This is a genomic window from Crenobacter caeni (genome assembly GCF_010435965.1).
Lineage (GTDB): Bacteria > Pseudomonadota > Gammaproteobacteria > Burkholderiales > Chromobacteriaceae > Craterilacuibacter > Craterilacuibacter caeni.
This window is the reverse complement of the sequence record NZ_JAAGAA010000009.1, coordinates 1-114571: the sequence shown is the minus strand read 5'-3', so window position 1 is coordinate 114571 and position 114571 is coordinate 1. Positions and strand designations below refer to the sequence as shown.

The 114571-nt window shown below is 67.1% G+C and carries 92 protein-coding genes, 2 tRNA genes and 1 pseudogene; 35 read left to right on the top strand and 60 right to left on the bottom strand.

Annotation, left to right across the window (positions count from 1 at the left end):
- Positions 1 to 37: 37 nt before the first annotated feature.
- Both GZH52_RS10870 and GZH52_RS16845 read left to right on the top strand, forming a co-directional pair.
- Complete coding sequence (locus tag GZH52_RS10870; RefSeq protein WP_163316489.1) at positions 38 to 937, top strand: IS5 family transposase; 900 nt, start codon at positions 38 to 40, stop codon at positions 935 to 937.
- A gap of 79 nt (positions 938 to 1016) precedes the next feature.
- Positions 1017 to 1247 (top strand): annotated as a pseudogene (locus tag GZH52_RS16845) (sugar phosphate nucleotidyltransferase); the annotation flags it as partial.
- A gap of 159 nt (positions 1248 to 1406) precedes the next feature.
- Here GZH52_RS16845 and GZH52_RS10860 read toward each other — a convergent pair.
- The 4 genes from GZH52_RS10860 to GZH52_RS10845 form a co-directional block, all read right to left on the bottom strand.
- Entirely contained in the window at positions 1407 to 2558 is a 1152-nt protein-coding gene (locus GZH52_RS10860; RefSeq protein WP_163316487.1) for an MraY family glycosyltransferase, read from the bottom strand.
- Between the two features lie 150 nt (positions 2559 to 2708).
- Positions 2709 to 3044, bottom strand: a complete 336-nt coding sequence (locus GZH52_RS10855) for a ComEA family DNA-binding protein (protein ID WP_163316486.1) — start codon at positions 3042 to 3044, stop codon at positions 2709 to 2711.
- A gap of 71 nt (positions 3045 to 3115) precedes the next feature.
- Complete coding sequence (locus GZH52_RS10850) at positions 3116 to 3892, bottom strand: ferredoxin--NADP reductase (protein WP_163316485.1); 777 nt, start codon at positions 3890 to 3892, stop codon at positions 3116 to 3118.
- A gap of 82 nt (positions 3893 to 3974) precedes the next feature.
- Entirely contained in the window at positions 3975 to 5117 is a 1143-nt protein-coding gene (locus GZH52_RS10845; protein WP_163316484.1) for a trans-sulfuration enzyme family protein, read from the bottom strand.
- Between the two features lie 213 nt (positions 5118 to 5330).
- On the opposite strand from GZH52_RS10845, the gene GZH52_RS10840 reads away from it, so the two are divergent.
- A complete protein-coding gene (locus tag GZH52_RS10840; protein ID WP_163316483.1) occupies positions 5331 to 7091 on the top strand; it encodes an AMP-dependent synthetase/ligase in 1761 nt (586 codons plus the stop codon).
- Between the two features lie 275 nt (positions 7092 to 7366).
- Here GZH52_RS10840 and GZH52_RS10835 read toward each other — a convergent pair whose 3' ends face one another.
- Together GZH52_RS10835 and GZH52_RS10830 are read right to left on the bottom strand one after the other, a co-directional pair.
- Entirely contained in the window at positions 7367 to 9622 is a 2256-nt protein-coding gene (locus GZH52_RS10835; RefSeq protein ID WP_163316482.1) for an arginine/lysine/ornithine decarboxylase, read from the bottom strand.
- Between the two features lie 376 nt (positions 9623 to 9998).
- Entirely contained in the window at positions 9999 to 11582 is a 1584-nt protein-coding gene (locus GZH52_RS10830) for a phospholipase D-like domain-containing protein (protein ID WP_163316481.1), read from the bottom strand.
- A gap of 249 nt (positions 11583 to 11831) precedes the next feature.
- On the opposite strand from GZH52_RS10830, the gene gltB reads away from it, so the two are divergent.
- The 3 genes from gltB (at position 11832) to GZH52_RS10815 (ending at position 18541) form a co-directional block, all read left to right on the top strand.
- Complete coding sequence (gene gltB, locus GZH52_RS10825; protein WP_163316480.1) at positions 11832 to 16280, top strand: glutamate synthase large subunit; 4449 nt, start codon at positions 11832 to 11834, stop codon at positions 16278 to 16280.
- Between the two features lie 46 nt (positions 16281 to 16326).
- Complete coding sequence (locus tag GZH52_RS10820; protein ID WP_163316479.1) at positions 16327 to 17742, top strand: FAD-dependent oxidoreductase; 1416 nt, start codon at positions 16327 to 16329, stop codon at positions 17740 to 17742.
- A gap of 103 nt (positions 17743 to 17845) precedes the next feature.
- Complete coding sequence (locus GZH52_RS10815; protein WP_163316478.1) at positions 17846 to 18541, top strand: peptidoglycan DD-metalloendopeptidase family protein; 696 nt, start codon at positions 17846 to 17848, stop codon at positions 18539 to 18541.
- Here GZH52_RS10815 and GZH52_RS10810 read toward each other — a convergent pair.
- From GZH52_RS10810 to GZH52_RS10730, 17 genes are all read right to left on the bottom strand, one after another.
- Positions 18538 to 19779 carry a TIGR03862 family flavoprotein gene (locus GZH52_RS10810; RefSeq protein WP_163316477.1) on the bottom strand — a complete coding sequence of 414 codons (1242 nt, stop codon included), beginning with the start codon at positions 19777 to 19779 and terminating at the stop codon, positions 18538 to 18540. The genes GZH52_RS10815 and GZH52_RS10810 overlap by 4 nt on opposite strands.
- 423 nt (positions 19780 to 20202) lie before the next feature.
- Entirely contained in the window at positions 20203 to 20598 is a 396-nt protein-coding gene (locus GZH52_RS10805) for a YidB family protein (RefSeq protein WP_163316476.1), read from the bottom strand.
- Positions 20599 to 20607: 9 nt separating this feature from the next.
- Positions 20608 to 21006, bottom strand: a complete 399-nt coding sequence (locus GZH52_RS10800; protein WP_163316475.1) for a YidB family protein — start codon at positions 21004 to 21006, stop codon at positions 20608 to 20610.
- Between the two features lie 96 nt (positions 21007 to 21102).
- Complete coding sequence (locus tag GZH52_RS10795; protein ID WP_163316474.1) at positions 21103 to 22197, bottom strand: M14 family metallopeptidase; 1095 nt, start codon at positions 22195 to 22197, stop codon at positions 21103 to 21105.
- Positions 22198 to 22357: 160 nt separating this feature from the next.
- Positions 22358 to 25141 carry an EAL domain-containing protein gene (locus GZH52_RS10790; protein WP_163316473.1) on the bottom strand — a complete coding sequence of 928 codons (2784 nt, stop codon included), beginning with the start codon at positions 25139 to 25141 and terminating at the stop codon, positions 22358 to 22360.
- A complete protein-coding gene (locus tag GZH52_RS10785; protein ID WP_163316472.1) occupies positions 25138 to 26091 on the bottom strand; it encodes an ABC transporter substrate-binding protein in 954 nt (317 codons plus the stop codon). Before GZH52_RS10785 ends, GZH52_RS10790 begins: the two co-directional genes overlap by 4 nt.
- 83 nt (positions 26092 to 26174) lie before the next feature.
- Entirely contained in the window at positions 26175 to 26837 is a 663-nt protein-coding gene (locus GZH52_RS10780; RefSeq protein WP_163316471.1) for an amino acid ABC transporter permease, read from the bottom strand.
- A 37-nt stretch (positions 26838 to 26874) separates the two neighbouring features.
- A complete protein-coding gene (locus GZH52_RS10775; protein WP_163316470.1) occupies positions 26875 to 27657 on the bottom strand; it encodes a transporter substrate-binding domain-containing protein in 783 nt (260 codons plus the stop codon).
- Positions 27658 to 27828: 171 nt separating this feature from the next.
- Positions 27829 to 28920, bottom strand: a complete 1092-nt coding sequence (ychF, locus tag GZH52_RS10770; RefSeq protein ID WP_163316469.1) for a redox-regulated ATPase YchF — start codon at positions 28918 to 28920, stop codon at positions 27829 to 27831.
- Positions 28921 to 28992: 72 nt separating this feature from the next.
- Entirely contained in the window at positions 28993 to 29499 is a 507-nt protein-coding gene (locus tag GZH52_RS10765) for a GNAT family N-acetyltransferase (protein ID WP_203525720.1), read from the bottom strand.
- Positions 29496 to 30080, bottom strand: coding sequence for an aminoacyl-tRNA hydrolase (pth, locus tag GZH52_RS10760; RefSeq protein ID WP_163316468.1), 585 nt, complete (start codon positions 30078 to 30080; stop codon positions 29496 to 29498). Before pth ends, GZH52_RS10765 begins: the two co-directional genes overlap by 4 nt.
- 97 nt (positions 30081 to 30177) lie before the next feature.
- Positions 30178 to 30753, bottom strand: coding sequence for a 50S ribosomal protein L25/general stress protein Ctc (locus GZH52_RS10755; RefSeq protein WP_163316467.1), 576 nt, complete (start codon positions 30751 to 30753; stop codon positions 30178 to 30180).
- Positions 30754 to 30817: 64 nt separating this feature from the next.
- Positions 30818 to 31801 (bottom strand): ribose-phosphate pyrophosphokinase, encoded by a 984-nt coding sequence (locus tag GZH52_RS10750; RefSeq protein ID WP_136555017.1) that lies wholly within the window; start codon positions 31799 to 31801, stop codon positions 30818 to 30820.
- Between the two features lie 71 nt (positions 31802 to 31872).
- Positions 31873 to 31947: transfer RNA gene (locus GZH52_RS10745), tRNA-Gln, on the bottom strand.
- Between the two features lie 10 nt (positions 31948 to 31957).
- Positions 31958 to 32806 carry a 4-(cytidine 5'-diphospho)-2-C-methyl-D-erythritol kinase gene (ispE, locus tag GZH52_RS10740; RefSeq protein WP_163316466.1) on the bottom strand — a complete coding sequence of 283 codons (849 nt, stop codon included), beginning with the start codon at positions 32804 to 32806 and terminating at the stop codon, positions 31958 to 31960.
- Between the two features lie 39 nt (positions 32807 to 32845).
- Positions 32846 to 33412 (bottom strand): lipoprotein insertase outer membrane protein LolB, encoded by a 567-nt coding sequence (gene lolB / locus GZH52_RS10735; RefSeq protein ID WP_163316465.1) that lies wholly within the window; start codon positions 33410 to 33412, stop codon positions 32846 to 32848.
- Positions 33409 to 35130 carry a tetratricopeptide repeat protein gene (locus GZH52_RS10730; RefSeq protein ID WP_163316464.1) on the bottom strand — a complete coding sequence of 574 codons (1722 nt, stop codon included), beginning with the start codon at positions 35128 to 35130 and terminating at the stop codon, positions 33409 to 33411. The genes lolB and GZH52_RS10730 overlap by 4 nt, the downstream gene beginning before the upstream one ends.
- A gap of 52 nt (positions 35131 to 35182) precedes the next feature.
- On the opposite strand from GZH52_RS10730, the gene mutM reads away from it, so the two are divergent.
- Both mutM and GZH52_RS10720 read left to right on the top strand, forming a co-directional pair.
- Positions 35183 to 36001, top strand: a complete 819-nt coding sequence (gene mutM, locus GZH52_RS10725; protein WP_163316463.1) for a bifunctional DNA-formamidopyrimidine glycosylase/DNA-(apurinic or apyrimidinic site) lyase — start codon at positions 35183 to 35185, stop codon at positions 35999 to 36001.
- Between the two features lie 32 nt (positions 36002 to 36033).
- On the top strand, positions 36034 to 36858 hold the full coding sequence (locus tag GZH52_RS10720; RefSeq protein ID WP_203525719.1) for a 1-acyl-sn-glycerol-3-phosphate acyltransferase: 825 nt from the start codon (positions 36034 to 36036) through the stop codon (positions 36856 to 36858).
- A gap of 1 nt (position 36859) precedes the next feature.
- On the opposite strand, the gene GZH52_RS10715 is transcribed toward GZH52_RS10720, so the two are convergent.
- Positions 36860 to 37678 carry a symmetrical bis(5'-nucleosyl)-tetraphosphatase gene (locus GZH52_RS10715; protein ID WP_163316462.1) on the bottom strand — a complete coding sequence of 273 codons (819 nt, stop codon included), beginning with the start codon at positions 37676 to 37678 and terminating at the stop codon, positions 36860 to 36862.
- Between the two features lie 95 nt (positions 37679 to 37773).
- Here GZH52_RS10715 and rep point away from each other — a divergent pair, with 95 nt between their 5' ends.
- A complete protein-coding gene (gene rep, locus GZH52_RS10710) occupies positions 37774 to 39777 on the top strand; it encodes a DNA helicase Rep (protein WP_163316461.1) in 2004 nt (667 codons plus the stop codon).
- A 66-nt stretch (positions 39778 to 39843) separates the two neighbouring features.
- Here rep and GZH52_RS10705 read toward each other — a convergent pair whose 3' ends face one another.
- Positions 39844 to 40602 carry a c-type cytochrome gene (locus GZH52_RS10705; protein WP_163316460.1) on the bottom strand — a complete coding sequence of 253 codons (759 nt, stop codon included), beginning with the start codon at positions 40600 to 40602 and terminating at the stop codon, positions 39844 to 39846.
- A 131-nt stretch (positions 40603 to 40733) separates the two neighbouring features.
- Here GZH52_RS10705 and GZH52_RS10700 point away from each other — a divergent pair.
- Positions 40734 to 40810: transfer RNA gene (locus tag GZH52_RS10700), tRNA-Arg, on the top strand.
- 497 nt (positions 40811 to 41307) lie between these two features.
- On the opposite strand, the gene GZH52_RS10695 is transcribed toward GZH52_RS10700, so the two are convergent.
- The gene (locus tag GZH52_RS10695) at positions 41308 to 41631 is read right to left on the bottom strand and encodes a DMT family transporter (protein WP_432417435.1); all 324 of its coding nucleotides are present in this window, start codon (positions 41629 to 41631) and stop codon (positions 41308 to 41310) included.
- Between the two features lie 117 nt (positions 41632 to 41748).
- Here GZH52_RS10695 and GZH52_RS16840 point away from each other — a divergent pair, with 117 nt between their 5' ends.
- On the top strand, positions 41749 to 42231 hold the full coding sequence (locus GZH52_RS16840) for a hypothetical protein (RefSeq protein ID WP_203525718.1): 483 nt from the start codon (positions 41749 to 41751) through the stop codon (positions 42229 to 42231).
- Positions 42232 to 42428: 197 nt separating this feature from the next.
- Here GZH52_RS16840 and GZH52_RS10685 read toward each other — a convergent pair whose 3' ends face one another.
- The 14 genes from GZH52_RS10685 to GZH52_RS10620 form a co-directional block, all read right to left on the bottom strand.
- Positions 42429 to 44294: a potassium transporter Kup gene (locus GZH52_RS10685; protein ID WP_163316458.1), complete on the bottom strand. Its 1866-nt coding sequence runs from the start codon at positions 44292 to 44294 to the stop codon at positions 42429 to 42431.
- Between the two features lie 158 nt (positions 44295 to 44452).
- Positions 44453 to 45148, bottom strand: coding sequence for a two-component system response regulator KdpE (gene kdpE / locus GZH52_RS10680; protein WP_203525717.1), 696 nt, complete (start codon positions 45146 to 45148; stop codon positions 44453 to 44455).
- 1 nt (position 45149) lies between these two features.
- Positions 45150 to 47774, bottom strand: coding sequence for a DUF4118 domain-containing protein (locus tag GZH52_RS10675; RefSeq protein WP_163316457.1), 2625 nt, complete (start codon positions 47772 to 47774; stop codon positions 45150 to 45152).
- Between the two features lie 95 nt (positions 47775 to 47869).
- A complete protein-coding gene (kdpC, locus tag GZH52_RS10670) occupies positions 47870 to 48466 on the bottom strand; it encodes a potassium-transporting ATPase subunit KdpC (protein WP_163316456.1) in 597 nt (198 codons plus the stop codon).
- A gap of 46 nt (positions 48467 to 48512) precedes the next feature.
- Complete coding sequence (gene kdpB / locus GZH52_RS10665; RefSeq protein WP_163316455.1) at positions 48513 to 50651, bottom strand: potassium-transporting ATPase subunit KdpB; 2139 nt, start codon at positions 50649 to 50651, stop codon at positions 48513 to 48515.
- A 10-nt stretch (positions 50652 to 50661) separates the two neighbouring features.
- A complete protein-coding gene (gene kdpA, locus GZH52_RS10660; RefSeq protein WP_163316454.1) occupies positions 50662 to 52350 on the bottom strand; it encodes a potassium-transporting ATPase subunit KdpA in 1689 nt (562 codons plus the stop codon).
- Position 52351: 1 nt separating this feature from the next.
- Positions 52352 to 52441, bottom strand: coding sequence for a K(+)-transporting ATPase subunit F (gene kdpF, locus GZH52_RS10655; RefSeq protein ID WP_163316453.1), 90 nt, complete (start codon positions 52439 to 52441; stop codon positions 52352 to 52354).
- A 463-nt stretch (positions 52442 to 52904) separates the two neighbouring features.
- On the bottom strand, positions 52905 to 53906 hold the full coding sequence (locus GZH52_RS10650) for a sulfate ABC transporter substrate-binding protein (RefSeq protein WP_163316452.1): 1002 nt from the start codon (positions 53904 to 53906) through the stop codon (positions 52905 to 52907).
- Between the two features lie 181 nt (positions 53907 to 54087).
- A complete protein-coding gene (gene arsB / locus GZH52_RS10645) occupies positions 54088 to 55146 on the bottom strand; it encodes an ACR3 family arsenite efflux transporter (RefSeq protein ID WP_163316451.1) in 1059 nt (352 codons plus the stop codon).
- Positions 55147 to 55181: 35 nt separating this feature from the next.
- Positions 55182 to 56189, bottom strand: coding sequence for a permease (locus GZH52_RS10640; protein ID WP_163316450.1), 1008 nt, complete (start codon positions 56187 to 56189; stop codon positions 55182 to 55184).
- An 87-nt stretch (positions 56190 to 56276) separates the two neighbouring features.
- Entirely contained in the window at positions 56277 to 58037 is a 1761-nt protein-coding gene (gene arsA, locus GZH52_RS10635) for an arsenical pump-driving ATPase (RefSeq protein ID WP_163316449.1), read from the bottom strand.
- Positions 58038 to 58047: 10 nt separating this feature from the next.
- Positions 58048 to 58416, bottom strand: coding sequence for an arsenite efflux transporter metallochaperone ArsD (gene arsD / locus GZH52_RS10630; protein ID WP_163316448.1), 369 nt, complete (start codon positions 58414 to 58416; stop codon positions 58048 to 58050).
- Between the two features lie 37 nt (positions 58417 to 58453).
- Positions 58454 to 58927, bottom strand: a complete 474-nt coding sequence (locus tag GZH52_RS10625; protein WP_163316447.1) for an arsenate reductase ArsC — start codon at positions 58925 to 58927, stop codon at positions 58454 to 58456.
- Positions 58924 to 59298 carry an ArsR/SmtB family transcription factor gene (locus GZH52_RS10620; RefSeq protein WP_163316446.1) on the bottom strand — a complete coding sequence of 125 codons (375 nt, stop codon included), beginning with the start codon at positions 59296 to 59298 and terminating at the stop codon, positions 58924 to 58926. The genes GZH52_RS10625 and GZH52_RS10620 overlap by 4 nt, the downstream gene beginning before the upstream one ends.
- Positions 59299 to 59417: 119 nt before the next feature.
- Between GZH52_RS10620 and GZH52_RS10615 the strand changes: the two genes are divergently transcribed.
- Positions 59418 to 60281: an ATP-grasp domain-containing protein gene (locus GZH52_RS10615; protein WP_163316445.1), complete on the top strand. Its 864-nt coding sequence runs from the start codon at positions 59418 to 59420 to the stop codon at positions 60279 to 60281.
- Positions 60282 to 60341: 60 nt separating this feature from the next.
- Here the strand turns inward: GZH52_RS10615 and GZH52_RS10610 are convergent, their stop codons facing one another.
- On the bottom strand, positions 60342 to 61985 hold the full coding sequence (locus GZH52_RS10610; protein WP_239058095.1) for a methyl-accepting chemotaxis protein: 1644 nt from the start codon (positions 61983 to 61985) through the stop codon (positions 60342 to 60344).
- 163 nt (positions 61986 to 62148) lie between these two features.
- Here GZH52_RS10610 and GZH52_RS10605 point away from each other — a divergent pair, with 163 nt between their 5' ends.
- Entirely contained in the window at positions 62149 to 62565 is a 417-nt protein-coding gene (locus tag GZH52_RS10605) for a hypothetical protein (RefSeq protein WP_163316444.1), read from the top strand.
- A gap of 2 nt (positions 62566 to 62567) precedes the next feature.
- On the opposite strand, the gene pepT is transcribed toward GZH52_RS10605, so the two are convergent.
- The 9 genes from pepT to recC all read right to left on the bottom strand — a co-directional run bounded on the left by pepT (position 62568) and on the right by recC (position 78072).
- Positions 62568 to 63782, bottom strand: coding sequence for a peptidase T (gene pepT / locus GZH52_RS10600; protein WP_163316443.1), 1215 nt, complete (start codon positions 63780 to 63782; stop codon positions 62568 to 62570).
- Between the two features lie 78 nt (positions 63783 to 63860).
- A complete protein-coding gene (locus GZH52_RS10595; protein WP_163316442.1) occupies positions 63861 to 65426 on the bottom strand; it encodes an AbgT family transporter in 1566 nt (521 codons plus the stop codon).
- A gap of 142 nt (positions 65427 to 65568) precedes the next feature.
- Positions 65569 to 66456, bottom strand: coding sequence for an NUDIX hydrolase (locus GZH52_RS10590; RefSeq protein WP_163316441.1), 888 nt, complete (start codon positions 66454 to 66456; stop codon positions 65569 to 65571).
- A gap of 47 nt (positions 66457 to 66503) precedes the next feature.
- Positions 66504 to 66764, bottom strand: coding sequence for a hypothetical protein (locus GZH52_RS10585; protein ID WP_163316440.1), 261 nt, complete (start codon positions 66762 to 66764; stop codon positions 66504 to 66506).
- A 109-nt stretch (positions 66765 to 66873) separates the two neighbouring features.
- Positions 66874 to 68022, bottom strand: coding sequence for a methyl-accepting chemotaxis protein (locus GZH52_RS17005; protein ID WP_163316439.1), 1149 nt, complete (start codon positions 68020 to 68022; stop codon positions 66874 to 66876).
- Between the two features lie 58 nt (positions 68023 to 68080).
- The gene (gene recD / locus GZH52_RS10575; RefSeq protein WP_163316438.1) at positions 68081 to 69793 is read right to left on the bottom strand and encodes an exodeoxyribonuclease V subunit alpha; all 1713 of its coding nucleotides are present in this window, start codon (positions 69791 to 69793) and stop codon (positions 68081 to 68083) included.
- Positions 69780 to 71270 (bottom strand): polyphosphate:AMP phosphotransferase, encoded by a 1491-nt coding sequence (gene pap / locus GZH52_RS10570; RefSeq protein WP_163316437.1) that lies wholly within the window; start codon positions 71268 to 71270, stop codon positions 69780 to 69782. Before pap ends, recD begins: the two co-directional genes overlap by 14 nt.
- 17 nt (positions 71271 to 71287) lie before the next feature.
- Entirely contained in the window at positions 71288 to 74854 is a 3567-nt protein-coding gene (gene recB / locus GZH52_RS10565; RefSeq protein ID WP_163316436.1) for an exodeoxyribonuclease V subunit beta, read from the bottom strand.
- Positions 74851 to 78072, bottom strand: coding sequence for an exodeoxyribonuclease V subunit gamma (gene recC, locus GZH52_RS10560; RefSeq protein ID WP_163316435.1), 3222 nt, complete (start codon positions 78070 to 78072; stop codon positions 74851 to 74853). Before recC ends, recB begins: the two co-directional genes overlap by 4 nt.
- 70 nt (positions 78073 to 78142) lie before the next feature.
- Here recC and GZH52_RS10555 point away from each other — a divergent pair, with 70 nt between their 5' ends.
- The 9 genes from GZH52_RS10555 (at position 78143) to ubiT (ending at position 84102) form a co-directional block, all read left to right on the top strand.
- A complete protein-coding gene (locus tag GZH52_RS10555; protein ID WP_163316434.1) occupies positions 78143 to 78526 on the top strand; it encodes a SirB2 family protein in 384 nt (127 codons plus the stop codon).
- Positions 78527 to 78589: 63 nt separating this feature from the next.
- On the top strand, positions 78590 to 79003 hold the full coding sequence (locus GZH52_RS10550) for a type IV pilin protein (RefSeq protein ID WP_163316577.1): 414 nt from the start codon (positions 78590 to 78592) through the stop codon (positions 79001 to 79003).
- A complete protein-coding gene (locus tag GZH52_RS10545; protein ID WP_163316433.1) occupies positions 79000 to 79479 on the top strand; it encodes a pilus assembly FimT family protein in 480 nt (159 codons plus the stop codon). The genes GZH52_RS10550 and GZH52_RS10545 overlap by 4 nt, the downstream gene beginning before the upstream one ends.
- Positions 79470 to 80060, top strand: coding sequence for a PilW family protein (locus tag GZH52_RS10540; RefSeq protein WP_163316432.1), 591 nt, complete (start codon positions 79470 to 79472; stop codon positions 80058 to 80060). The genes GZH52_RS10545 and GZH52_RS10540 overlap by 10 nt, the downstream gene beginning before the upstream one ends.
- A complete protein-coding gene (locus tag GZH52_RS10535; RefSeq protein ID WP_163316431.1) occupies positions 80057 to 81013 on the top strand; it encodes a hypothetical protein in 957 nt (318 codons plus the stop codon). Before GZH52_RS10540 ends, GZH52_RS10535 begins: the two co-directional genes overlap by 4 nt.
- A complete protein-coding gene (locus tag GZH52_RS10530; RefSeq protein WP_163316430.1) occupies positions 81010 to 81639 on the top strand; it encodes a type IV pilus modification PilV family protein in 630 nt (209 codons plus the stop codon). The genes GZH52_RS10535 and GZH52_RS10530 overlap by 4 nt, the downstream gene beginning before the upstream one ends.
- A 91-nt stretch (positions 81640 to 81730) precedes the next feature.
- Positions 81731 to 82738: a ubiquinone anaerobic biosynthesis protein UbiU gene (gene ubiU / locus GZH52_RS10525; RefSeq protein ID WP_163316429.1), complete on the top strand. Its 1008-nt coding sequence runs from the start codon at positions 81731 to 81733 to the stop codon at positions 82736 to 82738.
- 16 nt (positions 82739 to 82754) lie between these two features.
- The gene (locus tag GZH52_RS10520) at positions 82755 to 83681 is read left to right on the top strand and encodes a U32 family peptidase (RefSeq protein ID WP_203525716.1); all 927 of its coding nucleotides are present in this window, start codon (positions 82755 to 82757) and stop codon (positions 83679 to 83681) included.
- The gene (gene ubiT, locus GZH52_RS10515; RefSeq protein WP_163316428.1) at positions 83668 to 84102 is read left to right on the top strand and encodes a ubiquinone anaerobic biosynthesis accessory factor UbiT; all 435 of its coding nucleotides are present in this window, start codon (positions 83668 to 83670) and stop codon (positions 84100 to 84102) included. Before GZH52_RS10520 ends, ubiT begins: the two co-directional genes overlap by 14 nt.
- A gap of 63 nt (positions 84103 to 84165) precedes the next feature.
- On the opposite strand, the gene GZH52_RS10510 is transcribed toward ubiT, so the two are convergent.
- On the bottom strand, positions 84166 to 85086 hold the full coding sequence (locus GZH52_RS10510; protein WP_163316427.1) for a LysR family transcriptional regulator: 921 nt from the start codon (positions 85084 to 85086) through the stop codon (positions 84166 to 84168).
- 261 nt (positions 85087 to 85347) lie between these two features.
- Between GZH52_RS10510 and GZH52_RS10505 the strand changes: the two genes are divergently transcribed.
- The 6 genes from GZH52_RS10505 (at position 85348) to GZH52_RS10480 (ending at position 92891) form a co-directional block, all read left to right on the top strand.
- Positions 85348 to 86514, top strand: coding sequence for an NAD(P)H-dependent flavin oxidoreductase (locus GZH52_RS10505; RefSeq protein WP_163316426.1), 1167 nt, complete (start codon positions 85348 to 85350; stop codon positions 86512 to 86514).
- A gap of 124 nt (positions 86515 to 86638) precedes the next feature.
- Positions 86639 to 87994 carry an aldehyde dehydrogenase family protein gene (locus tag GZH52_RS10500; protein WP_163316425.1) on the top strand — a complete coding sequence of 452 codons (1356 nt, stop codon included), beginning with the start codon at positions 86639 to 86641 and terminating at the stop codon, positions 87992 to 87994.
- Positions 87991 to 89880: a UvrD-helicase domain-containing protein gene (locus GZH52_RS10495; protein WP_163316424.1), complete on the top strand. Its 1890-nt coding sequence runs from the start codon at positions 87991 to 87993 to the stop codon at positions 89878 to 89880. The genes GZH52_RS10500 and GZH52_RS10495 overlap by 4 nt, the downstream gene beginning before the upstream one ends.
- A gap of 7 nt (positions 89881 to 89887) precedes the next feature.
- A complete protein-coding gene (locus tag GZH52_RS10490) occupies positions 89888 to 90064 on the top strand; it encodes a hypothetical protein (RefSeq protein WP_163316423.1) in 177 nt (58 codons plus the stop codon).
- Complete coding sequence (locus GZH52_RS10485; RefSeq protein WP_163316422.1) at positions 90061 to 91500, top strand: sodium:solute symporter family transporter; 1440 nt, start codon at positions 90061 to 90063, stop codon at positions 91498 to 91500. Before GZH52_RS10490 ends, GZH52_RS10485 begins: the two co-directional genes overlap by 4 nt.
- Positions 91497 to 92891, top strand: coding sequence for an FAD-binding oxidoreductase (locus tag GZH52_RS10480; protein WP_163316421.1), 1395 nt, complete (start codon positions 91497 to 91499; stop codon positions 92889 to 92891). Before GZH52_RS10485 ends, GZH52_RS10480 begins: the two co-directional genes overlap by 4 nt.
- A gap of 59 nt (positions 92892 to 92950) precedes the next feature.
- Here GZH52_RS10480 and GZH52_RS10475 read toward each other — a convergent pair whose 3' ends face one another.
- Entirely contained in the window at positions 92951 to 94840 is a 1890-nt protein-coding gene (locus tag GZH52_RS10475; RefSeq protein WP_163316420.1) for a methyl-accepting chemotaxis protein, read from the bottom strand.
- 162 nt (positions 94841 to 95002) lie between these two features.
- On the opposite strand from GZH52_RS10475, the gene GZH52_RS10470 reads away from it, so the two are divergent.
- Entirely contained in the window at positions 95003 to 96580 is a 1578-nt protein-coding gene (locus GZH52_RS10470) for a DUF389 domain-containing protein (RefSeq protein WP_163316419.1), read from the top strand.
- A gap of 2 nt (positions 96581 to 96582) precedes the next feature.
- Here GZH52_RS10470 and GZH52_RS10465 read toward each other — a convergent pair whose 3' ends face one another.
- The 3 genes from GZH52_RS10465 to GZH52_RS10455 all read right to left on the bottom strand — a co-directional run bounded on the left by GZH52_RS10465 (position 96583) and on the right by GZH52_RS10455 (position 102474).
- Positions 96583 to 98454 (bottom strand): methyl-accepting chemotaxis protein, encoded by a 1872-nt coding sequence (locus GZH52_RS10465; protein WP_163316418.1) that lies wholly within the window; start codon positions 98452 to 98454, stop codon positions 96583 to 96585.
- Positions 98455 to 98686: 232 nt separating this feature from the next.
- The gene (locus GZH52_RS10460) at positions 98687 to 100552 is read right to left on the bottom strand and encodes a methyl-accepting chemotaxis protein (protein WP_163316417.1); all 1866 of its coding nucleotides are present in this window, start codon (positions 100550 to 100552) and stop codon (positions 98687 to 98689) included.
- Positions 100553 to 100848: 296 nt separating this feature from the next.
- Positions 100849 to 102474, bottom strand: a complete 1626-nt coding sequence (locus GZH52_RS10455; RefSeq protein WP_163316416.1) for a 3-(methylthio)propionyl-CoA ligase — start codon at positions 102472 to 102474, stop codon at positions 100849 to 100851.
- A 231-nt stretch (positions 102475 to 102705) separates the two neighbouring features.
- On the opposite strand from GZH52_RS10455, the gene GZH52_RS10450 reads away from it, so the two are divergent.
- On the top strand, positions 102706 to 103302 hold the full coding sequence (locus tag GZH52_RS10450; protein ID WP_163316415.1) for an SCO family protein: 597 nt from the start codon (positions 102706 to 102708) through the stop codon (positions 103300 to 103302).
- Between the two features lie 29 nt (positions 103303 to 103331).
- Here the strand turns inward: GZH52_RS10450 and GZH52_RS10445 are convergent, their stop codons facing one another.
- Positions 103332 to 104969, bottom strand: coding sequence for a methyl-accepting chemotaxis protein (locus GZH52_RS10445; RefSeq protein ID WP_163316414.1), 1638 nt, complete (start codon positions 104967 to 104969; stop codon positions 103332 to 103334).
- Between the two features lie 206 nt (positions 104970 to 105175).
- Here GZH52_RS10445 and GZH52_RS10440 point away from each other — a divergent pair, with 206 nt between their 5' ends.
- Positions 105176 to 107140, top strand: coding sequence for a TonB-dependent copper receptor (locus GZH52_RS10440; protein WP_163316413.1), 1965 nt, complete (start codon positions 105176 to 105178; stop codon positions 107138 to 107140).
- A gap of 7 nt (positions 107141 to 107147) precedes the next feature.
- Here the strand turns inward: GZH52_RS10440 and GZH52_RS10435 are convergent, their stop codons facing one another.
- Positions 107148 to 107384, bottom strand: a complete 237-nt coding sequence (locus GZH52_RS10435) for a hypothetical protein (RefSeq protein ID WP_163316412.1) — start codon at positions 107382 to 107384, stop codon at positions 107148 to 107150.
- Between the two features lie 247 nt (positions 107385 to 107631).
- Here GZH52_RS10435 and GZH52_RS10430 point away from each other — a divergent pair, with 247 nt between their 5' ends.
- Genes GZH52_RS10430 through GZH52_RS10415 form a run of 4 tightly spaced genes read left to right on the top strand, consistent with a single transcriptional unit; the run spans position 107632 to position 111201 of the window.
- Entirely contained in the window at positions 107632 to 108294 is a 663-nt protein-coding gene (locus GZH52_RS10430) for a thermostable hemolysin (RefSeq protein WP_163316411.1), read from the top strand.
- Positions 108291 to 109742: an AMP-binding protein gene (locus GZH52_RS10425; RefSeq protein ID WP_163316410.1), complete on the top strand. Its 1452-nt coding sequence runs from the start codon at positions 108291 to 108293 to the stop codon at positions 109740 to 109742. Before GZH52_RS10430 ends, GZH52_RS10425 begins: the two co-directional genes overlap by 4 nt.
- Positions 109739 to 110419 (top strand): iron-containing redox enzyme family protein, encoded by a 681-nt coding sequence (locus GZH52_RS10420; protein WP_163316409.1) that lies wholly within the window; start codon positions 109739 to 109741, stop codon positions 110417 to 110419. The genes GZH52_RS10425 and GZH52_RS10420 overlap by 4 nt, the downstream gene beginning before the upstream one ends.
- Positions 110416 to 111201: an SDR family oxidoreductase gene (locus tag GZH52_RS10415; RefSeq protein WP_163316408.1), complete on the top strand. Its 786-nt coding sequence runs from the start codon at positions 110416 to 110418 to the stop codon at positions 111199 to 111201. The genes GZH52_RS10420 and GZH52_RS10415 overlap by 4 nt, the downstream gene beginning before the upstream one ends.
- A 55-nt stretch (positions 111202 to 111256) precedes the next feature.
- Here the strand turns inward: GZH52_RS10415 and GZH52_RS10410 are convergent, their stop codons facing one another.
- The 3 genes from GZH52_RS10410 to GZH52_RS10400 all read right to left on the bottom strand — a co-directional run bounded on the left by GZH52_RS10410 (position 111257) and on the right by GZH52_RS10400 (position 114267).
- On the bottom strand, positions 111257 to 112618 hold the full coding sequence (locus GZH52_RS10410) for an ATP-binding protein (RefSeq protein ID WP_163316407.1): 1362 nt from the start codon (positions 112616 to 112618) through the stop codon (positions 111257 to 111259).
- On the bottom strand, positions 112615 to 113277 hold the full coding sequence (locus GZH52_RS10405; RefSeq protein WP_163316406.1) for a winged helix-turn-helix domain-containing protein: 663 nt from the start codon (positions 113275 to 113277) through the stop codon (positions 112615 to 112617). Before GZH52_RS10405 ends, GZH52_RS10410 begins: the two co-directional genes overlap by 4 nt.
- Before the next feature lie 279 nt (positions 113278 to 113556).
- On the bottom strand, positions 113557 to 114267 hold the full coding sequence (locus GZH52_RS10400; protein ID WP_163316405.1) for a phosphatase PAP2 family protein: 711 nt from the start codon (positions 114265 to 114267) through the stop codon (positions 113557 to 113559).
- Positions 114268 to 114571: the final 304 nt, after the last annotated feature.

Here is a 114571-nt window from a genome sequence, read left to right as displayed (position 1 = left end):
ACTCCCTCTCGCTGACCTTGTCAGGTAGCATCCGGACATGAGTAAACCCGCACCGCCCCGCTACAAGACGACCAACGGGGCCAAGTATGATGCCGCGCTCAAGGCGCGCGGCTCACTTCTGATCTGGCTTGACACCAACTTTCAATGGCAGGCCGAACCTTCCGGCAAGCCCGGCCGCTCTGCAACCTTCAGCGATGTAGCCATCCAGTTCTGCCTGTCCGTCAAATGCCTGTTTGGCTTGGCGTTGAGGCAGACCATCGGCTTGAGCGAAAGCCTGATCAAACTGGCAGGTCTGGACTGGCAAGTGCCGAATTTCAGCACCCTCAGCCGTCGCCAACACTCGATCGCCGTTAAAATCCCGGCTCAGCAACACGGTCGAGGGCTTCAGCTGCTGATCGACAGCACGGGCATCCAGTTTCTCGGCGAGGGTGAGTGGAAGCGCAAGAAACACGGTGCCGAATACCGGCGCCAGTGGTGCAAGGTGCATCTGGGGATCGATGCAGAGACGCTGGAGATCCGCGCGATCGAAGTGACCGGTAACGGCGTGGGTGACGCCCCGATGTTGCCAGAGCTACTCAACCAGATCCCGTCTGACGAGCCGATTGCGAGCGTCAGCGCTGACGGCGCGTACGATACCAAAGCCTGCCACGCGGCCATTGCGGCACGTCACGCCGAAGCCATCATCTCGGCTCGCAAGAATGGTCGACCGTGGAAGGGGGATAGCGCGGGAGCCAGGGCGCGGAACGAAATTCTACGTGCTACCCGCAGGCTGGGCTCGACGATCTGGAAACGCTGGAGTGGCTACCACCGGCGTAGCCTGGTCGAAACGAAAATGCGCTGCTTCAAACGGCTGGGTGAGCGCGTCATGGCGCGGACGTTTGAACGTCAGGTGGCGGAGTTGCAAATTCGTGCGGCACTGCTCAACCGCTTCACGTAGTTGGGCAGGCCAGTTACGGTGCGCGTGGGGTAACTGCGTTTGGGGAAAGGGGAAGCCTAGCCTTCAGGAGATTTGTGCAACAAAGCCGTACGGGATTGTCGAAGTCGCCAAGGATAACGGCCAGCAGCGGGTGACCAGCATCGTCGAAAAGCCGCACCCGGACGTGGCACCTTCCACCCTGGCGGTGATCGGCCGCTACATCCTCACCCCGCGCATCTTCGACAAGCTGCTGACCACCCAGCCCGGCGCGGGCGGCGAGATCCAGCTTACAGACGGCATCGCCGCACTGCTGGAGGAAGAGCCGGTGCTGGTGAAGTAACCCCTTCATCCGGCGCTGCGCGCCACCTTCTCCCACCGGTTTCCGGTGCTCGGCTTGGATGGGAGAAGTGGCGTAGACGCCGTCACGGCATTCGCCGGATACGCCGCCTGCCGGCGGCTATCCGATCCTACGTATGCTACGTATGCGGTCTCAAGCAGCCTTGTTGTGCTTGACCAGCGCCGGCTTGGCGTGTGGGCGGGCCTTGCGCAGCACCAGCACCCGCGGTGCGCGGAAGGTCACCAGCCGACGGTATACCCACACGTAGCCCACCACAAACAGCAACGCGCATAACTGCAGCGCCCACTCCACCTTCCAGAACAGCAGGGCTGGCATGATCGAGAACAGCGCGACACCCCACAGGTAAGGCGCGGTCAGGCTGTTACGGCGGGTCAGGTGCTTGGCCTCCTTGCTGCCGACCATCCAGCGCACCAGCCGCTTGTACACCAGCATGTGAAAGTGCAAACCATCCGGCAGGCCGGGGGACATCTTGCGCACGAACTTTTTGCGCCAGATCGAGAACAGCGTCTCGAACACCGGGTAGATCAGTAACAGCAGCGGGAACCACGGAGACACCACGCCGGGATGGCGCGCTACCAGCAGCACGGCGAGTTCGGCCAGCAGGAAGCCGACCAGATACGCGCCGGCGTCGCCGGCAAAGATCATCCCGCGCGGAAAGTTCCACACCAGAAACCCCAACATGCTGCCTGCCAGCGTCAGGCTGACCGCCAGCAGCGGCATGTCACCGACGGCCAGTGAAACATAGGCAATGGCGGCAGACGCAAACAGCACCACGCCGCCCATCAGCCCGTTGTAGCCGTCGATGATGTTCACCGAATGGCACACGCCACCGACGGCAAACACCGTCAGCACCATCGCCAGCACAGGCAGTGCGCTGAGCAGCTGGTCCAGCCCCGGAATGCCGACGCCCGGCAGCACCGCATTCACGCTGAACAGCGCGATCGCCGCCGACGCAAACGCGGCCAGCAGACGCACCAGCGGGCTCACCTTCTTGGTCAGGTCTTCAACCAGACCGGCGACAAACACAGGCGCGGCGGCCAGCAGCACGTCCCAGAACAGCGCGCGATCCGCCTGCGGCGCCCACATCAGCACCGCGCCGCCCGCCAGCAAACCGCCCAGCATCGGAATGCCGCCGATGCGCGGGGTGGGGGTGGCGTGGAATTTCTGCACGCCGCCCAAGTCGTGGTCCATCGACAGTTTGGCGTGCAGGTGCTGGGTGCGGATCAGCAGGATACCAACCGCCAGCGAGGCCAACAGCGAACAGAAGAAAATCGTCAACAACATGAAATCATCCCAAAAATGCTTGCGTAGATATGAATAAAGAATTGACCTGCTGGCAATTCTAAATCATCGCGCCAGCACCCGCACCCCTTGGCACTACGTGCGGCGGTAACGCAAACATAAAAAACCGGCCCATGCGGGCCGGTTCTGCGTTCAGGGCTTGGGCGCTGCTGGTTTGGCGCCCGCAGCCGCCGCGGGTGGCTTGGCCGCCGGCGCTGTCGCCGGTTTGGCCATTCCTCCGCCAACCGTCACGTCCTTGCGCAAGGCTTCCATGGTCTTGTCGCCGATGCCCGGCACCTTGTTGAGGTCGTCGACGCTCTTGAACGGGCCGTTCTTCGTGCGATAGTCGACGATGGCCTTGGCCTTGGCGGGGCCGATGCCGTTGAGCGCCTCGAGTTCGGCCTGGCTGGCGCTGTTGAGGTTGACGGCGGCCAGCGCCGAGGCGGACAGCAAGAGTGCGCCGAGCAAAGCGGCCAGTTTCTGGTACATGGTGCTGCTCCTTATCAACCGGTCACATCGACCGCCCACGCACTATAGACAAGGCGCACGCAGCCTCAAGCCTACCACCCGTTCTCCAACACCACCTGCGCGGGCTCGCGCAGGCGCGACAGCTTGAAGCCTTGCGCGACCAGCGTGCGGAAGGTATCGGCGACCATCTTCGGGTTGCCGCAGATCATCACCCGCCCCCCTGCGGGTTCCAGCGGCACGCCCGCCGCGCGCGCGAGTTCGCCATTTTCGATCAGTTGCGGCAGCCTGGCCGACAGCACGCTCGGCATCGCGTCGCGGGTGACCACCGGCAGGTAGCCGAACTTGTGCGCGTGCGCCTGCCACAGCGGGTGGTTCGGCAGTTGGGCGATGAAGTCCCGGTAGTTGAGATCCGCCGCGTCGCGCACGCCGTGCACCAGGCGGATCGCGCCGAAGCGTTGCCAGGTGGCGGGTAGCTGCAGGATGGAGAGGTAGGGCGCGAGGCCGGTGCCGGTGGCGAGCAGCCACAGCACCTCGCCGTCGGGCAAGCGGTCGGCGGTGAAGAAGCCGTTGGCACGCGCGTCGAGCAGCAACGTGTCGCCCACTTCCAGTCGGGACAGCCGCGGCGTCAGCAGGCCGTCGGGGACGACGATCGAGTAGAACTCGAGGTAGTCGTCCCACTCAGCGTTCACCATCGAATACGCACGCCAGACCTTTCCCGCGCCGTCTTCCAGCCCGATGCGGGCGAACTGACCGGCGGTAAAGCGCCAGTTGTCCGGCCGGCTGATGCGGAAGCTGAACAGCTTGTCGCTCCAGCGCTGACGCCACAGCACGGTTTCTCGGGTGAAGGATTCGGTGGCGGGTGCGCTCATGGTTATTCCTTAGCGTTTTGGTCGGATAAAACCATTGTCGGGGCAGCGCCCCGCGCGCACAAGCTCTGCCCCGCCATCCGCCTCAGCCCAGCGCCTGCGCAAGGTCTGCCAGCAGGTCGTCGATATCCTCGACGCCGAGCGACAGGCGCAGGCCGCCTTCCCGCAGGCCAAGCGCCTGCTTGTCAGCAGGTGGCAGCGAGCCGTGCGACATCGTCCAGCTATGGTTGATGAGCGACTCGACCCCGCCCAGCGACTCGGCGAGCGCAAACAGCTTTAATGATGTCGCGACACGGTTGGCCGCCTCGCGCGTGTCTTCCTTTAGATAGATCGACACGATGCCGCCGAACGCGCGCATCTGCCGCGCGGCCAGCGCGTGCTGCGGATGGTCGGAGAGCCCCGGGTAGAACACCTTCTCCACCGCCGGATGCTCTCTAAGGAAGCGCGCGGCCTGTAGTGCGTTCTCACAGTGGCGCTGCATGCGCAGCGCCAGCGTCTTGATGCCGCGCAGGCAGAGGAAACAGTCCTGCGGGCCAGGCACGTTGCCGGCAGAGTTCTGCACGAAGCGAATCGCCTGGAACAGCTTGTCGTCGTTGACCGCAACCAGGCCCAGCAACACGTCGGAGTGGCCACCGAGGTATTTGGTCGCCGAATGGACGACGATATCGGCGCCCAGGTCGAGCGGATTCTGCAGGTAGGGCGTCGCGAAGGTGTTGTCGACGGCGACCGGCACGCCGTGTGCGCGGGCAATCGCCGACAGCGCGGCGATGTCGACCAGATTGAGGAGCGGGTTGGTCGGCGATTCCAGCCACACCAGCTTGACCGCCGGGTTCAGCGCCGCCTCCAGCCGCGCCGGGTCGGTCAGGTCGACGAAGCTCACCTTGACGCCCCACGGCACCATCACCCGGGTCAGCAGCCGCCAGGCACCGCCGTACAAGTCGGCCACCGCGACCACCTCGTCGCCGGGCTTGAGGCACGCGCGCAGCACGGCGTCGATCGCCGCCATCCCGCTGGCAAACGCCATGCCGTGCTGGGCGTTTTCGAGGCTGGCCAGCGCCCCCTCCAGCGCGGCGCGGGTCGGCGTTCCGCTGCGCGCGTACGAAAAATCGCGTGCCTCGCCGATCTCGTCGAAGGCAAACACCGAGGTCTGGTAGATCGGCGGCATCACCGCGTTGCGGTGGCCGTGATGGTCGTAGCCTGCATGGACGGCGCGGGTGGAAAACTTCATCTTAACCCTCGGATTTATAAGTCAAACGTTTGAACAGTCCGGGCGAGGACTTGCCTGCCGGCCACATTTTTTTCGATACCACACGGTATCGTTCTAACGCGGACTTGTTGCCGATTCCAGCTTGATATCGGACAAATCCGCCTCGGATCAAGGCTTTACAGCATTGGCGAATGGGGATATGGTGCGTCCTTTCGCATTCGAACCCGATTTCGCATGAAGCTTGAACGCGCCTTTGACTTCCTTTACCACCAGCTGGAAACCCAGCCCCGCCCCGACTGCCTGAGCGCCCGCAAGGGCAAACAGTGGCTGCGGCTGTCGACCCCCGTGGTGGTGGAAACGATCAACCGCGTCAGCCATGGTTTCCTCCGCCTCGGCATCGGCCGCGGCGACCGCGTCGCGATCATGGCCGACAACTGCATCGAATGGGTACTGGTCGACCTCGCCCTGCAGCAGATCGGCGCGGTCAGCGTGCCGATCTACCCGACAGTCACCGTCGAGGACGCCAGCTACATCCTGATGCACGCCGACGTGAAGATGGCCTTCGTCGGCAACGCCTCGCAGCACAAGAAAGTCCACGAGGCGCTGGGCCGCATGAGCAGCCCGATCTACTCGTTCAACGACATCGAAGACGTGCGCTCGTGGCGCGAAGTCGAGATGCTGGGCGACGGCGGCGACGACGTGATGCTCGCAGCGCTGCGCGACAGCGTCCGCGCCGACGAGGTGTTCACCATCATCTACACCTCGGGCACCACCGGCCGCTCCAAGGGCGTGATGCTGTCGCACCACAACCTGGTGAGCACCGTGGCCGCCACCGCCGAGCATACCAAACTGCCGGTCGGCACGCTGCGCGCACTGTCCTTCCTGCCGCTGTCGCACATTTTCGAGCGCGCCGGCGTGTACTACTACATGTCCTCGTGCACCGGCGTCTACTTCGCCGGCGTCGAGCAGCTCTCCAGCGCGATGCAGGAAGTGCGCCCGCACACCTTCAGCGCGGTGCCGCGCGTGCTGGAAAAGCTGCATGACAAGCTGGCCGGCAAGGCGACCGAGCTGACCGGCTCCAAGCAGAAGCTTTACAAGTGGGCGCTCGAGCTTGCCGAAAACTACGACCCGAACGCCAAGCTTGGCCTGTGGCAGAAGGCGCAGCTCGCCTTCGCCGACAAGATGATCTTCAGCAAGTGGCGCGCGGCGATGGGCGGCGAGCTCAAGTGGGTCAACGTCGGCTCGGCCGCGCTGCAGCCGCGCCTGGCCCGCCTGATGTGGGCCGCCGGCATCATGGTCGCCGAAGGCTACGGCATGACCGAATGCTCGCCAGTGGTGACCGCCAACCTCTTCGACCCGGCGCGCGTGCGCATCGGTTCGGTCGGCGTGCCGCTGCCGCACGTCGAGGTGAAGATCGCCGAAGACGGCGAGATCCTGGTGCGCGGCCCGAACGTGATGGTCGGCTACTACAAGGAGCCCGAGCAGACCGCCGAGACCATCATCGACGGCTGGCTGCACACCGGCGACATCGGCAAGCTCGAAGACGGCGTGCTGACCATCACCGACCGCAAGAAGGAAATGTTCAAGACGTCGAACGGCAAGTACATCGCGCCGCAGGTGATCGAGAACAAGCTGAAGGAATCGGCGTTCATCGACCAGGTGATGGTGGTCGGCGACGGCCAGAAGTACGCCGCCGCGCTGATCGTGCCACTCTTCGACAAGATCAAGGAGTGGTGCGGCCAGCAGGGCATCGCCTACACCAGCGACGCCGAGATGGCGCGCAACCCCAAGGTGCAGGCGCTGATCGAGCGCGAGGTGAAGCGTTTCAACCGCTACTTCGGCAGCTGGGAGCACGTGAAGAAGATCGCGCTGGTCGACCGCGCCTGGTGCGTCGACGCCGGCGAACTGGCGCCGACGCTCAAGCTGCGCCGCAAGGTGATCGCCCAGCGCTGCAGTGCGCTGATCGAACGCCTGTTCCAGCACCACCCGGCCTGAGCACGCCAAACCGTCCCGCCAACCCCGCCAAACTTCGGCGGGGTTTTGTTTTTTCCTCCGTCGGCTCTCATTGCCGGTGCCGCCCTCTTCTGCCGGCTACCGCGAACCCTCCTCTTCGCCCACCCCCCTAGCAGCCCGACAGGACATTCCGCTTCCTGCCATGCCCGGCCCGAAGCTCGCCTGCGCCCACCTGTACCGCGCCAAGGCAAGGCCGCACGCGCAAAAAAAGGGCGGCCAAGCGGCCACCCTCTTTAACTGCTATCTGCAGCCAGCGCTTAACGCACGCAGTCGACGCAGTACACCTTGCGTCCGTCGACCTCGGTCGGCACCAGGCCGTGCACGTCGGTCTCGAAGCCCGGCAGCTCGCGGTTGAAGTCCTGCACGAACTTCAGATAGTCGACGATGGTGCTGTTGAAGCGCTCGCCCGGGATCAGCAGCGGGATGCCTGGCGGGTAAGGCGTCAGCAGCACGGCGGTGACGCGGCCGAGCAGTTCGTCGACCGGCACCCGCTCGATATCGCGATGCGCCATGCGCGAGAACGCGTCGGACGGCTTCATCGCCGGCTCCATCTCGGACAGGTAGATCTCGGTAGTCAGCCGCGCGATGTCGTGGCGCGCGTACAGCTGGTGGATCTTCTGGCACAGGTCGCGCAGGCCCACCCGCTCGTACTGCGGGTGCTTGGCGACGAACTCCGGCATGATGCGCCACATCGGCTGGTTCTTGTCGAAGTCGTCCTTGAACTGCTGCAGCAGCGAGATCAGCGTGTTCCAGCGGCCCTTGGTGATGCCGATGGTGAACATGATGAAGAAGCTGTAGAGGCCGGTCTTCTCGACCACCACGCCGTGCTCGGTCAGGTACTTGGTGACGATGGCCGCCGGGATGCCCATCTCCTCGAAGCTGCCGTCGACATCTAGGCCCGGGGTGAGCAGGGTCGCCTTGATCGGGTCGAGCAGGTTGAAGCCTTCCTCGATGCCTGCGAAGCCGTGCCAGCGCTCCTCGGGCTTGAGCTGCCATTCGGCCGGGTCGCAGATGCCGTCGTCGGACAGCGCCTGCGGGCCCCACACGCGGAACCACCAGTCGCTGCCGTACTCCTCGTCCACCTTGCGCATCGCGCGGCGGAAGTCCAGCGCCTCGACCAGCGACTCCTCGACCAGCGCCCGCCCGCCCGGCTGTTCCATCATCGCAGCGGCGACGTCGCAGCTGGCGATGATCGCGTACTGCGGGCTGGTCGAGGTGTGCATCAGGTACGCCTCGTTGAAGGAAGGCACGTCCAGCTGACGGTTCTGCGGGTCCTGCACCAGGATCTGCGACGCCTGGCTCAAACCGGCCAACAGCTTGTGGGTCGACTGGGTCGAGAAGATCATCGACTCCTTGCAGCGCGGGCGGTCCTCGCCGATGGCGTGGAAGTCGCCGTAGAAGTCGTGGAAGCTCGCGTGCGGCAGCCAGGCTTCGTCGAAGTGCAGGGTGTCGACTTCGCCGTCGAGCAGGCTCTTGATCTCCTCGACGTTGTACAGGATGCCGTCGTAGGTCGACTGGGTGATGGTCAGGATGCGCGGCTTGGCGTCCGGGTTCTTCTCGAGCGCCTCGCGCGCGAACGGGTTGGCCAGGATCTTGCGGCGGATGTTCTCCAGCGAGAACTCGCTCTTCGGGATCGGGCCGATGATGCCGTAGTGGTTGCGCGTCGGCATCAGGAACACAGGGATCGCGCCGGTCATCATGATCGCGTGCAGGTTGGACTTGTGGCAGTTGCGGTCGACCAGCACGATGTCGCCGGCGGCGACGGTGCTGTGCCAGACGATCTTGTTCGAGGTCGAGGTGCCGTTGGTGACGAAGAACAGGTGGTCGCAGCTGAAGATGCGCGCGGCGTTGTGCTCACTGGCTGCCACCGGGCCGGTGTGGTCGAGCAGCTGGCCCAGCTCATCCACCGCGTTGCACACGTCGGCGCGCAGCATGTTCTCGCCGAAGAACTGGTGGAACATCTGGCCGACCGGGCTCTTCAGGAAGGCGACGCCGCCGGAGTGGCCCGGGCAGTGCCAGGAATACGAGCCGTCGTTGGCGTAGTCGACCAGCGCGCGGAAGAACGGCGGTGCCAGGCTGTCGAGGTAGGACTTGGCCTCGCGGATGATGTGGCGGGCGACGAAGTCCGGCGTGTCCTCGTGCATGTGGATGAAGCCGTGCAGCTCGCGCAGGATGTCGTTCGGGATATGGCGCGCGGTGCGCGTCTCGCCGTACAGGTAGACCGGGATGTCCGGGTTGCGGCGGCGGATCTCGGCGACGAAGCCGTACAGCTTGCCCAGCGCGGCGTCGGTGCTGTCCTGCGTCTGGAATTCCTCGTCGTCGATGGAGAGGATGAAGCCGGCAGCGCGGCTTTGCTGCTGCGCGAACGCGGTCAGGTCGCCGTAGCTGGTGTAGCCGACCACCTCCATGCCGCGCTCTTCAATGGCGGACGCGAGCTCGCGGATGCCGGAGCCGCTGGTGTTCTCGGAACGGAAGTCTTCGTCGATGACGACGATGGGAAAACGAAAACGCATACCTGAGTCCCCTTGGGAATGAATCCAGGACACCAGGCGTCGGGCGAAGTCGCACTACGGCAAGGATGGGGTCGTCCCCCGCCTGCGGGCGGAGTCGGGGCCGGGCACCTGTAACGCCTTGCGGCCTTCGGCGCGAACGCCAGAAGTGTCACTCGGTGCGCGTTGGGGCACAGTTCTGTACGAGCGCTCCTTGCGGAGCCGCCGCCCGGGAAGGCTGGCCTTGAGGCGCGTTGTCACGTCAAATTCCGGCGCTACCACGCCGGTTCATTTGGGAGCTTTGCACCGCGGTCCGCCCCGGATGGCTAGCCATCTCACACGTCTGCCGGCTTAGGGCAGGCCTTGGCGGCCCGCCTTCGAATAACCCTGTGGGCGCGCATTATAGACGCGTGTCGTCCCGTGTAAAGACCTGATCCGCAGCGTGGGCGGCAGCTTCGCTGGCGACGGCCTCCCCGCGGCCTATTTTGGCCGGTTTTCCGCCCTGTACCGCAGCATTTTTGTAGCCCGCAGCGGCGTCCGCGCACGCACGCCGCTGGCGGTACAGCTGTAGCGAACGCGCAACAATGGTCACCCCGCCCAACGATAGCAGCAACAGGACGGGGGCGGCGGCCAGCCACGGGAAGAAGCCGACCGCGATCGCCACCAGCATGAGCGACGCGCCCAGCGTCAGCAAGGCCGACGCCTCGCTCGCCTCCAGCTCGCGCGTGCCGCGCACCACCGCGCCCAGCGTGTCGCCGATGCGCGCGGCTTGCCGCGCGGCGGCGCGGGCGGTCGCACGCGCGCGCACCGCGCCCGCCACCGGATTGAGCAGAGGCACCCCGTCGCCGCGCCTGGGCTGCGACAGTACCGGGCGGCCGCGCTTGCCGCCGAGCACCACCTCGGTCGCGTGGTCAAGGTCCTGGTAGAAACGCGCGGCGAGCTCGCCGGCGAGCGCTGCATCCTCGATCGACACGTCCAGTTCGCGGTTGGCGAGCCAGCTCGACACGTTGAGGTTGCTCGAACCGATGCGTGCCCAGCGCGCGTCGGCGACCGCGGTCTTGGCGTGGATCATCGGCCCGTTCCACTCGAACACCCGCACGCCGGCCTCCAACAGTGGCCGGTACTGGGTGCGCGACACCGTCGCGATCCAGCCGATATCGCTCGAGCGCGGTACCAGCAGGCGCACGTCGACGCCGTCGCGCGCGGCGTTCTGCAGCGCCGAGAGGTAGGTGCCGGTCGCCATGAAGTAGGCGTCGGTAATCCACAGCGTCTCGCGGGCGAACGCCGCGATCATCAGGTCGAGCCGCATCAGGTTGGCGCGGCTGGGGGTCGTCGCGATCAGCCGCGCGGCGACGCCGCCTTGTGCCGCAGGCACGCTGGCCGCCGGCAGCGGCTCGCCGCCGCAACTAACCCAGCTGTCGGAAAACGCGGCGAGCGCCTCGGCGAGCACCGGCCCTGCCAGCACCACGCCGGTATCGCGCCACGGCTCGACGCCGGCGCTAGCGTCCCCTTCCCAGCGGCTGCTCGCACACAGGCCGCCGACGAACACCCGGGCGGCGTCGACGATGATCTGCTTTCGGTGGTTGCGCCCGACAAAGCCAAGCCCGACCGACAGCGACGGCGGGTTGTAGGCACGCACCTGGGCGCCCGCGGCCTGCAGCGGCCGGAAAAACCCGGCCAGGCACTCGCGCGCGCAGCCGAACCAGTCAACCAGCAAGCGCACTTCGACGCCTGCGCGCGCGCGTTCGGCCAGCGCGTCGCGCAGGGTACGGCCGAATGCGTCGTCGGCGAACAGGTACATCTCGATGTAGACGCTCGTGCGGGCGGCGTGGATCGCTTCAAGCCATGCCGGGAAATTCTCGCCGCTGTCGTACAGCAGCTGCGCGCGGTTGCCGCCGAGCAGGGGCGTGCCGGCCGCGCGCGACAGCGCCTGCTCGGCGAGCGCGCGGCCGGCCATGCCTTCGGCGGGATCAGGTATTTCCATGTCTGACAATATGCGCAACACAATTGATGACAGGCGTCACTGCGCCCGGTCAAACCGTCGCCATAATTAAAACCGGCGTCTCAAAAACACAAATGCAACTGCATCAATGCGCCTTAGGGAAACCCCGTAAAAATCACGCAAGTTACTGTTTTGTATTGCATTTCGCACCGCACAAATACGTGTTGCGGCCTTGCCACTTATGACTTTAGAATCAAGTCATTCGTTTCACATTAATAGCAGGCAACCCACATGGACAGACAGCGCTGGCTAGCGGGCACGTTGTATCGCCCGGACTTCGAGCAGGACAGCTGCGGTTTCGGCCTGATCGCCCAGCTGGACGACAAGCCCAGCCACTGGCTGGTCGGCACCGCGATCTCCTCGCTCGCCAAACTGACGCACCGCGGCGCGGTCGCCGCCGACGGCAAGTCGGGCGACGGCTGCGGCCTCCTCTTCCGCAAACCGGACGGCTTTTTGCGCGCGGTCGCGCAGGAAGCGGGGCTCTCGCTCAAGGCAGTGTACGCTGCGGGGCTGGTGTTCCACCACCCTGACGAGGCCGCCGGCCAGAAGAGCCTGCGCCGCCTCAAGGAATACCTCGAAGAGCAGTCGCTCGAGGTCGCCGGCTTCCGCACGGTGCCGGTCAATACCGACGCCTGCGGCAAAGTCGCGCTGGAGACCCTGCCGGCGATGGTCCAGGTCTTCGTCAACTGCCCGTTCGGCATGGACGAGCCGACCTTCCAGCGCCGCCTGTATATGGCACGCCGCATGGCCGAGAAGGCGAACAAGGCCGACGACGCCTACTTCTACCTGCCGACGCTGTCGCCGCACACGCTGTCGTACAAGGGCCTGGTCACGCCGGACAACCTGCCCGAGTTCTACCTCGACCTGAAGGACCCGCGCTTCGAGTCCAGCCTGGCGGTGTTCCACCAGCGCTTCTCGACCAATACCTGGCCGCAGTGGAAGCTCGCGCAGCCGTTCCGCTTCCTCGCGCACAACGGCGAGATCAACACCGTGCAGGGCAACCGCAACTGGGCGCGCGCACGCGAACGCATCATGGCGTCCGAGCACCTCGACATGGACGCGGTGCGCCCCATCGTGCAGACCGACGGCTCCGACTCGATGAGCCTCGACAACATGCTCGAAGGCCTGCTGATGGGCGGCATCCCGCTGTTCCGCGCGCTGCGCCTGTTGGTGCCCCCAGCGTGGCAGAACGTCGACTCGACCGACAAGGACCTGCGCGCGTTCTACGAATTCAACTCGATGCACATGGAGCCGTGGGACGGCCCGGCCGGCATCGTGCTGACCGACGGCCGCTACGCGGCGTGCATGCTCGACCGCAACGGCCTGCGCCCGGCGCGCTGGGTGCTGACAAAAGACAACGTGCTGACCATCGCGTCCGAAGTCGGCGTGTGGGACTACAAGCCCGAAGACGTGGTCAGGAAGGGCCGCGTCAAGCCCGGCCAGCTGTTCGCGGCCGATCTGGCCACCGGCGAGCTCTTGCTGCCCGAACAGATCGACGCCCAGCTCAAGAGCGCCAAGCCGTACCGCCAGTGGATCAAGGAGTCCGCGCAGTATCTCGAGCTCTCCATCGAGGACGACAGCCAGCTCGAGGCGATGCCCAAGCAGCAACTGCTGACGCTGCAGAAGCTGTTCAACCTGAGCTTCGAGGAGCGCGACCAGATCCTGCGCGTGCTCGCCGAGGACGGCCAGGAGGCGGTCGGCTCGATGGGCGACGACACCCCGATGGCGGTGCTCAGCCAGAAGGTGCGCTCTCCATACGACTACCTGCGCCAGCAGTTCGCACAGGTGACCAACCCGCCGATCGACCCGATCCGCGAGGCGGTGGTGATGTCGCTCAACTCGGTGTTCGGCCCCGAGCGCAATATGTTCGAAGAGAGCGCCGAGCACGCCAAGCGCCTCGAAGTGCGCAGCCCGGTGCTCAGCCACGAGAAGTTCGTGCGCGTCACCACCCGCCCCGAGGCCTACCTGAAGTCGACCAGCTTCGACCTGTGCTACGACCCGGCCGAAGGCGCGCTGGAAGACGCGCTGCGCCGCCTCGCCCGCCACGTGACCGACGCGGTGCGCGAAGGAACGGTCGTCGTCGTGCTGTCCGACCGCAACCTCACCGCGAACCGCCTGCCCATCCACGCGCTGTTCGCGACCGGCGCGGTACACCACGCGCTGATCGACGCCGGCCTGCGCTGCAAGACCAATATCGTGGTCGAGACCGGCACCGTGCGCGACGCGCACCAGATGGCGTGCCTGATCGGCTACGGCGCGACCGCGGTCTACCCCTACCTCGCCTACCAGAGCATCATCGAGCTGGTGCAAAGCGGCGAGGTCAAGTGCAAGGTCAACGAGGCGCTGCAGCACTACCGCAAGGGCATCAACAAGGGCCTGTTGAAGGTGCTCTCCAAGATGGGCATCTCGACCATCGCGTCCTACCGCGGCGCCCAGCTTTTTGAAGCGGTCGGCGTACACGGCGACGTGGTCGAGCTGTGCCTGAAGGGCACCGTCTCGCGCATCGGCGGCGCCAGCTTCGACGACTTCGAGGACGATCAGAAGAAACTGTCCCGCTACGCGTTCAACCCGATGCGTCCGCTGACGCAGGGCGGCCTGCTCAAGTACGTGCACGGCGAGGAGTACCACGCGTACAACCCGGACGTCGTCACCATGCTGCAAAAGGCAGTACAGAACGACGACTACGACGCGTACCAGACCTACGCGCACCTGGTGAACACCCGCCCGGTCGCCATGTTCCGCGACCTGATGCAGCTCAAGCTCGCGCCGACGCCGATCCCGCTGGACGAGGTCGAGCCGATCGAGGCCATCCTCAAGCGCTTCGACTCCGCCGGCATGTCGCTGGGCGCGCTCTCGCCCGAGGCGCACGAGGCGCTGGCGATCGCGATGAACCGCCTGGGCGGCCGCTCCAACAGCGGCGAAGGCGGCGAAGACGCGGCGCGCTACGGCACCGAGAAGATGTCGAAGATCAAGCAGGTGGCTTCCGGCCGCTTCGGCGTCACCCCGCACTACCTGGTCAACGCCGAGGTGCTGCAGATCAAGGTCGCACAGGGCGCCAAGCCCGGCGAAGGCGGCCAGCTGCCGGGCGACAAGGTGTCCGGCCTGATCGCCCGCCTGCGCCACGCCAAGGAAGGCGTCAGCCTGATCTCGCCGCCGCCGCACCACGACATCTACTCGATCGAAGACCTAGCGCAGCTGATCTTCGACCTGAAGGAAGTCAACCCGTCGGCGCTGGTTTCGGTCAAGCTGGTTGCCGAACCGGGCGTCGGCACCGTTGCCGCCGGCGTGGCCAAGGCCTACGCCGACCTGATCACCATCTCCGGCTACGACGGCGGCACCGGCGCATCGCCGCTGACCTCGGTCAAATACGCCGGCACGCCGTGGGAGCTGGGCCTGTCCGAGGCGCAGCAGGTGCTGCGTGCCAACGGCCTGCGCGGCCGCGTGCGCGTGCAGACCGACGGCGGCCTGAAGACCGGTCTTGACGTGGTCAAGGCCGCCGCGCTCGGCGCCGAGAGCTTCGGCTTCGGCACCGGCCCGATGGTCGCGCTCGGCTGCAAGTACCTGCGCATCTGCCACCTGAACAACTGCGCGACCGGCGTCGCCACCCAGGAAGTGAAGCTGCGCTCGAAGTACTTCATCGGCCTGCCCGAGATGGTGATGAACTACTTCCTGTTCATCGCCCGCGAGACGCGCGAATGGATGGCCAAGCTGGGCGTGCGCAGCATGGAAGAGCTGATCGGCCGCATGGACCTGATCGAGCTTGCCGAGGGCGAGACCGCCAAGCAGCAGAAGCTCGACCTCGCCCCGCTGATCAGCCTGGGCCAGGTGCCGGACAGCGAGCCGCGCTTCTGCGTCAGCGAGTCCAACCCCTCGTTTGACAAGGGCGAGCTTGCGCAGCAGATGCTTTCCGACGCGAAGGGTGCGATCGCGGCCAAGCAGATGCTGCAGCTCGAGTATCCGGTCGAGAATATCCACCGCTCGATCGGCGCGCGCCTCTCCGGCGAGATCGCCCGCGTGCACGGCGCCGAAGGCCTGCCGTTCGGCTGCCTGAAGGTCAAGCTGACCGGCTCGGCCGGCCAGAGCCTGGGCGTGTGGAACGCGCCAGGGCTGCACCTCGAACTGGAAGGCGATGCCAACGACTACGTCGGCAAGGGCATGGCCGGCGGCCGCGTGGTGATCTACCCGCCCAAAGCCGCGAGCTACAAGGCGAGCGAGTCCATCATCATCGGCAACACCTGTCTGTACGGCGCGACCGGCGGCCAGCTGTTCGCGGCGGGCGTCGCGGGCGAGCGCTTCGCCGTACGCAACTCGGGCGCGCTGGCGGTGATCGAGGGCGCGGGCGACCACTGCTGCGAGTACATGACCGGCGGCACCGTCGTCGTGCTGGGCGAGACCGGCTACAACTTCGGCGCGGGCATGACCGGCGGCTTCGCCTTCGTCTACGACAGGAACGAGCGCTTCCCGTACCGCTACAACAACGAACTGGTCGACATCCACCTGATCAACGGTGAGGCGATGGGCATGTACCGCGCCTTCCTGCTGGAGAAGATCGCCAAGCATGTCGAGCTGACCGGTTCCGAGACCGGCCGCGCGATGCTGGAGAACTTCGACGACTACGTCGACTACTTCTGGCTCGTCAAGCCCAAGGCGGCGAAGCTGGAATCCCTGTTGAAAGACTGACCGCGGACGGCGCCCGCCTGCCGCGGGCGCCGGCAAGGAATAGAACATGGCAAACGATGTCTTCCAGTTCATGAAGCTCAGCCGCAACCCCGGCGACAAGGTCGAAGCCGCGGTGCGCAAGGTCGAGTTCAAGGAAATCTACGCGCCGCTGCATCCGGTGGATGCGGCGGACCAGGCCGGGCGCTGCCTCGCCTGCGGCAACCCCTACTGCGAGTGGGAGTGCCCGGTGCACAACTACATCCCGAACTGGCTGAAGCTAGTGAAGGAAGGGCGCCTGTTCGAGGCGGCCGAAATGTCTCACAAGACCAACTCGCTGCCCGAGATCTGCGGCCGCGTCTGCCCGCAGGACCGCCTGTGCGAAGGCGCGTGCACGCTCGAACAGGGCGGCTTCGGCGCGGTCACCATCGGCAGCGTCGAGAAGTACATCACCGACGAGGCGTACAAGGCCGGCTGGCGCCCGGACATGAGCCAGGTGGTGTGGACCGACAAGAAGGTCGCGGTGATCGGTGCCGGCCCGGCCGGCCTCGCCTGCGCCGACGTGCTGGTGCGCAACGGCGTACGCGCAGTCGTGTTCGACCGCTACGAGGAGATTGGCGGCCTGCTGACCTTCGGCATCCCCGAATTCAAGCTGGAAAAGAGCGTGGTCCAGCGTCGCCGCGAGATCATGGAGGGGATGGGCGTCGAATTCCGCCTGAACACCGAAATCGGCCGCGACGTGTCCATCGACACCCTGCTCGCCGACTATGACGCAGTGTTCATGGGCATGGGCGCGTACAAGTACATGCAGGGCGGTTTCGCCGGCGAAGACACCTCGGGTGTGCTCGAGGCGCTGCCCTTCCTGATCAACAACGTACGCCAGAGCATGGGCACGCTAGGCGATGAAGCACCGCTTAACATGGCCGGCAAGCGCGTGGTCGTGCTCGGCGGCGGCGACACCGCGATGGACTGCAACCGCACCTCGATCCGCCAGGGCGCCCGCCAGGTGATCTGCGCGTACCGCCGCGACGAGGCGAACATGCCCGGCTCCAAGCGCGAAGTCACCAACGCGCGCGAGGAAGGCGTCGAGTTCCTGTGGAACCGCCAGCCGATGGGCGTGACCGCGGAGGCCGACGGCAGCCTGCTGCTGACGCTGGCCGAGACGCGGCTGGGCGCGCCGGACGCCAAGGGCCGACGCAGCGCCGAGGTGGTGCCGGGCAGCGAGACGCAGCTCGCGTGCGACCACGTGATCGTCGCCTTCGGCTTCCAGGCCGAAGCGGCCGGCTGGTTCGAGTCGGCGAACATCGTCACCGACGAGCGCGGCCGCACCGTCGCGCCGGCGCGCGGCGCGTTCAAGCATCAGACCAGCAACCCCAAGGTGTTCGCCGGCGGCGACATGGTGCGCGGCGCCGACCTGGTGGTGCGCGCGGTGTTCGAAGGCCGCCAGGCTGCCGAGGGCATGCTCGCCTACCTGCAGGTCTGGTAAGGCGGCGCGGGCTTCGCCCCGCCCGCTTGATCCTGCGCAAGCAAGGCGCCGGTTTATCCGGCGCCTTGTCCGTTCTGAAGGGGACGCAGTGTAGAATTGGCCGATGCTGTTCCGCTCTGCCCTGCTTCGCCTCGTCCCGCTTTCGCTCGCCGCCTTGCTCACCGCCTGCGCTGGGACGAGCGCGTACCCGCCCGTCAGCGCCGGCCACTACCGGGTACAGCCCGGCGACACCCTCTTCAGCATCGCGCGCCGCCACGGGCGCAGCGTCGCCGAACTCACGCGCTGGAACCGCATCGCCAACCCGGCCGAGCTCAACGCAGGCCAGGTGCTCAGGGTAATCCCGCCGCCGACTTACGCAGGCTCCCCGTCCGTCTCCACAGCGCCCAAGCGCCCGAGTGCCGGCCGCCCGGTTAATCCGCCAAAACCCGCCCCGGCACGCCCGGCCATCAAGCTCGACTGGCCTCTCAAGGGTCCGCTGATCGCGCGCTTCTCTAGCCGCAACAAGGGCGTCGATATCGCCGCCAAGCTGGGAGACCCGGTGCGCGTCGCGTCGCCGGGCAAGGTCGTCTACGCGGGCCAAGGCATCCGCGCCTACGGCAACCTGCTGATCGTCAAGCACGACGAGCACCACCTGACCGCGTACGCGCACAACCAGCGCCTGTTGGTCGGCGAAGGGCAGACGGTGCGACGCGGCCAGCAGATCGCGACCGCGGGTTCTAGCGGCGCCGACCGCGTCAAGCTGCACTTCGAAGTGCGCGTGCGCGGCCAGGCGGTCGACCCGTTGCCCTACCTGAACTAGGTCCGTGCCCGCAGGTAACGCGCGGCTCCGTCGCCGGCGGCGCGGCCGGTCGCGAAGCACGCGGTCAGCAAATAGCCGCCGGTCGGCGCCTCCCAGTCGAGCATCTCGCCCGCGCAGAACACGCCGGGGCGCTTTCTTAGCATCAGCTGGCCATCCAGTTCGTCGAAACGCACGCCGCCCGCGCTGCTGATCGCCTCATCGAGCGGGCGTGGCGCGTCAAGCCTGATCGGCAAGGCCTTGAGCGCGGCGGCGAGCCGAGCCGGCTCGGCGATGGTCGCCTTGTCCAGGCACTCGTGCACCAGCGCCATGCGCACGCCCTTGAGCCCCAGCCGGCTTTGCAGGTGGCTGGCGAGCGAACGGGCGCCGCGCGGGCGGGCCAGTTCGGCCGCCACCCGCTCAGGGCTGAAATCAGGCAGCAAATCGACCCACAGCGTCGCATGCCCGTCCCGCTCGATCGCGTCGCGCAAGCGCGCCGACAGCGCGTACACTCCACCGCCCTCGACGCCGTAGCGGCTGATCACGAAACCCGCGCGCCGGAACGCCAGCTTGCCGTGGGCGTCCGCAACCGCCAAACCAACCGACTTGACCGCCTCGCCGGCGAAACGCTCGAGCAAGAAGTCCGACCAGCGTCGCTCGAAGCCGCAGTTGGACGGCGCAAGCGGCGCCACCGCGACGCCGGCCTGCTCAAGCAGCTCCACCCACGCGCCGTCCGAACCGAGCTTCTTCCAGCTGCCGCCGCCCAAGGCCAGCACCACCGCGTCGGCGGTCACCGACTGCCGGCCCTCGGGCGTATCGAAGCACAGCACGCCGTCGTCCGCCCAACCCTGCCAGCGCGCGCGCGGGTGGAACGCCACGCCGGCGCCGCGCAGGCGGGCGAGCCACGCGCGCAACAGCGGCGCCGCCTTCATCTGGCTGGGGAACACCTTGCCCGAGCTGCCGACGAAGGTGTCGACGCCCAGCGCGTGTACCCAGTCGCAGAGCATCCGGTTATCGAAGGCGTCCAGCCACGGCCTGAGCACGTCGGCACGCTCGCCGTAACGCTCGACAAAAGCCGGCCACGGCTCACTGTGCGTGATGTTGAGCCCGCCGACGCCAGCGAGCAGGAACTTGCGCCCGACCGACGGCATCGCGTCGTACACCGCGCACTCGAAACCGGCCGCGGCGATGCGCTCGGCGGCCATCAGCCCGGCCGGGCCGCCGCCGATCACCACCGCGCGGGGTGTGCTGCTGGAAGTCATGCAATCTTTCCGAAAATCAAAAGCTGATATCCCAATTGTAAGTTGGTGGGTTGAGCCCAGGTTTTGTGTCCGCTGCGCGGACCTGTTTGAGTGCCGCTTCCGCGCGGCGAACGGGCAAGGGGCTTGTAGCGACAAGCCCCTTGCATCCCAAACGCCCCCGAAGGCTCGCGACTTCCCCGTCAACAAAGACCCTGGCGAGGCGCTGGCCAACTCGCGATTCGCTACCGTCGAATCGCTCGAACAAGGGCCAGCTTAAAACCTCGCCAGCGCCTTTGTTGCCGGCGCGAGCCTACGCGGAAGGGAGGCTGACGCAATAACAGCCAGCGCTGTCAGCAACAGCACCACAACTTTTAATTACGACATAGCCAATAAAAACACGGCCCGGATGGGCCGTGTCGGGTCCTGCCGCGATTGTAACCCCGCCTAGCGTTCGAACAGTACGCCCAGCGCGGAAAACCAGCGGGTGATCGCGTCGTCCGACTCCGGCAGCACGCCGCCTGGGGTCAGCCGGTCGAAGAGCTCGGGCAGCGAGTCGGCCATCAGCCGTGCCGCGGCGAGCGAGGTGGTCTCGGTCATGTCGGCGAACTGTTCAACCGCGCCCTCGCCCAGCGCGACGTACACGTCGGCGGCCGTGATCGGCAGGTTCTCGCCGCTGGCGAGCCACGAATCAAGCTCGGTTCCGAGGCCGATATCGCGGAAACGCTGGCCGAGGCCGGCCAAGCCCCCGTGGTCGTCAACCAACGCCGCCAGCGCCCGCATCGCCGCGTCGTGCCGCGGCTCGCCGTTGCTCAGTTCACCCAAACGGTCGAAGCACTTCATCCCGTCCTCCTAGCGCCCGAACAGGCCCTTGAGCAAGCCGACACCCTGCGAGAGCAAATCGCCGCCTTGCGGCACCTGCCCGTCCGGCGTCAGCTTGTCGACCATCAGCGGCAACGCCGTGGAGAGGCCCTGCGCGATGGTCGCGCTGTCGAGCCCGAAACGCCCGGCCAGCTCGCCCAGTTGGGTGCCGCCCAGCACCGACTCGATCTGCTCGGCGCTGATGGGCTGGTTCTCGCCGGTCGACATCCACGACGCGGCCGCGTCGCCTAAGCCCTGTTGGCCGAACTTGTCGATCAGGCCGGAGAGGCCGCCGTTTTGTTCGAGCAGCGAGCCCAGCACGCCGGCCATGCCCTGCCCCTCGCCCCCGCCTGCGCCCGCCGCGCCGGCCAGTTGATCCAGAAGTCCCATCGCCCTCTCCTTGCCTGAAAGTGCTTTCAGTCTAGATGGCGCGCCCGAAAAGCAAAAAGCCCGCCGGACGGCGGGCTTGCACGGAGCAAAAAAGGCTTAGCAGCCCTTGTCGCACTTGGCGTCCGGGTTCTGGATCAGCAGACGCACCAGCGTCGCGCGCGGCTCGCGCACCGCGTCGGTACCGGTGGAGAGCACCTTGCCGTCGGCCGGCGCCTTGTACTCCTTGACGGTGTCGCCGAACACGTTGAGCTGGCGGGCCACCACCTGGTCCTTCTTCACCATGTCGCCCAGCTTAACCAGGATCTCGGCGTAGCCGCCCTGCTCGGCACGGACGGTCGTCATGTCGTTGCCGACGAAGGTCTTGGCGGTCTTGGCGGTGCGGCCGATCTTGCCGTCGATCATCTTCAGGTCGACCATCACGTTGCGGGTGCCTTCCACGCCGCGGGCGATCATGTCCGCGTCGAATTTGCGCGGCGAACCCAGCTCCAGCGTCACCGCCGGGATCTTGGCGCTGACGAATTCGGTCTCGGTCGAGCCCTTCTCGCCCGGGTCCTTCTTGATCTGGTCGGCCGGGAACAGCTCGGCGATGCGCTCGACGCGCGGGTCGCGGTAGTCGGCGTAGATGAAGAAGGGGAAGTCGGTGCCGGTGGACTGGGTATGGAAGTCGAGCACGTAGTCGACGTTACCCTGCCACAGCTTGTTCCACATCAGCCATGCGTGCTGCTCGGGCGCGGTGCCCTTTTCCTTGCCGGGGAACAGGCGGTTGAAGTTGGTCGACGCGCCGCCGTCGTTGTAGCTCGCCCACTCGCGGGTCACGCGGTTGATCGCGTTGGGGTTGGAGCCGGTTACCGCGACGACGGTGCCGGAGAGTTTGGCGGCGTCGAGGCCGGCCATCACCTTCTGCACGGCGCGGATGCCGTTCACTTCGTCACCGTGGTTGCCGCTGTTGAGCACCAGCTTGGGGCCGGCCTTGGCCCCCTTGGCGACGACCACCGGCACGTAGAAGTGCTGGCCGATACCGTCGGTGGTGCCCTGGAACATGAAGCGGTGCGTCTTGCCCGGCGCGAGGTCGGCAATGTCGAGTTGGGAAATGACGGGGACGCCCTGTACCTTGTCGCCGGTGTATACGGTGGCGGCGTGGGCGGCAACACTGCCGAGGGCCAGACTGACTGCAAATGCCAACTTACGCATGCTTCTCTCCATGAGGTGAACTCGGTTCGAATGACGTGCACGGCGCCGCACCGGGATGCGGTGCCTTGAGGTCGGCCCCTACTATGCAGAAGTTGGCTATTAAATAATTTGCTTATTATCAAGTTTTCGCCCGAAAACTGGCAAAAAACGGGCGAATCGTCTAAGGGCTGTACGCCGGCGCCGCGGCCAGCCAACGCGGGAACTCGGCGACCGGCATCGGCCGCGCCAGCCAGTAACCCTGGATCGCGTCGCAGCCCAGTTTGGCTAGGAAGGCCGCCTGAGCGGCCGTTTCCACCCCCTCGGCGACCGTCTCCATCCCCAGCGTGCCGGCCATCGCCAGCACCGTCTCGATGATCGCCTCGCTGTGCCCGTCGATGCCGATGCCGGAGACGAAGGCACGGTCGATCTTCAGTTCGTGCAGGGGCAACCGCTGCAGGTAGGCGAGGCTGGAGTAGCCGGTGCCGAAGTCGTCGATCGAGACGCGCACGCCGCGCCGGGCCAGTGCCAAGAGCACGTCGGCCGTCGCGTCGACGTCGTCCATCAGCACCGACTCGGTCAGCTCGATGGTCAGGGCCTCGGCCGGCAGCGCGCTGGCGAGCAGCGCGCGGTCGACCTGTTCGATCAGCGGCGCCGAACGCAGTTGCAGGGCCGACACGTTGACCGACACGCTGCCGCGCCAGCCCTGCTCGCGCCAGGCGGCCGCCAGCAGGCATCCCTGCTGCAGCACCCACGCGCCGATCACGGAGATCAGGCCGCTGTCCTCGGCCAGCGGGATGAACTCGGCCGGGCTGACCTGCCCGAGTTCGGGGTGCAGCCAGCGCAGCAACAGTTCCGCGCCGCAGGTATTGCCGCTGCCCAGCGCGCGCTGTGGCTGCACGAACAGCGAGAACTGCCCGGCCGCGAGCGCTTCGTGCAGGGCCGCCTCGACCCGCGCGCGGCGTTCCATCTGCGCGCGCATCTCTGGCGCGAACACCTCGTAACGGCCGGGGCCGGCCGCCTTGGCGAAATACATGGTGATGTCGGCGTGGCGGATCAGCGTATCGGCATCGGCGCCGTCTTCCGGCCAGCGCGCAAAGCCGATACTGCACGACAGGTTCAGGTGGTAACGGCCCTCGACGTGGATGACCGCCTCCAGTGCATGCGCGAGTGCCCCCGCCCAGCGGCTGCCGTCCGCGTCGTCGAACTCGGGCAGGGCGAGCAAGAACTCGTCCCCCCCTTGCCGCGCAGCCAGCCCGCCGGCGGGCAAGGCGTCGCGCAGGCGGTGCGCGACTTCGCGCAGCACCGCATCGCCGACCGAGTGGCCGAGCGCGTCGTTGATCTGCTTGAAGCGGTTGAGGTCGACGAAGGCGATCCGTCCGTATGAAGAACGGGCGAGGCGCAAGTCGAGCTCGCGCTTGAACGCAGGACGGCTGAGCAGGCCGGTCAGCGCGTCGTGGTCGGCGATCTGCTGCAATCGCCGCTCGGCCGCCACTTGTTCGGTAATGTCGCTGGCGAGGCCAATGTAGTGGGTCAGCCGCCCCTGCGCGTCCAGGCTTGCCGCCAGCGACAGGTGCAGCGGCGGCGTCGGCCGCCCGCCACCGAGCCTGAACGAAACCTGGCCGTGCCAATGCCCGCTGTCGTCGACGCGCGCGGCCAGGCCGGCCGGGTCGAACAGCGCGTCCAGCGTCTCCCTGCACAGCTGGGCAGGGGCGCACCCGGCCATCGCCGCGAACGAGGGGTTGGCGTCGATCAGTTGCCCGCTGGCGTCTGCGATGAAGATGCCCTCGCCCGCGTCCTCGAACACCCGCCGCGCCAGACGCTGCCCGGTCTGCGCGGCGCGCTCGGCGGTCAAATCGTGCAGGCGGCACCAGAGCACCGCCGCCTCGCTCGCGAGCGCGTTGATCATCGTCAGCTCGACTTCGCAACCCGTCGCGAGCCGGCTCTCCAGCTCGCGGACGCCGCCGGACGCGGTGCAGAACGCGTCCCACACCCCGTCAGGCAAGCCAAGCGCGTCGGCCCGGATCGCCTGCGTCGCCGTGCCGCCCAGCAGGCGGGTCGCGGCCTGGTTGGCCAGCACCGCGCGGCCGTCGCGCCCGAACGCGACCAGCCCGTCCGGGCTGTTGTCGAACAGCGCGCGGTAACTGGCGGACGCCGCGCGCAGCGCCTGCTCGCGTTCGTCCACCGCGTCGCGCATCGCCGCGAGCCGCGTCGACAGCCAGCCGACACGACGCGCCAGCGCGGAAAATTCGTCGTTCCCGTCGGGGTCGGGCTGCAGGCCGAACTCGCCGCCGGCGATGCGCTGTAGCACCAGGTCGAGCGCGTGGCTGCGCCGCGCGAGGGTGCGGAAGAACGCAAAATAAAGGGCCAGCGCAGCCAGCACCAGCAACAGGACGCTCTCCAGTGCGCGCTCGAGCGCCAGCGCGCGGGTCGCCGCGAGGCGGTCGGAGACGTCCAGTTCGTAGACCAGTAGCGCCGTCTCGTCCGAACGCAGCAATCCGGGCGCGGCCCGCTGCAGCACACCGGCGAGCACTAGGATCACGCCATCCCCTGCCTCCCCGTACTCCAGACGCTGCGCGCTGAGCGCCGAACGTGCCGCGGCGGAGTCCAGCACGCCGGCCATCCCGCCAAGCGTAGCCAGCGGCCGGCCGACCCAGGCGAGCCGGTTGGCCGCGAGCACCTCCCCTCCCGGGGTCACCAGCAGGATGCGGCGAATGGCGGGGTCGACGCTGACCGCGGCGATCAGCCTTTGCACCTGCGGCAAGGCACCGCGCGCCAACTCCTCGGCGACGATGCCCTGCACCTGCTCGACGCTGCGCCCCGCCTGCGCGCGCGCGTGTGCCAGCACGTCGTCACGAGTCTGCTGCCAGTGCATCCACCAGAATCCGCCCAGCAACAGCGTACCGAGCAACAGCAGCGCGACCGGCATCGCCAGGCGCAAGGGGTAGCGGGTCAACCAGCGGCTCATGCAAGGACCTCCGGCAGGGACACGATCTGGCGGCCGCTTGGCGGCGCGCCCTCCACCAGGCCGAAGCCTGCCAGCAGCGCGTGCATGCGGCGCATCGACGCGAGCAAGGTGGCCTTTTCTGCGAAACGGTGACGGTTTTCGTGCAGGCTGGGAAAGCGCAGCCGCTGCAAGGCCGGCTTGACCTCTCCAGGCGGAATCTGCTGGCGCGCGGCGACCGCCGCCAGCGCGGCAGGCTCGCTGCCCAGCAGCGCGTCGCACCCGGCAAACCAGCCCTGCAGCAGCGAGACCAGCCGCCCGTCGCGGTCGGCCAGCGCCTGCTGGCGGACGACCAGCACGTCGACCACTTCACCGGGAATGTCGCTGCTGTCGAACAGCACGCGTGCGCCGCGCGCCGTCAATTGCCCCAGCACCGGCTCGAAGGTCACCAGCGCGTCGACCTCGCCCGAGTCCAGCGCCTTGAGTTGTGCTTCGTAGGAGACATGGACAAGCGTCACGTCGGACGGCGCGAGGCCGCCGTGCTGCAGCGCTCGCCCCAGCATGAAGGCACCGAGCGCCAGGCTGTCGGCGCCGACGCGACGCCCGCGCAGCTCGGCCGCCGATGCGAGGCCGCCGGAGGCGACCAGCGCGTCGGCGCCGAACGATTCGTCGAGGACCAGAGCGACCGCGATATCCGGGTTGTGCTGCATCAGCTGCAGCGCTTCGTCCAGCGTCAGCGCGCCGGCGTCGATCACGCCGCTGGCAAGCGCGCGCACCACTTCGGACGCCGAACCGAACTCGACCAGATGCGGTGCGCGCCCCGGGTAGGCATTCAGTTCGCGCGCGATGTAGAAGGGTTCGTAGCCGATCCAGCGGTTGGTCGCGACCACCAGCGGCGGTCGGGTGCGCACGCACGCGGACGTCGAGAGCGCAAGCGGGGCGGACAGGAAAGCGCGGCGGGTCAGCGGACGCATGGGCGGGCGCAGAAAGTCGGTCGAGCCGACATTCTAACGCCCTAAACAATGCCTATAGCATGGTCATTGCCCAATTTGTGCCATCACTCGCGGTGGCCGGGCAAGGCAAGCCGCCGCTCGAGGTAGCGCTGCGCCAGCTCGAACGCGCCGCACAGCGCCCAGTAGATCAGCGCGGCCATCAGATAGAGCGGCAAGGGCTCGAAGGTCTGCGCGATCAGCTCCTTGGTCGACAGCATCAGCTCGCTGACGGTGATCACCGAGACCAGCGAGGTGTCCTTGATCAGCGAGATCAGGCTGTTGGACAGGCTGGGCACCGCCAGGCGCAGCGCCTGCGGCGCGATGATGAAGCGCATGCCCTGCCACCAGGTGAAGCCCAGCGAACGGGCGGCCGCCCACTGCCCGGCGCCGACGCCGGCGATCGCGCCGCGCATGCTCTCGGACAGGTAGGCGGCGACGTTCAGCGTCAGCGCCAGTACGCCGGCCGTCACCGGGTCGAACTCGACGCCGGCCGACGGCAGCCCGTAGTAGATCACGAAGATCTGCACCAAGAGCGGCGTGCCGCGCATCAGGCTGACGTAGAAGGCCGCGAGTGCGCCCAGCACCGGCACGCGCGCGACGCGCAGCAAGGCGACCACAAAACCCAGCGCTAGGCCGAGCACCATGCTCGAAAAGGCGAATACGAGCGTATAGAACGTGCCTTGCAACAGCATCGGCCACGCCAGCGCCATCAGTTCGGTCAGGGGCATCCACGCATCCTTTGGTCAGGGCCCGGGTGCTTTGACATTAGTCGGCCTTGCGCGCGGCCGGCGGCTGCGAGACGTCCTGGCCGAACCACTTGTTCGAGATGCGGGCAAAGCTGCCGTCCTGCTGCATGGCCAACAGCGCCTGGTCGATCGCGCGCTTGAAGCCCGGGTTGCCCTTGGCGAACGGGATCGCCATCGTCGCCGTGCTGCCGACCGGCGCGCCAGCCTTCAGCGGCAGTCGCGACTCGCGGATCGCGAACGGGATCAGCAGGCTGTCGTTGAGCGCGGCGTCGATGCGGCCGCTGGCCAAGTCCTGCAGGTACTCGGGCGCGCCCGGGTAGACCTTGACCTCGACCCCGTCCAAGCGGCGCGCGAGGTCCGCGTAGTTGCTGCCCTGGCCGACACCGACCTTGGTGCCCTTGAGGTTGGCACCCGACAGCGTGCGCGTCTCATTTTTACGCACCACCAGCTGCGCGCTGGAGATGGTGTACGGGCGGCTGAAGTCGAACACGCGCTCTCGTGCCTCGTTGACCGCGACCTGGTTCATCACCACGTCGAACTTGCCGCCTTGCAGGCCGGCGAGCAGGCCGCTCCATTCGCCGGTAACGAATTCGGGGCGCACGCCGAGCCGGCGCGCGAGTTCCTGGCCGAGTTCGACCTCGAAGCCGGTCAGCGTCTTGCCTTCGCGGTAGTTGAACGGCGGATAGGTGCCTTCCAGCGCGATCTTCAGCGTGCCGCGCTGGCGGACGGTGTCGATCAGGTCGGCGGCGAGGGCCTGGCCGGCCAGCAAGGCAGAGAGCAGGATGGGGATCAGTCGTTTCATAGCCATATCCATATATCTAATAGTTATTTAATATCGCAAATATTTGCGAAAGCGCAATATAACAAATCGACCGTGCGCCCTCCAGCACCCTACCCCAGTCAAACGCGACACGCAGATACGAAAAAACCACCCCGCGGGGTGGTTCTTGCATGGTTTGCCAAACGGCGCGGCTTACACGTTGAACAGGAAGTTCATCACGTCGCCGTCTTGCACCACGTATTCCTTGCCTTCCGAGCGCATCTTGCCGGCTTCCTTGGCCTTGGCCTCGCCGCCGTAGGCGATGAAATCGTCGTAGGCGATGGTCTGCGCGCGGATGAAGCCGCGCTCGAAGTCGGTGTGGATCACGCCGGCCGCCTGCGGCGCGGTGTCGCCGACGTGGATGGTCCAGGCGCGCACTTCCTTCACCCCGGCGGTGAAATAGGTCTGCAGGCCCAGCAGCTTGTACGCGGCGCGGATCAGACGGTTCAGGCCCGGCTCTTCCAGCCCCATGTCGGCGAGGAATTCGGCCTTGTCTTCTTCCTCGAGGTCGGCGATTTCGGATTCGATCGCCGCACACACCGCGACCACCGGCGCGCCTTCGGCCTCGGCCAGCGCCTTGAGCTTGTCCAGGTGCGGGTTGTTGTCGAAGCCGTCCTCGGCCACGTTGGCGACGTACATCGCCGGCTTGATGGTCAGCAGGCACAAGGGCTTGAGCATGGCGCGGTCGTCGGCATCCAGCTTGAACGCGCGTACCGGCTTGCCTTCGTTCAGGTGCGGCACCAGTTTTTCCAGCAGCGCGACCAGCTTCTGCGCGTCCTTGTCGCCGGAGCGGCCCTTCTTGTTCTCGCGCACGATCGCCTTTTCAACCGCGGACAGGTCGGCCAGCGCCAGTTCGATGCCGATGGTTTCCAGGTCGGCCAGCGGGTCGACCTTGCCGGCGACGTGGATCACGTTGTCGTCGTCGAAGCAGCGCACCACGTTGACAATGGCGTCGGTCTCGCGGATGTTGGCGAGGAACTGGTTGCCCAGGCCTTCCCCCTTGGACGCGCCGGCGACCAGGCCCGCGATGTCGACGAACTCGACGATGGCCGGCTGGACCTTCTGCGGGTTGATGATGGCGGACAGCGCGGCCAGGCGCGGGTCCGGCACCTCGACGATGCCGACGTTGGGCTCGATGGTGCAGAACGGGTAGTTGGCCGCTTCGATGCCGGCCTTGGTCAGGGCGTTGAACAGGGTCGACTTGCCGACGTTGGGCAGGCCGACGATGCCGCATTGCAGACTCATGGGAATTCCTTTTTCAAATCAATGGGCGCCCGCCCGGCCGGCCGGCGCTGAATGTTGCGGATTGTAGCACTGTCAGGGCCGGCCTTCGCCGTGCGCAAGCGCCGGCACCGGCCACGCCATGCGGGCGTTGGCGAACGTCTCATCGCGCAGCAACACCAGACGTCTTGCCTCGACCTCAAACCCCAGGTGCGCGAACAGCGCCTCGGCGCACAGGCTGACGTCGGCATACACCCGGGGCAGCCCCCGCGCGGTGGCCTCGGCCTGCAAGTGCCCAAGCAGGCGGCGGCCTATGCCCTGCCCCGCGTACGGAGCAGCGACAAAGAAGTGGTCGATCAGGCCGTCGTCCTGCAAGTCGGCGTAGGCGGCGATCACCCCGCCAACTTCGACGACGAAAGGCTGGCGGCGCGCCATCGCCTCGCACCAGGCGTGCTGCGCCTTGGCGTCCAGCACGGGGGCCCACGCCCTGCACTGCGCCGGCGTGTAGTCGCGACAGGCGAGGCCGTGCACCGACGAGGCAAACACCTCGCGCAAGGCCAGCGCGTCCGCCACGCGGAATGGACGGATGCTCAGCCCGCTCACTTGGCGGCGGTGTGCAGCGCCTGCATCGCGCCGGCCATGTCGCCGCCTAGCGCCTGCGGCAGCACGGCGAGTGCTGCGCGCATCGCGTCGTCGATTGCCTGCTGCTCTTCGGCACGCGGCTTCTTCAGCACGAAGTTGACCACCTCGGCGCGGTCGCCCGGGTGGCCGATACCCAGACGCAGCCGCCAGAAGTTGGGCGAGCCGAGCTTGGCGATGATGTCCTTCAGGCCGTTATGCCCGCCGTGTCCGCCGCCCTGCTTGAAGCGTGCGACACCCGGCGCGAGGTCGAGCTCGTCGTGCACGACCAGCACCTCTTCCGGCGCGATCTTGTAAAAGCGCGCCAAGGCGCCGACCGCCTGGCCGGACAGGTTCATGAAGGTCGACGGCTTGAGCAGCCAGACGTCGCCGTGCGCGAGGCGCACCCGGCTGGCCTCGCCGAAGAACTTGCCCTCGGGGCCGAGTTGCGGTGCCTTCAATTGCCAGGCAGCCTCGTCGACAAACCAGAAACCGGCGTTGTGCCGGGTCTTCTCGTAGTCGGCCCCCGGGTTGCCCAGGCCGACGATCAGGCGGATGGCGGACATCTTCTACCTCCAGGCGTGTGGCCGGATCGCGCCGGCCATGAAAAAGGCTCGCAGCCTCCCGGACGGGACGCGGCGAGCCTGGCTTGGCCGAAAGCGATTATTCGGCAGCGATACCGGTGGCGGTAGCCACGGTCGCGTTTTCGCCACGCGCCAGTGCAACCAGTTCAACGCCTTCCGGCAGTTTCAGGTCGGACAGGTGCAGGATGGTGCCAGCGGACATGGCCGACAGGTCGACTTCGACGAAGGACGGCAGTGCAGCCGGCAGCGAGCGAACTTCGACTTCGGTGGTCACGTGGGTCACGCTACCGCTCTGCTGCTTGACAGCCGGGCAGACGTCGGCGCCGACGAAGTGCAGCGGAACCTTCACGTGCACTTTTTCGTTCGGGTTCACGCGCTGGAAGTCGATGTGCATGACTTGCGCCTTGTACGGGTGCATCTGGAAGTCGCGCAGCAGCACGGCTTCTTTGGCGCCGTCGATCACCAGATCCAGCACGCTGGCGTGGAAAGCTTCTTCTTTCAGCGCGTAGAACAGGGTGTTGTGGTCCAGGGTCAGGGACACGGCGTCCTTGTTGTCGCCGTAAACGACAGCCGGCACCTTGCCAGCGTGACGCAGGCGGCGGCTCGCACCCGTACCCATCTCTTCGCGCTTGGCAGCAATCAGTTCGTAAGCCATGGAAATACTCCGTTTATTTCAGGGTTGAATTCGATCCGCCCGCCGCGACCAGCGGGCGAACCGTTTACGGCAGGCAGGCGCCTGTCGAAACCAGATCCTCGTTGAAGAGGTAGGACACCGACTCTTCGTTGTTGATGCGGCGCAGGGTCTCGGCGATCAGTCCGGCGATCGAGCAGACGCGGATGCGGCTGCTCTGGCGTGCCTGGGCCGACAGCGGGATGGTGTCCGTCACCACCACCTGGTCGATGTCCGAATTATTGATGCGGTCGACCGCCTGGCCGGAGAACACGGCGTGCGTCGCATAGGCGAGCACGCGCTCGGCGCCGCGCTCTTTCAGCGCGGACGCGGCCTTGCACAGCGTGTTGGCGGTGTCGATCATGTCGTCGACGATCAGGCAGGTACGGCCGGATACGTCACCGATGATGTTCATGACCTCGGCGACGTTGGCCTTCGGGCGGCGCTTGTCGATGATCGCGAGGTCGGTGTTCAGCGCCTTGGCGACGGCACGCGCACGCACCACGCCGCCAACGTCCGGGCTGACCACGATCAGGTCTTCGATGCGCTGCGCGCGGATGTCTTTGAGCAGCACCGGCGTCGCGTAGACGTTGTCCACCGGCATGTCGAAGAAGCCCTGGATCTGGTCGGCGTGCAGGTCGACGGTCAGCACGCGGTCGATACCGGCGCTGGTCAGCATGTTTGCGACCAGTTTGGCGGTGATCGGCACGCGGGCCGAACGCGGACGACGGTCCTGGCGCGCGTAGCCGAAGTACGGAATCGCCGCGGTAATCCGGCCGGCGGACGCACGCTTGAGCGCGTCGGCCATGGTCAGGATTTCCATCAGGTTGTCGTTGGTCGGCGCGCAGGTCGACTGCAGGATGAACACGTCGCGGCCGCGCACGTTTTCCAGCAGCTCGACGGCCACTTCGCCGTCACTGAACTTGCCGACGTCGGCACGCCCCATCGAAATGTCCAGATGCTTGACTACATTCTGAGCCAGTTCCGGGTTTGCGGTCCCGGTAAATACCATCAAGCTGTCGTAAGCCGCCATCGCCAATTCGCCTGTCACTGAGCTGAACAAAGAAAAAGCGTGTAAGGGTTCCTTACACGCTTTTTTGGATCTGGCTGAGGAGGTAGGGATCGAACCTACGAATGCCGGAATCAAAATCCGGTGCCTTACCACTTGGCGACTCCCCAGTAAACTGCTTCAGACCTTGTCGAACAACGGATGCGCCTGTAAACCCTTGGCGACGAACCCGTCGAATTTCTTCGACACTGCCTCGAAAATCTTGTTTGCCTGGCTCTGCGACCCGCACTCCAGAAATACACAACTACCGGAGCCGGTCATCAGCGGCGAACCGTACTGCGCCAAGTTATTCAGCGCTTCGTTCACCACCGGGTACATCTCACAAACAACTGACTGCAAATCGTTTTGTTTTTGCTGTGTCGTTTGGAGGACTCGAATTATGGAGAAACCGGTTTTTCCTGTCAACACCCTTTGCGCGAAATTTTTGAAAATATCTGCCGTAGGCACATTTACTGGTGGTTTCAATACCACATACCATGCCTCGGGCACCTTGATTTCATTGAGTTTCTCACCGATACCCTGAGCGCGTGCGGCACGCCCGAAAATGAAGACAGGCACGTCGGCGCCCAGTTGCACGCCAAGCGCCATCAGCGCGTCGCGCCCCAGGCCGCAGCCCCACAGGCGGTTGAGCGCGATCAGCACGGTCGCCGCGTCCGAACTGCCGCCGCCCAGCCCCCCGCCCATCGGGATGCGCTTGGTCAGGCGGATGTTCACCCCCTGTGCGCAGCCGCTCGCCTCTTTAAGCAGGCGCGCCGCGCGCACCGTCAGGTCGGACTCGGCCGGCACGCCGGCGATCGGGTTGTCGAGCACCACTTGGCCGTCGTCACGCAACGCGAGCTCGACGGTGTCGGCGCGGTCGATAAAGACGAAGTCGGTATCGAGCAGGTGGTAGCCGTCTGCGCGGCGGCCGACGACGCGCAGCTCGAGATTCAGCTTGGCCGGCGCGGGAAAGGCAAGGTAGTTGGACATGCGTATCTACAGGTATCTATATGGGGGAGGCGCCGGCCCTTACGGCGTGACGGCCAGCGGGTACGGCCGCCACTGGCTGGCGACGATGCGCAGCACGATGCCATCGCGCGAGAGTTCGATGCGCCGCGGGTAGGCAGAACCGGCCTCGTCTGCGGTGAAACGGATCTGCCAGCCCTGCTGCTCGAGCGCACCATCGGGCAGCGTCACGGCCGGCACGCCCGGCGCGCGGTGCCCGCGCACCCACCATACTAGGTTGGCCAGCGGCAGCGGCCAGCCGAGCACCTGTTCGGTCAGCGTCTCGACGTCTTCCGCCTGCCAGCGCTTGCCGTCTGCCTCCAGCACCACACCCGCAGCATCGCGGGTCACCCGCGCGACGGTGTTGCCCAACGGCGTGTTGACCGACAGCGCGTCGCGCCCGGCGGCGTGCGTCCAGTCGAACTGCGCGAGCTGACCCTTGCCGTCGACCTGCACCGACAGGCGGCCGGACAGCGCGAACGGCGCGTCTGCCACCAGTTCCTGCTGCGGGCGGAACGCGACCTGCGTCGCGCACGCGCCAAGCATCAGCGGCAGCGCAACGAGCGCCGCGCGGAACAGGGCGCGCTTCATGGCACGAAGCGCCGCATGGTTTCGAGCAACACCGGGTGGTCCGGCGCCTTCGCGCGTTCGGCCTGCCACAGCTGGCGCGCCTCGGCGCGCCGGCCGAGCGTCCACAGCACTTCGCCCAGGTGCGCGGCGACCTCGGGGTCGGGCATCGCCTTGTACGCCCGCTCGAGGTAGGGCAAGGCTTCGGCGCTGCGGCCGGTCTTGAACAGCGCCCAGCCCATGCTGTCGAGGATCATCGGGTTGTCCGGGTCGGCCCTGAGCGCCTGCTCGACCAGACGCAGCCCCTCGGCGTGGCGGCTGGTGCGGTTGACGAGCAGGTAGCCCAACGCGTTCAGCCCCTGCGCGTCGTCGGCCTTCTGTTTGAGGTAGGCGCGCAGGTCGCGCTCGGCGGCCTTGTAGTCGCCCCTTTGCTCCAACACCAGCGCGCGCTCGTACAGGAGTTCGGGGCTGTCCGGCTGGCTGGCGAGCGCCGTATCGAGGTAGCGCTCGGCCAGGTCCAGCCGTCCAGCCTCGCGGGCGAACTGCGACTGGTAGAGCACCAGCTGCACCTGTTCGGCCGCCGTCGCGTCGAGCGAGCCCATGCGCGCGAGCACCGCGTCGACGTCGCCATCCTTCAGGTCGAGCGCAGCCAACCGCACTTGCGCCGACAGGTAGTGCTGGCCGGGGCCGACCAGCGTGTACCACTTGCGCGCGTCCTGCGGCGCCTTGTTCGCCTCGGCCAATTGACCAAGCGTCAGGCGCAGGTAGTCGGCCTCGGGGTGGCCACCCGCGAGCGCCTGCTCGAGGTAGGGGCCTGCGGCGGTAAGGTCGCGCAACTGGAACGAGAGCAGGCCCAGCGCGTAGAGAATGTCGGGGTTGCCCGGGTTGCGCCCGAGTGCGGTGGCAAACGCGTCGCGCGCCTCGGGGAAGCGCTTGCCATTCACCAGAAGCCGCGGGTACGCGAGCTGCAGCTCGACGCCGGCTTGCGGGCGGCGGGCGAGTTCGCGCGCAAGGAAGGCCAGCGCCGCGTCGTTGTCCTTCTGGCGCAGGCGGTCGACCTGCCAGGCAACCGGCAGATCCCAGCGCGGGGCGACGCGGGCGAGCGTATCGAATTCGGCGGCCACCGCCTGGTTGTCACCCGCCTCGGCCGCCGCCGACAGCACCGCGAAGCGCGCCTCGGGCAGCTCGGGAAACGGCGTGGCCAGCCTGCGCACCAGCGCGTACGCCTGGTTCGGGTCGCTCTGCCGCGAAGTGAGGCGCGCCAGTTGCACGAACACCGCGGCCGCGCGCTCGGGGTGGTCGGCCAGCAGGCCCGTGACCAGCGCCTCGCTTTCCGAGAGTTTGCCCCCGCGCAACTGCGCGACCAGCAGCTGTTCGCGCGCGGTTTCGGAATCGGGCTCGAGCTCGACCCACTTCTGAAGCGCCTGCGTCGCCGTCCCCAGTTGGCCGGCGAGCATCGCAAACTCGGCCGCGCGCCGCGCCAGACGCGGGTCGTTCAGCTCGCGCGCGAGTTCAAGGTAGGTGGCGGCGGACACCGCCGACGCGCCGCGCTGCGCGGCCAGTTCGCTGGCGAGTACGCCGTAGACGATCTGTGGCGTCAGCGGGTGCAGAGGCAGCTTCGCCTCGGTCGCGGCCGGCACTGCCGCTGCCGGCGCGGCGGGCTTGGCAGGCGCATGCAACTGGGCGCAGCCGGAAAGCACGAGCGCCGACAAGGACACGCACAAGGAAAAATACGTTTTCATAGGGTTTCCCGTTAAGCGCCTAGAATAGCATGTCGTCCACCGGAGGCTCAGCATGCCAGAACTGCCAGAAGTCGAAACTACCCGCCGCGGCGTCGAAGCGTTGCTCACAGGCGCCACCGTGCGCGACGTCGTCGTGCGCAACGGCGCCTTGCGCTGGCCAGTGCCGCCCGACCTGCCGGCCATCCTCACCGGACAGCGCATCGAACGCGTCGCGCGCCGCGCCAAGTATTTGTTGATCGAATGCGCGCAGGGCACGCTGATCATTCATCTGGGCATGTCCGGCAGCCTGCGTTTCGTCGACACCGGCACCCCGCCCGAGAAGCACGACCATGTGGACATCGTGCTCGATGGCGGCCACACCCTGCGCTACCGCGACCCGCGCCGCTTCGGCGCGGTGCTGTGGCAGTACGGTGACGCCCGCACCCACCCGCTGCTGTCCCGCCTCGGCCCCGAACCGCTGTCCGGGGCCTTCGACGGCGACGTGCTGTACACGGCGACGCGCAAGCGATCCGGCGCGATCAAGGTCGCGCTGATGGACAACGCGCTGGTGGTCGGCGTCGGCAATATCTACGCGAACGAAGCGCTGTTCATCGCCGGCGTCCACCCGGCACGCGCGGCGTGCGAACTTGACCGCGACACCTGCCACCGGCTCGCCGAGGCGGTGCGCGACGTGCTCACCCGCGCCATCGCCGCCGGCGGCAGCACGCTGCGTGACTTTGTCGACGCCGTCGGCAAGCCCGGCTACTTCCAGCAGCAGTATTTCGTGTACGGGCGCACCGGCCTGCCCTGCCACCGCTGCGGCACGCCGATCCGCGCCTTGCGCCTCGCGCAGCGGACCGCGTTCTTTTGCCCGCATTGCCAGCCATGCTAGAGTGCGCCTTTGCCTGATCCCGCCAAACCCTCGTGAGCACCCAGACCACCCCGTATCTCGTGCGCGCCTGGCGCCTGACCCGCATGCTGCTGCACGTGCTGCACGGCGCGCTGATCCTCGCCATGCGCTACCCCCGCCTGACCAACCCCGAGCGTGCGGTGATCACCCGCGCGTGGGCGCGCAAGATGCTCGACATCTTCGGCGTCAGGCTGGCCATCCGCGGCGACAACCCGGGCTTCTACCCGGCCAACACGCTGCTGGTCGCCAACCATGTGTCGTGGCTGGACATCATCGCGCTGTCCGGCGGGACGGTGTCGCGCTTCGTCGCCAAGAAGGAAATCCGTTCGTGGCCCGCCATCGGCTGGATGGCCGCCAACGGCGGCACGCTGTTCATCGACCGCAGCAACCGCCGCGACGCCAGCCGCGTCAACGGCCAGCTGGCCGAGGCGCTCGAGCAGGGTGGCTGCATGTCGGTGTTTCCGGAAGGGACGACCAGCGACGGCTTCGGCCTGTTGCCATTCAAGTCGTCCCTGTTCGAGTCGGCGATGATCGCCGGCAGCCGCGTGCAGCCGGTGGCGATCCGCTACCTGGACGAGACGGGCGCGCTGACCGACAGGGTCGCCTTCATCGGCGAGGCGACCATCGCCCAGACGCTGGGCCGCCTGCTCGCGACCCGGCACCTGACCATCGAGCTCATCTACGGCCAACGCCTGCAGGCCGGCGCGCCGGGGCTCGCCACCCGCTTCGAGCTGTCGGCCGCCGCGCGCGCCGAAATCCTCGCCGCGCTGGGGCTTGCCGAAGAGTGCGCAGAAGCGCCGTGCGACCAGGCCACCGACCCGGCGCTCGCGGCGAACTGAATCAGCCGATAGAGCGGAACGCCGGGCAAGGCTGGGCGAACACCTGCCTGTCCTCCAGCCTGAGCGCGGTCAGGCTGCCACCCCACAGGCAGCCGCTGTCGATCGCGCACACGTCTTCTTCCAGCCGCAGGCCGAGCGCCGACCAGTGCCCGCACACGATAGGCGTGCCGGCGCTCTTGCGTCCCGGCGCGTCAAACCAGGGCACAAGGTTGGCCGGCGCGTCCGCCAGTTCGCCCTTGAACGCAAAGTCGATCTCGCCGTCGCGCCCGATCAGCCGCATCCGCGTCATCGCGTTGACCGTCAAACGCATGCGGTCGACGCCGCGCAGCTCGTCGCTCCAGCGCGCGGGCTTGTTGCCGTACATCCTGGAGAGGAAACGCCGGTAGTCCTTGCCGGCAAGCGTCTCCTCGACTTCTTCGGCCAGGTCGAGCGCCTTCTCGATGTCCCACTGCGGCAACAGGCCCGCGTGCACCATCGCCCACTCGCCGTCGTACAGCATCAGCGGCTGGCAGCGCAGCCAGTCGAGCATCAGCTTGCCGTCGGATGCGTCGAGGATGGGCGTGAGGGTGTCGCTCTTGCCCAAGCGGCCGTAGCCCTCGGCCACGGCCAAGAGGTGCAGGTCGTGGTTGCCGAGCACCATGTGCAGCGAATCCTGGTGGCGGAACGCCCAGCGCAGCACGTCGAGCGAGCCCGGCCCGCGGTTGACCAGGTCACCGGTCAGCCACAGCGTGTCGCGCGACGGGCTGAAGTCGATGCGTTGCAACAAGTCGAGCAGGGGCTGGTAGCAACCCTGGATATCGCCGATGGCGTAGGTGGACATGGCAGGCCTTGCAAGCGGGAGTCGTTTGTCTGTGGCCATGATACCGCAAGGGGGCGTGCTAGAATGCCCACCCGCACCACCTCTCCCGCCCGCCGATGTCCGCCCTGCTCAACCCTCCGCAACGCGAAGCCATCCACTACCTGGACGGCCCCCTGCTCGTGCTCGCCGGCGCAGGCTCGGGCAAGACGCGGGTGATCACCTTCAAGATCGCGCACCTGATCCGCGAGGGCGGCATCAGCGCGCGCAATATCGCGGCGATCACCTTCACCAACAAGGCGGCGCGCGAGATGATGGAACGTGCGGCCAAGCTGTTGTCGTCCGAGGAAATCCGCGGGCTGACCGTGTCGACCTTCCACTCGCTGGGCATGCAGATCCTGCGCCAGGAGGCGCCGCACCTCGGCTACAAGCCGCAGTTCTCCATCCTCGACGCTTACGACGCGGGCAAGATCATCTCTGACATCCTGAAAAGCACCGCCAAGGACGAGGTGCGCAGGGTGCAGAGCCAGATCTCGCTGTGGAAGAACGACTTCAAGACGCCAGACCAGGTGCTGCTGGATGCCAGCAACGAGTGGGAGTCGGTGTGCGCGCGCACCTACCTCTCCTACCAGGCAACGCTGGCCGCCTACCAGGCGGTCGACTTCGACGACCTGATCCGGCTGCCGGTCGAGCTGTTCGAGCGCTTCCCCGAGGTGCTTGGCAAGTGGCAGAACAAGCTGCGCTACCTGCTGCTCGACGAATACCAGGACACCAACACCTGCCAGTACCGGCTGGTGAAGCTGCTCACCGGCGTGCGCGGCATGTTCACCGCGGTTGGCGACGACGACCAGAGCATCTACGCGTGGCGCGGCGCCAATATGGAGAACTTGCGCCTGTTGCAGCAGGACTTCCCCAAACTCAAGATCATCAAGCTCGAGCAGAACTACCGCTCGACGGTGCGCATCCTGCGCGCGGCCAACTCGGTGATCGCCAACAACCCCAAGCTGTTTGAAAAACAGCTATGGAGCGAACTGGGCCTGGGCGAGCCCATCCACGTCGTGCAGTGCAAGGACGAGGAGCACGAGGCGGAAGCGGTGGTACAGCGGCTGCTGGCGCACAAGTTCGAGTGCCGCACCGACTTCAAGGACTACGCGATCCTCTACCGCGGCAACTACCAGGCGCGCATCTTCGAGCAGGCGCTGCGCACGCACAAGGTGCCGTACCAGATGGCCGGCGGGCAGAGCTTCTTCGACAAGCCCGAGATCAAGGACGTGCTGTCCTATATGCGGCTGATCACCAACCCGGACGACGACCCGGCCTTCATCCGCGCGCTGACCACGCCCAAGCGCGGCGTCGGCGCGGTGACGCTGGAGAAGCTCGGCGCGTGGGCCGGCCAGCGCCAGGTCAGCCTGTTCGCCGCCGCGCACGAGACCGGCTTCCAGAGCCAGGTACAGGCGGCGCAGCTCGAGCCGCTGACCCAGTTCTGCGCCTTCATCGACGCGCTGAAGATGCGCGCGCTGCGCGAGGGCGCCGGCGCGCTGATCCTCGAGATGCTCGCTGCGATCGGCTACGAGGCGTGGCTGTACGACAGTGAGGACAGCCCGCGCGCCGCCGAGAACAAGTGGAAGAACGTGCTGGAGCTGGCCGCGTGGCTGACCCGCAAGGGCGACGAGGACAACAAGAACCTGATCGAGCTCACGCAGACCATCGCGCTGATCACCATGCTCGAGGGACGCGACGAGGGCGAGGTCGACGCGGTGAAGATGTCGACGCTGCACGCCTCCAAGGGGCTCGAATACCCGCACGTGTTCCTGGTCGGCTGCGAGGAAGGCATCCTGCCGCACAGCGAGTCGGTCGACAACGGCATGGTCGAGGAAGAACGCCGGCTGATGTACGTCGGCATCACCCGCGCGCAGAGGAGCCTGACCCTCAGCTACTGCGTGAAGAGGAAGCGCGCCGGCGAGTGGCAGTTCGTCGACCCCTCGCGCTTCATCAGCGAGATCGGCGAGGGCGACCTGCGCCACTTCGGCCGCCCGGGCGCCGAGCCCCTGGTCAGCAAGCAGGAAGGCAAGAGCCGGCTGGCCAACCTCAGCGCGCTGTTGGACGCCAAGAAGCGCGACTGAAGCCGCCTCTCTCGCCCAAATAGAAAACGCCGCGCGATGCGCGGCGTTTTCTCTGGCAAAGCAGCCTTACTTGGCGGCGTTCACCATGTACTGCACGGCGGCCTTGAATTCGGCGTCCGGGCCGGCGAAGGTGCCCTTGGGCGGCATCGCGTTCAGACCCTTGATGCCGGAGGCGACCAGCGCGTCCTCGCCCTTGGCGATGCGCGGCGCCCACGCGGCCTTGTCGCCGAACTTCGGCGCACCGGCAACCCCTGCCGCGTGGCAGGCAACGCAAGCCGAGTCGTAAATCTTCTTGCCGACCACCGCCGGGTCGGCGGCCGCCACGGCACCGGCCGGCGCGGAAGCGCCCGCGGCGGCACCGGCGGCCGGCTCGGCGAACTTGGCACCGGAATTGTTGGCGATGTACACCACCGCGCGCTTCACTTCGTCGTCGGTCAGGTCGGCACCACCACCGCGCGCCGGCATCGCGTTGAAGCCATTGATCGCGTGGGTGAACAGCGTTGCCTCGCCCTGCGCGATGCGCGGCGCCCAGGCCGCGGCGTCGCCGAACTTGGGCGAGCCGGCCAGGCCAGCCGCGTGGCACGACGCGCATAGCGCCTTGTAGATGCCCTCGCCGGTACGCGAGCCCGGCGGGTCGCCGGCGACGGAGTCGCCGACCGGCTTCAGGCGGGCGGCCACGGCTTCCTTGGTCATGACTTCGGCGTTGACGTCAAAGCCGCTGGTGGCCAGCTTGGCCAGGAGGTAAATCGCCACCACGACAAAGACGATGATGCCTACCAGCACCTTGATGATCTGTGCGGGAGCCATCTTGTTTTCGTTGCTCATACAGCCTCGCCTGGAGAAATAAAATGACAATTACAATCGCCGGCAATTATACGCAAACTGCATCTGCAAGGAAAGAAAACCATGCTGGACTGTAGGAAGAAGCTGGGCTATCATCGCGCCTCGATAGCACAGCATCCGTAGCTCAGTTGGATAGAGTGTCAGTTTCCGAAGCTGAAGGTCACAGGTTCGATCCCTGTCGGGTGCGCCAGATAAATCAAGGGCTTGCGTTTACACAGCGCAAGCCCTTGTCCGTTTCCGGCTCAAAAAATCCCTAGCTGGTTACTCAGCGGCTTACTTTTGGAAGACGCTACCCCGCAGGCCAGCAGCGCCCCCCCCTTCTGCGCGCACCCGCACGCTGCATAAGCCTCCACACCGGCCGCCCTTCCCCTCCTGCAAAATTTTCCGCGCAGCCGAAATGCAAAAACCGCCACAAAGGTGAGCGCGGAAACTGTACAGACACCGCAATGCCACTGCCGGCCGCCTCTTCGCATGCAAGGTGGTGGAGTCCATCGAAAAGCCACGTTCTTGCCGCCCTCCAGAGCCTGCTGACACTACCGCTCAGCCGTCGGCGACGGGCGCAAGAAGATTCAATCGTGTGAACAGCCCCGCGGTTGTTGCTGGCTTGAATGGAACCGCCCCGCAGGGAGCGCCTGCGGGGCGGTTTGTTGCTTGGTGCCAGGGCAAGCTGGCAGCTTGCCGTGTAACTTAGTGCGCCAATTTGAGCGTCACGACTCCGGCGATGATCAGCCCGACGCCCATGAAGCGGGCAAAAGTTGCCGGGTCACCGTAATACAGCACCCCGACAAGGAAAGTCCCTGCGCCTCCGATGCCAGTCCAGACCGCATACGCGGTACCAATCGGGATGTGCCTCTGGGATAGCCAGAGCAGGGCTCCGCTTGCTGCCATGAAAAAAATCGCCGTGGCGATGCCAAGAACCCGCGTAGCGGGATCCTGTGCCATTTTCAGGCCGATTGGCCAGCCTATTTCAAGAAGGCCGGCAAGAAAAAGGTAAATCCAGCTCATGAACATCGCAGGCACTTCCCTGTTAAGATACGATCGTATCGTAACAAGACAGCGGAGCAATGAAAAGTGACGAGACCCCGAACCGTAGACCGTGAGCGCTTACTGGACTCCGTCGAGCAAGTCGTGTTCACCTCGGGCCCCTCCGGTCTCTCGTTCGGCGCGGTGGCGACGACCTCCGGTCTTTCCAAGGCCACGGTGCAATCGGTGTTCGCCAGCCGGGAAGGCATGATCGAGGCACTGCTTGAGCGATGGTTGCAGCAGGAGAGGATGGCGTTTGAACAACGTGCGGGTGAAACCCCCACTTTGCGTGATCGAGTTCGTGCCCACATCCAGACCATGCTTGCTCCGCCTGAAGATGCGAACAGTCGCCTGGCTGCGACGCTCGCCGCACTGGCGAGCACCGACAGCAGGATGGATGGAGTCATGCACTGGTACGCAGACCGCATGGGTGACTTCTCGGCGAAAACCGACGAAGAAAGGCATCTGCGTATGGCCTTTCTGGCCGCAGAAGGCGCCTTTTTTGTCCGCTATCTGGCCAGGGTCCCGATCTGCACCGAACAGTGGCAAGAGATTGCCCACGATTTGCAGGACTTCGCAGCCCGGTAAGCACTGGCCATTTTGGACGGGGCACTGCAGGCGTATTGAAGGGCTGATCACTGGCACGAGATGAAGCCGCAGGCTAGGGACGAGCAGTCAGAAGATCCGATGGATCTGGGCGGTCACCGACCGGTAACCGGCACTGTTGCAGGCAAGGAGTGCCGACAAAATTTCTTGTCGGAGCACTCCTCCTAAGTTCGCCAACCTTACAACTCGATCTGAGAGCCCAGCTCGACGACACGGTTGGCGGGGATCTGGAAAAAGTCCGTTGCCTTGAGGGCATTCTTGCTCATCCACACGAACAGCTTTTCTCGCCAGCGTGCCATGCCGGGGCGTTCGGTCGAAATCAGCGATTCGCGCGACAGGAAGAACGAAGTATCCATCACCTCGAAGGCGAGACCATGCACCTCGGCAAGCTCAAGCAGTTCGTTGACGTTGGGGGTCTCCTTGTACCCGTATTCGGCGATGACTTGCCAGAACGACGCCGACAAGCGTTTGACGGCCAGCCGGTCAGCGGGCGCCACAAAGGGCTCTTCACGGGTGCGTACGGTCAGCAGCACGATACGATCGTGCAGCACTTTGTTGTGCTTGAGGTTGTGCAGCAGCGCATGGGGCACGCCATGGCTAGAGCTGGTCATGAAGACGGCCGTGCCTGGTACGCGGGTCGGCGACGATACCTCCATATTCTCGATGAAGCTCTCCAGCGGAATGGCCTGCTCGTCCAGCCGCTGCATCAGCAGCTCGCGTCCGCGTTTCCAGGTCAGGAACAACACGAGTATCACAATGCCGATCAACAGCGGCAGCCAGCCCCCGTGCGCCACTTTCAGCAGGTTGGAGGAGAAAAACACCAAGTCAATGCACAAGAAGAGCGCCGTCACGCTGCCAGCCAGCCACAGGGGCCAGCGCCAATTCAAGCGCATGACGACGTATAGCAGCATGGTGGTGATGACCATGGTGCCGGTCACGGCGATGCCATAGGCCGCCGCGAGATTCGCCGAGGACTTGAAGCCGACGATGACCACGATCACCGCAGCCAGCAGCGCCCAGTTGACGAACGGCATGTAGATCTGGCCAATCTCACGGTCAGAAGTGTGCTGGATGGACATGCGCGGACTGAAGCCCAGCTGGATGGCCTGCTGGCTCAGCGAGTAGGCGCCCGAGATGACGGCTTGCGACGCGATGATGGTGGCCGCCGTGGCCAAGCCGATCATCGGCAGTAGCCCCCATTTGGGTGCCAGCAAGTAAAACGGGTTTTCAATCGCGCTCGGGTTGGCCAACAGCAAGGCCCCCTGGCCAAAATAATTGAGCAGCAGCCCGGGCATGACCAGGCCCAGCCAGGCGATCTCGATCGGTTTCCTGCCGAAATGCCCCATGTCTGCGTACAGTGCCTCCGCCCCGGTCAGAGCCAATACCACCGCGCCTAGCGGCAGAAAAGCGGCCCAACCGTGCGTCAGCAAAAAGTTGATCGCATACCAGGGATTAGCCGCCAGCAGCACTTCAGGGCGTTGCACAATCGCCAGCGTCCCCCACAGCCCAAGCACGGTAAACCAGACCACGATGATCGGCCCGAACAGTTTGCCAACACTGGCGGTGCCGTGCTTCTGGATCAGGAAGAGCGCGATCAGGATGACGAGGGCCAGGGGAAGCACATAGGGGTCGAGCGTCGGGCTGACCAGCTTCAACCCTTCTGCAGCAGACAGCACGGACATGGCTGGCGTGATGATGGCGTCGCCGTAGAACAAGGAGGCGCCAATCAAACCAAGCAGCATGGCCTTGCGACGGGACTTGCGGCTCAGATAGGCCCAGGACTGCGCCATCAAAACCATGATGCCGCCTTCGCCCTTCTTGTCAGCGCGCAACACAAGCATGACGTACTTGCAGGTGACCACCAGCAGGATGGCCCAGAACACCAGGGACAGGATGCCAAGGATATTCGCCGGTTGCAGCGGCAGCGCGCCAATGTTGAAACACTCTTTCAGGGTGTACAGCGGACTGGTGCCAATGTCGCCATAGACAACGCCTAGAGCCGCCAGCGTGATGCCAAACGTGGCTTTATTGTGGGTGGACTGCATGAGCATCCTTGGAGGCAGGAAGGAGAATAAGCCTGCCACACAAAACAGCATGGCATCAGCATTTGCGCGGAGCATATTCCTACCCGCTCACGTCAGCAAGATGCCATGCTGTATTGCAGCACTACTGGGCATGCAGTCACCGCCACCCGTGCGGCGGACTACTCCGCTGCCAACCGGTAGCCGATGCCGGTTTCAGTCAGCAGCCAACGCGGCTGCGAAGCGTTGTCCTCAACCTTCTGCCGCAGATGAGTCATATAGATGCGCAGGTAATGGGTGTGCTCGATATAGGCTGGCCCCCACACCTCGTTCAACAGTTGGCGATGGGTCAGTACCTTGCCCCGGTGGGCGATCAGCGTGGAAAGCAGCCGATATTCCAGCTTGGTCAGGTGCAGCGGCGCGCCGTTGCGCGTCACGGTGCGGTTGAGCAGATCCACCTCCACCGCGCCGAAGCGCTCCAGACTGCTTTGCACAGCGCCATTGCGGCTGGCGTGCCGCCGCAATTGGGCGCGAACCCGTGCCTGCAACTCGCCGATGCTGAAGGGCTTGGTCAGGTAGTCGTCGGCGCCGGCGTCGAGCGCCTGAATCTTATCGGTCTCGCCCACACGTGCCGACAACACGATGACCGGCACGCTGGCCCAACCACGCAGGTCCTTCAACAGGTTGATGCCGTTACCGTCCGGCAACCCCAGGTCAAGGATGATCAGATCCGGCTGACGGGTAGCGGCTTCAATCAGCCCGCGCGACATGGTCCCCGCCTCGACCACCTGCAGGCCTTCCTCCTCCAGCGCAGCACGCACGAAGCGCCGAATGGCGACATCGTCTTCGACGATCAACACGGTGGAAGCGATGCCCAATTCAGTTCTCCTGCGGAAAATCCAGCGACGGCTGCGCCAGCAACGGCAGCGTCAGGGTGAAGCAGGCACCTCCCCCTGGCAGGTTCTCGGCCTCCAGCCTCGCCTCGTGCGCATCGGCAATGGTACGGCATATCGCCAGACCAAGCCCTACCCCGCTGACGCTGGATTCGCGGTTCCCACGGCTAAAGGCGTGGAACAGCCAGCCAATGTCGCCTGGCGGTAAGCCGACGCCTTGGTCAGCAACCCGCAGCACGATGCAGCCGTTCTCTCCGGCGCAACGGATACGGATCTCACTGCCGGCACGGCTGTACTTGGCCGCATTCTCCACCAGGTTCACCAGCAGCCGCTCCAGCAGTACCGGGTCGCCATGGATCAGAGGACAGTCCGGTTCGATGTCTGTACGCAGGATATGCCCGTCCAGCGCACCGCCCAGCGCGGCGATCGCACCGCCCACCAGTTCCTCCACCGGCAACCACTCCTTTTTCAGAGTCATGCTGCCGACTTGCAGTTGAGCCATCTCCAGCAGGTTGGTCACCAGCCGCGCAATGCGCTGACCCTGCTGCTGTAGCAGCAACACGTCGTCGGAAAACGGAGAACCCGCACGCTGCAGCTTGCGTGCCAAGGTCTCGGTGTTGCCGGTCAGGGCGGTAAGTGGCGTGCGCAGGTCGTGCGACAACGCGGCCAGCAAGGAATGGCGCATGCGTTCGGCCTCCATATTCAGCAGCGTCTGCTGCGCCACATCGATGTAATGCAGTCGTTCCAGCGTCTGCGCCGCCAATGCGGCCACGGCCTCGCACAGCCGGCGGGTAGCGAAGTCGGATAGCTGCGCCGGCTGCGGCAACGACAGCACCAGCACCCCACGCGTGCGCATCGGCGCCTTCAGCGGCAGGTACAGCAGCGGAGAGTTGGGCAAAGTGGTGGTGCCCTGCCCGGCGGCCTCTCCGTGGTCGAAACACCAGCGCACGATGGCACTATCCGTCCCTGGCAGGCTCTGCTGCTGCGGCTGCAAGTGATCGTCCTCCCCCACCGGTCGCCACAGGTCGATGCGCGCGCCCAAGCCGCTGTGCAGGTAGCGCGCCGTAGCCTCCCCGACCTGCTCTTCGAGCAGCGCCTGGCCCAAATCGCGCGATAACTCGAACAGGATGCGGGTATGCGCCTCGCGCTGCTGAGCCATATCGGCGCTCTGCCGCTGGCTGGCGACCAGTTGCCCGGCCACCAGGCCGACGACCAGCATCACCGCAAAGGTGATCAGGTACTGCACATCGGACACCGCAAAAGTGAGATAGGGCGGCACCAGAAAGAAATCGAACAAGCCCACCGCCAGCACGGCGGCCAGTGCCGCCGGAGCCCGGCCATAACGCACTGCACTCCACAGCACCACAAGCAAATACAGCATCACCTGGTTGGCCGGCTCCAAGAGGCCGCGCAACGGCAACGCCACCACAGTCACCAGCAGACACAGCAACACGGTCTGCCACCAGCCCCGCAATGGCCAACCCAGACGCAAAGGCTTGCGGTCCGTGTGCCTGTCCGGGGAGGCCAGCAGCAGCACGTGTAGTTCTGGCACCTGCCGCTTTAACGTCCTCAACAGCCGTGTCGGATACGACTGCCGGTGCAAAGCCAGCAGCGACAGATTGTGGCGCCGCACGTAATCGGCCAGCAGGCGGGCGTTGTCCCGACCGGACTGCACCAGCGTGACGGCCCCCTGCTCGGCAGCCAGCTTCAACGCCGCCTGCACCTGATCGTGCACGGCGTCATGCTGGCGACCATCGTCCAGCCATATCGCGTGCCACGGCGCTTCCAGCGCCCGCGCCAGCCGGGCGCACTGCCGGATAGCGTCCTCGTTGCCGTCATCATCGATCAACAGCAACAGTCCGAAGTTGCTGCCGGAAACCGGCGTGTGGTCCTGGATCGCACGCTGAGCGCGGATCTGGCTGTCCACCCGGTCTGCCAGCCGTCGCAGTGCCAGTTCGCGCAGCGCGATCAGGTTTCCCTTGCGGAAAAAGTTGGCGGCGGCGCGCTGCGCCACTTCGGGCAGGTAGACCTTGCCGGCGGCCAACCTTTGCAGCAGATCGTCCGGCGGCAAGTCCACCAGCCGCACTTCATCGGCTTGATCGAACACATGGTCCGGCACGGTCTCGCTCACCACCACGCCCGTGACGCGGCTGACCACATCGTTGAGGCTATCCAGATGCTGCACGTTCATCGCGCTGTATACGTCGATACCTGCAGCCAGCAACTCTTCTACGTCCTGCCAGCGCTTGGGGTGGCGGCAGCCGGGGGCGTTGCTGTGCGGCAGTTCGTCGACCACGAGGATGGCAGGCCGCCTCGCCAGCGCGGCATCCAGGTCGAAAGCATCCAGTTCGCAATCCCGATGTTCACGCTTGAGGCGTGGCAACTGCTCCAGCCCGGACAGCATCGCCTCGGTCTCGGCGCGGCCGTGCGTATCCACCCAGCCAACCACCACATCCAGGCCCGCGGCACGCTTCTCCTGCGCCTCGGCCAGCATGGCGTAGGTTTTGCCCACGCCGGGTGCGGCACCAAAGAACAGCTTGAGTCGCCCACGCGCAGGCGGCAACGAGGCGAGCAAAGCATCTGGATCGGGGCGGCGATCGTCGTCAGTCATGATCGGTTACATCGGTTCAAAATTGATGGCATGCACGGAAAAGGCCCGCACGCCGCGTCAAAGGCGGCTGCAGGCCGGCTATTGCATCTGGCGGTTCAGCGCGGCAGCGCCATATTCAGTTGCAGCACGTTGACACGGGCATTATCGCCGAACCAGCCATGCTCGGTATGGGCATCGATGAGCGCGCGCAGCCTGGCTGCATCGAGCTTGCGCTGCTGTGCCACCCGCGGAATCTGGTACAGCGCCGCCGCCAGGCTGATATGCGGGTCAAGACCGCTGGCGGAGGCCGTGACCAGATCCTGCGGCACGGGCCCGACCGGCACCGGCCCGGCCGCCTTCAGCGCGGCGATGCGTTCCGCCACGACCTTGTGCAGCGCCGGGTTGGACGGGCCCAGGTTGCTGCCGCCCGAGCCGGCGCCATTGTAGGCACTGCCGCCGGTGGCGGACGGCCGGCTCCAGAATTCATCGGCCCGCTGGAAATTCTGGCCGATCAGCGCCGAGCCGACGGTCTTGCCATCCTTGACGATCAGCGAGCCGTTTGCCGCATGCGGCATCAGCACTTGCGCCACGCCGGTCACCGCCAACGGATAGGCGATGCCCAGCAGCAGACTCAGCCCAAGCAGCATCCGTGCCGCCGGCCCCCACACACCAGCCTTGTCGCGGCCCTGTTGCTGTTCGATTGCGATATTCATGCTCTTGCTCCTTATGCAGCGTCCGCCGTGACGGACCGCATGCTGTTTACACCAGCCCCAATGCAACCAGGATCAGGTCGATCAGCTTGATGCCGACGAAAGGCAGCAACAGGCCACCCAAGCCATAGACCAGCAGGTTGCGCTTGAGCAGCGCATCAGCCCCCAACGCCCGGTAACGCACCCCCCTGAGCGCCAGCGGGATCAACGCGATGATGATCAGCGCATTGAAGATCACCGCCGACAGCAATGCCGAAGCGGGACTGGCCAGCTGCATCACGTTGAGCAAGCCCAGTTGTGGATAGGTGGCGGCAAAGGCAGCCGGAATGATGGCGAAGTACTTGGCCACGTCGTTGGCCAGGCTGAAGGTCGTCAGCGCCCCACGCGTCATCAGCATCTGCTTGCCGATTTCCACCACTTCGATCAGCTTGGTGGGGCTGGAATCCAGATCCACCATATTGGCCGCCTCACGTGCTGCCTGGGTACCGCTGTTCATCGCCACCGCCACATCGGCCTGCGCCAGCGCGGGCGCATCGTTGGTGCCGTCGCCAGTCATGGCGACCAGCTGGCCGCGCGCCTGGTAGTCGCGAATCATCTTCAGCTTGTTTTCCGGAGTGGCCTCGGCCAGAAAGTCGTCTACCCCGGCTTCGGCGGCAATGGCGGCAGCGGTGAGCCGGTTGTCGCCGGTAATCATCACTGTCTTGATCCCCATCTGCCGCAGTTGGGCGAAACGTTCGCGGATGCCAGGTTTCACCACGTCCTTGAGTTCCACCACGCCCAGCACCCGGGCCCCTTCGGCCACCACCAGCGGCGTACTGCCACGGCTGGCCACCTTGTCGGCGGCGCTGTTAACAGCGTCTTCCAGCGTGCCGCCCAGCATTTCCGCATAGCGGCGGATGGCGTCCACCGCCCCCTTGCGGATCTGGCGCCCGGCCACGTTGACACCGGACATGCGCGATTGTGCGGTGAACGGAACGAAGCTGGCCCCGGGCGGTTCCAGACCCTGGTGCAGCGCCTGCAAGGTGCCCTGCCCCAGTTGGCTTTCGCTCAGCACGCCGTCGTGGCGCGGGGCCACGGCGCGGGTTTGCTGCTGCGCCAGCAATACGATGCTCTTGCCTTCCGGGGTATCGTCCGCCAGCGAGGCCAGCCAGGCGGCTTCCGCCAACTGGTTCTGACTGATGCCGGGAGCCGGCAGGAAGGCCGATGCCTGGCGGTTGCCGAAGGTAATCGTGCCAGTCTTGTCCAGCAGCAACACATCCACGTCGCCGGCCGCCTCCACCGCACGGCCGGAAGTGGCGATGACGTTGGCCGCCATCAGCCGGCTCATGCCGGCCACGCCAATGGCTGACAACAAGCCGCCGATGGTGGTCGGGATCAGGCATACCAGCAGCGCCAGCAGCACCGGCAGCGAGATCACCTCGCCGCTACCGGCAGCGTCCACGCTATACACCGAGAACGGCAGCAGCGTCACCGTCACCAGCAGGAATACCAGGGTCAACGCCAGCAGCAGAATGGTCAGCGCGACCTCATTCGGCGTCTTGCGCCGCTTGGCTCCTTCCACCATGGCGATCATGCGGTCGATAAAGGTCTCGCCCGGGTTGACGGTGGCGCGCACCACGATCCAGTCGGACAGCACGCGGGTGCCGCCGGTCACCGAGCTGAAATCGCCGCCGGACTCGCGAATCACCGGCGCCGACTCGCCAGTAATGGCCGACTCGTCGACCGAGGCAATGCCTTCGATCACCTCGCCGTCGCAGGGAATCACCTCACCGGCCTGTACTACGACAACGTCGCCCTTGCGCAGATCGGTAGACTCCACCAGCGCGAGCTTGGCGCCATGGCAATGCGGTGCCGCCAATTTCTTGGCCCAAGTGGCCTGGCGCAGCCCTTTCAGGCTCGCGGCCTGGGCCTTGCTGCGTCCTTCGGCCAGCGCTTCCGCAAAGTTGGCGAACAGGACGGTGAACCACAGCCACACTGCGATGCTGCCGGTAAGCCAAGCCGGCGCGTCGCCCTTTCCCAGCAAGGCCATCACCCACAGTACGCTGCACAGCATGCTGCCCAGGTACACCACGAACATCACCGGATTTTTCAGTTGCTCGCGCGGTGCCAGCTTACGCACGCTGTCGAGCAGGGCAGGACGCAACAACTGCGCGTCGAACAGCGGCAAAACCATTTTCTTGTGACTCATGTTGGCTCTCCTAACGGCCGGACCAGATGGTCAGGTGCTCGACAATCGGCCCCAGCGCCAGGGCCGGCAGATAGGTCAGTGCACCGACCAGCAGCACGCTGCCGACCAGCAGCGCGACGAACAAAGCACCATGGGTGGGCATGCTCCCCGCGGTCTGCGGCAGTGTTTTCTTGGCGGCCAATGAACCGGCCAGAGCCAGCACGGGCACGATGATGGCGAAGCGGCCGAACCACATGGCAATACCCAGTAGCGCGTTGTAGAACGCCGTATTGGCAGACAGGCCGGCAAATGCGCTGCCGTTGTTGTTGGCGGCGGATGAAAACGCGTACAACACTTCGGAAAAACCGTGTGCGCCCGGGTTGGCCAGTCCTGCCAGCCCTGGTGCCGCCACGACGGCGACTGCGGTGCCCAGCAATACCAGCAGGGGCGTTACCAGAATGACCAGCGCCACCATTTTCATCTCGAAAGCTTCGATCTTCTTGCCAAGATATTCAGGTGTTCTGCCAACCATCAGGCCGGCAATAAAAACAGCCAATACGGCGAAGATCAGCATGCCGTACAGACCGGAACCCACCCCGCCGAACACCACCTCGCCTAGCTGCATCAGCCACATCGGCACCATGCCGCCCAGCGCGGTAAAAGAGTCGTGCATCGCGTTCACTGCACCACAGCTGGCGGCGGTCGTAATGGTGGCAAACAGCGCACTGCCGACCACGCCAAAGCGGATTTCTTTGCCCTCCATGTTGCCGGCAACGCTCTCTACGCCCAGAGCCGTCAGCAGCGGGTTGCCCTGCAGCTCGAAGTACGCAAGCGCGTAGGCTGCGGCCACGAACATCACGCTCATGGCAAGGTAAATGGCCCAGCCCTGACGCTTGTCGCCCACCATACGGCCAAAGGTATGCGTGAGCCCGGCCGGAATCAGGAAGATGGCCAGCATCTGCAGCAGGTTGGATAGGTCGCTCGGATTTTCGAACGGGTGTGCCGAGTTGGCGTTAAAGAAGCCGCCACCATTGGTGCCCAGCATCTTGATGGCTTCCTGCGAGGCCACCGGCCCCATGGCCAGCGTCTGCACCTGGCCGGACAGCCCCGTGAAGCTGATGTAGCCGGACAGATTCTGCAGCACCCCCTGGCTGACCAGCAGCAGGGCCAGCACACAGGACAAGGGCAGCAGCAGGTATACCGACACACGCAGCACATCGGCCCAGAAGTTGCCAAGATCGGCGCTTTCGCGGCGGGCAAAACCCCGCATCAGCGCAAACGCCACGGCAATGCCCGTCGCGGCGGACAGAAAGTTCTGAACTGCCAGACCCAGCATCTGGGTGAGGTAACTCATGGTGCTTTCACCGGCATAACCCTGCCAGTTTGTATTGGTGACGAAGCTCACCGCGGTATTGAATGCCGAACCGGCCTCCACTGCCCCCATCTGCTGCGGATTGAGTGGCAACACGCCCTGCAGTCGCTGCAGCGCATACAGAGCCAGCAGCCCCAGCAGGCTGAACGTCAGCACCGCCAGCGCATATTCGCGCCAGTTCATGCCTCGTCCGTCAACACCGAACAGCTTGAGCAGCCACGCATCGAGTGCCTGCCATCGCGATGGCAGACTGCCGGCGGCCAGCGGAGCCATCCAGGCGCCCATAGGCCGCACGCTCAGGGTGAGCAGCGCCATGAACAGCGCCATCAACAAGGAGAAGGAAATCATCTTAGATGTCCTCCGCGTTCAGGAGCGCGTATACCAGCCAGACACCCAAGCCCAGCGCCATGGCTCCGGACAGCCACATCATCAGATTCATGGCGCCCTCCTGAACATCAAACTGTCGTAGGCGGCGGTCAGGCCGTAGGCGGCCAGATACAGCAGCCCTGCTCCCGTCAGCCAGATAAGGTCTTGCATGATGTTCCTCTCATACGAAATTGGCAGTTGAACTGTATGAGAGCGCGCGCTAAAAAAATGCTAATTGTTTAACAGGGGGTATAAAGAAAATATAAAAAAGCACGGCAGCGAGCTTGGCCGATTTTGACGTCTTTCAACCGCGCTCCACTGCGCTGCCGCCCGCACGGCGTGAACCCTGCAGCGCCGCCGGCTCGCCCCCCCCCACTTCAGGGCCTCCGCGCGCGTCAAGGTGCGGTGCTCAAGTCTGCCCGGCCCCCAGACAAGAAAAATCTCGCCGCAGCGGGATCATGTCAAAACCGTAGCTGCCAGCCTTCGTCCAGCCGGCCTCCGCATTGCCGAATCCATCGTCGCAGCGCGGGACGCCCTTATTTGCGGGTCGTGATGCGGTCGAACACGCCGCCATCGTTGAAGTGCCTGGCTTGCAATGCCGTCCAGCCGCCCAACTGGTCGACGGTCACCAGCTTGACCTTGGGGAAGGCGGCGGCGCTTTCGCGTGCCACGGCCGGATCGGTCGGCCGGTAATAGTGCTTGGCGGCGGCACGCTGCGCGTCCGGTGTGTACAGGTACTTCAGGTAGGCTTCGGCCTGCTTGCGGGTACCGCGCTTGTCGACGACCTGGTCAACTACCGCAACCGGCGGCTCGGCCTTGATCGACAAGGGCGGCACGATGATGTCGACCTTGTCCGGCCCGAGTTCCTGCTTGGCCAGCAGCGCCTCGTTCTCCCAAGCCAGCAGCACGTCGCCGATTCCGCGCTGCACGAAGGTCATGGTCGAACCGCGCGCGCCGGTGTCCAGCACCGGCACGTTGGCGTAGAGCTTTTTCAGGTAAGCCTGCGCAGATGCCTCGGTGGCGCCTGGCTGCTTGAGTGCCCACGCGTAGGCGGCGAGGTAGTTCCAGCGTGCACCGCCGGACGTTTTCGGGTTCGGGGTGATCACTTGCACGCCGGGCTTCACCAGGTCGCTCCAGGTCTTGATCTGCTTCGGGTTGTCCTTGCGGACGAGAAACACGATGGTCGAGGTGAACGGCGTGCTGTTCTGCGGCAGCCGCTTTTGCCAGTTGGCCGGCAGCAGTTTGGCCTGACTGGCGATCGCGTCGATGTCGGAGGCCAGGGCCAGCGTCACCACGTCGGCTTCCAGCCCGTCGATCACCGAACGGGCCTGCTTACCCGAGCCGCCGTGCGACTGCTTGATGGTCAGCGTCTCGCCGGTCTTCTTCTGCCACTGCGCGGCAAAGCCCTGGTTGATGTCCTTGTACAGCTCGCGGGTCGGGTCGTACGACACGTTGAGCAAGGTGGCCTCGGCGGCAGCAGTGCCCACCAGCGACAGCGCCAGCAAGGACGCGAGAAGTTTCTGGGTAAACGGCTTCATGGATCACTCCCTGTTTATGTCTTTTGGAAGCTCCATTCTGAACGAATCGCATATATTGAAAAATAATATAAAACGATTTTGTAATTCGAATTATGAATTTAAATCAGGCGCCATGAAGCCTGCCTGCCGGCAGCCACGCCAGCCCTTTCGGGGGTCACCCGCCTGCATCGCCTGAATGCGCTCACGACGGCGCGCCGCGCCCGACAAACCAGCGACGGCCCATCCACAAGGCCGCGTTCACCAGCAGGATCAGCACCGGTACCTCGACCAGTGGGCCGATCACCGCGGCAAAGGCGACCGGGCTGGCTAGGCCGAAGGCGGCGATGGCCACCGCGATCGCCAGTTCGAAGTTGTTGCTGGCGGCGGTGAAGCTCATGGCCGTGGTCTTGGCGTAGTCCTCGCCAATCAGCCGCCCCATCAGGAAGCTGACAAAGAACATCACCACAAAATAAATCATCAGCGGCAGCGCGATGCGCAGCGCATCCAGCGGCAGGCGAACCACGTCGGCACCCTTCAGACTGAACATGGCGACGATGGTGAGCAACAGCGCCACCAGCGTCAGCGGGCTGATCTTCGGCAAAAAGCGCGTCTCGTACCAGTCGTTGCCGCGGCGCGCGATGAGTAGCTTGCGGGTCAGGTAGCCGGCAGCGAACGGGATACCCAGATACACCAGCACCGCCTCGGCGATGGTGGTGAAGCCGACGGCGATCACCTGTCCCTGCAAGCCGAACAGCGGTGGCAGTACCGAGAGGTAAAACCAGGCGAACACGCTGAAGAACAGGATCTGGAAGATCGAGTTGAACGCGACTAGGCCTGCGACGTACTGGTTGTCGCCGCGCGCGAGCTGGTTCCACACGATCACCATCGCGATGCAGCGCGCGAGTCCAATCAGGATCACTCCGGTCATGTACTCGGGCTGGTCTCGCAGGAAGATCACCGCCAGCGCGAACATCAGCGCCGGGCCGATGACCCAGTTCTGCATGAGCGACAGCGCCAGCATGCGCTTGTCGGCGAACACCCGCGGCAAATCTTCGTAATGCACACGAGCCAGCGGCGGGTACATCATCACGATCAGGCCGATGGCGATCGGGATATTGGTCGAGCCGAGCGACAGGCTGTTAAGCGTCTCGGCAAAGCCGGGGATGAGGATGCCCAGCACGATGCCCAGCGCCATCGCGGCGAAGATCCACAGCGTCAGGTAGCGGTCGAGAAAGGACAGGCGTTGGCTTGTTGTACTCATGGTTGTGCGTCCAGGTCAGGTATCGAGTGAATAAATCAGGCCAGCCAAGGGCCTAGCGCGGTAAACAAATAGCCCGCCGACACGGCGGTACCGATGATCACCACCACGAAGGCGACGAGGATCTGTTTGCGGAACAGCGCCTTGAGCAGGATCAGTTCGGTCAGGCTGGCGCCGGCACCACCGATGATCAGCGCCATCAGCGCCCCCAGCCCCATGCCCTTGAGCGCAAACATCGACGCCATCGGGATCAGCGTCTCGGCACGCAGATAGAGCGGAATGCCGGCCACCGCCGCCAGCGGGACGGCCAGCGGCTTGTCGTTGCCGGTGTGTGCGGCGATCCACTCGGAGGGAATGAAGCCGTAGGTGAACGCTCCGATGGCGACCCCCAACATCAGGTAGGGGAACACCGCGCGGAATTGACCCAGCGCTTCGCGCCACAGTTGCCGCCAAGGCATCTTCTTCTTGGACGGCCGGGCTGCTTGGGCCGGCTTGGGCGAGCAGCAGGAAGCTTTGGATGCTACCGGCTTGGGCGAGCAGCAGGCGGTCTCGGGTTCTACCGACGGTTTTGTGGAACAGCACGCACTCGCCTTGGGTGCGGTCTGCTTCACGTAGCGCCCGAAGTTCAGGCGCTCAAGCAGCACGCCGGCCAACAGCGAGACCAGCAGCGTCGCCGCCATATAGACCAGCGTCACCTTCCAGCCGAAGGTCATCCACAGCAACCCGACCACGATAGGGTTGAGCAACGGCGACACGAACAAGAAGGTCATGGTCGGCCCGAAGCCTGCGCCGGCGCGCAGCAGGCCGTTCAGCATCGGGATGGTCGAGCAGCTGCAAAACGGCGTAACCGAACCGATGGCGGCAGCGGTCAGATAGCCGCTCCCCTTCTTGCTGCTGAGCAGCGACTGCACCTTGCCGGCTGGCAGCTGGTGCTGGATAAGAGCGACGGCAAAGCTGATCAGCACGAACAGCAGCGACAGCTCCAGTGCCAAAAACACGAACATTGACGCCGCAGACTGCAGCGACGCCGTGGAAAACGAAAACATGCTTAATCTTTCTGCAACGCACGGCGACAAGGTACCGCCGCGCATTCATCAATAGGTGCTCCGCGCATGGCACGGAGCCCATGCCACTCAGTTTGCCCGGGCGAGTGCGGCCAGCGCATCGGCGCCGACCGGTTCTTGAGCCAGAAGGGGCAGCAGTGCCACATGTGTGGCGTGCCGGGTCAGCACCGCGTCGATTTCACGCGCCTCGTTTTGCGCACGCCTCGCCAGCAAGGGCGAGCGCGCGCCGGCGGCGGCGACGCTCTGGTTGACCACCCACGCCCACGGCGTGATACCGGCGCGCATGAGGTCGGCCTGCAAGGCGGCGGCTTCCAGCACCGGCGTGGTCTCGGCCAGCGTCGCGATCAGCACCTTGGTGCGCGCCGGGTCCTGCAACTGCATCATCGGCGTGACGAAGTGCAGGCCCTTGTCGCCCATCTGGCGCACCATGTCGCGGTGGTAGGCGCCGGTGGCGTCCAGCAGCAGCAGGGTGTGGCCGGTCGGCGCGGTGTCCATCACCACGAACTTGCGCCCGGCCTCGCGGATTACCCGCGAGAACGCCTGGAACACCGCGATCTCCTCGGTGCACGGCGAGCGCAGGTCTTCTTCCAGCAGCGCGCGACCCGCCGCGTCCAGATCCCTGCCCTTGCTCGCCAGCACCTCATCGCGGTAGCGCGCGGTCTCGGCCAGCGGGTCGATGCGGCTGACCGTGAGCGCAGGCACCGCCTCGCCCAGCGTCTCGCCCAGATGCGCCGCCGGGTCGGAGGTGGTCAGGTGCACCGGCAGGCCGCGCCGCGCCAGTTCGACCGCCACCGCCGCCGCGATGGTGGTCTTGCCCACGCCGCCTTTGCCCATCACCATCACCAGACCATGGCCGGCAGCGGCAATGCCGTCGACCAGTTGCGCGAGCGTGGACGTGCCGGCCGGTAGCGGAGCCACCGTTGCCGGCACCGCACCTGGCTGCACTGCGTCGGACAGCAAAGCCTCCAAGGCAGCCAGGCCAACCAGATTGAACGGCTTGAGCGGCAGGCGGTCCTGCGGCAACGCTGCCAAAGCGGCGGGCAGTTGGGCAAGCGCCGCCGCCTCACGACGGACAATCGCCTGCGCCAGCGCGTCGTCGCCGGCTTCTTCCGCCGGGAACACGCCGTTGATGACCAGATGCTGCTGGCCAAGGCCGATGGCGGCCAGCTCTTGGTGGGTGCGCGCCACTTCTCGCAGCGTCGATGCTTGTGCACGCGCGACCAACACCAGCCGGGTCCTGGCCGGGTCGGCCAGCGCGTCGACCGCCGCGTGGTATTGCGTACGCTGCTTTTCAAGGCCGGACAGCGGCCCCAGGCACGAGGCGCCGTCCGGGTTGGCGTCGAGAAAGCCCGACCAGGCGCCCGGTAGTTGCAGCAGGCGGATGGTGTGGCCGGTCGGCGCGGTGTCGAACACGATGTGGTCGTAGTCCGCAATCAGCGCGGGGTTGGTCAGCAGCGCGGTGAATTCGTCGAAGGCGGCGATCTCGGTAGTGCAGGCGCCGGACAGTTGTTCCTCGATGCCCCTGACCACCGCTGCGGGCAGCACGTTTTTCACCGGGCCGACGATGCGGTCGCGGTAGACTTGCGCGGCCGCCTGCGGGTCGATCTCCAGCGCAAACAGCCTGTCCACCGCCGCGATCGGGCAGATGGCGTGGCCGATGGTCTGGCCGAACACCTGCCCCACATTGGACGCCGGGTCGGTGCTCACCAGCAGCACCCGTTTGCCGGCGCGCGCCAGACGCAGCGCGCTAGCACACGCGATCGAGGTCTTGCCGACGCCACCCTTGCCGGTGAAGAACAGGAACGGCGGCGGATTATCGAGAAAATGCATGGCAGGCCCCTTAGCAGCAGCCGGTGTCGCCACCACAGCAGGATGACTGGACCGGCGCGCTAGCGGCGGCGAAGGTCGAGATGCCGGCAAAGCGCGCCAGCTCGGCGCGGCGCGGGTAGCGGCCGGTCAGCGCGATCTCGCCGCCAACCAGCGTTAGCGGCAAGCCCTCGGCGCCGGAGCGCTCGAGAAAGCCCTTCACCACCGCGTTTTCGGCGAACGCGAGCGGCTCCTGCGCCAGGTTGTAGCGGCGGATGTCCGCGCCCTGTGTTTTCGCCCAGTCGAAGTCGGCGGCAAAGGTCACCAGCGCCTGGTCGACTTCGCTGCCACACACACCGCTGGCACAGCACAGCGCGGGGTCGAAAATCTCAATCTTTGTCATGTCAATAATCCTAATAATGTTGAAATGTCGGTCAAAATCAGACGACGTCGCGGCCGATGCGGTCGAGCTCGGCCTTGAGTGCGGCACGGTCCAGCGTTTCCAGCGGCAGCGCGAGCATCGCCTCGATCCGTGCGCGCAAGGTGCGGTAAGCCGCCATGAAGGCCGCGTCGATTTGTTCGTCGGTACCGGTCGCGTGCGCCGGGTCGTCCACGCCCCAGTGCGTACGCAGCACCGGGCCCAGGTAGGCCGGGCAGGTTTCGCCGGCGGCCGACGCGCACACCGTGATCACGATGTCCGGCACCGCCGGCAGCGCGTCCCAGCTTTTGCTTGCGAGCCCGTCGACATCCATGCCTTCGCGTGCAAGCAACGCGATCGAGCGCGGGTGGACGTAACCTGCCGGCTGGCTGCCGGCACTCATCGCCCGCCAGCCTTGCGGTGCCAGATGGTTGAAGGTGACTTCGCCGAGGATGGAGCGGCACGAGTTGCCGGTACACAAAAACAGCACGTTCATGGTTTGGGTTCCGTAGCAGGGGAAACAGGGGGCAACACGGCGCTCGGGCAGCACGAGGCCGCGCGCGCATCGAGGCATTGTTCCGGCTGGCCGCTGCAGCACTCGGCAGTCAGGTAGGCGATCAGCTCGAGCATCAGCGAGAGGTTGGCGCGGTAGCGCTGGAAGCGCCCTTCCTGCGTCACCGACACCAGCCCGGCGTGGGTCAGCGCCTTCAGGTGGAAGGACAGTTTGTTGGGCGCGATATCGAGCGCGCTGGCGATCTCGCCGGCGACAAGGCCGGCATGGCCGTGTTTGACCAGGAGGCGGAAGGCGTCGAGGCGGATGCCGGAGGCGAGCGACTCGAACAGGTGGGTAGCAGTCTGGTTTTCCATGCTTCAATTCTACGACTAAAATTGAAATGTTTACCAGCAAGATTTTGCAATCTTAAATATTTAAAAAATCACATTGGCGTATTTGCTAAAAATAAGGCGTAACCGGACAGGAGCCCCCGATGAGCCCCCTCATTCCCGCGCTACAACGCACCGACGCCCGTCTGCGCAAGGCAGCCTTCCTGCTTTCGTCCCGCTGGGAGGTACGCCGGCGCGGCACGCCGGACGCGTGGCGCATCCTGTTCTCGCCCAAGCCGGGGTGGGAGGACACGCTCAGGAAGGGTTTCGCCGGCAGCCGGCATACGCTGCACTTTGCGCCGCTGGAAGGTCAGGCACTCGCGGACGCGGACCTGGTCGTCCCGCTGGATATCGAACCGCTGCTCGCGCTCAGGCAGCAGCCGCAAAGACTGTGGGCGGATAACCCGCTGCCGCTGCCCAGCGCCGAAAGCGTTATGCTGTGCGACGACAAACAGCACTTCTACCAACATTTGTACAGCGCAGGCTTTGCCCATGCGCTGCCTCGCATCGCCGAGGCCGGTGAGCTTGCCCTGCCTTTCATCGTCAAGCGGCGGCACGACGTGATGGGGCAGCACTGCCACGTGGTGCTCGACGAAACGGACTTGCGCCGCTACGCCCCGCTCTTCGCCGACCCGGACTACTTCTGCCAGGCGCTGGTGCAGGGGAAAGAGGAATTCGCGACCCACCTGCTGTTTCGCGACGGCCGCGTCGAACACGCACTGAACATCCGCTACCATTTCGTCGGCGACACCCCGGTCAAGGGCAAGACGCCCGCCAGTTGGGCGCCGGTCGCCGCGCGCCACCTCGCGATGTTCGGCAACATGCTTTCCGCGCTCGGCTTCGAGGGCTTGTGCTGCGTGAATTACAAGGAAGAAGGCGGTGTACCCAAAGTGTTCGAGATCAATCCGCGCTTTGGCGGCAGCCTCTGTCCCTACTTTTTCACCTTTGTCCGCCACCTGCAAAGCTGAGCAAGCGCAAAGAAAACAGGGCAGGCCGATGGCCTGCCCTGTTGGTGACTGAAGCGTGGTTTACAGCTCGAAACGACTGACCGACGAGCGCAAGGACTGGGTGAGCCGGTTGAGCGCCTCGGTCGCTTCGGCGGTGTGCCTGGCGACTTCGGCACCGGAGGCGGCTCCCTGCGAGATCTGCTCGACATGGCGGGCGATCTCGTTGCTCGCCTCGCTCTGCTCGCCCAGCGCGTGCGAGATGTCGGTGACCACGCCGACCACCCCCGACGTGCTCTGGCGGATGCGCTCGACCGCCTCGCCGCCCCCGGCGGCCAGCGTGACGCCGTTGCCGGCACGGGTGACCGCCTGTTCGATGGTCGAGCGCGACGCGTCGGACGCCGCATGGATCGCGCCCAGCATCGAGGCGATCTGCTGGGTCGACGCGGTGGTGCGCTCGGCCAGTTTCCGCACTTCGTCGGCGACCACCGCGAAACCGCGCCCCTGCTCGCCGGCACGCGCCGCCTCGATCGCCGCGTTCAGCGCCAACAGGTTGGTCTGGTCGGCGACGTCGCGGATCACCTCCATGATCGAACGGATCGACTCGGTCTTGTCGACCAGCTCGCCGATGGTCGTGCTCGCCGCCGACACTTCCTGGCTGATCATTTCCATTTCGCCGACCGCACGGGTGATCACCTCGCCGCTCTGGCGGGATTCGTCGCCGGCCTGCTGCGAGCGCTCGCGCGCCTGCTGCGCGCTGTCGGCGATGTGGTGGATGCTGGTGGTCAGCTGTTCGATCGCCGCCGCCATCGCCGAGGCCGCCTGGCTTTGCCGTTGCGACTGCTGCGCGTTGTCGCCAGCATAGTTTTCGATCTGCCCGGACATCGAAGAGAGCTGCCCTGCCGCGGTGGTGATCTCGCCGATCAGCTCGCGCAACGCGCCCTGCATCTGCGCGATCGACGCGAGCAGGCTGTCCTTGTCGCCGGCGGCCAGCCGGACCGGCTCGTTCAGGCGGCCGGCCGCGATCTTGCGCACCACCTCGATCGCGTACGCGGGCTCTCCGCCCAGGCCCCGGATCAGGTTGCGCACGATCAGCGTGCTGACCACCAGCAGCAGTACCGCCAGCACGCCGACCACCCCCAGCATCTGGGCCGACTGCCGCCAGAACGCCGCGTCGACGTCGTCGACGTAGATGCCGGTGCCGACATGCCAGCCCCAGCCGCGGCTGGTACCCAGCCAGGAGATCTTGTCGACCGGCGCCTCGCTGCCGGGCTTGGCCCAGCGGTACTCGACCAGGCCGCCGCCCTTGGCCAGCGCCCCGTCGAACAAAGCACTGAGGTCGACGCCGTCCGCGTCGCGGACGCCGCGCATGGACTTGCCCACCAGTTCGCCGTTGACGCCGTGGGCAATCCAGTCGAGGTCGCGGTCAAGCACGAAGAAGTATTCGGAGCCGTTGAAACGCTGCGCGCTGATCGCGGCGAGCGCGAGGCGCTGCGCGTCGGCCAGCGGCAGCTTGCCCTCGCTGGCGAGCGCCTCGTAGTAGCCGACCATGCTGACCGTCGACTCGACCTGGGTGCGGATCAGGTCGACCCTATCCGCGAGCAGGCTCTTTCTTTGTTCGGATAGCGCGATCGCGCTGAGTGCGATCAGGCCGGCAATCGCCAGCGCGATCAAGGCGTACAGCTTGCCGCGCATCGACAGCACGGCCCGGCGGTTGCCGCTTTCCATAGTATTACCCCTGAACGTGTCGAATAAACAAACGCGTTTTTTAATAATTAATTGTCAATCGTGTAGGGTAAATATACTATGCAAAAACAATATGTTTTATATGGATATGCCCAATCTGGGCGATACGGGTGAACGGTTTTTTGATAGACGGGAGGTCGGCGAGATGTGTCCGGTAAACACGGCAGACCCGGCGCGCCACTGCTGCCCGATCACGCAGCAGATGCTGCCTATGCTGCGCGAGCTCTACCAGGCCTCCGGCGGAGACCTGACCATGATGCTGGTCGTACTCGAAGTCTGGTCGCACGCCCGCTGCCACTGCCGGCATGACGGCAGCCCCCCGCGCGCGACCAACGGCCACTCGATCGCGCTGGTCACCGGCATCCCGCGCGAGACCGTGCGCCGCAAGCTCGTCAAGCTCGCCGAACTGGGCTGGCTCAGCGAGAACGCGCAGGGGCAGCTCCTCCCCACGCCACGGCTGACCGAACAGCTGCAGCCCTTGCGCACGCACTGCCCCGCACTCTCCGCCCAGAACAAAAAAGCCCTGCAGGCCGAAGCCGCAGGGCTGATCACAATTTCCTAGCGTCAGGCGCGCGCCGCCAATTCGACGATGCGCCGCGTCAGCGCGTACGACTTTTCAAGCGCCGGAAGCGGCAGGAACTCGTAGATCGAGTGGAAGTTGTGCGCGCCGGTGAAGTAGTTCGGCGTGCACACCCCGCGCGGCGACAGGGCCGAGCCGTCGGTGCCGCCGCGCATCGGGATCACCTTGGCCGCGATGCCCAGCTCGCCCATCCCCTCGAAGATCAGGTCGATCGCGCGCCTGTCCTCGCCCAGCGACTGCGCGATGTTCGAGTACACATCGTCCACCCGGTACTCGATCTTCGCCTTCGGATGACGTGCCGAAACCAGCGCGACCGCCTCGCCGATGAAGCGCTTGCGCGCCTCGAACGAGGCGAGGTCAAAGTCGCGGATCGCCATCTTCAGCGTCGCCTGGTTCGAGTTGGCCTGCAGGTCGGTGAACCAGAAGTAGCCGTCGCGGCCGGCGGTATGCTCGGGAGTGTCGGTGCGGTCGAAATGCGCCATCAGGTCGGTCAGCACGCGGATCGGGTTGACCAGCACGCCCTTGGCCGACATCGGGTGCGCGGTCACGCCGGTCACCGTCACCTCGGCGGACGCCGCGTTGAAGGTCTCGTACACCACCTCGCCCGTCTCGCAGCAGTCGATGGTGTACGCAAAGTCGACGTCAAAGCGTGAGAGGTCGAGCAGCTTGGAGCCCTTGAGGCCGATCTCCTCGTCCGGCACGAAGGCGACCACCAGGTCGCCGTGCGCGGCGGGCAGGTTCGCCAACAGCGTCATCACCACGGCGATCGCCGCCTTGTTGTCGGCGCCCAGCACGCTGGTGCCATCGGTCACCACGATCTCCTCGCCCCGGTAGGGCAGGATCTCCGGGTGCTCGGCGACGCGCAGCCAGATGTCCTGGCGCGGGTTCAGGCAGATGTCTGCCCCGTCGAACACCACCACCTGCGGGAAGATTTCGGGCGAGATGCCGACGTCGACGGTATCGAGGTGCGCGACAAAGCCGATGCGCGGCGCGCCGGCCACATTGCCGGGCTTCTTCGCGGTGAGGATGCCGTGCCCGTCGATATGCACGTCTTCCAGGCCCAGGGTTTCCAGCTCGGCCGCGAGCGCGCGCACAAGCTCGAGCTGGCCGGGGGTGGACGGGACGGTGCGGGCGGACGCGTCGCTCTGGCTGGGGATGGCGACGTAGCGCAGGAAGCGCTCGAGCAATTGTTCTTTCATCGGGAATCCTTGCAAGACAAAACAGGTGGACGGGTGAAGCCAGCAGCCGTCACCCGTCACGCACAACCGGCAGACGCCTCAGCGCACCGGCGGGTAGACGTAGCCGCTGTCAAAGCCCAGCGGGATGCCCAGGCCCCAGAACAGGTAGAGCGTCGCGGTGAGCACCACCAGCAGGCCGACCGTGTACGGCAGCATCATCGAGCACAGCGTGCCGACGCCCGAATCCTTGCAGTACTGGCGGCAGTACATCAGGATCAGCGGGTAGAACGCGAACATCGGCGTCGAGACGTTGACCGCCGAATCCGAGATGCGGAACGCCGCCTGGGTCAGCTCCGGCGAGATGCCGACCGCCATCAGCATCGGCACGAACACCGGCGCCAGGATCGCCCACTTGGACGACGCCGAGGTGATGATCAGGTTCAGGCACGCGGTCAGCAGGATGATGCCGAACACGGTGAAGCCCGCTGGCATCGCCAGCTCCTTCAGGAAGTCGGCGCCGGAGATCGCGATCAGCGTGCCGATGTTCGAGCGGCCGAACGAATACAGGAACTGCGCGCAGAAGAAGCCGAACACCATGAACGAGATCAGCGAGCGGGTGATGTTTTCCATCGACGCGGTCACGTCCTTCGAGCTCTTGAACTTCTTCACCGCGAAGCCGTACACCAGGCCGGGGATCGCGAAGAACAGGAACAACAGCGGCACGATGGCCTGCATCACCGGCGCCTTCGGGCTGGTCAGGCTGCCGTCCGGCGCGCGCCACAGCGAATCCGCCGGCACCAGCAACAACGCGAGGCCCGCGATCAACGCGAGCATGGTCAGCCCGGCGTAGCGGAAGGCGCGGCTCTCTTCCGGCGTGATGTGGCGCAGGTCCTCGTCCTTGCCGGTGTTAAGTTCCTTGTTCAGCGGCATCGACGCCTTCAGGCGTGGCTCGACGATGCGGTCGGTGATGAACCAGCACACCGCGATCACGCCGAAGGTGCCGCCCAGGCTGACGAAGTAGTTGCACAGCACGTTGACGTCGTAGGCCGGGTCGATGATGCGCGCCGCCCCCTGCGTGAAGCCCTGCATGATCGGGTCGATGGTCGACGGGGTGTAGCTCGCGGTAAAGCCGCCGGCCAGCCCCGCGAAGGAGGCGGCGATGCCGGCCAGCGGGTGGCGGCCGCAGGCGTAGAACATCATCGCCGAGACCGGCATCAGCACCACGTACGCCGAGTCGGACGCCATGTGGCTGACCACGCCGACGAACACCACGGCCGGGGTCAGGATCTTCTCTGGGGTGATGTTGAGCAGCTTCTTGAGCAGTACCTGGATGAAGCCGCTGCCCTCGGCGATGCCGATGCCCAGCGTGGCGACGATGGTAATGCCCAGGGGCGGGAAGCTGATGAAGTTCTTCACCATCAGCGTGACGAAGGTGGTCAGCTCGTCGGGCGAGAGCATGTTGACGACCTGGATCACGTCGCCGGTCAGCGGGTGACGGTAGTCGAAGCTGACGAAAGACAGCGCCCACGACAGGCCCCAGCACACGAACAGCGCGTACAAGAACAGCATGGTGATGTCGGGCAGCTTGTTGCCAACCCGTTCGATCGCATTGAGAAAGCCGCCCGCGCGGGACGGCGGCGGCAGGGAGTCGCCGATGGCAGCCATTGTTGTTCTCCTCGGATTCTGGCTGTCCGGGTCGGCCTGCGGGTGATCCGCCCGGACATGGACGGATCACTATATAAGAATTAACTGCTTGCTATTTTTGATTCAGGTCAAGCCAAGGCAGATCCTGCCTGCACGCGCACGCCTACACGCCCAGCGCGTCGGCCGGCTCGATCCGGCCGGCCACCGCCTCGCGCAGCTCGGCGAAAACGCGGACAAACGGCGCGGCCTGCCCCGCCCAGTGGCCGTGTCTGAGCAGGCAGTCGATGGCGACCAGCGCCGCGTCGATCATGAAGCGCCCTTCCAGCAGCAAGGCCTCGACTTCGGCGAACGGCAGCAGGGTATGCTCGGAAAATTCGCCGTCCTGGTTGCAGGGCGCAACGCCCTCGGGCAGCCACAAGTCGTGCACGTACAGCCACTCGCGGTGCAGGCCGCGCGCGACCGGCCGCTCGGCCAGCAAGCGGCACACCGGTTCGAGCGCCGACAGGCGGGCGGCGTCGATGCCCGCCTCTTCCCAGCCCTCGCGCAGGCAGGCGTCGCGCAGGCTCTCGCCGGCGGCCACCCCGCCGCCGACCAGGTTGTCCATGCGGTTGGGTTCGTACGACTTCTCCGGGCTGCGCCGGCCGACCCACATGCGGATCTCGCCGTCCGGCTGGCGGGTGAGCCCGTTGATGTGGATCGCCCGGCTGGTCAGCCCCAGCGGGCGGAACGCCGCACGCTCGAGCTCGAACAGCAACTCGCCGTTCGTGCCGTGCGCGGCGAACTGCTCGTTCCGCCAACCGGTCAGCCAGCCCGCGTCGCGCCAGCCTTCAGCCGCCGCGCCCAGTTGCCGGCTGCGCATGGTAGCGTCGCCCTGCAGGGTGCACGCCAGCGCGTCGCCATGCCGGGCAAACAGCCCGGACGGACAGGAGAGCAGGCGTTCCCGCCATTCACGGTTGACCGAACCCAGGGTCTGCTCGCACACGACAAGCGGGGAAAAATCGGACAGGTCGTGGCGCGCGATGCGCTCAAGGTAGGCGGCGGCAGGGTGCATGGCGGCGGCTCGGCAGTCAGAAGCGCACAAGTTTATCCATTTTTCATTTATTCGGCTTGCCATGAATCTATTTGAGCTAGCCTGGCCAGCCGCCCAGGCAGGTCGGCCTGCTCGCCCAGCTTCAGCAGCAAGGCCAGCACCTCGGCGCTGGCACGCTCCATCTCGACGAGTGCCGGCGCGACCGCGCCGTCCTTCCCGCCGGCGAGCACGGCACGCTCGCCGGCATCGAGCGGCGTGTTCGCGCAGGCTGGCCTCCATGGCTTCCAGCTCGGCGATACGCGCGCGCTCTGGGCAAAGGTACCGAACATATCCGTTTAATCCGCGTAAAAATTGATAGAAAATCGTATCAAACACGCGAAAAACAGCTTATGACGACGGTCAAGCCCTGTCCGGACAGGGTTCCGCTACGGCAAAGCCTCAGGCGGTCAGCGCCTCCATCTCGGCCTGTGCACGCTTGTAGCCCTCGGGCTCGGCCTGCTGGCCCAGCCGGCAGAGCAGTTCCAGCACCTCGCGGCTGGCCGCCTCCATCGCCAAGAGCTGGCGCGCCAGTTCGTCAGGCTGGCGCGCGGCAAAAGCCTGCAACGCCTGGCGGCCGGCCTCGTGCACGCGCGCGTGCGGGCGCGCCAGTTCACGGAAGGCCGGAAAACCGGAAAACTCCCCGTGACCGCGCCCCTGTTCGCACCACTGGCCAAGCCGGCACTGGTGGTGGTCGCTGAGCGCCTCGGGTCTGGCGTCGGCCGGCTCGCCGGTCAGCACGGTGCGGTAGATCCCCAGCTTGAATACCACATGGTCCAGCCGCGCGACTTCCAGGAAGGAGATGTTCGCGCCTTGTGCGATCGAATCGCGCATCGCGCGCGACAGCAGCAGCAGTTCCTGCAGATTGTTGGCGGTGCTCTCGCCCTGGTTGCGGTGCTGCTCGGCCTCGCCTGCGGCTGCCTCGACACGGACGCTGGTGGTGCGCGTGCTCTCCTCGATCGAGCTGACCAGGCTGCCGATCTCGCGGGTCGCCTGGCTGGTGCGCTCGGCGAGCTTTCTCACCTCGTCGGCAACCACCGCGAAGCCGCGGCCAGCCTCGCCCGCGCGCGCCGCCTCGATCGCCGCGTTCAGCGCCAACAGATTGGTCTGGTCGGCCACGTCGCGGATCAGCTCGACAAAGCCGCCGATCTTGCCGGTGTGCTGGTTGAGGTTACGGATGTCGCCGGCGATGCCAACCTGCTGGTCGACCAGCGCCCGGAAGCTGCCGATCATGTCGAACACCGAGGTCAGGCTGCCTTCGAGTGCCTGTACCGCGTCACCGGTGCGCACCCGGTCCCCCTCCAGCTCGTTCGCCAGTTCGGCCAGCGACTGCTGCACGCCGGTGACGCTGTGCTGGCACTCGGCAAAAGCCTCGCGGCCGCCTGCGCCCTGCTCGGCCTGCCTGCGCAAGGCCTCGCACTCGTCGTTCAGCGCACGCTGCTCGCGCTCCAGTTGTTCGACGCGCAACTGCAAGGTCTGACGCTGGCCTTGCGCTTCCTGCAAGGCGGCTTTCGCCTCCGCCAGCGCCCTTCCTGACCCGAATCCGAACATGGCATCACCGTTAATTATTGATATACAAGTTAACTATAAACCATTTCCATTGGTCATATCATTGAGATGAATCAAGCCACAGCCGGGCCCCCAGCCCGGACTCGCGCCCGGCCAGCTGGCCGCACGCCGCGCGCAGACTCTCGCGCGGCCCCAGCAGGCGGCATTGCCTGCGTGCGCGGGTGATCGCGGTATACAGCAACTGGCGAGAAAAGAGCGGCGTCGGCTGGGCGGGCATCGCCAGCCACACCGTATCAAACTCGGAGCCCTGGCTCTTGTGCACGGTCATCGCGAACGCGGTCTCGTGCCCCGGCAGGCGCGCCGGCGAGATCGCCCTGAAACCGCCGTCCGCATCCGGGAAGAACACCCGCAAGGCACCCTGGTGCGCGAGCGCGATGCCGATGTCGCCGTTGAACAGGCGCACGCCGTAGTCGTTTTCGCGCACCATCACCGCCCGCCCCGGGTACCAGTCGGAGGCCGCGTCGCGCAGGCCGTCCGCGGCGAGCTGCGTCTCGACTTCGCGGTTGAGGCGCTCGACCGTGCCACGGTCCGCGCACAACAGCATGAAGCGCAAGAACTCGGCAAACACCTCGGCAGGCGGCGCGCCGGACGCGACCCGCTCGAAGTAGCTGGCGCGTTCGCGGTAATGCGCGGCGGCATCAAGTGTTGGCGCCGCGCCGATGTCGGCAAAGGCGCCGTCGTCCAGCAAGCTGCAGGCCGCGTCGGCGTCGCCCGCGTTGACCGCACGGGCGAGGCGGCCGATCCCGCTGTGCTCGCCGAAACGGTGGCTGTGCGTAAGAAAGACCACGCAGTCGGACAAGGGCTGCGCGTCCGACGCCCCCGCGGGCGCCGGCAGGCCGCACCGCACCAGCCAGTCAAGCGTGTCCGCGCGCCAGGCCTCGAGCGCCGCGACGTCGCCCAGCACCGCGCCGGCGTCGACCGACGAGAGCTGGTCGCGGTCGCCCAGCAGGATCAGCCGCGCGTGCGCGGGCAGCGCGGCGACGGTGTCGTGCATCAGCGAGAGGTCGACCATCGACGCCTCGTCGACGATCAGCACGTCCAGCGGCAAGGGGTTGCCCGGGTGGTGGCGCGGCGCGTCGCGCCCGGGCAGCACGCCGAGCAGGCGGTGCAGCGTCTGCGCGGACTCGGGCAGGCGCTCCGCCACCGCATCCGGTAGCGCGAGCGACGCGCGCGAGGCGCGCATCGACTCGGCCAGCCGCGCCGCCGCCTTGCCGGTCGGCGCCGCCATCGCCATCACCAGCGGACGCGGGCTGAGCAGGCAGAGCAGCGCGAGCAGGCGCACCACGGTGGTGGTCTTGCCGGTGCCCGGGCCCCCCGAGATCACCGTCAGGTGCGCGCGCGCGGCGAGCGCGGCGGCCAGGCGCTGGCGGTCGAGCACCGCAGGCGCCGGGCCGAACAGCGTATCGAGCGCGCCGCGCACCGCGGCCGGGTCCACTTCTTCGCGGGTGCCAGCCAGCACCGTGAGGCGGCGCGCAAGCTCCACCTCCTGCCACCACTGGCGCGCAAAGTAGAGCCGCCCCCCGTCGAGGATCAGCGGCGTGTAGTCGCCGGCGCGGCCGGTGAGCGGGCTTTGCGCGAGCGCGCGCAGGGTCGCGCCGTCGCGCACCGGCAGGCAGACGTGACCTGCGCGCGTGGCGCCGATCAGCGCGTGCACGGTCGAGGCCGCGCGCGCGTCAAGCGCGGGGTCGAGCCGCGCGAAGAGCCCGCCCAGCACCTCGGGCAGCGCGTCCGGCTGCGCTTCAGTCGCCGACATTCAGCCTCGCCTCCAGCGCGTCGCACACCGCGGACAGCACCTTCACCCGCGCGTGGTACTTGTTGTTCGCCTCGATCAGCGTCCACGGCACCTGCGTGGTGCTGGTGCGGTCGATCATGTCGCACACCGCGAGCTTGTAGTCGTCCCACTTCTGGCGGTTGCGCCAGTCTTCCTCGGTGATCTTGAAACGCTTGAACCCGGTCTCCTCGCGCGCCTTGAAGCGCGAAAGCTGGGTATCGGCGTCGATCGCCAGCCAGAACTTGAGCACGATCGCGCCGTCGTCGACCAGCTGGTGCTCGAAGTCGTTGATCTCGTAGTACGCCCGCGCCCAGTCGGCCGGCTCGCAGAAGCCCTCCACGCGCTCGACCAGCACGCGGCCGTACCACGAACGGTCGAAGATGGTCGTCTCGCCCTTGCCCGGCACATGCCGCCAGAAGCGCCACAGCCAAGGTTGCGCGCGCTCCTCCTCGGTCGGCGCGGCGACCGGCACCACCCGGTAGCGGCGCGCGTCGAGCGCCTGCGTGATGCGGCGGATGCAGCCGCCCTTGCCGGCCGCGTCGTTACCCTCGAAGGCGAGCACCAGCGAGTGGCGCGCGAAGCGCGGGTGGCGGGTCAGCCGGTTGAGGCGCGCCTGTAGCGCGTCCAGTTGCTCCAGGTAGTCGGCCTTGGCCAGCGGCTGGTTGAGTTCGAGGGTGTCCAGCAGCAGCTTGCCGTCGATCGGCAACGTCGGCGCCGGCGCGTCGGCGCGCGCCACATGCGCGTGCGCACGGTCCAGCCGCTGGCGCAGCGCGGCGCGGATCGCCTCGCCGACCGCCAGGCTGCGGTAGCGCGCGTCGGAGCCGTCGACGACGATCCACGGCGCGTACGCGGTATTGGTCAGGCGCAGGATGTGCGCGGCCGCCTTGCGGATGCGCGCGTAGTTGCGGTGGTTCTCCCAGTCGCGCTCGCTGACCCGCCACGCGCTCTTTGGGTCTTTCTCGAGCAGCTTCAGACGCGACTTCTGCGCGCCTTCCGACAGGTGGAACCAGAACTTCAGGATCAGCGCGCCGTCGTTGGCGAGCATGCGCTCGAAACGCAGGATGTCGCCGATGCGCCGGTCAGTCTTGTCGCGCCCGGCGCGCCCCTCCGCGCGGTCGAACAGCGTGTCCGAGTAGTAGGAACCGAAGAACATGCCGACCCGCCCCTTGGGCGGCAGCTCGCGCCAGTAGCGCCACATCCACGGCCGCGCGCGCGCCTCGTCGTTCGCCGCGTCGAACGCCACCGCGTCGATCAGGCGCGGGTCCAGCCATTCGTTGATCAGGTTCAGCGTCTCGCCGCGGCCGGCGCCGTCAAAGCCGTGGATCAGGATCAGCACCGGGAAGTCCGGCTTTTCCTTGAGGTCGTACTGCGCGTCGAGCAGCGCCTCGCGCAGCGCGGGCACCCGCACCTTCCACGTTTCCTTGTCGACGCTGTGGCCGATTTCCGCCGATTCGAACATTGTTGTCTCCCAGGTTGTCAGGCGTCCGCCCGGACTTCGAACAGGGCGTCGAGCGCGTCGAGCAGCGCCGGCGACGGCGTATCGCGCCACTGGCCGGTACCGCTGCCGTCGAGCCCCCGTACAAACAGGTAGCGCACCTCGATGCGGCGGGCCACGATGCCGCGGCTGGCCAGATACCGCCGAAGCGCGCTCGCGTAAAAGAGGTATTGCAGGTAGTAATGCGCGCGCGCGATGGCCGCTTCGAGCTGCGCGCCCGCGTAATCGGCGCTCGTGCCGCCCAGGTAGTTGGACTTGTAGTCGACGACGTACCACACGCCGCCCGACTCGAAGGCAAGGTCGATCGAGCCGGTCAGGTAACCCTCCACCGTCCTGAAGTCGAGCGACGCGAGCGCGTCCACAAAGGCAGGCGCGAGCCCCAGCGCCGGGTCGGACAACAGCGTGCGCAGGCGCGCACAGGAGAGCCGGCCCAAGGGCCGCGTGAAATTCAGCTCGGTCAGCCGGCGCTGCGCGGGGATGCCCGACAGCGTCAGACCCGGCACGATGGGCTCGGCGAGCGTCCTCGTCACCAGGTCGCATGCGCCGTCGACGTTGTCGGCAGACAGGCCGAAGCGCGCGAGCACCTCGCTGGCCTCTGTGCGGATCGCATCTCCGTGTGCGGCAGGCGCCACGCGCTCGAAAAGGGCGTGCAAGGCGGTGCCGGCGCGGGTGCCGCGCGCGAACGCGAAGCGCGGCTCGATCAGCAGGCTGTCGGGCGCGTCTGACACAGCAGGCGCAGCCTGCGGCAGCGCCTGGTCGTGGTCGGGCGCCTCGGCCTGCGCGCCGTGCGCGCGCGAGGTGAGCGCGGTGAAGCTGCTGACCCGCCACGGCGTGTAGAGCGGACGTGCGAGCGTCGCCAACTGCAGCGGTTCGTCAGCCGGCAGCGCCGGCTCGACATGGATGCGGCCGGCAGGTGCCTCGCGCACCCGCATCGCGCGCCCCAGCCGCGCGCCGAGCACCGTCAGGTCCGCCTCGACTTCGGCGTCGCCCAGCTCCAGCGCTTCCATCGCGGACAGCGAGTCGGCGCCCTGCGCGTGGATCAGCCAGCTCAGCGCCGCCGTCTTCATGCCCGACACCGGCCGCCACGCGATCAGCTGGCGGTACTGCGCGCGGGTCAGCGCGACGTACAACAGGCGCAGCTTCTCGGCGAGCATCTCGCGCCTGGCGGCGTCGCGCGCGTCGCCCGTGCCGTCCAGCGCCGGCACCACGCGCGAGTGCGCGCCGTCGTGGTAGCGCCAGAACGCGGTCTCCTTGCGTTCGAGCGCGCCGTCCCACAGGAAGGGGCAGCACACCAGCGGGTACTGCAGGCCCTTGGACGTGTGGATGGTGACGATCTTCACGAGGTCTGCGTCGGTTTCCAGCCTGAGCATCGCCTCCTCGCCCGCGCCCGGGTCGGCCACCTTGGCCTCGAACCACGCCATCAGGGGCGCGAGCGCCGAGCGCTCGTCGCCTTCGGCCTGGATCAGCTCGCACAGGTGCGCAAGGTTGGTCAGCCGCCGCTCGCCGTTTTCCTCGACGATCAGCCGTGCCGGCAGCCTCGTACGCACGCTGAACGCGCGCCACGCGGCGGCGAAGCCCTGGTCGCGCCAGCGCGCGTGGTCGGCGAGGTTAGCCGCGAGCGCCGCCTCCCACGCCGTCTCGTCCTCGCCCAGCGCGAAGAGTTCGGCGGCAGACAGCCCCGACAGCGAAGTGGCCAGCGCCGCGCGCAGCAATCGCTCGGACGCGGGCTCGGCCCACGCGCGCATCAAGGCGAGCAATTCGCGCGCGTCGACGCTGGCGAACACGCTCTCTTGCGTCAGCGCGACGCTGGCGACGCCGCGCATTCTCAAGGCCTGGCGCATGGTCTCGCCCTGGCGGTGCGTCGCCACCAGCACGGCGACATCCCCCCCGGCGAAGGGCCTTGCGCGCTCACCCGACACGATGCGCGCACCACCCGCCGCGCCCAGCCGGATCAGCCGCGCGATCTCGTCGGCGCACGCGTTCGCCGCCCACTCGGCCGCGGCATCCTTGGACACCGGCTTGCCTGCGGCCGGCGCGGTCAGCCAGGTCAGCGCCGCGTCTTCGTCGTCGACCTCCAGGCGCGCGCGCGGCGCGGGGTCGAAGCCGACCGGGTGGTACTCGATGCCCGGCAGCACGAAGGGCGCGGGCCTGGCGAACAGCGCGTTGACCGCACCGACCAAGTCCCCCGACGAGCGGCGGTTGATATCCAGCGTGTAGTGGTGGCGCGCATCGTCGCGTGCCGCCAGGTAGGCGAAGATGTCGGCGCCTCGGAAGCTGTAGATCGCCTGTTTGGGGTCGCCGACCAGGAACACCGGCGCGCCCGCCTCGACGAAGCAGCGGCGGAACACCTGGTACTGCACCGGGTCGGTGTCCTGGAATTCGTCGATCAGCGCGACACGGAAGCTGCGCGCGACATGCGCGGCGAGCAAGGGCCCCGCCACCGGGTCGGCCAAGCCTGCGGCAAAGTCGGTCAACAGGTCGTCGAAGCCGCGGGTACGCGTCGCCTGGCGGCGGCGCGCGCGCTCGTTGTCTATCCAACGCACCAGTTCCAGCTTCAGGCGGGCGAGCTCGCCGCCCAGCGCCCCCTGCAGCATGGCCATGGCCAGCAGCCATTCTTCCAGCGCTTCAAACAGCGGGTGCGCGGGCGGCGTCTTGCCCTTGTTGACACCCTTGGCGAGCGCGGCGGGCGTGAACTTGGCGAACAGCTCCAGCACCTTCCTGTCCGGCTCGGGCGGCGTGCGCGCGTCGGCGCACAGGTGTTCGAGCAAGCGGCACGCGCGCTCAACGATGGCCGGGCTGTACGAGCGGCCGTTCAAGCCCTCTGCCGCGCGCAGGCAGGCGGTGCCGCCTTCGACATCGGCTGCGCACAACTCCTGCCACGCCGCGTCGCGCGCGGCGAACAGCGCCGCGAAATCGGACTTGGGCGGCTCGGCCAATTCAAGGTAAGGCCGCGCGAGGAAGGGGCGCACCTCGGCGAGCCACGCCTCGGGCGTCTGCCCGGTCTCGGCGATCAGGCGCGCGAGCTGGGCGTCGTTCACCACCCGCGCGCGCCAGAAGTCGCCGGCCAGCTCTGCGAGCAGCAGCGTGTCGTCGGCGACGAGCTCCGCCTCGAAGGTCTGCCCGCTCTCGAACGCCGCCTCGCGCAGCACGCGCTGGCAAAAGCCGTGGATGGTGTAGATCGCCGCGCCGTCGAAGCCGGCGATGGCGGCGGTCAGCCGCGCGATCGCCTGCGCGCGCGCCTCTCCCGCGAAGCGCGCGCGCAGCGTACTGACCAGCGGGTCGGCCGCCAGCGTGTCGTCTTCCAGGCAGTCGCGCAGCTCGACCAGGCGCGCGCGCAGGCGGCCGCGCAGCTCGGCGGTCGCCGCCTTGGTGTAGGTGACCACCAGCACCTCGTCGACGGTGGGCGGCGTCTCGCCCTCCAGCAGCAGGCGCACGAACAACGCGGCGATCGTCCACGTCTTGCCGGTGCCGGCCGACGCCTCGATCAGGTTGACCCCGGACAGCGGGCAGTTCGCCGCGTCCAGCGGCGTGACGCGAGGCGCGCTCATGCCTCTTCCCCTTTCTCTGCCGCGACCATCGGCCGCAGCAGCACTTCGACCATCTGCATGAAACGCACGTCCGTGAGCGGGTCGGTGTCGCGCCATACCCGCTCGTTGGCGATCTCGTCCCGCTGCGGGTACTTGTTCGAACCAGCAGGCGGCGCCCACTCTGCGTACGCCGCCTGCAAGGCGCGCGCGACCGGATCGGCCTCGCCTTTTTTGGGTTTTTCCAGCGCCTCGGCTGCGGCCAGGCTGGTACGCGCGAAAAACGGCAGGGGTTCGCGCACGCCCTCGGCGAACCACGCAAGCCATGGCGCGAGCAACTCGCACGCGGCCTCAGCCGGCATCGGCCCGAACACGAAGCTGTCCTTTTCCGCCACCAGTTGCGACGCAGCGAGCACGCCGTCGGGCGCGCACGCGCACAGCGTGAGGTGGTTCAGCCACAGCGCGACGCGCTCGGCGGCGTTCGCCTTGCGCGGCACCTGGGCAATCAGCCCGGCCGTGCGCAAGCCGGTGAGCTCGCCGAACAGCTGCCAGCGGCCGATGGGGAGCGACACCGGCAAGGGCGGCAGCACCGGCTCGGCGAGCGCCGCGGGCAGCCGCGCGGCGAAGCGCGCGCTGGCCGACACCTCGTCCTCGAGGCAGGCCTCGCCCAGCGCGGCCGGCGGCAACAGGCCCATGCCGCGCACCCTGTCGCGCGCGGGGGCGAGCGGCGTGCGCGAGAACAGCGCCTCGATCAGCGGCGTGCGCACCGCGACGCGCGCGTCGCGCCCGAGCGAGAACGGCTCGGCCACCGGCATCGCCTCCTCGCCGCCGTACACGCGCACGCCCAGCGCGTGCGCGAGCCACCCCTTGACCGGGTTGCGCCAGAACGCGACCAGCGCAGAGAGCGGCACCACCTCGGGCTGCGCGATGGGCAGCGCGCCGGCGAACGGCGGCGCCAGCTGGGGCGACACCAGCGCCTGGTAGTACGCCGGCTCGAAACTCGGCCCGCCCGCGCGGCCCGCACGGTAGTTCTCGCGCGAGAACGCCTGCAGCGGCGCCTCGATCAGCCGCCCGGCAAGCACGTCGCACCCGCACATCGCCCCCAGGCAGTCGGCCAGCTCGGACACCAGCGCTGACGGCGGCAGGGGCTCGTCGCTTCTGGCCGAGCGGCCGACCCACGACAAGTACAGCGCCTCGCGCGCGGAGAGGATGGCCTCCAGGAACAGGTAGCGGTCGTCGAAGCGGCGCGAGCGGTCGCCCTTCTTCGGCGAGCGCGCGATCAGGTCGAAACTGACCGGTCGCTCGTCGCGCGGGTAGGCACCGTCGTTCATGCCGATCAGGCAGATCAGGCGGAACGGGATCGAGCGCATCGGCACCATCGCGCAGAAGGTCACCCGTCCGGCCAGAAAGCCGGTGCCGCTGCTCTGCGTCAGCGCGCGGCGGACGGTGTCGCGTACCGGCGCGAGCCCCACCTCGCCGTCGAAACGGGCAAGACAAGCGTCCTCTTCCAGCGCGGCGCACGCGTCGAACAGCACCGCGAGCGCCGCCTCGTCGTCGCCCTCGGCAAGCATGAGCGTATCCGCCGCCGCGCGCAGCCGCTCCGCCCACGCCGCCGGCGACGCGGGCTTGGCCCATGTCTCGGCGAGCGCGCACAGGGCGTCGACCAGCCGCGCGAAGCGCGCCAGCGTCTCGGCCAGTTGGCCGGATGCACCCTTCATCGGCAACAGGCCGCCGAAGAGCGGCGAGCGGTGGCTGCCCGCTAGCGCGTCAGGCAGCACGGCGCCCAACAGCAGACGGTCCAGCCCCCAGCGCCAGCTGTGCGCGGGCTCGGACGGCAGGCCGAGGCCCGCCTTGTGCGCGGCGTCGCGTCCCCAGCGGATGCCCGACTCGCGCACCCAGTCGTGGATCAGCGGCACGTCGCGCGTGTCGAGGCCAAAGCGCGCGAGCAGCGCGTCGCAGTCGAGCAGCGCGAGCACGCGGTCGGCCTCGAAGCGCGAGTCGGCAAGTTCGAGCACCGCCTCGAACGCGGCAAGCACCGGCGAGGTTCGCAGCACGGTGCGGTCGGCGATGGTGTAAGGCACGTTGGGCGCGCCGTCGTCGCGCGGCGCGAACACGCTGTCGATGAAGGGCGCGTACGCGTTGATGTCGGGGGTGAGCACCACCACGTCGGCCGGGGTCAGCGTCGGGTCGGCCGCGAAGCGCGCGAGCAGCCGGTCTTTCAGCATTTCCAGTTCGCGCAGCGGCCCGTGCGCGCTGCCGAAGGCCACCGAGTCGTCGCTGTCGGCGAGCGAGTGCGTCAGGTAGCCGGGCGCGCCGGGGTGGTCGAGCGTCAACAGGTCGCGCTGCAAGCGCGCGAGCAGGGTGTCGCCGTCAGGCTCGGTAAACAGCGGGTGCGGGTCAAAGTCGGTGTCGCCGGCGACAAGGTCGAAGAAGTCGCGCCCCTGACGGCCCAGCGACGCCAACAGCGGGTGGCCCTCGCGCGCGGCGAGCACCGGCGCGGCCTCCGGCGTACCCTGCCGGCGCGCCTGCGCGAGGTCCCCCCAGTACTCGGCGCAAGGGTTCAGCGTGAACAGGCACACGTCGGTCAGTTCGGACAGGCGCTTGACCATCGCAAGGTACATCGGCGCGAGGCTGGCGATGCCGAACAGCGTCACGCGCTCGGGCAGATGGGCGCGTTCGAGGCCGCCGAGGAAGTCGTCGAGCAGGCGCACCCGGTGCCGCCCCGGGTCGCTCGCGGCCAGTTGCCGCCACAACGCCGCCTGCCACGCCTCGTCCTCGCCCAGGCCAAAGCTCTGCCCCGCCTCCCAGCCACGGATCCACTCCGGGCGGAACACCAGGTACTGGTCGAACACGTCGGCGACCTTGCCGGCGAGCTCGAACGCCGCCGCCTCGCCACCGGCCAGGTAACGCGTCAACGCCTCGTAAGGCGCGCCGGAGAGCGTCGGCCACAACTGCATCAGCCGCCAGGCCAGCACTTCGGGCGCGAACGGCGACTTCCGGGGCAGGCCCGGCAACACCTTCTGCATCAACTGCCAGGCGAAGGCCGCCGGCAGCACGTAGTCGACGTGCGCCGACACGCCGTTCTCGCGGGCGAGCGCGAGCGTCAGCCAGCGGCCCATGCCGCGGCTTTGCACGATCACCGTCTCGGCCTCAAACGGGTCGGCCAGCGGCGCTTCGCGCTCGACCGCCGCAAACAGCGTGCCCAGCGTCTCGAGCCGGTTCGACTGATAAAGATGCAGCATGGCAAAACTCGTGGCGGGGAAGACTGTCAGTGTACCATCGCCAAACAACGCCACTTGCAAGGACAAACGAATGGGTAGCTACCTCATCATCAAACATGCGCATATCGGCTTCGCTTACCTCACCGCGATCTCGTTCGCGCTGCGCGGGGGGCTGATGCTGTCCGGCTCGCCGCTGTTGCAGCACAAGCTCGTGCGCGTGCTGCCGCATGTGGTCGACACCCTGCTCGTGGCTTGCGCGGCGGCGCTGGTCGTGCTCGGCAACTGGCCGCTATCGAGCCCGTGGATCGTCGCCAAGCTCGCCGCGCTTGTCGCCTACATCGCGCTGGGCACCGTCGCGCTCAAGCGCGGCCGCACGCTGGCACAGCGGCAGATGGCGCTGGTCGGCTCGTTCGCGCTGCTCTTCTATATCTTCGCGGTCGCCAAGACCAAGCTGGTGCTGCCCTTCATCCAGTAAAGGGCTGGCGACGGCGGCGCCAACTATGCTCAAAGGGTAAGCAATCCACGCGAAAATAAGGCGATGCGTACCCGAGGTTTCACCCTGATCGAACTGGCCGTCACCGTCGCCATCATCGGCATCCTGGCCGCCGTCGCCCTGCCCGCCTACCAGGGCTATGTGCAGAAGGCGCGCCGTGCCGACGCGCTCGTAGCCATCAACCGCGTCCAGCAGGCGCAGGTGCGCGAGCGCGGCTTCAGCCACCATTACGCGGCGAGCCTCGCCGAACTCTCGCCGCCCGTTCCCGCGCGCAGCGAGGACGGCCACTACCTGCTGTCGACCGGCGTGCCCGCCGGCCAGAGCGCCGGCAGCGCGTTCTGGGTCGAGGCGCGCGCCGACACTGCCGGTGCACAGGCGTCCGATACTGCATGCAGGGTGATCCGCCTCGAGCAGATCGGTACCCGAAGCGTGCGCACCCCCGGGGCGTGCTGGCGATGAAGCGCCGCGCCGGCTTCACCCTGATCGAACTGGCCGTCACCCTCGCCGTGCTCGCCGTCGTGCTCGCCGTCGCCGCGCCGTCCTTCTCGCGCTGGTTCGCTGCGCAGCACCTCGCCGGCGCGACCGACGCGGTCGCCGAAGCCCTGCGCCACGCGCGCAAGCAGGCACTCACCACGCAGCAGGCCGTCTGGCTGGGCGCCACGCCGGGCGGGCAATGGACGCTACGCGCCGACGCCCGCGCCAATGCCGCGTGTGACGCGGCGTGGCTGTGCGTCGACGGTGCCGACTACCGCGGCGTGCAACTGGAAACGGGCAGCACCCCGATCCGCTTCTCGCCACTCAAGGGCCTGCCCTACCAGGCGGGCGGCGCGCCCGGCAGCGCCGTGTTCACGCTGTCGCAATCGGGCTGCACACCAGGCCGCGTCACCCTGCTGGCGACCGGCTTTGTCACTGCGGAGCACGGACGATGCGGGTGAAGCGGCAAGGCGGCCTGACCCTGATCGAACTGATGGTCGCGCTGGCGATCGGCCTCGTGCTGCTGCTCGCGGCCACCGAGCTCCTGGTCCAGCTGACCGGCCAGCAGGGGCGTGACCGGCGCGCGGCGGCATTGCGCGCGATGGGTGACGCCGCGATGAGCACCATGGCGATGGACCTGCGCCGCGCGGGCTACGCCGGCGGCGGCAACGCCGCCGACTTCGGGCAGATCCGCATCGGCGACGATGGCCACTGCGTGCTGTTCGCGTACGCCGCGCCGCCGGGTGAGGCCGACGACGGCCGCCTGTGGCGCGGTTTCCGGCTGAAAACCGAAAACGGCACCGGCCGCGTGCAGTCGCTGGCGGTGCCGCGCGATAGCTGGCGTTGCGACGCGCCCGCCGCCGACTGGCAGGACCTGACGCTGCCCTCGGCAGGTTCGGTCGACGCGCTGACCTTCCACCGGGTCGGTGAGCGTGGCGTCGACATCCGCCTGCTGATCCGCGCCGATGGCCTGCCGGCCGCCCAGTTCGAGGCGACGGTCAGCCCGCGCAACCGTCCGGCCATCACCGAGGAAAGCCGATGAGGAAACAACAGGGCGCGGCGACCCTGCTCGCCACCGTCTGCCTGCTCGCGCTCGCCGCGCTCGTCGTGCTGTACGGCGCGCGCCATGTGGTGCTCGAACACTTCAACGCGCAGGCGCAGCAGCGCTACCACGTCGCGCTGGGCAACGCCGAACAGGGGCTCTCCGAAGCGACGCACCGCCTCGCCGACGGCGACGACACTCCGCCTGCCGCCAACGCGCGCTTCAGCGTCCGCTACCAGCGCGTCGACGACAAGACGCTGCGCGTGATCAGCGAGGGGCTCGCCGACGGCCACCGCGTCAGCGTCCAGCAAAGCTACGCGCTCGAGCGCGTGCCCGCGCTTGAGTTGCCTTGCGGCAAGCACGGCAGTAAGGCCGCCCGCAAGCCGCAACACGACCCGGTGCTCGCCGTCACCGGCACGCTGGACTTTTTCGGCAGCATCCACCAGGCGCACGGCTCGGCCGGCGCACAGGCCGCTTCGTGCTTCCCGGTCGGGCAAGACAAGGACACCGGCTCTTCGAACCCGCCGCCAAACGACAGCCTGCCCGACTGGGGCGCGGCGCTGGAGAAAGACCCGCCACCGGTCAACGTCCCCAACGCCAGCGGCACGCCGCTCGACTGCAAGCGCCTGCAGCAGGCGATCGCCAGCGCGCAGGGCGGCGTCAAACCGTGGGTGATCGCCGGGCCGGTCGAGTTCTCGGGTAGCTGCCCGATCGATGCCAAGGGCCAGCCGCAAGACATCGTGATCGTCGGCGACGTGAAGATGACCGGCACCCTGTCGCTGATGCAGGCCAACCTGCTGGTCATCGGCAACCTGATCGGCCGGCCGATGAGCTCAGTGACCGTGTTCGGCACCGCGAACGGCTTCGACTTCGACCGCATCGACCCCGGTGAAGACGGCGTGACGGCCCGGCCGCTGCCCGGCAGCTGGATAGACGTCGGAGGCGAACAATGAAAGGCGCGCGCGGTTTCAGCCTGATCGGAGTCCTGGTGAGCCTGTTGGTACTGGCTTTCGGCGTGCTCGCGCTGTTGCGCCTGCAAAGCACGCTGCTGCTCGACGAACAGGACGCCGGCGACTACGCCTACGCGACCAATCTTGCGCAAAGCGCGCTGGAAGAAGGCAAGGCGTGCGCGCCGGTGTTGTGCGCGAACGCGGACTTCGCGCCGGCCCACCCGGAAACCAGCGTGCCGGTGACCGCTTACACCTGCCGCACCACCCAGGGCGCCGACACCACCACCGTCGCGGTACGCTGGCACAACGCCGAAGGCGTCGAGCGCACGCTGGAAGTCGCCTCGCCGCGCACCGACTGCACGGCGCAGCCACCCGAAGCGTCCATCCCCGGCGGTGAAGTACCAGTACCCGACACCTGCCTGACCATGCTGACCGTCAGCGGCGACAAGCACGCGCTCAGCGCGAAGGTGACCGCCGGGCGCTGCAGCAAGACGGGAGCGGACAACCGCGAGAGCCGCTGGCGCTGCGAAAGTCGCGCGGCCAAGGGCAGCCTGATCGAATGGACGGTGTTCGGCAAGCAAAGCCATAAAGACACGCACGGCAGCGCGACGGCAAGTTGCAAGGGCTGATCCGACTGGTGCAGCGCTGTCTTGATCCAGAACAACTCCCATCCGCACGCCGGCTGCTAACGTGCCGGAGTTTGCATCCTTGTCCGCGCACATGAAACCGCTTCCGGAACTGGTCTGCCCCGCCGGCAGCCTGCCCGCCCTGAAAACCGCGATCGACCACGGTGCCGACGCGGTGTACATGGGGCTCAAGAACGAGACCAACGCCCGCAACTTCGCCGGGCTCAACTTCGACGAAAAATCCGCCGCCGCCGGCATCCGCTACGCGCACGACAAGGGGCGCAAGGTGCTGATGGCGATCAACACCTTCGCGCAGGGCGTCGACATCTCGCGCTGGCAGCGTGCCGTCGACCAGGCCGCCGACCTCGGCGTCGACGCGGTGATCCTCGCCGACATCGGCCTGATGGATTACGCGTGCCGGCGCCACCCGCGCCTCAGGCTGCACATGTCGGTGCAGGGCTCGGCGACCAACTACGAGGCGGTCAACCTTGCGCGCGAGCGCTTCGGCGTGGTGCGCGCGGTGCTGCCGCGCGTGCTGACGGTCGACCAGGTGCGTCACGTGATCGAGCACACCGACGTCGAGATCGAGGTGTTCGGCTTCGGCAGCCTGTGCGTGATGGTCGAGGGGCGCTGCCTGCTCTCCAGCTACGCGACCGGCGAGTCGCCGAACACCCACGGCGTGTGCTCGCCGGCCAAGTTCGTGCGCTGGGAGCAGGAAGGCGCGGCGACCGCGTCGCGGCTGAACGGCATCCTGATCGACCGCTACGGCGCGGGCGAGGCGGCAGGTTACCCGACGCTGTGCAAGGGCCGCTTCGACGTCGAAGGCGACACCTACTACGCGCTGGAGGAGCCGACCAGCCTCAACGTGCTCGAGGTGCTGCCGTCGCTCTTGGAAATCGGCGTCGCCGCGATCAAGGTCGAGGGCCGCCAGCGCAGCCCGGCCTACGTCGCGCAGGTGACGCAGACCTTGCGCGCGGCGCTCGACGAGGCCGCGCGCAACCCGCAGCGCTTCTCGGTCAAACCCGCGTGGCAGGCGGCGCTGGCCAAGCTGGCCGAAGGACAGCAGCAGACGCTCGGCGCGTACAGCCGGCCGTGGAAATAACCCGCAAGAAACCCCGATGAGCGCATTGAACCTCAAACTGACCCTGGGCCCCTCGCTGTTCTTCTGGCCGCGCGAGACGGTCTACGCCTTCTACGAAGAGGCGGCCACTTGGCCGCTCGACACCATTTACCTTGGCGAAGCGGTCTGCTCGCGCCGCCAGCAACTGCGCACCAGCGACTGGATAGACCTCGCGCACAAGCTTGCCGACGCCGGCCACGACGTGGTGCTCAGCTGCCAGGCGCTGACCGAGAGCGAATCCGACCTCAAGCGGCTGCGCCGCGTGGTCGGCAACGGCCGCGTGCGCGTCGAGACCAACGACCTGGGCGCCGTGCATCTGGCAAGTAGCGCGGGCGTGCCCTTCGTCGCCGGCTGCCACAGCAATATTTACAACGTCGACACCCTCGCGCTGATGGCCAGCATGGGCGCGGTGGGCTGGGTGCCGCCCGTCGAGATGGACCGCGACACGCTCGCCGCCATCCTCGCCGAGTGCCGCGCGCGCGCGCTGCCGCTTGAAACCGAGCTCTTCGCGTGGGGCCGCCTGCCCTTGGCGCTGTCGGCGCGCTGTTTCACCGCGCGCCACTACAACCTGAAAAAGGACGACTGCCAGTTCAAGTGCCTCGAACACGCCGACGGCGCGCGGCTGTCGACCCGCGAAGGCAAGGGCTTCCTCACCGTCAACGGCATCCAGACCATGTCCGATGGCTGCCACGCGCTGCTGCCGCACCTGACCGACATCGCCGCCATCGGCGTGTCGGCGGTGCGGGTGAGCCCGCAGGCCACCGGCACCGCCGAGGTGGTCGCCGCGTTCCGCCGGGCCATCGCAGGCAGCGCGGTCGACATGGACAGCCTGCCGCGCCCGGACGGCGCGTGCTTAGTCGACGGTTACTGGCGCGGCGAAGCCGGCATCAACCCGATCGGAGAACACCACCATGCGTGTGCCTGACCTCACCCTGCCCCCGCTCTTTGCCAGCGTGGTTTCCCGCCTGCCGGCCACCCCGCCCAACCTCGCGCTGGTCACCCTGCTCAACCAGTTGCTCAAGCGCGGCGTGCTGCCGGCCGACATGAGCCTGCTCGCGGGACGCCACTTCGCGGTCGACGTGCTCGACGCCGGCCTCAGGCTGCGCTTTGGCGCCGACGACAACGGCTTCGTGCTGGACGACGGCCACGCCGAACCCGACCTGCGCTTCGCCGCCAACGCGGCGGACCTTGCGCGCATGATGCTGCGCGAGGAAGACCCGGACACGCTGTTCTTCAACCGCAAGCTGACCATCGAGGGAGACACCGAGCTGGGCCTGATCGTGAAGAACCTGCTCGACAGCGTCGACTGGAGCGAGACGCCGCTCGCGCGCTTCATGGCGGCGTAAGCGCACCCTGCCCCAATGACAAAGGCCGCCCGAACGGGCGGCCTTTCTTGCGGGCGCAACGGGTCAGAGCGGCCAGCGGGCCAGCACGTCCGGGTGCTCGCCCAGGCGCTCGACGACAAAGTCGACGAACACGCGGGTACGCGGCGCGGTGTGCTCGCGGTTGGGGAAGCACAGGTAGATCGAGCGCTCTTCGGACACGTAGTCGAGCAGCACCGCCTCCAGTTCGCCGCTCCTGAGCATGCCGATCACCTCGCTGCCGGGCAGCTGCGCGACGCCCAGCCCCAGGCGCGCGAGTTCGGCGACCGCCTCGACCTCGTTGACCGTGTAGGTGCCGGTGACATCGACCGGGGTGCGCTCGCCGTCGCACAGAAACTCCCACTTGGAGAGGCGGCCCGAGGTCGGGAACTGATAGTTGATGCAGTCGTGCTGGGAGAGGTCTTCCGGCTTGGAAGGCCGGCCGTACTTGTCCCAGTACGCGGGCGAGGCGACCACGTAGAGCGGGATATGCGCGAGGTTGCGCGCGGTCATCCGGCTGTCCGGCAGCATGCCGAAGCGGATCCCCGCGTCGTAGCCGTCCTCGATCAGGTCGCTGAACTGGTCGTCCAGGCCGAAGAACACGCGGATTTTCGGGTAGAGCGCGCAGAATTCACCCATCAGCGGCAGCACCAGCCGGCGGCCGAAGCTGTTGGGCATGCTCACGCGAAGGTGGCCGGCCGGCTCGTCGCGGCTCGCCTTGAGCTGGCTGATCGCGTTGTCCAGGTTGTTGACCGGGCCCTTGCACTGCGCGTAGAAGCGGCGGCCGTCCTCGGTCAGCGTCAGCTGGCGGGTGGTACGGTTGAACAGGCGCACCTCGAGTTCCTGCTCGAGGCGGGCGATGCTCTGGCTGACTGCAGCAGGCGAGACCCCCATCTTGCGGGCGGCGTCCGAAAAACTGCCGTTCTCGGCCGTCGTCATGAAAACCATCAGCGCCTTCAGCGTATCCATCTTCCGTCCTTTTCCATTGCCACGCTTAACATTCGCAAGCGATGTTTAAAAATAATACTTCAATCTAGTCAATCAATAAATATCAACAACAGATCTTTCGTGCGAATTGGATATGGAGCGCATAAATGCAACAAGGTTCCGAAAACAGCAAGCGGAAGCTATCCGATGTAGAGTCTTTGCTCTTTGTTTGATCCAGATCAAATGCCGTTGGTTTTTCCGCACCCAGAATAGTGCTCTTGCTCCATCGTCCGGACTCCCTACATGCATTCGAGCTTTCCCGCGCTGACCATCCGTAACCGCCAGTTGCTGCCTGTCGTCCAGGGCGGGATGGGCGTCGGCATCTCGGCCAAGTCGCTCGCCGGCGCCGTCGCCCGCGAGAACGCAGTCGGCACCATCGCCAGCGTCGATTTGCGCCACCTGCACGAAGACCTGGTCGCCGAGTCCGAATACGCCAAGGCGCAGGCCGACTTCGACCGCCTGAACCTGATCGCGCTCGACCGCGAAGTGAAGGGCGCGCTCGCGCGTGCCGACGGCCGGGGCCTGATCGCGGTCAACGTGATGAAGGCGGTCGACAGCCACGCCGCCTACGTGCGCCAGGCCTGCGAATCCGGCGCGCACGCGGTGGTGATGGGCGCCGGCCTGCCGCTGGACCTGCCGGAGATGGCCGCCGAGCACCCGGACGTCGCGCTGATCCCCATCCTGTCCGAGTCGCGCGGCATCGGCATCGTGCTCAAGCGCTGGATGAAGAAGGGCCGCCTGCCCGACGCCATCGTGATCGAGCACCCGGCACACGCCGCCGGCCACCTGGGCGCCGCGCGCATCGAGGATTTGTCCGACGAGCGCTTCAGCTTCAAGCGCGTGCTCGAGGAAACCCACGAGCTTTTCCGCTCGCTGCAGCTGGAGAGCGAAAAGATCCCGTTGATCGTCGCCGGCGGCATGAGCCACTTCGCCAAGGTGAAGACCGCGCTGAACGACTGGGGCGCGTCGGCGGTGCAGGTCGGCACCGCGTTTGCCGTCACCCGCGAGGGCGACGCGCACGACAACTTCAAGCACACGCTGGCCAATGCCCGTCCGGAAGACATCACTGAATTCATGTCGGTCGCCGGCCTGCCGGCGCGCGGCGTGATGACGCCCTTCCTGAAGAGCTACCTCAAGCGTCTGGACAAGCTACAGGCGAACGCCAAGGCCGACCCGGCGCGCTGCACGCAGAACCTGAACTGCCTGACCGTGTGCGGCCTGCGCGACGGCCTGTCCAAGATCGGCCAGTTCTGCATCGACCTCAAGCTCGCCGCCGCCTACCGCGGCGAGGTGAGCAAGGGGCTGTTCTTCCGCGGCAAGGACCCGCTGCCGTTCGGCGAGCAGATCCGCTCGGTGCGCGAGACCATCGACTATCTGCTCACCGGCCACCGCCCGCTCGGCCTCGTCTGACGCGGCAAGCAGGCCACACAGGACCAAGGCAGGGGCATCCCCTGCCTTTTTGCTTGTCCGGCCCCGGGCGGCGCCACGCTTACGCGCGCTTCATCGGCCGCCGCCTATCCATTACACTGCCCGCATGAACGCGTATACCAGCTGCAACTCGGCCACCGGCGAGGTGGTACATACCCGTCCGGCGTGGACGGCCGACCAACTGGCCGCCTGCGTCCACCGCCTGCGCGAGGCACGTGCACACTGGGCGGCGCAGCCCGTGACCGACCGCGCTACGGCCCTGCGCGCGATGGCCGACGCGCTCGAGCGCCGCCGCGAAGAACTGGCGGCGCTGGTGACGCTGGAAGTCGGCAAGCGCACCGCCGAGTGCCTCGCCGAGATCGACAAGTCGGTCCAGCTGATCCGCTACTACGCAGAGCTTGCGCCGCGCCTACTCGCCGCGCGCGACATCCCGACGCAGGCAAGCAGAAGCGGCGTCAGCTTCGAGCCCTTGGGCCTCGTGCTGGCGGTGATGCCGTGGAACTACCCGGTGTGGCAGGTGCTGCGCTTCGCGGTGCCCGCGCTGATCGCCGGCAACGGCTGCCTGGTCAAGCCGGCGCCGTCGGTGCCGCTCGCGAGCAGCCTGCTCACCGACATCGTGCAAGGCAGCGGCATCGCCACCTTCGACACAGCCTGGCTCGCCAACGAAGAAGTCGAGGACGCGATCCGCCTGAGCGACGCGGTTGCGTTTACCGGGTCGACCGCGACCGGCCGCGTGATCGCCGGCCTCGCCGGCCGCCACCTGAAAAAAAGCGTGCTCGAACTGGGCGGCAGCAACCCCTTCATCGTGCTGGCCGACGCCGACCTCGACGAGGCGGCGTACGAGGCTGCACACTCGCGTTTCCGGGACGCCGGGCAAAGCTGCAACGCGGCCAAGCGGCTGATCGTCGTACCCGAGATCGCCGACGCCTTTGTCGAGCGCTTCACCGCACACGCGCGTGCGCTACGCCTGGGGCCGCCAACCGATGCGGCGACCACGCTGGGCCCGCTTGCCCGCGCCGACCTGCGCGAGGCGCTGCACGCCCAGGTGCTCGACGCCATCCAGCACGGCGCGCGGCTGTTGTGCGGCGGCCAGATGAGCGGCGGCGCCGGCTTCTACTACCCGGCGACCGTGCTCGACGCGGTGAACCCGCGCTGCCGCGTCTGGCACGAGGAGGTGTTCGGCCCGGTCGCCAGCGTGATCCGCGTGGCGGACGAAGACGAGGCGATCCGCGTCGCCAACGACACCCCGTTCGGCCTGGGCGCCAGCATCTTCTCGGCCGACACCCACCGCGCGCGCGCGCTCGGCGCGCGCATCGAGGCCGGCGCCGTCTATATCAACCGCTACACCAGCTCCGACCTCAGGCTGCCGTTCGGCGGCGTCAAGGCGTCCGGCTACGGGCGCGAGCTCTCCGAGTTCGGCCTGTACGAGTTCGTCAACGTGAAGACCTGGTGGCAGAAGTGAGCCCCACCCTCTCCCCGTCGCCCGAACAGCAGGCGGTGCTCGACTGCGCGGGCGGCCACCTGCTGGTGGAGGCGGCCGCCGGCAGCGGCAAGACCACCTTGCTCGCGCTCGCCGCCGCGCGCGCGGTGCGCGAGGGCAAGCGCGTGCGCGCGCTGACCTTCAGCCGCAGCGGCAAGGCCAGCCTGGAAGCCACCCTCGCGCGGCACGATATCGGCAGCGTCGCCGTGCAGACCTTCGACGAGGTGTGCGTCGGCGAGGCCGCCCGCTTGCTGATCGACGACGCGCGCCGCGTGCAGCGCGACTGGGTGGTCGAGACCGTGCTGCCCGCGGTGGTCAGCCGCGTCAACGAGGCCAATGCCGGCTCCGACGCCGTGCAGTTGCCCATGGATACCGCGTCGCTGATCGACCTGCTCGACAGCTTCCGCCTGATCCGCCAGGGCCGGCTGGCGGATCTTTTAGAAGATGCCGACGAGGAAGAAGTCGCCGCCACCCTCGGCCGCCCGGCCAGCGTGTGGCAGGCGTGGCGCGAATACGAGCGGCTACGCCGCATCCATCGCGTCGATAACGGTTTCGGCTTTAGGCTGGTCGAGGACGCCTGCCACGACCTGATGGCGGGCTTTGACGAAAACGCGCTCGCCGCAGCGCCGACGCTCGCCTGCGACGTGCTGCTGATCGACGAATTCCACGATACCAGCGCCTTGCAGCTTGCCTGGCTTGCCGCGTGGAGCGGCGGCGTTAGCCGCGTGCTGGCGGTCGGCGATCGCGACCAGGTGCTGTACGCGTGGCGCGGGGCGGATGCGCCGTCGGTGTTCCTGCTGTTCCGCCAGGCGTTCGCGCCGGTGACCGTGCTGCCGCTGACCGTGTCCTTCCGCTTCGGCGCCGGGTTAGCCGGCCTGGTCGCGCCGCTACGCAGCCGCGGCCTGCCGCCGCTGACCGGTGCGGGCGGGCCGACCCGTATCGACGCAAGCCGCGCGCCGCTGCCCGAACTCGCCGCCGCCCTGCACGACGGCGCCGCGCTGATCTGCCGCGACCGCGCGTCGACCGTCGCCGTGCAGCTCGCGCTGATAGACGCGCGCCGTCCCTTCTACACACTGGACGGCTGGCCGTGCTGGCGCGGCGGCGAAGGCACGCTGATCCAGGCGCTCGCCCAGTTGGCCGCGCCCGCCTGGCGCGCGCACGGTGCCGACAGCGACCCGCGCAAGGCCGGCTACGAGCGCCAGCGCCGCGAGCGCCTCGCCCAGCGCATCGCCTCGCTGCCCGCGCTCGCGCTGTCCGCCGACGAAGGGCGCGAGCTCGCCGCCCTCGCGGCCGAAACCGGCGACTGGCCGCAACTGCTGATGCTGGTCGACGCGCTGCCCGCGCCCTTGGATACGCGGCAGGCCAAGGCGCAGGCCGCGCTGAAGGCGGCCCTCGGCCAGCTTGCCGCGGCCGCCCCCGACGCCAAGCTTGCGCCGCTGCTGGCCGCGTTCGCCCGCGACACCCAGCTGGAGGCGACGCTCGCCGCGTTCGCGCCGGCCGGCGAGGCGGCGACGAGCCGCGTCGACGCCTGGCGCGCGCTCGTCGCCCACCTTGGGCGCCACGGAGAAACCGCAACGAGCTGGCTCGCACGCTGCGAGGCGCTGAACCTGGCGCACTGGCGCGCGCAGCAATCGCCCGAGCGCCACCTCGCGGTCGGCTCGGTGTTCCACGCCAAGGGCCGCCAGTGGCCGCACGTGGTGGTCTGCCAGCTATCGCAAGGCCTGTTCCCGCTCGCCGGCGCACCGCTCGCCGACGAGAAGCGCCGCGCCTACGTCGCGTTCACCCGCGCGCAGCAGCAGCTCACCCTGCACGCGCCGGCAGGCGTCGAGCCCTCGCCGTTCTTCAAGTTGTTCACACCCACGCCCTGATAAACACATGTTCCGTCTGTTTGCGACCGCCGCCGTGCCGGCGCTCTACTACCTGTTGCTCGCGCTCCAGCCGGGCTGGCTCGCCGCGCGTGCCGGTGCCTGGCCCGTTTCGGTACTGCTGGCACTGACCGCATTCGCGCTGTTGTTGTTGCTGGCCCTGTGGCCGGCAAGGGCGGCGCGATGAGCCCGGCGCTGGCGTTCTTCATTCCCTTCGCGCTGGCCACGCTCGCGCTCAGCCACTGGGCAGCGCGGCGTACTGGCGCCGCAGGCGCGTTCTTCAGCGCCGGCGGCCGCGTCGGCAGTGCACTCGGCGGCTTCGCGCTGGCCGGCGACTACCTGTCGGCTGCGGCCTTCCTCGGCGCGGCCGGCCTCTACTACCAGGCCGGCTACGACTCGCTCGCCTACGCGGTCGGTACGCTGGCCGGCTGGCCGCTGATGACGCAACTGATCGCCGGCCGGATGCGCGAAGAAGGCGTGTTCGGCGTCGGCGAGCTGCTCGCCAAACGCTTCGGCGACGCCGCGCCGCGCAAACTCGCCGCGGGCGTGTCGCTCACCATCTCGCTGTTTTATCTTGTCGTGCAACTGGTCGGCGCGGGCAAGCTGCTCGGCCTGCTATTCGGTTTCGACTACACCCTCGCCGTGCTGCTGGTGACGCTGCTCACCCTCGCCTACGTCGCCGGCGGCGGCATGCTCTCCACCACCTGGGTACAGGCGATCAAGGCGTTGCTGCTGGTCGGCTGCGCCCTGGTGCTCGCCACACTGACCATGGCGCGCTTCGACTGGCAGATCGGTGGGCTGTTCGACGCGGCCGCCGCCGCGCGCGGCGAGGCGGTGTTCCTGCCGTCGAAGGCGCTTGCTTCGCCGCTGGAACTGATGTCGTTGGGGCTGGGGCTGACGCTCGGCCTGCTCGGCCTGCCGCACGTGCTGATGCGCTTTTACTGCGCACCGGACGCGCGGCGTGCGCAGGGCGCGGCGCGGGTGGCGACCCTGCTGATCGCTCTGGTGTTTTCGCTGAATTTCATCGACGGCTTCGGCGCGCTGGCGCTGCTGCCCGGCCACGCCGAATTCTTCGCTGAGGACGGCACACTCAAGGGCGGCAGCAATATGGCCGCGCTGCACCTCGCGCAACTGCTGGGCGGCCCGCTGTTCGCGGGTTTTGTCGCCGCGGTCGCCTTCGCGACCATCCTCGCAGTGGTGGCCGGGCTGACGCTGTCGGCGACGGCGACACTGACCCGCGAGCTTCTACCCGGGCGCGGCCTCGCCTTCGTGCGCGGCTGCGCGCTGACGCTTGCGCTCGCCGCCGCAGCGGTGTCGATCGCCTTCCAGCAGCAGAACATCGCGGTGCTGCTGGGCTTCGCCTTCGCGCTGGCCGCGTCGGCCAACTTCCCGGTGCTGCTGCTCGCGCTGTACTGGCCGGGCCTGAGCGCGACAGGCGCCGCCGCGACGCTCGCCACCGGCCTTGCCGCGTCGCTCATGCTGATCGTCGCCGGCCCCGGCGTATGGGTCGCGGTGTTCGGTTTTGACGCGCCGCTGCAACCCTTGGCCAACCCGGCGCTCGTTTCGGTGCCGCTCGCGTTTGCCGCCGCGGCCCTCGCCTCGCGCTCAAAGGAAACCCCATGAACGACACCGAACTCTTCGCGCGGCTGGCCGATATCGTCGGCCCTGCGCAGGTGCTGACCGACGCGGCAGACACCGCCGCCTGCCTCACCGACTGGCGCGGCCGCTACCACGGCGCGTGCCGCGCGCTGGTGCGCCCCGGCTCGACCGCCGAAGTGTCCGCCCTGCTCGCGCTGTGCCACGCCGAAAACATCCCGGTGGTGCCGCAAGGCGGCAACACCTCGACCTGCGGCGCGGCGACGCCGATGGCCGACGGGCGCGCGCTGCTGCTCTCGCTCGCCAGGCTCGCCCGCGTGCGCGAAGTCGACACCGCCAACGACACCCTCACCGTCGAGGCCGGGCTGACCCTCGCCGCCGTGCAGCAGGCGGCGGCCGAGGCGGGCCGCTTGTTTCCGCTGTCGCTCGCGTCCGAAGGCAGTTGCCAGATCGGCGGCAACCTCTCCACCAACGCCGGCGGCCTCGCCGTGCTGCGCTACGGCACCATGCGCGAGCTGACGCTGGGGCTGGAGGTGGTGCTCGCCGACGGGCGGGTGATGGACCTGCTCTGCGGCCTGCGCAAGGACACCAGCGGGCTAGACATCAAGCAGCTCTTTATCGGCGCCGAAGGCCAGCTAGGGGTCATCACCGCCGCCACGCTCAGGCTGTTCCCGCGCCCGAGCGCGCGCGCCACCGCCTGGCTGGGCGTCGCCGACAGCCAGCAGGCGATCGGCTACCTGTCGCTGCTCAAGGCGCGCTTCGGCGACAGGCTGACCGCGTTCGAGCTGATCGAGGAAGGTTGCCAGCGGCTGCTGGAGAAACACGGCCACACGCTGCCCTTTATCGCACCGTGGGCGCTGTTGATCGAACTGTCCGACAGCGGCGACGAGGCTTTGCTCACCGACGCCTTCGTGGATTGGCTCACCGAGCAGGACATGGTCGACGGGGTGATCGCGCAGAGCGAGGCCGAGCGGCTGGCGCTGTGGCGGCTGCGCGAGGACATCTCGGAAGTGCAGAGGCTGGAGGGTGCGAGCATCAAGCACGACATCGGCGTGCCGGCCTCGCTGATCCCCGCCTTTATAACCGCCTGCGGCGCCGAGCTCGCCGCAACCTTCCCCGGCTGCCGCGTCGCCTGCTTCGGCCACGCCGGCGACGGCAACCTGCACTACAACGTCAGCCACACCCGGCCGGATAACGCCGCGCTGTTCGACGACGAGGCGGCAGTCAACGAGATCGTCTACCGGCATGTCGCCGCCTGCCACGGCAGCATCGCCGCCGAGCACGGCGTCGGCCAGCTCAAGGGACAATGGCTTGCCCGCTACAAGGACCCGGTCGCGCTGGAAACCATGCGCGCGCTCAAGCGCACGCTAGACCCGAAGGGGCTGATGAACCCCGGCAAGTGGCTGACGCCGCTCTAAGAAACAGACGGATCAGGAGAGCGCGGGGCCGCCCCTAACGGGCGGCCCCGGTAGCCGGTTCACACGCGGAACTTGCCGAAGCGGCTGTCCATCTGCCCGGCAAGCGAGGAGAGCCGTGCCAGCGTCGCGTTGATGTCCTGCAAGGCGCCCTCGTTGGCGACGATGCGGCTGTTGATCGCCTCGGTGCTGCGGGCAATCTCGCCGGAGGCGTGATGCTGTTCGCTGGTCGAGCCGGAAATCTCGCTCATGCGCTGCAAGAGCTGGCGCATCGACGCCCGCACGCTCTGGATGCGCGCGGCCGCCTCGTCGGTACGCGCGGAGCTGTCGCCGACTACGCTGACCGTCCCCTGCACGTCGTCGGCAGCGCGGCGCGCCTCCTCGCGGATGGCGCCGACCTTGCTGCTGATTTCCTGCGTCGCGCTGGCCGTACGCTCGGCAAGCTTCCTCACCTCGTCGGCGACCACCGCGAAGCCGCGGCCCTGCTCGCCGGCGCGCGCCGCCTCGATCGCCGCGTTCAGCGCCAAGAGGTTGGTCTGGTCGGCGATGTCGCGGATCACGCCGGTGATGCCGGAAATTTCCTGCGAGCGGCGGTCGAGCACGCCCAGCATCGCCTCGAGGCTGCGCACCGAGCCCAGCGTGTTTTCCATGTCGCCGGCGAGCGCGTGGATATCGTCGGCGCAGCACTCCAGCGCCTGCCCGGTCGACTTGACGAGCGAATCGGCCTCTCCGGCGCCGGCGGCGACCTGCGAGATGCTCGCGCCCAGTTGCTCAAGCGTCGAGGTATTGGCCGCCGACGCCGCTGCCATCTGGCTGGCGCCGGACGCCACCTCGCCGACCCGGCTGCTGGCGCTGGCCACGCCGCCGACCACCTGCGCCGCCTCGGCACGCAGCTGGACGAACAGTTCGCCCAGTTGCGCGGTGAAACGGTTGAACGCCTGCGCGGTCTGGCTGATCTCGTCGTTGCCGTCGGCCGCGAGCTTGCGCGTCAGGTCCGCCTCGCCGCCGGCCATCTCGACCATCGCGTCGCGCAAGCGGGTCAGGCCGGCGAGCATCCGCCCCTGCACCAGCCCGGACAGCGGCAGCATCAACAGGAACGCGCCGGCGGTCATGGCGGCCAGCGTCATGAACAGCGCTTCAAGCGGCGCGAGCACCAGCGCCTTTTCGCTGAGCACCACGATGTACCAGCCCAGGCCGTCGACCTTGGCGACCGACGCGAGCATCGCCTTGCCGCCGACCGCCACCTCGGTCAGTTCCCTGCTGGCGCTGGCGGCTTGCATGGCCGCGCCGTCCAGCGCGGGGACCAGCGTGGTCAGCGGCTTGGTCTGCATGGACTTGTCCGGTGCGCTGATCAGATGGCCCTTGCTGTCGACCAGCAGGCTGAAGCCGTTGCCGCCGACCGGCAGCGAGGCGAGCGTGCGCGCAAGCTCAGTCATCGAGATGTCGCCGGCGAGCACGCCGCCATTGCTGCCTGGCAGCGGCACCGCGGCGGTGATCACGATCGCCTTGGTGTCGGCGTCGACATAGGGGTCGGTCATCACCAGCTTGCCGGCCGAACGGGCCTGCTGGTACCAGCCGCGGCTGGTCACCGCGTAATCCGCCGGCGGCACCCAGCCCGACGCGAATTGCGCGCTGTTGTCGGCGAAGCCGGTGTACAGGTCGATGAAGCGCCCTTCCTGCATGCCCTGCGTCAGGAACCACTGCGGGTCGCGCCCCAGCGTGTTGATTTCGTTGTCGTAGCGTTGCGAGCGGCCCAGCAGCACGCTCTGCTTGTCGCGCGCCCAGTCGCCGATCAGGATGGTCTGTCCCTTGAGCGTGGTGAACTGCTCGCTGGCGATGCCCTGCAGCGCCATGCTGCGGACCTGCATGAAGACGATGGCAAACAGCAGCATGGCAAACAGCGCCAGCAGCAGCGCGTTGACGCCGATCAGGCGCGCCTTGAGTGTACGCATGGAATTCCCCTCTGTATGGTCGGCGCCTCGATCGGACGCTTGGCGCGCATTATGTATTTGATACGCATTCCATGCAATTTGATTGTCATTGCATGTTGACCATGAAAATGCATAAGAATTGATCCACAATAACCCATCGATGTCAGCAAAGTGGAGTCGGCCATGGCGGTGCGCAGCCTGTTCGGGACAATCGTCGACGAGTGGTGGGGGCGGCACAAGGCGCACGTCGACCGCGCCGCGGTCGAGCGGGCAATGCAGGAGAACGGCGAGCTGACGCCGGCCTTCGTGTTCCTGGTGTTCGTCTCGTGCGCGATCGCGACGCTGGGGCTGCTGCTCGACTCGGCCGCCGTGGTGATCGGCGCGATGCTGATCGCGCCCCTGATGGGGCCGATCAACCTTTTGGGCTACGCGATCGCCAAGACCGACCCGGTCAGCGGGCGGCGCGCCGGCGTCGCGCTCGCCTTCGGCGTCGCGGCGGCGCTGGTGACCAGCTACAGCATCGTCACCATCTCGCCGTTCATCCCGCCGACCGCGCAGATTCTCGCGCGCACCAACCCGAACTTCTTCGACCTGTTGGTCGCCGTGTTCTCCGGGCTGGTCGCCGGCTTCTCGATCATCCGCGCACAAGGCGGCACCTTCGCCGGCGTCGCCATCGCCACCGCGCTGATGCCGCCTCTGGCAACCAGCGGCTACGGCTGGGCCAACGCGTCGTGGGAGATCTTCTCCGGCGCCTTCCTCTTGTTCCTGACCAATATGCTGGCGATCGCCTTCTCGGTCGCCGGCGTGTCGCTATGGTACGGTTTCGGCAAATGGCCGCGCGCCGCCGACTTCGCGTGGCGCGGCGCGGTGGGGGCGCTGGTGCTCGCGCTGTTGTCCATCCCCCTGGTGCGCACGCTGGACAGCTCGGTCAACCAGGCGATCCTGTCGCGCCAGGTGCAGGACATCGTCAGCAACACGCTGCCGGCCGACACCCGCATCCAGCAGTTGACGGTGCAGCAGACGCCGGGGGACACCGCGCCGCGCATCCAACTGATCGTGCTCACCCGCCACTTCGACGAGGCGCTGCCCAAAAAGCTGGAGGCGGTGCTGGATGCGCGCTTCGGCCGCGCGACAGCGCTTTCGGTCGACCAGCTGGTCGCCAATACCGACACCGCGCGCAGCGACCGGGCGCTCACCCAGCAGGTCGCGGCCTTGCTGCGCAGCCAGGCGCAAGGCAGCAGCATGCGCGCCAGCGTCGACGCGCTGCTGCCGGCCCGGGTGTCCGGGCTGATCCAGGACGAGGCCGCGCGCACGCTGACCGTCTACCTGCTGCCGGACGCGGCGCCTTCCCTGCCGGCCCTGCAGGAGGCCGAGCGGCAGCTCGCGGCCAAATTCGCGGGCTACCGGGTCCGCGTGGTGCCGCCGGTGTCGGCGCTGCCGCCGCTCCTGTTCGACGCGGATGCAGACTCGCTGTCGGCCGACGCGTCGCGCCAGTTCGACGCCAGCGTCTGGGCGCTCAAGCGCTGGGGCGTCACCCGGGTAGTCATCACCGCGCACGCGAGCCTGAACGAGGCCGGCGGCACCACCCGCACGCTCGCCGAGGCGCGCGCACGCAATATCGGCAAGCTGCTCGCCGCGCAGGACATCGTCGCCCAAAACAATACCGCCTACCCGGTAACCGGGCAGGCGGCGCTAGAAAGGGAGGCCGGAGCGGCGGCGCTGCGCAGCGTCTACCTGACGCTGGGGCCGACCGCACCGTAAGGCTAGAAGCGGAAGCGGCCGAACTCGGCGTCCATGCGGCGAGCCGCAGTGTCCAGTTCGCCGAGCGTCGTGCTGATGCCCTGCAGGCTGCAATCGTTCTCCTGCACCTGGCCGTTGATCTGCTCGGTGCTCTGCGCGATCTGCGTGGTCGCCACCTGCTGCTCGCTGGTCGAGTGGCTGATCTCGCCCATCTTGGCGACCACCTCGCCCATTGCGCGGCGGATGCGCTCGATCTGGGCCGCCGCCTCGCGGGTGACGGCAACGCCGCCTTCGACTGACGCTACGGTACGGTTGACGTCGCCCACCGCCTGCGCGGTCTCCTCGCGGATGGTCGAGACCATGCCGGCGATCTCTTGCGTCGCCTGCGCGGTGCGCTCGGCGAGCTTTCTCACCTCGTCGGCGACCACCGCGAAGCCGCGGCCCTGTTCGCCGGCACGCGCCGCCTCGATCGCGGCGTTCAGCGCCAGCAGGTTGGTCTGGTCGGCGATGTCGCGGATCACGTCGGTGATGCCGGAAATCTCCTGCGAACGGGTGCCCAGCACGCCCAGCACGTCCTCCAGCGCACGTACCGTCCCTGCCGTGCCTTCCATGTCGACACACAGGCTGCGCATCCCCTGTGCGCTCGCCTCCAGTTCGCCTTGAGTGCTGCGCACCAGAGTATCGGCCTGCTGCGCGCCGTCGGCGATCTGCGCGATGCTGACGGTAATCTCCTCCAGCGTCGCCGCATTGGTACTTGAGGCATCCGCCAGCGCGCGTGCGCCCCCGGCCACCCCGCCGACCAGACGGCTGGCTCCGCCGACACCGGTCGCGACCTGGCCGGCCCCCGCGCGCAGGCTCTGCAGCAACTCGCGCAAACTGGCGACAAAGGCATTAAAGGCTGCGGAAGTCTGGGCGATTTCGTCACGACCCTTCACCGGCAAGGCGTGCGAGAGGTCGTTGGTCCTGGCGATGTCTCGCATCGCATCCTGTAAGACAGACAAGCCACCCAGCATGCGGCTGATCACGACGGAACCTGTGGCCAGCAACACCAGCAGGAGGGCTCCGATCACGCCACCGAAGGTGTAGCTGAGGCGGCTGATCGGGGCATATAGCTGTGCCTCGTCCATGGCCAGGCCGACCATCCACTCACTACCCGCCACGGACTGTATGCCGATCACCTTGCGCTCCCCGCCGATTTCAAACACCTGCGTAGTCCGGTTTTCGGCCAATTGCTGCAGACGTTCGACATCCAGACCTGCGGCAAGCTCTTCAAGCTTCTTGCCGGCATGCCCAGCCTCGGGGTAAGCAATCAGGGTTCCGTCCCGGCTTACCAAAAAGGAAAAGCCGTCCGCCCTGAGCGGCCTTGCTTGCAACTGCTTGACCAGGGCGTCGATGAACACGTCACCTGCGACCACGCCCCCTCCCGCGACAGGTGTTGCGACAGTCACGATCATCCTCTTGGTACGCGCGTCGGTGAACGGCGTGGTCACCACCGGCTTGCCAGCCGAGCGCGCAGCCTTGAACCATGCGCGTTCAGTGCCGACAAAATCAGGAGTCGGGATCCAGCCGGACGCAAACACCGAACGGTTATCCGGATAGATCAGGAAGATATCGGCAAAATTGCTGCTACTGGTCACCAACCTGACACGAACTGGCGTTTCCGGGTCTTCCTCAGCTGGCGCAAGCTCGGCGAGAGCCTGCAGCGCACGCTTTCGCTCGTCTAGCCAATTTCCCACCAGCCCGGCCTCGCCCTCTGCGATCGACGCGATCTCGCCGGCGGCCGCCTCCATCATCGCCTCGCGCATCTGCGTGTACGACACCCAGTACAACCCTCCTGCCAGCGTAACCAGCAGCAGCACGCTGACGGCCAGCAACTTGTACTTCAACGATTGCATTCACTGCTCCTCGATGGTGCGAATCATGCCAGCAAGCTGGCCACACAATTCCGATTGATTAAATTAAGTTCATAAATAAGCGCTTAATCATAATGAGTAATTAATGGACATACCTTGGCCTGCATCAAAAATAGATTTCACGCGGTATCTTACATGCCGTCACCCTGACACTCGCGCACAAAAAAGCCCGTCCACAAAGGGACGGGCTGCCTGCAGTGCATGCGTTCAGGAACTAGAAGCGGAAGCGGCCGAACTCGGCGTCCATGCGGCGGGCGGCGGTGTCGAGGCTGGTCAGCGCGCTGCTGACGTCCTGCAGCCGGCTGTCGTTCTCCAGCACCTGGCCGTTGATCTGCTCGGTGCTCTGGGCGATCTGGGTGGTCGCCACCTGCTGCTCGCTGGTCGAGTGGCTGATTTCGCCCATCTTGGCGACCACCTCGCCCATCGCGCGGCGGATGCGCTCGATCTGGGTCGCCGCCTCGCGGCTCACGGCGACGCCGCCTTCGACCGACGCTACGGTGCGGTTGACGTCGCCCACCGCCTGCGCGGTCTCGTCGCGGATGGTCGAGACCATGCCGGCGATCTGCTGCGTCGCCTGCGCGGTGCGCTCGGCGAGCTTCCTCACCTCGTCGGCGACCACCGCGAAGCCGCGGCCCTGTTCGCCGGCACGCGCCGCCTCGATCGCTGCGTTCAGCGCCAGCAGGTTGGTCTGGTCGGCGATATCGCGGATCACGTCGGTGATGCCGGAAATCTCCTGCGAACGGGTGCCCAACACGCCCAGCATGTTCTCCAGCGCGCGCACCGACCCTGCCGTGCCTTCCATGTTCTCGCACAGCCGGCGGATGCCTTGCGCGCTCTCTTCCAGCTCGCCGCGCGTGGTGCACACCAGCTGGTCGGCCTGCTGCGCGCCGTCGGCGATCTGCGCGATGCTGACGGTAATCTGTTCGAGCGTCGCCGCGTTGGCGCTGGAGACGTCCGACAACGAACGCGAGCCGGCCGCCACTTCGCTGACCAGGCGGCTGGAGTCGGCCACGCCGCCGGCGACCTGCCCCGCTTCGCCGCGCAGGCTGCCGAACAGGGAACGCAGGCCGGCGACAAAGGTATTAAACGCGCGAGCGGTCTCGGCGATCTCGTCCCGCCCCTTGACCGGCAGCGCACGGGTGAGGTCGGCGTCGCCCTGCGAGATGTCGCGCATCGCGTCGCGCAGCACCAGCAGCCCGCCCAGCATGCGGCCGATCACCAGCGAGCCGACAATCAGGAGGACGGCGAGGATGGCGGCGCTGGTCGCGGCAAGCGTATAGCCCAGGCGGGAGACCGGCGCGTTGAGCTCGGCCTCGTCCATCGCGACGCCGACCAGCCAGTCGCTGCCCGGCACCGCCTTCACGCCGACCGCCATGCTGCGCTCGCCGAACTTGAACACCACCGGCTCATGTTCGCTGGCCAGCTGCTGCAGGCGCTCTGCACTCAGGCCGCTTGCCACGCTCTCCAGCTTCTTGCCGGCGAGTTCCGCCTGCGGGTGCGCGATCAGCGTGCCGTCCCTGCCGACCAGGAAGGCGAAACCATCGGCGCGGATCTCGCGCGCCTGCAACTGCTTGACCAGCGCGTCGATGAAGACGTCGCCACCGACGACCCCGCCATCCGGGAGCGGCGCCGCGACGGTCACCATCATCCGCCCGCTTTCACCGTCGACATAAGGCGTGGTCACCACCGGCTTGCCGGCGGCGCGCGCGGCCTTGAACCAGTCGCGGGTACTCGCCTGGTAGTCTGCCGGCGGTACCCACTCGTCGGAAAACAACACGCGCCCGTCGCCGTAAGCGGCGTAGGTCACGTAGAAGTCGCCGCTCTTGGCAAGCAGCTGGAACTTGGACAGCGGCGCCTCTGCCGCGGCGGCACCGGCCAGCGCCGCCACCACGCGCTGCCGCTCCTGCAGCCAGTTGCCGACCAGCTCGGCCTCGCCGTCGACCGTCGAGGTGATTTCACCGTCGGCCGCGGCGACCATCGCCTCACGCATCTGGGAATACGACACCCCATACAAGGTAGCCGCCAGCGTGACCAGCAACAGCACGCTGACCGCCAGCAATTTGTGCTTGAGTGAATGCATTTTTCGCCTTTTGGTTGAGATAGCCCGCTTCTTTTTTATAAGAAAATCATGTAGATATATTCTAATCGGGATACATTCTACTCAAAACAAAACTTCAGGCAAAAAAAATCCCCTGCGGGGTTACCGGCAGGGGCCAACACGAGGAAGAAACATCTTGCCGGCGGACCGGCCGGATGCTTCGAGGGGCTAACACCACAAAAACCAGAGGGTTTCTGTGCGGATCATACTTTAGCGCGATTGCTCTATTTTCTCAAGCGAACATCATGACTTCGCTTCCGCACAGCCCGGCCAGTGTCTTACCACTGGTAATCCTTGAACATTTCACGCAGCTTCAGCTTCTGCAGCTTGCCGGTCGCGGTATGCGGCAGCTCGTCGACGAAGGCGACGTCGTCCGGCGTCCACCACTTGGCGATCTTGCCTTCGAAGAAGCCGATCAGCTCTTCGCGGGTCGCGCTCGCGCCTTCCTTCAATACCACCACCATCAGCGGGCGCTCGTCCCATTTCGGGTGGACGATGCCGATCGCGGCGGCTTCGTGCACGGCCGGGTGGCCTACCATGATGTTTTCCAGTTCGATCGAGCTGATCCACTCGCCGCCGGACTTGATCACGTCCTTGGTGCGGTCGGTGATCTTCATGTAGCCGTCGGTGTCGATGTTCACCACGTCGCCGGTATTGAACCAGCCGTCGGCGGTGTGGCTGTCGTCCAGGTCGCGGCCGTAATACTGCGACAGCACCCACGACCCCTTGACCTGCAGGTTGCCGAAGGCCTTGCCGTCGTGCGGCAGCGGCTGGCCTTCATCGTCGACGATGCGGATCTGCACGCCGTAGATCGGGCGGCCCTGCTTGGTCTGCAGGTGGCGCAGCGTCGGGGTATCGCAGCCGTTGTGCTTGAACTTGGGCGTGCTGGTGGTGCCGCACGGCGACAGCTCAGTCATGCCCCACAACTGGCGCACTTCGGCGCCGTGCTCGGCCAGCTGGTCGATCATCGACTCCGGCGCGGCCGAGCCGCCGATGATCACGCGCTTGAGCGGGTGGATCTTCAGGTGGTTACGCTGGCAATGCTGCAACAGCATCATCCATACCGTCGGCACGCCGGCGGCCATGGTCACGCCCTCTTCCTCGATCAGCTCGTACAGGTTGACGCCGTCCATCTTCGGCCCCGGCAACACCAGCTTGGCACCGTTCATGGTGCAGCTGTACGGCAGGCCCCAGCCGTTCACGTGGAACATCGGCACCACCGGCATCACCGCGCTTTGCGCCGAGATGTCGAGGCTGTCCGGCAAGGAGCTGGCGAACGCGTGCAGCACGGTCGAGCGGTGCGAGTACAGCACGCCCTTGGGGTTGCCGGTGGTACCCGAGGTGTAGCACAGGCTGGACGCGGTGTTCTCGTCGAACTGCGGCCAGGACAGCTGGTCGCTATGGCTGTTGACCAGGTCTTCGTAGCAGATCAGGTTCGGGATGCTGGTCTCGCGCGGCATGTTGGCGCGGTCGGTCATCAGCACGAAATGGCGGACGGTCTTCAGTTCGCCGACGATCTGCTCGACCTGCGGCAGGAAGGAGAGCTCGAAGAACAGCACCTGGTCTTCGGCGTGGTTGATGATGTAGCTGATCTGCTCGGCGAACAGGCGCGGGTTGACGGTGTGGCAGACGGCGCCGGAGCCGGAGACCGCGTAGTAGATCTCGTAGTGGCGGTAGCCGTTCCAGGCAAGCGTACCCACGCGCTCGCCCATCGACACCTGCAAGTCCTTCAGCGCGTTGGCGAGCTGGCGCGAACGCTTGGCCGCGTCGCGGTAGGTGTAGCGGTGGATCGGGCCTTCGACCGTGCGCGACACGATCTCGCTGTCGCCGTGGTAGGTCTCGGCGTGCTTGAGCAGGTCCGAAATCAGCAGAGGCATGTCCATCATCTGGCCGCGCAACATCATCTTGTTTTCCCCTTTGGCGTTCTGTTTGCTGCAACGCCACAAGACTAATCACGGCTGAGTGTTTGCTCCAATCACATTTTCTGATGACATCGTCAAAGTTTGGCTGATAACCCTGCACCACGACGGGGCACCATGCACCGCGGCAGAGCCCCCTGCGACCATATGTCGCGCCGCCATGCCATAGCGCTGGCTTATCATCGATGCCTTGACCCCATTCCCCACTTGAACACCATGTTGCGTTTCCTGATCGCCTGCTCGCTCGCCCTCATGCTGGCCGCCTGCCAGCCCTCCGCGCCCGCCGCACTGCCCTTCAAGGGCAGCGATGTCAGCCAGGAGCAGATCGGCGGCGACTTCACCCTCACCCGCCACGACGGCACGGCGGTCTCGCTCGCCGACTACCAGGGCAAGGTAGTCGCGCTGTTCTTCGGCTACACCCACTGCCCGGATATCTGCCCGACGACGATGCTCGAATACGCCGGCGCGATGAAAACGCTGGGCGCCGACGCCGACGCGGTGCAGGTGCTATTCGTCTCGGTCGACCCCGGCCGCGACACGCCCGAGGTGCTCGCAGGCTACGTGCCGCACTTCGACCGCCGCTTCGCCGGGCTGACCGGCGACAAGACGGCGCTTACCGACGTGGCCCGCCGCTACCGCGTGGTGTCGACCGTGCAGCCGACCGAAGGCGGCGGCTACCTGGTCGACCACAGCGCCGGCTCCTACCTGCTCGACACAGCAGGGCGCGTGCGCGCGTACGAGCCTTACGGCACGCCGTCGGCCACCCTCGCGCACGACATCCGCCTGCTGCTGGCGGAGCCGCGCAAGCCCTAGCGCGCTCGCGACCGGCTTCGGGCTGGCGCTTAAACGCTGAAGCGCGCCAGCGCCGCGTGCATGCGCTCGGCCGCGCTGCTCACCTCGCCCGCCGCGCCGGCCACCTGACGGACGACCCGGCTGTTTTCCTCGGCCGCCTGCGCGACCGTCTCGACCTTCTGCGCGATCGCCTGGTTGGCGGCGCTTTGCTCGGACAGCGCAAGGCTGATCCCCTCGACCTGCTCGAGGATCTGCTCGGCGTTGCCGTGCACCTCGCCGATCGCGTCTTGCGCCTCGCGCGCGCGCGCGACGCTCTGCGTGACTTGACCGACCGTCTTCTGCATCGATGCGACCGCCTGCTGCGTGCCGCTGCTCACTTCGCCGAGCAGGCCGCTGATCTCGCCGGTCGACAGGCTGGTGCGCTCGGCCAGTTTCCTCACCTCGTCAGCGACCACCGCGAAACCGCGCCCCTGCTCGCCGGCGCGTGCCGCCTCGATCGCCGCGTTCAGCGCCAACAGGTTGGTCTGGTCGGCGATGTCGCGGATCACCTGCACCACCGAAGAAATCTTCTGCGCCTGCTCGTTCAGCAGTTCCACCTCGGCCGCGCCGGCCTCGACGCTGCCGGCGACCTCGCCGATCTGGCCGACCGTCTGCCTGACCACCGCCTCGCCGTTGCCCGCGCCCTCGCGCGCCTTCCGGGTCTGCAGGTTCGCCTGCTGCGCGTTGTCGGTAATCTGCTGCACCGCGACCATCATCTGCTCGACGGTCGCAGCCATCGCCACCGACGCCTGGCTGGACTGCTCGGACACGGCCGCCACCTGCGTCGCCGACGCAGACACCTCGGCGGCAAGCTTGCGGAAGCCGGCCACCTCGCCGCCCAAGTCGCGGAAGGTTACCGCCAGGCTGTCCAGCAGGCCGTTGAAGGCATGCGCCATGCGGCCGACCTCGTCATTGTGCGCAACCTTGACCCGCTGCCGAAAGTCGCCGCGCAGGCTGGCCGCCTCGATCACCTGCCCAACCGCCTCCAGCGGGGCAGCCACCGAGCGCACGTTAAGGAAGGTGTACAGCAGGCCGCCGGCCACGCTCGCGAGCAGCAAGCCCGAGAGCAGCAGCAGCGTGCGCTCGTAATCTGCCTGCGCGGCAGCACGCGCCTCGGCGGCCACCCGCGCCTGCAGCAACACCAGTTCGCCGAGTACCTGCAAGGCCTCGTCCGCCCTGCGGTCGTAATCGACCTGCAGGGCTTCGAGCGTAGCCAGTTCCGTCCCCGGCTGTCGCGCGCCGGCACGCAGCTTCTCCAGCACCGGCAGACGCGCCTGGGTCAGCGCCTCGTACCGTTTGACCAGCCCCGCCTCCTCGTCGGTCAAGCGGGTCGCCGTGTATTTTTTCCACAACTCGGCGTTCTCGCCGAGCGACTTGCCGATCTCGGCGTCAACACCCGCGATCGCGGCGAAATTCCCCCGCTCGTACTCGTCCAGCACGATGTAGGACTTGACCAGCATCTGCTCGAGGTTGCCCCGGATCTCCCCCAGATCGACCAGCGGCACGGTACGGTCCTCGTACACGCTCGCCAGCGCCTGGTTGGCGTCCTTCAACGCCAGCAGGCCCAATACCCCGGCGAGCAGCATGGCCGCGAGCAAGACCAGCGATTGCCCGTAGAGCCTGGCGCTGATGGAAAGGCTTTTTCTCATTTCGACACCTCGTTTGATTTGCGCAATGCAGCAAAATCAATTCTGTCATAAAAATGACATACAAATTATGTGGATAACACCCGCTGCACCAGAGTGTTGCATTGCTGCACCAGGATGAAGCATGCCCCTGCGACATTCGGTCGCATTCCCACAGGATGCAAAGGGCATTAATGTGGCGGCCGATCCCATCACCCTACGGAGCCTTGATGTCCTGCCGCCCGCTCGCCCTGCTGCCGCTCGCCCTCGCCCTTTCTTCCGCGTGGGCGGCCGACCCTGCCGCCGTGCTGCTTGACGAGATCGTCGTCACCGGCGCCCGCACCGTCAGTCCGCTCGTCGTCACCGCCGACCCGCAGGCGCCGCGCCGTCCGGTTGCCGCCGCCGACGCGGCCGACTTCCTGAAGACCATCCCCGGCATGAGCAGTATCCGCAAGGGTGGTGCGTCGTCCGACCCGCTGCTGCGCGGCCTGGGCGGCTCGCGCCTGGCGGTGCAGGCCGATGGCCACTTCCTGTACGGCGGTTGCGGCGGGCGCATGGACCCGCCGACCGCGTACATCGTTCCTAGCGCGTACGACCTAGTCGAGGTCATCAAGGGTCCGCAGTCGGTCAAATACGGCATGGGGCTGGTCAGCGGCGCCGTCAATTTCGAACGCAAGACCGAACCGTTTGCTACGGCCGGCACCCGGCTGAACCTGTCGGCGACCGGCGGCAGCTTCGACCGCAACGACGCGTGGCTGGACGCGACCGTCGGCAGCCAACTGGGTTATCTGCGCGCGATCGGCACCCAGGCGCACGGCGGCGACTACAAGGACGGCAACGGGGAGAAGGTGCATTCGGCGTTCGACCGCCACAGCGCGACCGCGATCGCCGGCTTCACGCCGGACGCCGACACCACCATCGAGCTGTCCGCCGACCGCAGCCGCGGCGAGGCTGCGTACGCCGACCGTTCGATGGACGGCAGCGTCTTCGACCGCGACGCGTGGGGGATCAAGGCCGAGCGGCGCAATCTCGCGCCGTGGCTGACTGCGCTGCGCGCCGAATACGGCCACAGCTACGTCGATCACGTGATGGACAACTTCAGCCTGCGTCCGCAACCGGGCATGAAGATGCTGAGCAATCCCGACCGCACCACCGACAGCGCGCGCGTCGCCGCCGACCTCAAGCTCGCCAGTGCCGAACTGACCGTCGGCGCCGACTGGCTGCAGGACGACCATACCTTCCGCGGCGGCGTCGATTACGCCAGCAAGCCGCGCTCACCCGACCAGAGCTTCGACAGCGCCGGCGTGTTCGCCGAGGGCAAGCTGCCGCTGACCGGCAGCGAACAACTGGTCGCCGGCCTGCGCCACGACCGGGTCGACGCGCGCTACGACACGGGCTTCGGCAACGCTGCCTTGCGCAATAGCGAGCAGCGCTACCACCTGACCTCGGGCTTTATCCGGCTGGAAAGCAAGCAGGGCGCGTGGACGCCTTATGTCGGCCTGGGCCTCGCCCAGCGCGCGCCGGACTTCTGGGAACGTGCCAAGCAAGGCGGCGCCAGCCTTAAGAAGGAGGGCAATACCGAGCTCGACTTCGGCACGCTGTACAGGAACGGCGCGCTTGAAGCGTCCGTCTCCGGCTACCTGTCACGCGTCGAGAACTTCATCCTGATCAGCTCGGCGCAGCCCGGCGGCTCGGTGGGAGGAAGCTCTGGCAGCGCGCGCAACGTCGACGCCCGCCGCGCAGGCTTCGAGGCCGACGCCAACTGGCGCTTCGCGCCGAACTGGCACGCTGGCGCCACGCTCGCCTACGCGTGGGGCGAGAACCGCACCGACGGCAAGGCCCTCGCGCAGACGCCGCCGCTGGAAGGCCTGCTGACGCTGGGCTGGGAAAACGACAGGCTGGCGCTGGCTGCCCATGTGCGCGGCGTCGCCCGCCAGGGCCGGGCCGCACCGGGGCAGGGCAATATCGTCGGCACCGACCTGGGCGAGACCGGCGGCTTCGCGACGGTGGGGCTGAAGGCCGCCTACCGGCTGAACGACGCCCTCCTGCTGTCGGCCGGCGTCGACAACCTGTTCGACCGCGCCTACGCCGAGCACCTGAGCAAGGCCGGCGCGATGGTCACCGGCTACCAGCAGACCCTGCAGGTGAACGAGCCCGGCCGCACGCTGTGGCTGCAGGTGCAGGGCCGCTGGTAAGCCCGCCCTAACGGCGGCGACGCTGCCAGATCAGATAGAGCACGACCACCGCGGCGACGCCAATCAGCGGCGCGCCGAACCAGCTCCACGCGCCCTCCGGCTGCGACCAGAACGCCGGCGCCGACGCACCCACGTCGGCGCCGGCGATCACATGCGTGTTCTCGACCACGTCCGACGCCGCCGCGGCGAATGCCCTGGCCGTCGTGAGACAGGCCAGCGCGCCCCACCAGAAATTGCGTGCCATCGTCTTCTCCCTGTGTAGCAGTGAATCACTACAGCCTATGCATCCGGCAGCGTCCGCGCCCGGCACGCGCAAAAAAAATGGCCCTGCATCTATGCAGGGCCCAGCACCTTGGATAGGTACAGCTTGCCGCAAACGGCCGGCGGGCACCATGCGACCGATTGTCGCAGGCAGCCAGCAGGCCATCCCTTAAGCATCGCTTAAGCTGCGGGATCTACGCTCTGGTCATGATCCTGACGCGGAGTTCCGCATGAGCGCCCTACCCGTCTGTACGCCGACCTCGGCGAGCCGCCTGACCCGCCGCGACGACGCATCCTACGCGCTGCTGTCCGGCTTTGTCGCAGCGACCTTCGAGCGCCACTACGACGCCCGCCCCGACCACTTCCTACCCTGGCTGATCGGCGAGTTCGACGGCGACACGCCGCACGCGGTGCTGGGCCTGCGCGCGGCAGAGACCGGTGCGCTCTACCTCGAGCATTACCTGGCACAACCCGCCGAGCAGGTGCTCGCCGGCGCGCTCGGCCGTCCGGTCGCCCGCCAGGAAATCACCGAAATCGGCAACCTCGCCGCGCACGGCCGCCACGCGCAGGGACTGATCCGCACGCTGGTCGCCACCCTCGCCGCCGCTGGCCGCCCCTACGTGATGTTCACCGCCAGCGCGCGGCTGAACCGGCTGCTCACGCATATGGGCCTGCACACCCGGGCGCTGCTGCCGGCCGACCCCGCGCGCTTGCCACCCGACCAGCAACAACGCTGGGGCCGCTATTACGACGAAGCGCCGCAGGTGACGCTGGGGCTGATCACCCCTTCCTACGCACAACTGGCCCGCCAGCACGCCGCCGATGCCGACTGGTTCGCCCGCGTAGAAGCGGCGCAGGCCTTCGCCCGTTGCCTGAAGGCTGGTGCACGATGAAGACGCCGCTATGGGACGCACTCGCTGCCTCGTTCGAGCGCCACGCTGACAGGGTGCTGGTCGACGATGGCGTACGCGCGCTCACCGGTGAGGCGCTCGCGCATGAAGTCGCCCGTGCGGCGGCGGCGCTGAGCGGCTGCCGGGTGGTCGCGCTCGCCGCCGACAACGGCAGCGACTGGGCGGTGGCCGACCTCGCCGCGCTCGCCTGCGGCGCCAGCCTGCTGCCGCTGCCGCTCTTTTTCAGCCCCGCGCAGCGCGCGCACGCACTCCTTGATGCCGGCGCCGACACGCTGCTGCGCCCCTGCCGGCCGGGCGAAACGCCGTTGCCCGGCTGCCTGTCGCTGACGCTGGAACGGCTCGCGCCCACCGCCGCTGCCCGCTGCCCGGCCAGCACCGCCAAGCTCACCTACACCTCGGGCACCACCGGGTCGCCCAAGGGGGTGTGCCTCGAGCAAGGCCTGCTGCTGGCCACCGCCAACGCACTGGCGGAGGCGACCGGCGGCGGGGCGCTCACCAGTCACCTCGCCCTGCTGCCCTTGTCCACCCTGCTCGAGAACGTCGCCGGCCTCTATCGCGCGCTGCTGGTCGGCGCGCGCTGCGTGTTGCCCGCGCTCGCCGAAGTCGGCCTCACCGGCAGCAGCGGCCTGGATCGGCAGGCGCTGTGCGCGGCGATCAGCCGGCACGCGCCGGCGAGCGTCATCAGCGTGCCGCAAATCCTCACCGAGCTGGTCGCCGCCACGCAGGCAGGCTGGGTTCCGCCCGCGTCGCTGCAGTTTGTCGCCGTCGGCGGCGCGCGCGTCGCGCCGGCGCTGGTCGAGACGGCCCGCGCCGCGGCCCTGCCGGTGTACGAGGGCTACGGCCTGAGCGAATGCGGCTCGGTGGTCTGCCTGAATACCCCACACGCCGACCGCCCGGGCAGCGTCGGCCGGCCGCTGCCGCATGTGCGCACCCATATAGAAAACGGCGAGCTGGTGATCGAACTGCCCGCGCCGACCGGCTACCTGGGCGACGATGCAAGCTTCAGCCGCCGCGTCGCCAGCGGCGACCTGGTCCATGCCGACGCCGACGGTTTCGTCCACGTCGCCGGGCGGCGCAAGCATGTGCTGATCACCGCGTTCGGCCGCAACGTGTCGCCCGAGTGGGTTGAGAGCGAACTGTGCGCCGACGGACGCATCCGCCAGTGCGTGGTGCTCGGCGAGGGCGAGCCTGCGCTGTTTGCGCTGGCGTTCGCGCCGGGCGCCAGCGACGACGCGCTCGCCGAAACGCTCGCGCACGCCAACGCCGCGCTACCCGACTACGCGCGCGTCGCGCGCCTGATCCGCCTTGACGCGCCGCTGTTGCCCGGCGGCGAATTCATGACCGAAAACGGCCGGCCGCGCCGCGGCCGCATCGCCGAACACTGGGCCGGCGCGCCTGCGACCGGGCCCTGCCAAGGAGAACAAGGATGACCTTCCACCAAAGACTGATGGCCGAGACCGCCGACGCGCGCACATCGATGCTCACCGCCCCGCTGATCGGCGACGCACTCGCTGGGCGCATGGACGTGCCGAGCTACGCGGCCTACCTCACGCAGGCCTTCCACCATGTGAAGCACACGGTGCCGCTGCTGATGCAGACCGGCGCGCGCCTCTCTGACGAACAGGAGTGGCTGCGCGAGGCAATCGCCGAATATATCGAGGAAGAAACCGGCCACCACGAGTGGGTGCTGAACGACATCGCCGCCTGCGGCTACGACAAGGAAAAGGCGCGCCGCTCGCGGCCGAACCCCGAGACCGAGCTGATGGTCGCCTACGCGTGGGACCTGGTGAGCCGGGTCGACCCGGTCGGCTTCTTCGGCATGGTGCTGGTGCTCGAGGGTACCAGCGTCGGCGTCGCCAGCGCCGCCGCCGACGCGATCCAGCAGTCGACCGGCCTGCCCGACAGCGCGTTCAGCTACCTGCGCTCGCACGGCGCGCTCGACATGGAGCACATCGTGTTCTTCGAGCGGCTGATGAACCGCATCGACAGCCCGGCCGACCAAGCGCGCATCATCCATTCGGCGCGCATGTTCTACCGCCTGTTCGGCGACACCTTGCGCTCGGTCGACCCCGTACAGGCTTGCGCGCTGGAAAGGGAATTCGCATGAGCGCCCGCACCTTCGTCGTCACCGGCGCCAGCGGCGGCATCGGCGGCGCGATCGCCGAGGCGCTGGCCGCACGCGGCCACCGGCTGGTACTGGCCGGCCGCGACGGCGCGCGCCTGGCAGCCCTCGCGAAAAAACTGCCCGCGTCGGCCGACGCGGTATGGGTCGCCAGCGACCTGACCCGCGCAGACGGCCGCGCGGCGCTGGTAACGGCCTGCGCCGACGCCGGCGGCGTCGACGGGCTCGTCAACGTCGCCGGCGTCGGCTGCTTCGCCGCGTTCGAGCGGATGGACGAGAACGCGATCGCGGACGTCGTCACCGCCAACCTGACCGCGACCATGCAGCTGACCCGCGCGCTGCTGCCGCAACTGCTGGCCAAGCGCGGCGCCGACCTCGTCAATATCGGCTCGACCTTCGGCAGCCTCGCCTTCCCCGGCCACGCGGTCTACTCGGCGAGCAAGTTCGGCATCTACGGCTTCAGCGAGGCGCTGCGCCGCGAGTTCGCCGACCGCGGTCTCTGCGTGCACTACCTCGCGCCACGCGCGACCGACACCGCGCTCAACAGCGCCGAAGTCAACGCGCTGAACGGCGCGATGGGCAACCACAGCGACAGCCCGGCTGTCGTCGCGCAGGCGGTGCTCGCCGCACTGGATGCGGGCCGCAGCGGCCGCCATTACCTGGGCTGGCCGGAGAAGCTGTTCGCCCGCCTCAACCTCGCCTGCCCGGCGCTCATCGACAAGGCGCTCGCCGGCAAGCTCGCGCTGATCCGCCGCCACCTGCCCTGACCTGAAATGCGAACGGCCGGCGCGCTGCGCCGGCCGTTGTGCTGCCCCCTCCTAATCAAACACGCACGATGCGCGCAGCCAACCCGCCTTCGGCGCGGTTTTCAAGCAGTAGCCTCAGCCCGTGCAACTGGGCGACCCGCTCGACAATCGACAGCCCCAGCCCGCTGCCGGTCTCGGTCTGGCCGGCCGGCCGGAAAAAACGCTCGCGGATACGCGGCAACAGCTCGGGCGCGATGCCCGGCCCGTTGTCGAGCACGCTGACCGCGTCCGGCGCGAGCACAAGCTCGACTTCGCCGCCCTCCGCCTGGCTGTAGCGCACCGCGTTGTCGGCGAGGTTGCGCAGCATCAGCGCGAGCAGCGTCTCGTCGCCCGTCAGCGGCAAGGCATGCGCCGCGTCGCCACTCACCGTGAGACACACGCCGCGCGCAGCGGCGAACGGCGCGGCGTCCGTCTTCACCTGCGCGGCCACCCGCGCCCAGTCGACGGCTTGCGCGTCGGCCGGCCCGGACAGCGGGTCGAGCCGGGTCAGCGCGAGCAGCTGGTTGACGAGGCGCGTCGCGCGGTCGATGCCGGCGTCCAGTTGCGACAGCGCGCGCGCGCGGTCGGCGTCTGGCAAGGGCAACGCGGCAACCTCGGCCTGTACCTTGAGCGCGGCCAGCGGCGTGCGCAACTCGTGCGCGGCATCCGCCGTGAAGCGGCGCTCGCGGGTCAGCGTATCGGCCATGCGCCCGGTCAGCGCGTTGATCGCGTCGAGCATCGGCTGCACCTCGGACGGCAGCGTCGCCTGCAAAGGCGTCGCGTCGTCCAGCCGACGCGCGCGCAACTGGCCGGCCAGCCGGCCCAGCGGCGAGAGCCGGCGGCTGAGCGTCAGCCAGACGGCCAGCAGCAGCAGCGGCAGCGCGACCAGCCACGGCAACAACTGCGCGGCGAGCACTTCGCTGGCCACCTCGTCGCGGAACTCGAGCGCCTGGCCGACCACCGCAGTGCGGTGGCCGTCGGGCAAGGCCAGGTACAACACCCGCCACGGCTCGCCGTCCAGGCGGGCGTCGTAAAAGCCGTACCGGCCATCCGGCGGCGGCAGCCGGTGCTTGCCACCGTCGGCGAACAGCGGCTCGCCGTCTTCGCTCCACACCGCAAACGACAGCGCGTCGTCCTCCAGGCTGCCGCGCCGCGCCTTGGGCAGCGACTTGGGCAACAGCTCGCGCCCCTGCGGCAGGCGCGCGCTGTCGTCGTCGAAGTCGTGCAGGTCGGCGGCGAGCAGCTGGCGGGCGAACTGCATCTGCTGGGTGTCGAACAGCTCGTCGATCTCGTGACGCACCTGCCACCACGCGATGCCGGCGCTCAAGCCCCACAACAGGGTGACCGCCAGCGCGACCGTCAGCATCACCTGCACGCGCAGGCTGCGCACCCGCCTCATCCCGGTTCTCCCAGCGTGTAGCCGACGCCGCGCACGGTACGGATCAGCGCGCTGCCCAGCTTCTTGCGCAGGTGGTGCACGTGCACTTCAACCGTGTTGCTCTCGACGTCGCGGCTCCAGCCGTACAACTTCTCTTCGATCAGCTCCTTGGTCAGCACCCGGCCGCGGCTCGCCATCAGAAGCTCGAGCAGCTCGAACTCGCGCGCGGTCAATTCGACCGCCTGCCCTGTGAGCGTCACCTTGCGCGCGACCGGATCGAGGCAGATTTCGCCGACGCTCATGGTCGGCGACGCCTGGCCGTGGTGGCGGCGGATCAGCGCGCGCAGGCGCGCAGCGACCTCGGCCAGCGCAAACGGCTTGGCAAGATAATCGTCAGCACCGGCGTCCAGGCCCCCCACCCGGTCGGCGAGCGCATCGCGCGCGGTCAGCACAAGCACGGGCTCGCTGCGCCCGGCGCGCCGCCAGGCCGCGAGCACATCCAGCCCGTCGGCGCCGGGCAGGCCCAAATCGAGCACCACCGCGTCGTACGCCGCAGCCGACAGCGCCTGCTGCGCCTCACGCCCGTCGCGGAACCAGTCCACGTTGAACCCCAGTGCCCTGAGGCCTGTCTGCAGTCCGTCCCCGATCAGCGCGTCGTCTTCCGCCAGCAATATCCGCATCCCTTGTCCTCCTTGTCCTTTGGCGAGCTTACCGCACGGCACGCGAACCGCGCTTGCTTCAGGGCAAGACAGGTGGCAGCCATGCGCAACAGCCTGCTATTGGAACAGGTTCGGATTAAACAGAGCTTAAGATAGGCAATGGCGCACGGCCGCCACAACAGGCAGCGTCTCTTCAGACAAGATCCTCCTTCGGCGGGCACAGCGAAAACCGGAGGAACAGACAAGACCAAGCAACCCTGCCGTTTGGCGGAAAGGCTGAGGTTACCTGCCGGGCAACGCTCAGTGCCCGAGGCTCTTGAACAACGCGCTCGCGACCAAGCGCAGGCTGTCGAACATTTCTGCAATCTCGAACAGCAGGAAAAACCCGGCCGTGTAGAAAAACTTCGGGATTGCTCGCTCAATGGCGAGCAGTGGTTTGACCATGCGGCCTTGTGGATCTAGCTTGGCGTACAAGACAATGGACAACAAACCCACCAGCGCACCGGCCAATAAATCAGACGGGTAGTGCATGCCAAAATAAAAGCGGGGAAAACAGACAAACAGGATCGAATGAATAAACGCCCAAATGCCAAGTAACGGTGATACCCGAAAAAGGGTGGCCGCCAATGCAAATGCCAGTCCGGCATGATCGCTTGGAAAAGAACTCCACGTCCGCATCGCACCGACCATGTCGGTGACAAAGTGAAGGTCAGGGTTGGTATAGGGTCGCGTCCGGAACGGCAAGGCCGTCGCCATGATGCGGGTCAGGAACAACGCGGCCAACCCAACCAGTATCCCCGCCAGTATTTTCCTGCGCCCAGACTCGCCAGTCGCGCCGGCAAACCACACCCAGCAGATGGCCAAGACAATAGGCAAGAACTTGATGATCGGGGCGTTCATCGCCCAAGCCAGAAAATGGTCGAACTGCGGACTCCGATGCATATAGGTGTTGATGAAAACCACCATGCGATCGTCCAACTCGGCAATTGAAGCCAACATCGCGTTTGCCATGACCACCTCCGAGGTAAATTATATTTATCGTTGCCTGCGGACCACGGCGAGTCCTTGCTTGAATGTTATTGCACTAGCCAGAGAGTACAAGGAAAGATGCATTACCCAATCCTGCATAATCTAAAAACCAACGCACATTCAAATACTTGGCTGTTTTTCCACCCCCTAGCAAGACTAAGAGCCGCTAACAAAACCATATTGATGCCACGGGAGCGAGCCCCCATCTGGCTGGCATGAAGCGAAGTATTGTCAGCCAGAAGCTTTGGAAATCATTGCAGCCACTGCTGCCGGTCGTGCCCCGTTC

Excerpts from the sequence above, each read along its gene's own strand:
- GZH52_RS10870 (WP_163316489.1), top strand. The coding sequence starts at position 38 with ATGAGTAAACCCGCACCGCCCCGCTACAAGACGACCAACGGGGCCAAG.
- GZH52_RS10860 (WP_163316487.1), bottom strand. The coding sequence starts at position 2,558 with ATGTTGTTGACGATTTTCTTCTGTTCGCTGTTGGCCTCGCTGGCGGTT.
- GZH52_RS10855 (WP_163316486.1), bottom strand. The coding sequence starts at position 3,044 with ATGTACCAGAAACTGGCCGCTTTGCTCGGCGCACTCTTGCTGTCCGCC.
- GZH52_RS10850 (WP_163316485.1), bottom strand. The coding sequence starts at position 3,892 with ATGAGCGCACCCGCCACCGAATCCTTCACCCGAGAAACCGTGCTGTGG.
- GZH52_RS10845 (WP_163316484.1), bottom strand. The coding sequence starts at position 5,117 with ATGAAGTTTTCCACCCGCGCCGTCCATGCAGGCTACGACCATCACGGC.
- GZH52_RS10840 (WP_163316483.1), top strand. The coding sequence starts at position 5,331 with ATGAAGCTTGAACGCGCCTTTGACTTCCTTTACCACCAGCTGGAAACC.
- GZH52_RS10835 (WP_163316482.1), bottom strand. The coding sequence starts at position 9,622 with ATGCGTTTTCGTTTTCCCATCGTCGTCATCGACGAAGACTTCCGTTCC.
- GZH52_RS10830 (WP_163316481.1), bottom strand. The coding sequence starts at position 11,582 with ATGGAAATACCTGATCCCGCCGAAGGCATGGCCGGCCGCGCGCTCGCC.
- gltB (WP_163316480.1), top strand. The coding sequence starts at position 11,832 with ATGGACAGACAGCGCTGGCTAGCGGGCACGTTGTATCGCCCGGACTTC.
- GZH52_RS10820 (WP_163316479.1), top strand. The coding sequence starts at position 16,327 with ATGGCAAACGATGTCTTCCAGTTCATGAAGCTCAGCCGCAACCCCGGC.
- GZH52_RS10815 (WP_163316478.1), top strand. The coding sequence starts at position 17,846 with ATGCTGTTCCGCTCTGCCCTGCTTCGCCTCGTCCCGCTTTCGCTCGCC.
- GZH52_RS10810 (WP_163316477.1), bottom strand. The coding sequence starts at position 19,779 with ATGACTTCCAGCAGCACACCCCGCGCGGTGGTGATCGGCGGCGGCCCG.
- GZH52_RS10805 (WP_163316476.1), bottom strand. The coding sequence starts at position 20,598 with ATGAAGTGCTTCGACCGTTTGGGTGAACTGAGCAACGGCGAGCCGCGG.
- GZH52_RS10800 (WP_163316475.1), bottom strand. The coding sequence starts at position 21,006 with ATGGGACTTCTGGATCAACTGGCCGGCGCGGCGGGCGCAGGCGGGGGC.
- GZH52_RS10795 (WP_163316474.1), bottom strand. The coding sequence starts at position 22,197 with ATGCGTAAGTTGGCATTTGCAGTCAGTCTGGCCCTCGGCAGTGTTGCC.
- GZH52_RS10790 (WP_163316473.1), bottom strand. The coding sequence starts at position 25,141 with ATGAGCCGCTGGTTGACCCGCTACCCCTTGCGCCTGGCGATGCCGGTC.
- GZH52_RS10785 (WP_163316472.1), bottom strand. The coding sequence starts at position 26,091 with ATGCGTCCGCTGACCCGCCGCGCTTTCCTGTCCGCCCCGCTTGCGCTC.
- GZH52_RS10780 (WP_163316471.1), bottom strand. The coding sequence starts at position 26,837 with ATGCCCCTGACCGAACTGATGGCGCTGGCGTGGCCGATGCTGTTGCAA.
- GZH52_RS10775 (WP_163316470.1), bottom strand. The coding sequence starts at position 27,657 with ATGAAACGACTGATCCCCATCCTGCTCTCTGCCTTGCTGGCCGGCCAG.
- ychF (WP_163316469.1), bottom strand. The coding sequence starts at position 28,920 with ATGAGTCTGCAATGCGGCATCGTCGGCCTGCCCAACGTCGGCAAGTCG.
- pth (WP_163316468.1), bottom strand. The coding sequence starts at position 30,080 with ATGTCCGCCATCCGCCTGATCGTCGGCCTGGGCAACCCGGGGGCCGAC.
- GZH52_RS10755 (WP_163316467.1), bottom strand. The coding sequence starts at position 30,753 with ATGGCTTACGAACTGATTGCTGCCAAGCGCGAAGAGATGGGTACGGGT.
- GZH52_RS10750 (WP_136555017.1), bottom strand. The coding sequence starts at position 31,801 with ATGGCGGCTTACGACAGCTTGATGGTATTTACCGGGACCGCAAACCCG.
- ispE (WP_163316466.1), bottom strand. The coding sequence starts at position 32,806 with ATGTCCAACTACCTTGCCTTTCCCGCGCCGGCCAAGCTGAATCTCGAG.
- lolB (WP_163316465.1), bottom strand. The coding sequence starts at position 33,412 with ATGAAGCGCGCCCTGTTCCGCGCGGCGCTCGTTGCGCTGCCGCTGATG.
- GZH52_RS10730 (WP_163316464.1), bottom strand. The coding sequence starts at position 35,130 with ATGAAAACGTATTTTTCCTTGTGCGTGTCCTTGTCGGCGCTCGTGCTT.
- mutM (WP_163316463.1), top strand. The coding sequence starts at position 35,183 with ATGCCAGAACTGCCAGAAGTCGAAACTACCCGCCGCGGCGTCGAAGCG.
- GZH52_RS10715 (WP_163316462.1), bottom strand. The coding sequence starts at position 37,678 with ATGTCCACCTACGCCATCGGCGATATCCAGGGTTGCTACCAGCCCCTG.
- rep (WP_163316461.1), top strand. The coding sequence starts at position 37,774 with ATGTCCGCCCTGCTCAACCCTCCGCAACGCGAAGCCATCCACTACCTG.
- GZH52_RS10705 (WP_163316460.1), bottom strand. The coding sequence starts at position 40,602 with ATGAGCAACGAAAACAAGATGGCTCCCGCACAGATCATCAAGGTGCTG.
- GZH52_RS10695 (WP_432417435.1), bottom strand. The coding sequence starts at position 41,631 with ATGTTCATGAGCTGGATTTACCTTTTTCTTGCCGGCCTTCTTGAAATA.
- GZH52_RS10685 (WP_163316458.1), bottom strand. The coding sequence starts at position 44,294 with ATGCAGTCCACCCACAATAAAGCCACGTTTGGCATCACGCTGGCGGCT.
- GZH52_RS10675 (WP_163316457.1), bottom strand. The coding sequence starts at position 47,774 with ATGACTGACGACGATCGCCGCCCCGATCCAGATGCTTTGCTCGCCTCG.
- kdpC (WP_163316456.1), bottom strand. The coding sequence starts at position 48,466 with ATGAATATCGCAATCGAACAGCAACAGGGCCGCGACAAGGCTGGTGTG.
- kdpB (WP_163316455.1), bottom strand. The coding sequence starts at position 50,651 with ATGAGTCACAAGAAAATGGTTTTGCCGCTGTTCGACGCGCAGTTGTTG.
- kdpA (WP_163316454.1), bottom strand. The coding sequence starts at position 52,350 with ATGATTTCCTTCTCCTTGTTGATGGCGCTGTTCATGGCGCTGCTCACC.
- kdpF (WP_163316453.1), bottom strand. The coding sequence starts at position 52,441 with ATGAATCTGATGATGTGGCTGTCCGGAGCCATGGCGCTGGGCTTGGGT.
- GZH52_RS10650 (WP_163316452.1), bottom strand. The coding sequence starts at position 53,906 with ATGAAGCCGTTTACCCAGAAACTTCTCGCGTCCTTGCTGGCGCTGTCG.
- arsB (WP_163316451.1), bottom strand. The coding sequence starts at position 55,146 with ATGAGTACAACAAGCCAACGCCTGTCCTTTCTCGACCGCTACCTGACG.
- GZH52_RS10640 (WP_163316450.1), bottom strand. The coding sequence starts at position 56,189 with ATGTTTTCGTTTTCCACGGCGTCGCTGCAGTCTGCGGCGTCAATGTTC.
- arsA (WP_163316449.1), bottom strand. The coding sequence starts at position 58,037 with ATGCATTTTCTCGATAATCCGCCGCCGTTCCTGTTCTTCACCGGCAAG.
- arsD (WP_163316448.1), bottom strand. The coding sequence starts at position 58,416 with ATGACAAAGATTGAGATTTTCGACCCCGCGCTGTGCTGTGCCAGCGGT.
- GZH52_RS10625 (WP_163316447.1), bottom strand. The coding sequence starts at position 58,927 with ATGAACGTGCTGTTTTTGTGTACCGGCAACTCGTGCCGCTCCATCCTC.
- GZH52_RS10620 (WP_163316446.1), bottom strand. The coding sequence starts at position 59,298 with ATGGAAAACCAGACTGCTACCCACCTGTTCGAGTCGCTCGCCTCCGGC.
- GZH52_RS10615 (WP_163316445.1), top strand. The coding sequence starts at position 59,418 with ATGAGCCCCCTCATTCCCGCGCTACAACGCACCGACGCCCGTCTGCGC.
- GZH52_RS10610 (WP_239058095.1), bottom strand. The coding sequence starts at position 61,985 with ATGGAAAGCGGCAACCGCCGGGCCGTGCTGTCGATGCGCGGCAAGCTG.
- GZH52_RS10605 (WP_163316444.1), top strand. The coding sequence starts at position 62,149 with ATGTGTCCGGTAAACACGGCAGACCCGGCGCGCCACTGCTGCCCGATC.
- pepT (WP_163316443.1), bottom strand. The coding sequence starts at position 63,782 with ATGAAAGAACAATTGCTCGAGCGCTTCCTGCGCTACGTCGCCATCCCC.
- GZH52_RS10595 (WP_163316442.1), bottom strand. The coding sequence starts at position 65,426 with ATGGCTGCCATCGGCGACTCCCTGCCGCCGCCGTCCCGCGCGGGCGGC.
- GZH52_RS10590 (WP_163316441.1), bottom strand. The coding sequence starts at position 66,456 with ATGCACCCTGCCGCCGCCTACCTTGAGCGCATCGCGCGCCACGACCTG.
- GZH52_RS10585 (WP_163316440.1), bottom strand. The coding sequence starts at position 66,764 with ATGTTCGGTACCTTTGCCCAGAGCGCGCGCGTATCGCCGAGCTGGAAG.
- GZH52_RS17005 (WP_163316439.1), bottom strand. The coding sequence starts at position 68,022 with ATGTTCGGATTCGGGTCAGGAAGGGCGCTGGCGGAGGCGAAAGCCGCC.
- recD (WP_163316438.1), bottom strand. The coding sequence starts at position 69,793 with ATGTCGGCGACTGAAGCGCAGCCGGACGCGCTGCCCGAGGTGCTGGGC.
- pap (WP_163316437.1), bottom strand. The coding sequence starts at position 71,270 with ATGTTCGAATCGGCGGAAATCGGCCACAGCGTCGACAAGGAAACGTGG.
- recB (WP_163316436.1), bottom strand. The coding sequence starts at position 74,854 with ATGAGCGCGCCTCGCGTCACGCCGCTGGACGCGGCGAACTGCCCGCTG.
- recC (WP_163316435.1), bottom strand. The coding sequence starts at position 78,072 with ATGCTGCATCTTTATCAGTCGAACCGGCTCGAGACGCTGGGCACGCTG.
- GZH52_RS10555 (WP_163316434.1), top strand. The coding sequence starts at position 78,143 with ATGGGTAGCTACCTCATCATCAAACATGCGCATATCGGCTTCGCTTAC.
- GZH52_RS10550 (WP_163316577.1), top strand. The coding sequence starts at position 78,590 with ATGCGTACCCGAGGTTTCACCCTGATCGAACTGGCCGTCACCGTCGCC.
- GZH52_RS10545 (WP_163316433.1), top strand. The coding sequence starts at position 79,000 with ATGAAGCGCCGCGCCGGCTTCACCCTGATCGAACTGGCCGTCACCCTC.
- GZH52_RS10540 (WP_163316432.1), top strand. The coding sequence starts at position 79,470 with ATGCGGGTGAAGCGGCAAGGCGGCCTGACCCTGATCGAACTGATGGTC.
- GZH52_RS10535 (WP_163316431.1), top strand. The coding sequence starts at position 80,057 with ATGAGGAAACAACAGGGCGCGGCGACCCTGCTCGCCACCGTCTGCCTG.
- GZH52_RS10530 (WP_163316430.1), top strand. The coding sequence starts at position 81,010 with ATGAAAGGCGCGCGCGGTTTCAGCCTGATCGGAGTCCTGGTGAGCCTG.
- ubiU (WP_163316429.1), top strand. The coding sequence starts at position 81,731 with ATGAAACCGCTTCCGGAACTGGTCTGCCCCGCCGGCAGCCTGCCCGCC.
- GZH52_RS10520 (WP_203525716.1), top strand. The coding sequence starts at position 82,755 with ATGAGCGCATTGAACCTCAAACTGACCCTGGGCCCCTCGCTGTTCTTC.
- ubiT (WP_163316428.1), top strand. The coding sequence starts at position 83,668 with ATGCGTGTGCCTGACCTCACCCTGCCCCCGCTCTTTGCCAGCGTGGTT.
- GZH52_RS10510 (WP_163316427.1), bottom strand. The coding sequence starts at position 85,086 with ATGGATACGCTGAAGGCGCTGATGGTTTTCATGACGACGGCCGAGAAC.
- GZH52_RS10505 (WP_163316426.1), top strand. The coding sequence starts at position 85,348 with ATGCATTCGAGCTTTCCCGCGCTGACCATCCGTAACCGCCAGTTGCTG.
- GZH52_RS10500 (WP_163316425.1), top strand. The coding sequence starts at position 86,639 with ATGAACGCGTATACCAGCTGCAACTCGGCCACCGGCGAGGTGGTACAT.
- GZH52_RS10490 (WP_163316423.1), top strand. The coding sequence starts at position 89,888 with ATGTTCCGTCTGTTTGCGACCGCCGCCGTGCCGGCGCTCTACTACCTG.
- GZH52_RS10485 (WP_163316422.1), top strand. The coding sequence starts at position 90,061 with ATGAGCCCGGCGCTGGCGTTCTTCATTCCCTTCGCGCTGGCCACGCTC.
- GZH52_RS10480 (WP_163316421.1), top strand. The coding sequence starts at position 91,497 with ATGAACGACACCGAACTCTTCGCGCGGCTGGCCGATATCGTCGGCCCT.
- GZH52_RS10475 (WP_163316420.1), bottom strand. The coding sequence starts at position 94,840 with ATGCGTACACTCAAGGCGCGCCTGATCGGCGTCAACGCGCTGCTGCTG.
- GZH52_RS10470 (WP_163316419.1), top strand. The coding sequence starts at position 95,003 with ATGGCGGTGCGCAGCCTGTTCGGGACAATCGTCGACGAGTGGTGGGGG.
- GZH52_RS10465 (WP_163316418.1), bottom strand. The coding sequence starts at position 98,454 with ATGCAATCGTTGAAGTACAAGTTGCTGGCCGTCAGCGTGCTGCTGCTG.
- GZH52_RS10460 (WP_163316417.1), bottom strand. The coding sequence starts at position 100,552 with ATGCATTCACTCAAGCACAAATTGCTGGCGGTCAGCGTGCTGTTGCTG.
- GZH52_RS10455 (WP_163316416.1), bottom strand. The coding sequence starts at position 102,474 with ATGATGTTGCGCGGCCAGATGATGGACATGCCTCTGCTGATTTCGGAC.
- GZH52_RS10450 (WP_163316415.1), top strand. The coding sequence starts at position 102,706 with ATGTTGCGTTTCCTGATCGCCTGCTCGCTCGCCCTCATGCTGGCCGCC.
- GZH52_RS10445 (WP_163316414.1), bottom strand. The coding sequence starts at position 104,969 with ATGAGAAAAAGCCTTTCCATCAGCGCCAGGCTCTACGGGCAATCGCTG.
- GZH52_RS10440 (WP_163316413.1), top strand. The coding sequence starts at position 105,176 with ATGTCCTGCCGCCCGCTCGCCCTGCTGCCGCTCGCCCTCGCCCTTTCT.
- GZH52_RS10435 (WP_163316412.1), bottom strand. The coding sequence starts at position 107,384 with ATGGCACGCAATTTCTGGTGGGGCGCGCTGGCCTGTCTCACGACGGCC.
- GZH52_RS10430 (WP_163316411.1), top strand. The coding sequence starts at position 107,632 with ATGAGCGCCCTACCCGTCTGTACGCCGACCTCGGCGAGCCGCCTGACC.
- GZH52_RS10425 (WP_163316410.1), top strand. The coding sequence starts at position 108,291 with ATGAAGACGCCGCTATGGGACGCACTCGCTGCCTCGTTCGAGCGCCAC.
- GZH52_RS10420 (WP_163316409.1), top strand. The coding sequence starts at position 109,739 with ATGACCTTCCACCAAAGACTGATGGCCGAGACCGCCGACGCGCGCACA.
- GZH52_RS10415 (WP_163316408.1), top strand. The coding sequence starts at position 110,416 with ATGAGCGCCCGCACCTTCGTCGTCACCGGCGCCAGCGGCGGCATCGGC.
- GZH52_RS10410 (WP_163316407.1), bottom strand. The coding sequence starts at position 112,618 with ATGAGGCGGGTGCGCAGCCTGCGCGTGCAGGTGATGCTGACGGTCGCG.
- GZH52_RS10405 (WP_163316406.1), bottom strand. The coding sequence starts at position 113,277 with ATGCGGATATTGCTGGCGGAAGACGACGCGCTGATCGGGGACGGACTG.
- GZH52_RS10400 (WP_163316405.1), bottom strand. The coding sequence starts at position 114,267 with ATGGCAAACGCGATGTTGGCTTCAATTGCCGAGTTGGACGATCGCATG.